This is a genomic window from Vineibacter terrae (assembly GCF_008039615.1).
Classification (GTDB): domain Bacteria; phylum Pseudomonadota; class Alphaproteobacteria; order Reyranellales; family Reyranellaceae; genus Vineibacter; species Vineibacter terrae.
Window position 1 is genome coordinate 1 of the sequence record NZ_VDUZ01000024.1, and the last position, 113616, is coordinate 113616.

98 protein-coding genes, 1 other RNA gene and 2 pseudogenes (1 of these 101 only partly in view) are annotated in these 113616 nt (G+C 69.8%); 31 read left to right on the forward strand and 70 right to left on the reverse strand.

Translation table 11 applies throughout. From position 1 onward, the window contains the following. The first annotated feature begins 226 nt into the window (after positions 1–226). Both FHP25_RS20350 and FHP25_RS20355 read left to right on the forward strand, forming a co-directional pair. Complete coding sequence (locus FHP25_RS20350) at positions 227–838, forward strand: M35 family metallo-endopeptidase (RefSeq protein ID WP_178133656.1); 612 nt, start codon at positions 227–229, stop codon at positions 836–838. A gap of 245 nt (positions 839–1083) precedes the next feature. After that, positions 1084–1866 (forward strand): glycoside hydrolase family 25 protein, encoded by a 783-nt coding sequence (locus tag FHP25_RS20355; protein ID WP_231712409.1) that lies wholly within the window; start codon positions 1084–1086, stop codon positions 1864–1866. A gap of 155 nt (positions 1867–2021) precedes the next feature. Here the strand turns inward: FHP25_RS20355 and FHP25_RS20360 are convergent, their stop codons facing one another. From FHP25_RS20360 to FHP25_RS20375, 4 genes are all read right to left on the reverse strand, one after another. Next, the gene (locus FHP25_RS20360) at positions 2022–2897 is read right to left on the reverse strand and encodes an HpcH/HpaI aldolase/citrate lyase family protein (RefSeq protein WP_147848801.1); all 876 of its coding nucleotides are present in this window, start codon (positions 2895–2897) and stop codon (positions 2022–2024) included. 183 nt (positions 2898–3080) lie between these two features. Next, positions 3081–4277: a CaiB/BaiF CoA transferase family protein gene (locus FHP25_RS20365; protein WP_147848802.1), complete on the reverse strand. Its 1197-nt coding sequence runs from the start codon at positions 4275–4277 to the stop codon at positions 3081–3083. Between the two features lie 376 nt (positions 4278–4653). Continuing rightward, complete coding sequence (locus FHP25_RS20370; protein ID WP_147848803.1) at positions 4654–5520, reverse strand: hypothetical protein; 867 nt, start codon at positions 5518–5520, stop codon at positions 4654–4656. Between the two features lie 28 nt (positions 5521–5548). Next, positions 5549–7267, reverse strand: a complete 1719-nt coding sequence (locus FHP25_RS20375; RefSeq protein ID WP_147848804.1) for a dihydroxy-acid dehydratase domain-containing protein — start codon at positions 7265–7267, stop codon at positions 5549–5551. 123 nt (positions 7268–7390) lie between these two features. Between FHP25_RS20375 and FHP25_RS20380 the strand changes: the two genes are divergently transcribed. The 7 genes from FHP25_RS20380 to FHP25_RS20410 all read left to right on the forward strand — a co-directional run bounded on the left by FHP25_RS20380 (position 7391) and on the right by FHP25_RS20410 (position 14921). Continuing rightward, the gene (locus FHP25_RS20380) at positions 7391–8533 is read left to right on the forward strand and encodes a zinc-binding dehydrogenase (protein ID WP_147848805.1); all 1143 of its coding nucleotides are present in this window, start codon (positions 7391–7393) and stop codon (positions 8531–8533) included. A gap of 149 nt (positions 8534–8682) precedes the next feature. Continuing rightward, positions 8683–10293, forward strand: coding sequence for an FMN-binding glutamate synthase family protein (locus FHP25_RS20385; protein ID WP_147848806.1), 1611 nt, complete (start codon positions 8683–8685; stop codon positions 10291–10293). A gap of 131 nt (positions 10294–10424) precedes the next feature. After that, positions 10425–11402, forward strand: coding sequence for a D-2-hydroxyacid dehydrogenase family protein (locus tag FHP25_RS20390; protein ID WP_147848807.1), 978 nt, complete (start codon positions 10425–10427; stop codon positions 11400–11402). A 66-nt stretch (positions 11403–11468) separates the two neighbouring features. After that, positions 11469–12575 carry a DUF3616 domain-containing protein gene (locus FHP25_RS20395; protein WP_147848808.1) on the forward strand — a complete coding sequence of 369 codons (1107 nt, stop codon included), beginning with the start codon at positions 11469–11471 and terminating at the stop codon, positions 12573–12575. Between the two features lie 113 nt (positions 12576–12688). Next, a complete protein-coding gene (locus tag FHP25_RS20400) occupies positions 12689–13252 on the forward strand; it encodes a histidine phosphatase family protein (RefSeq protein ID WP_147848809.1) in 564 nt (187 codons plus the stop codon). Positions 13253–13265: 13 nt separating this feature from the next. Continuing rightward, the gene (locus tag FHP25_RS20405; RefSeq protein WP_147848810.1) at positions 13266–14006 is read left to right on the forward strand and encodes an SDR family NAD(P)-dependent oxidoreductase; all 741 of its coding nucleotides are present in this window, start codon (positions 13266–13268) and stop codon (positions 14004–14006) included. A gap of 12 nt (positions 14007–14018) precedes the next feature. Further along, on the forward strand, positions 14019–14921 hold the full coding sequence (locus FHP25_RS20410) for a 50S ribosomal protein L11 methyltransferase (protein ID WP_147848811.1): 903 nt from the start codon (positions 14019–14021) through the stop codon (positions 14919–14921). 351 nt (positions 14922–15272) lie between these two features. On the opposite strand, the pseudogene FHP25_RS42645 reads toward FHP25_RS20410, so the two are convergent. After that, positions 15273–15662 (reverse strand): annotated as a pseudogene (locus FHP25_RS42645) (DUF1127 domain-containing protein); the annotation flags it as partial. 249 nt (positions 15663–15911) lie between these two features. Between FHP25_RS42645 and FHP25_RS20420 the strand changes: the two are divergent. From FHP25_RS20420 to FHP25_RS20435, 4 genes are all read left to right on the forward strand, one after another. Beyond that, positions 15912–17936 carry an aminopeptidase P family protein gene (locus FHP25_RS20420; RefSeq protein WP_231712410.1) on the forward strand — a complete coding sequence of 675 codons (2025 nt, stop codon included), beginning with the start codon at positions 15912–15914 and terminating at the stop codon, positions 17934–17936. Between the two features lie 23 nt (positions 17937–17959). Continuing rightward, entirely contained in the window at positions 17960–18538 is a 579-nt protein-coding gene (locus FHP25_RS20425) for a GNAT family N-acetyltransferase (protein ID WP_147848813.1), read from the forward strand. Positions 18539–18608: 70 nt separating this feature from the next. Continuing rightward, positions 18609–18905 carry a type II toxin-antitoxin system Phd/YefM family antitoxin gene (locus FHP25_RS20430; RefSeq protein ID WP_147848814.1) on the forward strand — a complete coding sequence of 99 codons (297 nt, stop codon included), beginning with the start codon at positions 18609–18611 and terminating at the stop codon, positions 18903–18905. Between the two features lie 7 nt (positions 18906–18912). Next, the gene (locus FHP25_RS20435; RefSeq protein WP_147848815.1) at positions 18913–19326 is read left to right on the forward strand and encodes a putative toxin-antitoxin system toxin component, PIN family; all 414 of its coding nucleotides are present in this window, start codon (positions 18913–18915) and stop codon (positions 19324–19326) included. Positions 19327–19460: 134 nt separating this feature from the next. On the opposite strand, the gene FHP25_RS20440 is transcribed toward FHP25_RS20435, so the two are convergent. From FHP25_RS20440 to FHP25_RS40880, 6 genes are all read right to left on the reverse strand, one after another. Next, positions 19461–24341: a DUF3320 domain-containing protein gene (locus FHP25_RS20440; protein WP_147848816.1), complete on the reverse strand. Its 4881-nt coding sequence runs from the start codon at positions 24339–24341 to the stop codon at positions 19461–19463. A gap of 130 nt (positions 24342–24471) precedes the next feature. Next, entirely contained in the window at positions 24472–26637 is a 2166-nt protein-coding gene (ligA, locus tag FHP25_RS20445) for an NAD-dependent DNA ligase LigA (RefSeq protein ID WP_147848817.1), read from the reverse strand. Between the two features lie 162 nt (positions 26638–26799). After that, the gene (gene ppa / locus FHP25_RS20450) at positions 26800–27339 is read right to left on the reverse strand and encodes an inorganic diphosphatase (RefSeq protein WP_147848818.1); all 540 of its coding nucleotides are present in this window, start codon (positions 27337–27339) and stop codon (positions 26800–26802) included. Between the two features lie 100 nt (positions 27340–27439). Beyond that, on the reverse strand, positions 27440–28033 hold the full coding sequence (locus tag FHP25_RS20455; RefSeq protein WP_218578476.1) for a GNAT family N-acetyltransferase: 594 nt from the start codon (positions 28031–28033) through the stop codon (positions 27440–27442). Then, a complete protein-coding gene (locus tag FHP25_RS20460) occupies positions 28030–29112 on the reverse strand; it encodes an alpha/beta fold hydrolase (RefSeq protein WP_147848820.1) in 1083 nt (360 codons plus the stop codon). Before FHP25_RS20460 ends, FHP25_RS20455 begins: the two co-directional genes overlap by 4 nt. Then, on the reverse strand, positions 29109–29498 hold the full coding sequence (locus FHP25_RS40880; protein ID WP_178133657.1) for a poly(R)-hydroxyalkanoic acid synthase subunit PhaE: 390 nt from the start codon (positions 29496–29498) through the stop codon (positions 29109–29111). The genes FHP25_RS20460 and FHP25_RS40880 overlap by 4 nt, the downstream gene beginning before the upstream one ends. A 270-nt stretch (positions 29499–29768) precedes the next feature. Between FHP25_RS40880 and FHP25_RS20470 the strand changes: the two genes are divergently transcribed. Both FHP25_RS20470 and FHP25_RS20475 read left to right on the forward strand, forming a co-directional pair. Further along, positions 29769–30059 (forward strand): hypothetical protein, encoded by a 291-nt coding sequence (locus FHP25_RS20470; protein WP_178133658.1) that lies wholly within the window; start codon positions 29769–29771, stop codon positions 30057–30059. Positions 30060–30131: 72 nt separating this feature from the next. After that, positions 30132–30374, forward strand: a pseudogene (locus tag FHP25_RS20475) (alpha/beta fold hydrolase); the annotation flags it as partial. Positions 30375–30452: 78 nt separating this feature from the next. Here FHP25_RS20475 and recN read toward each other — a convergent pair. From recN to FHP25_RS20565, 18 genes are all read right to left on the reverse strand, one after another. Beyond that, positions 30453–32147, reverse strand: a complete 1695-nt coding sequence (gene recN / locus FHP25_RS20480) for a DNA repair protein RecN (RefSeq protein WP_147848823.1) — start codon at positions 32145–32147, stop codon at positions 30453–30455. 50 nt (positions 32148–32197) lie between these two features. Beyond that, positions 32198–33046, reverse strand: coding sequence for an outer membrane protein assembly factor BamD (locus tag FHP25_RS20485; protein WP_231712411.1), 849 nt, complete (start codon positions 33044–33046; stop codon positions 32198–32200). Between the two features lie 162 nt (positions 33047–33208). After that, positions 33209–34942 carry a cell division protein FtsZ gene (ftsZ, locus tag FHP25_RS20490; protein ID WP_147848825.1) on the reverse strand — a complete coding sequence of 578 codons (1734 nt, stop codon included), beginning with the start codon at positions 34940–34942 and terminating at the stop codon, positions 33209–33211. A gap of 140 nt (positions 34943–35082) precedes the next feature. Beyond that, positions 35083–36321, reverse strand: coding sequence for a cell division protein FtsA (gene ftsA / locus FHP25_RS20495; RefSeq protein WP_147848826.1), 1239 nt, complete (start codon positions 36319–36321; stop codon positions 35083–35085). 17 nt (positions 36322–36338) lie between these two features. After that, positions 36339–37415: a cell division protein FtsQ/DivIB gene (locus FHP25_RS20500; RefSeq protein ID WP_147848827.1), complete on the reverse strand. Its 1077-nt coding sequence runs from the start codon at positions 37413–37415 to the stop codon at positions 36339–36341. After that, entirely contained in the window at positions 37403–38335 is a 933-nt protein-coding gene (locus FHP25_RS20505; RefSeq protein ID WP_147848828.1) for a D-alanine--D-alanine ligase, read from the reverse strand. The genes FHP25_RS20500 and FHP25_RS20505 overlap by 13 nt, the downstream gene beginning before the upstream one ends. After that, positions 38332–39276 carry a UDP-N-acetylmuramate dehydrogenase gene (gene murB, locus FHP25_RS20510; RefSeq protein ID WP_231712413.1) on the reverse strand — a complete coding sequence of 315 codons (945 nt, stop codon included), beginning with the start codon at positions 39274–39276 and terminating at the stop codon, positions 38332–38334. Before murB ends, FHP25_RS20505 begins: the two co-directional genes overlap by 4 nt. A gap of 5 nt (positions 39277–39281) precedes the next feature. Continuing rightward, positions 39282–40748 carry a UDP-N-acetylmuramate--L-alanine ligase gene (gene murC / locus FHP25_RS20515; protein WP_147848830.1) on the reverse strand — a complete coding sequence of 489 codons (1467 nt, stop codon included), beginning with the start codon at positions 40746–40748 and terminating at the stop codon, positions 39282–39284. Then, complete coding sequence (gene murG, locus FHP25_RS20520; protein ID WP_147848831.1) at positions 40745–42025, reverse strand: undecaprenyldiphospho-muramoylpentapeptide beta-N-acetylglucosaminyltransferase; 1281 nt, start codon at positions 42023–42025, stop codon at positions 40745–40747. Before murG ends, murC begins: the two co-directional genes overlap by 4 nt. Next, entirely contained in the window at positions 42022–43149 is a 1128-nt protein-coding gene (locus tag FHP25_RS20525) for an FtsW/RodA/SpoVE family cell cycle protein (RefSeq protein ID WP_147848832.1), read from the reverse strand. The genes murG and FHP25_RS20525 overlap by 4 nt, the downstream gene beginning before the upstream one ends. Continuing rightward, a complete protein-coding gene (murD, locus tag FHP25_RS20530) occupies positions 43146–44537 on the reverse strand; it encodes a UDP-N-acetylmuramoyl-L-alanine--D-glutamate ligase (protein ID WP_147848833.1) in 1392 nt (463 codons plus the stop codon). The genes FHP25_RS20525 and murD overlap by 4 nt, the downstream gene beginning before the upstream one ends. Positions 44538–44716: 179 nt before the next feature. Continuing rightward, entirely contained in the window at positions 44717–45805 is a 1089-nt protein-coding gene (mraY, locus tag FHP25_RS20535; RefSeq protein ID WP_218578483.1) for a phospho-N-acetylmuramoyl-pentapeptide-transferase, read from the reverse strand. A 5-nt stretch (positions 45806–45810) separates the two neighbouring features. Beyond that, positions 45811–47262, reverse strand: a complete 1452-nt coding sequence (locus FHP25_RS20540; RefSeq protein WP_231712414.1) for a UDP-N-acetylmuramoylalanyl-D-glutamyl-2,6-diaminopimelate--D-alanyl-D-alanine ligase — start codon at positions 47260–47262, stop codon at positions 45811–45813. Further along, the gene (locus tag FHP25_RS20545) at positions 47259–48764 is read right to left on the reverse strand and encodes a UDP-N-acetylmuramoyl-L-alanyl-D-glutamate--2,6-diaminopimelate ligase (RefSeq protein WP_147848835.1); all 1506 of its coding nucleotides are present in this window, start codon (positions 48762–48764) and stop codon (positions 47259–47261) included. Before FHP25_RS20545 ends, FHP25_RS20540 begins: the two co-directional genes overlap by 4 nt. A gap of 1 nt (position 48765) precedes the next feature. Then, entirely contained in the window at positions 48766–50637 is a 1872-nt protein-coding gene (locus FHP25_RS20550) for a peptidoglycan D,D-transpeptidase FtsI family protein (RefSeq protein WP_147848836.1), read from the reverse strand. Beyond that, positions 50634–51233, reverse strand: a complete 600-nt coding sequence (gene ftsL / locus FHP25_RS20555; RefSeq protein WP_147848837.1) for a cell division protein FtsL — start codon at positions 51231–51233, stop codon at positions 50634–50636. The genes FHP25_RS20550 and ftsL overlap by 4 nt, the downstream gene beginning before the upstream one ends. Beyond that, positions 51230–52237, reverse strand: a complete 1008-nt coding sequence (gene rsmH / locus FHP25_RS20560; RefSeq protein WP_331461696.1) for a 16S rRNA (cytosine(1402)-N(4))-methyltransferase RsmH — start codon at positions 52235–52237, stop codon at positions 51230–51232. The genes ftsL and rsmH overlap by 4 nt, the downstream gene beginning before the upstream one ends. Beyond that, entirely contained in the window at positions 52234–52707 is a 474-nt protein-coding gene (locus FHP25_RS20565) for a division/cell wall cluster transcriptional repressor MraZ (protein WP_147848838.1), read from the reverse strand. The genes rsmH and FHP25_RS20565 overlap by 4 nt, the downstream gene beginning before the upstream one ends. Positions 52708–53188: 481 nt before the next feature. Between FHP25_RS20565 and FHP25_RS20570 the strand changes: the two genes are divergently transcribed. Continuing rightward, positions 53189–53557: a hypothetical protein gene (locus FHP25_RS20570; RefSeq protein ID WP_147848839.1), complete on the forward strand. Its 369-nt coding sequence runs from the start codon at positions 53189–53191 to the stop codon at positions 53555–53557. A gap of 216 nt (positions 53558–53773) precedes the next feature. Here the strand turns inward: FHP25_RS20570 and FHP25_RS20575 are convergent, their stop codons facing one another. Then, positions 53774–54427, reverse strand: coding sequence for a glutathione S-transferase family protein (locus tag FHP25_RS20575; RefSeq protein WP_147848840.1), 654 nt, complete (start codon positions 54425–54427; stop codon positions 53774–53776). Between the two features lie 109 nt (positions 54428–54536). Here FHP25_RS20575 and FHP25_RS20580 point away from each other — a divergent pair, with 109 nt between their 5' ends. Then, positions 54537–55538, forward strand: coding sequence for a helix-turn-helix transcriptional regulator (locus FHP25_RS20580; RefSeq protein WP_147848841.1), 1002 nt, complete (start codon positions 54537–54539; stop codon positions 55536–55538). Between the two features lie 55 nt (positions 55539–55593). Here the strand turns inward: FHP25_RS20580 and rnpB are convergent. The 5 genes from rnpB to FHP25_RS20605 all read right to left on the reverse strand — a co-directional run bounded on the left by rnpB (position 55594) and on the right by FHP25_RS20605 (position 59507). Further along, positions 55594–55985: RNase P RNA component class A (gene rnpB, locus FHP25_RS20585), an RNA gene on the reverse strand. Between the two features lie 83 nt (positions 55986–56068). Then, positions 56069–56833 carry an N-acetylmuramoyl-L-alanine amidase gene (locus tag FHP25_RS20590; RefSeq protein ID WP_147848842.1) on the reverse strand — a complete coding sequence of 255 codons (765 nt, stop codon included), beginning with the start codon at positions 56831–56833 and terminating at the stop codon, positions 56069–56071. Between the two features lie 58 nt (positions 56834–56891). Further along, complete coding sequence (locus FHP25_RS20595; protein WP_147848843.1) at positions 56892–57770, reverse strand: DMT family transporter; 879 nt, start codon at positions 57768–57770, stop codon at positions 56892–56894. Further along, on the reverse strand, positions 57767–58606 hold the full coding sequence (locus FHP25_RS20600) for a TerB family tellurite resistance protein (protein ID WP_147848844.1): 840 nt from the start codon (positions 58604–58606) through the stop codon (positions 57767–57769). Before FHP25_RS20600 ends, FHP25_RS20595 begins: the two co-directional genes overlap by 4 nt. Positions 58607–58727: 121 nt before the next feature. Further along, entirely contained in the window at positions 58728–59507 is a 780-nt protein-coding gene (locus FHP25_RS20605; RefSeq protein ID WP_178133660.1) for a sulfite exporter TauE/SafE family protein, read from the reverse strand. 240 nt (positions 59508–59747) lie between these two features. On the opposite strand from FHP25_RS20605, the gene FHP25_RS20610 reads away from it, so the two are divergent. Beyond that, entirely contained in the window at positions 59748–60362 is a 615-nt protein-coding gene (locus FHP25_RS20610) for a YcbK family protein (protein WP_178133661.1), read from the forward strand. Between the two features lie 75 nt (positions 60363–60437). On the opposite strand, the gene FHP25_RS20615 is transcribed toward FHP25_RS20610, so the two are convergent. The 6 genes from FHP25_RS20615 to FHP25_RS20640 all read right to left on the reverse strand — a co-directional run bounded on the left by FHP25_RS20615 (position 60438) and on the right by FHP25_RS20640 (position 68282). Continuing rightward, positions 60438–62027, reverse strand: a complete 1590-nt coding sequence (locus FHP25_RS20615; protein WP_218578477.1) for an ABC transporter substrate-binding protein — start codon at positions 62025–62027, stop codon at positions 60438–60440. A 106-nt stretch (positions 62028–62133) separates the two neighbouring features. Continuing rightward, entirely contained in the window at positions 62134–63420 is a 1287-nt protein-coding gene (locus tag FHP25_RS20620) for a cystathionine gamma-synthase family protein (RefSeq protein WP_147848847.1), read from the reverse strand. 154 nt (positions 63421–63574) lie between these two features. After that, positions 63575–64453, reverse strand: coding sequence for a hypothetical protein (locus tag FHP25_RS20625; protein ID WP_147848848.1), 879 nt, complete (start codon positions 64451–64453; stop codon positions 63575–63577). A gap of 76 nt (positions 64454–64529) precedes the next feature. Next, complete coding sequence (locus tag FHP25_RS20630) at positions 64530–66296, reverse strand: flotillin family protein (protein ID WP_147848849.1); 1767 nt, start codon at positions 66294–66296, stop codon at positions 64530–64532. Positions 66297–66370: 74 nt separating this feature from the next. Next, the gene (locus FHP25_RS20635; RefSeq protein ID WP_147848850.1) at positions 66371–67105 is read right to left on the reverse strand and encodes an OB-fold-containig protein; all 735 of its coding nucleotides are present in this window, start codon (positions 67103–67105) and stop codon (positions 66371–66373) included. Between the two features lie 19 nt (positions 67106–67124). Further along, complete coding sequence (locus FHP25_RS20640; RefSeq protein WP_178133662.1) at positions 67125–68282, reverse strand: PspA/IM30 family protein; 1158 nt, start codon at positions 68280–68282, stop codon at positions 67125–67127. 76 nt (positions 68283–68358) lie between these two features. Between FHP25_RS20640 and uvrB the strand changes: the two genes are divergently transcribed. From uvrB to FHP25_RS20655, 3 genes are all read left to right on the forward strand, one after another. Further along, positions 68359–70644, forward strand: coding sequence for an excinuclease ABC subunit UvrB (gene uvrB / locus FHP25_RS20645; protein WP_408068537.1), 2286 nt, complete (start codon positions 68359–68361; stop codon positions 70642–70644). Positions 70645–70747: 103 nt separating this feature from the next. Next, positions 70748–71980: an MFS transporter gene (locus FHP25_RS20650; protein ID WP_147848853.1), complete on the forward strand. Its 1233-nt coding sequence runs from the start codon at positions 70748–70750 to the stop codon at positions 71978–71980. A gap of 5 nt (positions 71981–71985) precedes the next feature. Further along, positions 71986–73212 (forward strand): MFS transporter, encoded by a 1227-nt coding sequence (locus FHP25_RS20655; RefSeq protein WP_147848854.1) that lies wholly within the window; start codon positions 71986–71988, stop codon positions 73210–73212. A gap of 110 nt (positions 73213–73322) precedes the next feature. Here FHP25_RS20655 and FHP25_RS20660 read toward each other — a convergent pair whose 3' ends face one another. The 10 genes from FHP25_RS20660 to FHP25_RS20705 all read right to left on the reverse strand — a co-directional run bounded on the left by FHP25_RS20660 (position 73323) and on the right by FHP25_RS20705 (position 81977). Continuing rightward, positions 73323–73892: a GNAT family N-acetyltransferase gene (locus FHP25_RS20660; RefSeq protein ID WP_147848855.1), complete on the reverse strand. Its 570-nt coding sequence runs from the start codon at positions 73890–73892 to the stop codon at positions 73323–73325. A 153-nt stretch (positions 73893–74045) separates the two neighbouring features. Then, entirely contained in the window at positions 74046–75308 is a 1263-nt protein-coding gene (locus FHP25_RS20665) for a M16 family metallopeptidase (protein ID WP_147848856.1), read from the reverse strand. Further along, a complete protein-coding gene (gene thrC / locus FHP25_RS20670) occupies positions 75305–76726 on the reverse strand; it encodes a threonine synthase (protein ID WP_147848857.1) in 1422 nt (473 codons plus the stop codon). Before thrC ends, FHP25_RS20665 begins: the two co-directional genes overlap by 4 nt. Before the next feature lie 105 nt (positions 76727–76831). Beyond that, entirely contained in the window at positions 76832–77086 is a 255-nt protein-coding gene (locus FHP25_RS20675) for a DUF1272 domain-containing protein (RefSeq protein WP_147848858.1), read from the reverse strand. Positions 77087–77128: 42 nt separating this feature from the next. Next, positions 77129–77674 (reverse strand): Sec-independent protein translocase protein TatB, encoded by a 546-nt coding sequence (tatB, locus tag FHP25_RS20680; protein WP_147848859.1) that lies wholly within the window; start codon positions 77672–77674, stop codon positions 77129–77131. Between the two features lie 26 nt (positions 77675–77700). Further along, positions 77701–77943, reverse strand: a complete 243-nt coding sequence (locus FHP25_RS20685; RefSeq protein WP_147848860.1) for a twin-arginine translocase TatA/TatE family subunit — start codon at positions 77941–77943, stop codon at positions 77701–77703. A gap of 112 nt (positions 77944–78055) precedes the next feature. Next, the gene (locus FHP25_RS20690) at positions 78056–79177 is read right to left on the reverse strand and encodes an ABC transporter ATP-binding protein (RefSeq protein ID WP_147848861.1); all 1122 of its coding nucleotides are present in this window, start codon (positions 79175–79177) and stop codon (positions 78056–78058) included. 65 nt (positions 79178–79242) lie between these two features. Next, positions 79243–79506 carry a hypothetical protein gene (locus tag FHP25_RS20695; protein ID WP_147848862.1) on the reverse strand — a complete coding sequence of 88 codons (264 nt, stop codon included), beginning with the start codon at positions 79504–79506 and terminating at the stop codon, positions 79243–79245. A 193-nt stretch (positions 79507–79699) separates the two neighbouring features. Beyond that, positions 79700–80869: an alpha-hydroxy acid oxidase gene (locus FHP25_RS20700; protein ID WP_147848863.1), complete on the reverse strand. Its 1170-nt coding sequence runs from the start codon at positions 80867–80869 to the stop codon at positions 79700–79702. Between the two features lie 136 nt (positions 80870–81005). Beyond that, complete coding sequence (locus FHP25_RS20705) at positions 81006–81977, reverse strand: Bug family tripartite tricarboxylate transporter substrate binding protein (protein WP_178133664.1); 972 nt, start codon at positions 81975–81977, stop codon at positions 81006–81008. A 186-nt stretch (positions 81978–82163) separates the two neighbouring features. Here FHP25_RS20705 and FHP25_RS20710 point away from each other — a divergent pair, with 186 nt between their 5' ends. Both FHP25_RS20710 and FHP25_RS20715 read left to right on the forward strand, forming a co-directional pair. Next, entirely contained in the window at positions 82164–82943 is a 780-nt protein-coding gene (locus FHP25_RS20710) for an enoyl-CoA hydratase-related protein (protein WP_147848865.1), read from the forward strand. Between the two features lie 10 nt (positions 82944–82953). Continuing rightward, the gene (locus tag FHP25_RS20715; RefSeq protein WP_147848866.1) at positions 82954–83808 is read left to right on the forward strand and encodes an SDR family oxidoreductase; all 855 of its coding nucleotides are present in this window, start codon (positions 82954–82956) and stop codon (positions 83806–83808) included. A gap of 33 nt (positions 83809–83841) precedes the next feature. On the opposite strand, the gene FHP25_RS20720 is transcribed toward FHP25_RS20715, so the two are convergent. The 5 genes from FHP25_RS20720 to FHP25_RS20740 are packed head-to-tail and all read right to left on the reverse strand — an operon-like array spanning position 83842 to position 89021. Then, positions 83842–84690 carry an ABC transporter permease gene (locus FHP25_RS20720; RefSeq protein ID WP_147848867.1) on the reverse strand — a complete coding sequence of 283 codons (849 nt, stop codon included), beginning with the start codon at positions 84688–84690 and terminating at the stop codon, positions 83842–83844. Beyond that, positions 84687–85502 carry an ABC transporter ATP-binding protein gene (locus FHP25_RS20725; RefSeq protein WP_147848868.1) on the reverse strand — a complete coding sequence of 272 codons (816 nt, stop codon included), beginning with the start codon at positions 85500–85502 and terminating at the stop codon, positions 84687–84689. The genes FHP25_RS20720 and FHP25_RS20725 overlap by 4 nt, the downstream gene beginning before the upstream one ends. A gap of 5 nt (positions 85503–85507) precedes the next feature. Next, positions 85508–86710, reverse strand: a complete 1203-nt coding sequence (locus FHP25_RS20730; RefSeq protein ID WP_147848869.1) for an LLM class flavin-dependent oxidoreductase — start codon at positions 86708–86710, stop codon at positions 85508–85510. Positions 86711–86733: 23 nt separating this feature from the next. Beyond that, entirely contained in the window at positions 86734–87744 is a 1011-nt protein-coding gene (locus FHP25_RS20735; protein WP_178133665.1) for an ABC transporter substrate-binding protein, read from the reverse strand. Between the two features lie 38 nt (positions 87745–87782). Continuing rightward, positions 87783–89021, reverse strand: a complete 1239-nt coding sequence (locus FHP25_RS20740) for a CaiB/BaiF CoA transferase family protein (RefSeq protein ID WP_218578479.1) — start codon at positions 89019–89021, stop codon at positions 87783–87785. A gap of 75 nt (positions 89022–89096) precedes the next feature. On the opposite strand from FHP25_RS20740, the gene FHP25_RS20745 reads away from it, so the two are divergent. Further along, positions 89097–90008 carry a LysR family transcriptional regulator gene (locus FHP25_RS20745; RefSeq protein WP_147848871.1) on the forward strand — a complete coding sequence of 304 codons (912 nt, stop codon included), beginning with the start codon at positions 89097–89099 and terminating at the stop codon, positions 90006–90008. A gap of 4 nt (positions 90009–90012) precedes the next feature. Here FHP25_RS20745 and FHP25_RS20750 read toward each other — a convergent pair whose 3' ends face one another. Next, the gene (locus FHP25_RS20750) at positions 90013–91221 is read right to left on the reverse strand and encodes an acyl-CoA dehydrogenase family protein (protein WP_147848872.1); all 1209 of its coding nucleotides are present in this window, start codon (positions 91219–91221) and stop codon (positions 90013–90015) included. A gap of 88 nt (positions 91222–91309) precedes the next feature. On the opposite strand from FHP25_RS20750, the gene FHP25_RS20755 reads away from it, so the two are divergent. The 4 genes from FHP25_RS20755 (at position 91310) to FHP25_RS20770 (ending at position 95694) form a co-directional block, all read left to right on the forward strand. Continuing rightward, entirely contained in the window at positions 91310–91975 is a 666-nt protein-coding gene (locus FHP25_RS20755) for a TetR/AcrR family transcriptional regulator (protein WP_178133666.1), read from the forward strand. Beyond that, positions 91972–93450 carry an acetyl-CoA carboxylase biotin carboxylase subunit gene (locus FHP25_RS20760; RefSeq protein ID WP_147848874.1) on the forward strand — a complete coding sequence of 493 codons (1479 nt, stop codon included), beginning with the start codon at positions 91972–91974 and terminating at the stop codon, positions 93448–93450. Before FHP25_RS20755 ends, FHP25_RS20760 begins: the two co-directional genes overlap by 4 nt. A gap of 1 nt (position 93451) precedes the next feature. Then, a complete protein-coding gene (locus tag FHP25_RS20765) occupies positions 93452–93958 on the forward strand; it encodes an acetyl-CoA carboxylase biotin carboxyl carrier protein subunit (RefSeq protein WP_147848875.1) in 507 nt (168 codons plus the stop codon). 128 nt (positions 93959–94086) lie between these two features. Continuing rightward, positions 94087–95694 carry an acyl-CoA carboxylase subunit beta gene (locus FHP25_RS20770; RefSeq protein WP_147848876.1) on the forward strand — a complete coding sequence of 536 codons (1608 nt, stop codon included), beginning with the start codon at positions 94087–94089 and terminating at the stop codon, positions 95692–95694. Between the two features lie 348 nt (positions 95695–96042). Here the strand turns inward: FHP25_RS20770 and FHP25_RS20775 are convergent, their stop codons facing one another. After that, positions 96043–96456 carry a hypothetical protein gene (locus FHP25_RS20775; RefSeq protein ID WP_147848877.1) on the reverse strand — a complete coding sequence of 138 codons (414 nt, stop codon included), beginning with the start codon at positions 96454–96456 and terminating at the stop codon, positions 96043–96045. A gap of 262 nt (positions 96457–96718) precedes the next feature. Here FHP25_RS20775 and pobA point away from each other — a divergent pair, with 262 nt between their 5' ends. Beyond that, the gene (pobA, locus tag FHP25_RS20780; RefSeq protein WP_147848878.1) at positions 96719–97900 is read left to right on the forward strand and encodes a 4-hydroxybenzoate 3-monooxygenase; all 1182 of its coding nucleotides are present in this window, start codon (positions 96719–96721) and stop codon (positions 97898–97900) included. 5 nt (positions 97901–97905) lie between these two features. Here pobA and scpB read toward each other — a convergent pair whose 3' ends face one another. From scpB to FHP25_RS20830, 10 genes are all read right to left on the reverse strand, one after another. Then, positions 97906–99015: an SMC-Scp complex subunit ScpB gene (gene scpB / locus FHP25_RS41435; RefSeq protein ID WP_218578480.1), complete on the reverse strand. Its 1110-nt coding sequence runs from the start codon at positions 99013–99015 to the stop codon at positions 97906–97908. Between the two features lie 12 nt (positions 99016–99027). Next, positions 99028–99936: a segregation and condensation protein A gene (locus FHP25_RS20790; RefSeq protein WP_147848879.1), complete on the reverse strand. Its 909-nt coding sequence runs from the start codon at positions 99934–99936 to the stop codon at positions 99028–99030. Positions 99937–100077: 141 nt separating this feature from the next. Beyond that, complete coding sequence (nagZ, locus tag FHP25_RS20795; RefSeq protein ID WP_147848880.1) at positions 100078–101112, reverse strand: beta-N-acetylhexosaminidase; 1035 nt, start codon at positions 101110–101112, stop codon at positions 100078–100080. Between the two features lie 107 nt (positions 101113–101219). Beyond that, entirely contained in the window at positions 101220–102200 is a 981-nt protein-coding gene (locus FHP25_RS20800) for an SPOR domain-containing protein (RefSeq protein WP_147848881.1), read from the reverse strand. 6 nt (positions 102201–102206) lie between these two features. After that, a complete protein-coding gene (argS, locus tag FHP25_RS20805) occupies positions 102207–103958 on the reverse strand; it encodes an arginine--tRNA ligase (protein ID WP_147848882.1) in 1752 nt (583 codons plus the stop codon). 103 nt (positions 103959–104061) lie between these two features. Beyond that, on the reverse strand, positions 104062–105498 hold the full coding sequence (locus FHP25_RS20810; protein ID WP_147848883.1) for a glutamine synthetase family protein: 1437 nt from the start codon (positions 105496–105498) through the stop codon (positions 104062–104064). 188 nt (positions 105499–105686) lie between these two features. After that, positions 105687–107003, reverse strand: a complete 1317-nt coding sequence (locus tag FHP25_RS20815; protein ID WP_147848884.1) for an aromatic ring-hydroxylating dioxygenase subunit alpha — start codon at positions 107001–107003, stop codon at positions 105687–105689. A 57-nt stretch (positions 107004–107060) separates the two neighbouring features. After that, a complete protein-coding gene (locus tag FHP25_RS20820) occupies positions 107061–108260 on the reverse strand; it encodes a deoxyguanosinetriphosphate triphosphohydrolase (RefSeq protein WP_147848885.1) in 1200 nt (399 codons plus the stop codon). A gap of 46 nt (positions 108261–108306) precedes the next feature. Beyond that, entirely contained in the window at positions 108307–108738 is a 432-nt protein-coding gene (locus FHP25_RS20825; protein WP_147848886.1) for a universal stress protein, read from the reverse strand. A 2-nt stretch (positions 108739–108740) separates the two neighbouring features. Further along, positions 108741–109490: a YjbE family putative metal transport protein gene (locus FHP25_RS20830; protein WP_147848887.1), complete on the reverse strand. Its 750-nt coding sequence runs from the start codon at positions 109488–109490 to the stop codon at positions 108741–108743. A 169-nt stretch (positions 109491–109659) separates the two neighbouring features. Between FHP25_RS20830 and gpt the strand changes: the two genes are divergently transcribed. Further along, positions 109660–110169, forward strand: a complete 510-nt coding sequence (gene gpt / locus FHP25_RS20835) for a xanthine phosphoribosyltransferase (RefSeq protein WP_147848888.1) — start codon at positions 109660–109662, stop codon at positions 110167–110169. Positions 110170–110292: 123 nt separating this feature from the next. Here the strand turns inward: gpt and FHP25_RS20840 are convergent, their stop codons facing one another. Together FHP25_RS20840 and puuE are read right to left on the reverse strand one after the other, a co-directional pair. Further along, a complete protein-coding gene (locus tag FHP25_RS20840) occupies positions 110293–111855 on the reverse strand; it encodes an AMP-binding protein (RefSeq protein WP_147848889.1) in 1563 nt (520 codons plus the stop codon). Between the two features lie 155 nt (positions 111856–112010). Continuing rightward, complete coding sequence (gene puuE / locus FHP25_RS20845) at positions 112011–112919, reverse strand: allantoinase PuuE (RefSeq protein WP_218578481.1); 909 nt, start codon at positions 112917–112919, stop codon at positions 112011–112013. A 194-nt stretch (positions 112920–113113) separates the two neighbouring features. Here puuE and FHP25_RS20850 point away from each other — a divergent pair, with 194 nt between their 5' ends. Beyond that, positions 113114–113616, forward strand: the 5' portion of a protein-coding gene (locus tag FHP25_RS20850; RefSeq protein ID WP_147848890.1) for a Zn-dependent hydrolase. It continues 751 nt past the right edge of the window; only the first 503 of its 1254 coding nucleotides appear in the window; the start codon lies at positions 113114–113116; the stop codon falls past the right edge of the window.

Here is a 113616-nt window from a genome sequence, read left to right on the forward strand (position 1 = left end):
AGCACAATATATCCATAATTGCTACTCAAAAACACCATTTACATGCCTACATACTGGACGCAAAATCGCCGCTTTTTTCAACAAAGCCAAATACTTACCTGACTCTGTCAGGGGTAACTTCGGCCTAAGCATTGCCCGGAACATACCTCCGGACCATTGGCAGGCGCGGCCTGCGGGCATATAATAAGCAAGCGCTCACACATGAACATCGAACCGGAGGATGCGCATGTTCGATATCATGATGCTGCTGGGCAGCCTGCAGCCGCAGAAGACGATTCCGGCGCGCATCACCTGCGCCTGGGCGGCGTTCCCCGACGAGAGGGTGCGCGGCTACATGGCCACGGCGCTGCACATCGTGGAGCGCGTGAACCTGCGGCTGGGCAACCTGCTGGCTGCGGCCGACGCCGAGGCGCGCTGGAACGCGCCCGAAGCGCCCGAGCAGTTCTGGTTCGGCAGCTTCTCGCGGATCAAGGCCGCGAAGGTGCAGCGCACGTTCCGCGGCATCCCCCGCCACCTCGCCAGCCCGCAGCTGAAGGTGGTATGCGACGCCGGCTTCGGGTCCTACGGCGAGGCGCGGCCGGGCATCCTGCGCATCCGGCTCGGGCATCTCTGGCACGATCCCGACGTCCCCGAAAAGGATGCCGAGCGGGTGCAGACCTTCGTGCACGAGGCGGCGCATATCTGCGGCCGGTTCTCGATCGCCGAGGGCAGCTTCTACGGCCGCGACGACGCCCACAGCCTGACGCGCTGGCGCATGCGCGCCACCCGCAACGCCGACAACTACGGCTACTACGCGATCGACGCGATCGACGCGATCGACCATCCGACGGCCGGGTAGCGCGGGAAAACCCACAATCGCCGCGTTCCTGCCTCACGGCCGACGCCGCTTCAGGCACGCGCGCCGCGGCCCCGGCCGGCCGGCTGACACACCGCCGGCGGCGGGCGCCGCATAGACGCGACGGCGGCTGCCCTGGCGTGACGGCAGGGCAATGACGGGATTGCCTTTTGCGCCCGCATCATCGACATTAGCGGGCAATGATCACGCGTCGCGCAATGCTTGGGGGCATGGGGTGCGGCCTGGCAATGCCGGGCCTGGCCGGTTGCGGCGCACGACAGGCGGCGTATCGCCGCCCCGACAGCGCCCAGGCGCCGGCGCGGCCGGCCCCGTCCGGCCTGGACGCGGTGATCGACATCAGCCACATGGTCGACGTCTCCGATTTCGGGCTGGCCCGCCGCCATAGCGACATCGAGGCGGTGATCCACAAATCGAGCGAAGGCGGCGACTGGTTCGACCCCTCCTACGGCGCGCGCCGCGCCCAGGCCGAGGCGGCGGGCATGCTGTGGGGCGCCTACCATTACGGCACCCGCCAGTATTCCGGCGCCGACCAGGCGGCAGCGTTCCTGTCGGCGGCGCAGCCGGGGCCGTCGACCCTGCTGGCGCTGGACTTCGAGCTCAACGACCGCAACCCGCGCAACACCATGACCCTGGCCCAGGCCGAGACGTTCGTGCTGGCGGTGCAGCAGGCCACCGGCCGGCTGCCGATGGTCTATGTCCATCCCAACTGGGCCAACGGCGTGCCGCCGCCGGGCCACAGCGCGTCGCTGGCGCAGCCGATCATGCCGGGCTCGATCCTGGCGCGCTGCGAGCTGTGGCTGGCCGACTACCGCGACGAGCCCGAGGTGCCCATGGCCTGGGCCGACCGCGGCTGGCGCCTGTGGCAATACGTCGCCAACGAGAGCCCGGCCGACGCCGCCTACGGCACCGTGCCGCGCGCCGTGCAGGGCATCAGCCATTGCGACCGCAACCTGTTCGCCGGCAGCTCATCCGACCTGAACCGCTTCTGGCGCAGCGGCCGGATGGCGTGATCTCTTCACCTCTCCCGCGAGCGGGAGAGGTCGACGAACGCGCCAGCGTTCGGCGGGGGAGGGATTTCACGCGAGGCGCCTCGTCTCGACGCCCTCACCCTCCCATCGCGCTTTGCGCGATGGGCCCCTCCCTCTCCCGCGCAGCGGGAGAGGGGTCATGGCCGCGCTCTTGCCAGCAGGCGGCGGGCGCGCTCGACGACGGGCAGGTCGATCATCGCGCCCTCGAAGGCGGCGGCGCCCTGGCCGGCGGCCACGGCCTGCTCGAAGGCCGCGATCAGGCGGCGGGCGCGGTCGGCATCGGCGGCGCCGACGCCGTACGCCTCGTTGATGATCGGCACATGGGCGGGATGGATGCAGGCGGTGCAGGCAAAGCCCAGGCCGCGCGAGCGCCTGAGGCTGTCGCGGTAGCCCGCGAGGTCGGAGAAGTCGGCGAAGCGGCCGACCGAGCCCAGCGGCAGGATGCCGGCGCCGCGCGCCGCCGCCACCACCAGCATGGCGTAGACATAGAGCGCATCGCCGGTGGGCGAGCCGCCCAGCTCGGTCGACAGGTCCTCGGCGCCGATGCCCAGGGCCACGACGCGCGGGTCGGCGGCCGCGATCGCGCCCAGCGCCGGCAGCGCCTCGGGCGTCTCGATGATGGCGATGAAGCGCACGGCGCCGGGCGCCAGCCCCGACGCCGCCTCGCGCGCCGCCACCGCCTCCGACAGCAGCTTCACGTGCTCCGGCCCCATCACCTTGGGCAGCATCAGCGCCGCCACGCCCGGCATCACCGCGGCGGCGATGTCGGCCACCGCCAGCTCCAGCGGCCGGTTGATGCGCACCACCACGTCGGCGCCGCCCTGGCTGACCGTGGGCACGGCCGCCGGCAGGGCGCGGCGCGCCGCGTCCTTCTCAGCCGGCGCCACCGAGTCCTCGAGGTCCAGGATGATGGCATCGGCGCCGCGGGTATGCGCCTTGGCGATGAAGTTGTCCTTGGTCGCCGGCACGAACATCAGCGAGCGCCAGGTCGGCAGGTCGGGGCGGACGGGCATGGGTATGGCCTCGGGGGTGGGTGTGCCACACCTGTGGTGCATCTTCACCTCTCCCGCAAGCGGGAGAGGTCGGCGCGAAGCGCCGGGTAAGGGCTTCACGCACAGCACCTCGTGTGAAGCCCTCACCTTCCCATCACGCTACGCGCGATGGGCCCCTTCCTCTCCCGCTTGCGGGAGAGGAGATCAATCACGGGCGGCGCCTGAGGCGAGCAGGCGGTCGATGTCCGAGTCGGCGTAGCCGAGCTCGGCCAGCACGGCGCGGGTGTGCTCGCCCAGCAGGGGAGCGTGCGCCTCGTCGTCGCGGTTGCCGCCGGAGAAGATGTTGGCGACCCGGGTGCGGCGCAGGCGGCCCTGGCTGGGATGGTCCTCGGCGCGGAAGAAGCCCGTATCGGCCAGGTGCGGGTCCTCGAGCAGGTCGTCGATCGAGTTGTAGCGCGCCGCCGGCACGTCCAGCTTCGCGAAGATCGCCAGCCACTCGGCGGTGGTCTTCTGCGCCAGGCCCTGCTTGCGCACCTCGAAGTACGCGGCCGCGTGCGCGGTGCGCGCAGCGGCGCTGGCGAAGCGCGGATCGGCCTTCAGCTCGGGCCGGCCGACGGCGTCGAAGAAGGCGAAAGCCTGGACGTTGGTGTTGGGCCCGACGGTGATGTAGCCGTCGCGCGTCGGCAGCGGCCGGTAGTCGGGGCTCAGCAGGCGGTTGTCGCCGCTGGGGCCGACCGGCGGATCGAAGGTGGCGGCGCCCAGGTGCTCGCTCAGCACGAACGAGGCCATGTTCTCGAACATCGGCACGTCGATGGCCTCGCCGCGGCCGGTCTTCTCGCGGCGGTAGAGCGCGAAGCCGATGCATTGCGCCGCGATCAGGCCGGTGGTGTGGTCGGTCATCACCATGGGCACGAAGCGCGGCTCGCCCGTGGCGCGCGCGAAGGTGCCGGCGACGCCCGACAGGCTCTGCACGATGGGATCGTAGGCCGGGCGGTTGAAGTAGCGCCCGCCGCGGCCGAAGGCGAGGATCGAGCAGTGGATCAGGCGCGGGTGGCCGGGCGCCAGGCTCGGATAGTCGAGGCCGGCGCGCGCCAGGGCCTCGGGCCGGATGTTGCTCACGAAGACGTCGGCGCCCGATATCAGGCGGCGCATGGCGTCCATGCCGCCTTCCTGCTTCAGGTCGAGGCAGACCGAGCGCTTGTTGCGGTTGAAGTTGATGAACTTGCCGGACATGCCGGGATGGCGGCTGCCCTGCGCCATGGTGCGCAGGAGGTCGCCGCCGGGCGCCTCGACCTTGATCACGTCGGCGCCCTGGTCGGCCAGCGTGCGGGTGCAGATCGGGCCCACCACCACCGTGGTGAGGTCGACCACGCGCACGCCCTCGAGCGGACCGCCGCTCATGGGAGTCCTCCCGCGCGCAGAGTCGCGGGTTGAGGCATCGCAGGAAGATTTACCACAGAGGCACAGAGGGCACGGAGGAACACAGAGAAAGACCGGTCGCGCGCCGTCGGCGCGCAATCTTCTCTTGTCTCTGTGTTCCTCTGTACCCTCTGTACTACTGACCTCAAGAATCTCCGCGAGCCGCGGTGATTTGGATAGCCTTCATGGTGAGCACAGGTGAATGCGAAGCATTCACCGAGTCGAACCATGAAGGCCTCGCACGGCCAGTGGTGCGGCGCTTCATGGTTCGACAGGCTCACCATGAAGCGCTTCCCCCACCAAGTGGTTGCGGCCAAAGGGCTGCGCTGTGCCTCTGTGGTGAAGCCTTCCTCTTTCATCACGCGAGCTCCAGGTCCATCTCGCCGCAGAGATGGCCGGCCTTGTCGGCGGCCCAGACCTTCATGCGGCCGTCCTTGGCATCGGCGCCGCGGATGGTGAGCGGATCGCCGACCCACAGCGGATAGGTCAGGCGCGCCGTGAGCCCGCGCAGCGGCGTGGGCGCGCGCTTCAGCGCGGCGTCGATCATCAGCTGCATGGTGAGCCCGCCATTGTGCACGGTGTGCTCGTAGCCCTCGACGCCGCGGGCGTAGTCGGCGTCGTAGTGGATGCGGTGCGCATTCCAGGTGATCGCCGAGTAGCGGAACACCAGCGTCTCCGACAGCAGCACGGTGTCCTGCCAGGCGTGGCCGGCGGGCGCCGATGCCGGCACGGTGGCGGTGGTCTTCTGCCCCGGCGGCGTCGCCTCGCGGTAGATCGCGTCGAACTCGTCGACCGCCAGCACCTGGCCGCCCTGCTCGATGGTGTTGCGCAGGGTGAGCACGAAGATGTTCCCGGAGCGGCCGCTCTTGGGCACGATGTCGACGACCTCCGACTTGCGCAGCGCCGGCTGCCCGATGCGCAGGCCGCCCATCAGCTGCAGCCGCCTGCCGGCGCCCATGCGGCGCGGCATCGGGATCGGCGGCAGCACGACGCCGCCCTTGGCGTGGCCGTCCTCGCGCAGCTCCGACTGGCGCGCGATGTCGACGAAGAACATCGAGAACCAGTGCGCCGGCAGCGCCATGCCGGCCTTGAACGAGTCGGGATCGCGGTCGAGCATCGAGGCGACGCGGCGCACCATGGGCAGCGCGATGTCGTCCTCGATCACGCGCACGCGCCCGATCCACGGGCGCAGGATGGTCATGGCGTCGTCGAGAGAAGTTGTCATCCTGGATCCTTGTCGTGTTCGGGGAGGGTCATACCACGCAGCCGTAATGCGCGGACGAGACCAGGCGGATGTATTTGTGGTGCACCGAGCCGGGCCGCACGCGCGCCGACAGATCGGGCGCGCGCCAGCTGGCCATGCGGCGTGCGATCTCGTCGTCGGGAACGTCGAGCGTCAGGGTGCGCGCCTGCGGGTCGATGACGATGGTGTCGCCGTCGCGCACCGCCGCGAGCGGGCCGCCGCGCGCCGCCTCGGGCGAGATGTGGCCGATCAGGATGCCGTGCGAGACGCCGGAGAAGCGGCCGTCGGTGATCAGCGCCACGTCGACGCCCAGGCCGCGGCCCTGCAGCTGGATGGTCAGCATCACCATCTCGGGCATGCCCGGCCCGCCTACCGGGCCGACATTGCGCACCACCACGACGGTGCCGGGCACGATCGCGCCGGCGCGGATCGCGGCCATGGTGTCGGCTTCCGAGTCGAAGACCCGCGCCGTGCCGCGGAATTGGCCCTTCTCCAGCGTCTTGCCGGACAGCTTCAGCACGCAGCTTTCCGGCGCCAGGTTGCCCTTCAGCACGCTGATATGGTGGTTGGGCGGCGCGATCGGCCGCGCCACCGGCAGGACGATGTCCTGCGGCGCCATCTCGTCCAGCGTCGGCACCGCCGCGAGGTTCTCCGCCAGCGTCCGGCCGGTCACGGTGAGCGCATCGCCGTGCAGCAGGCCGTGGCGCAGCAGCTCCTTCATCACCACGGGCACGCCGCCGATCGCGTGCAGGCTGGTCATGGCATAGGGGCCGTGCGGCTGCAGGTTGGCCAGCAGCGGGATGCGCTCGCCCACCTGCTGGATGCGCTCGATGGTGATCGGCACCTGGGCCTCGCGCGCGATGGCCAGCAGGTGCAGGTACATGTTGGTCGAGCCGCCCATGGCGTAGACCGTGGTGATCGCGTTCTCGAAGGCGCGCTCGGTCATGATGTCGCGCGGCCGGATGCCCGATGCGATCAGCCGGTACAGCGCCTCGACCGAGGCGCGCGCCTGGGCCCGCACGTCGTCGTGGATGTCGCTCTGGGCGTCATAGTCGGCCGGGTGCGAAGCGCCGTGCGGCAGCATCATGCCGATCGCCTCGGCGATGGTGCTCATGGTGTTGGCCGTGAACATCGCGCCGCAGGTGCCGCTGCCGGGCATCACGTTGCGCTCGAGCTCCGACAGCTCGGCGGCCGAGATGCGGCCGGCCTCGCACGCCGCCCGGCCCTCGGCATAGTCCATGATCGTGAGGTTGGCGCCCTTGCGCACCCAGGGCTCGAACGCGACCTTCCCGGGCGAGCTGGTGCCGGGATACAGCACCAGCCCGAAGGCGTTGGTGCGCGCCAGCGGCATCAGCGCCGCGGCGCCGGTCTTGTCGCAGCCGGAGATCACGATCATGGCGTCGCCGTGATGCGCGTAGTGGCCGATCTCGACGCAATCGGCGACCACGTCGCGCGACACCAGGCTGTAGCCGGCCGTGGGCGTGCCCTGGGTCAGGGCGTCCGACACCGCCGGGGCGCCGACGATCAGCCCCTGCCCGCCCCGCTCGGCGATAGTGTCGACCAGCAGCTCGCTGATGCGGCGCACGCGGTTGTTGCAGCGATGCGCGTTGGTGTAGGCGGCGGCGATCGTCACCACGGCGCTGGCCTGGGCCGCGCGGTCGGGATCGAAGCCGGCCGCGCGCACTTCCACCCGCGACTTCTTCCAGTAGGTGCTGCTGTCTTGCGTCATGGACCATCCGCCCGTCTTGCCTTGCGGGCATTACGACAACGCCCGTTCCCGGAATGCAAGCCCTGCGCTTGTGAGCGTCGGCAATTCGCGGCAAAGATGGCGCACGTACATCGGGAGATCGACATGGACGGCGACGCCAAGGCTACAGGACTGGAACTGCGCTCCCTCATCCGCAAGAGCGGCGCGCTCGAGCTATCGCTGGCGAAGGTCGCCGTGCCCGAGCCGGGCCCCGACCAGGTCGTGGTGCAGGTGCAGGCCACGCCGATCAACCCGTCGGATCTCGGCCTGCTGCTGGGCCCGGCCGACATGAGCACGGCGACGTCCAGCGGCAGCGGCGCGGGCATCGTGGTGAGCGCCAAGGTGCCGGCGGCGTCCCTGCCCTTCCTGGCGGCACGGCTGGACCAGGCCATGCCCGTGGGCAACGAGGGCGCCGGCACCGTGATCGCGGCCGGCAGCGCGGAGGCGGCGCAGGCGCTGCGCGGCAAGACGGTGTCGATGATCGGCGGCGCGATGTACGCGCAGTACCGCCTGATCAAGGCCAGCGACTGCCAGGAGCTGCCGGCCGGCACGACACCGGCCGAAGGCGCGTCATGGTTCGTCAATCCGCTGACCGCGCTGGGCATGACCGAGACCATGCGGCGCGAGGGCCACAAGGCGCTGGTGCACACCGCCGCGGCCTCGAACCTGGGCCAGATGCTCAACCGGATCTGCCTGGAGGACGGCATCGGCCTGGTCAACATCGTGCGCAGCGCGGCGCAGGCCAAGACCCTGCGCGACATCGGCGCCAGGCATGTCTGCGATTCCACGTCGCCCAGCTTCGTCGAAGATCTCACGCAGGCCCTGGTCGACACCGGCGCGACCATCGCCTTCGACGCCATCGGCGGCGGCACGCTGGCGAGCCAGATCCTGACCTGCATGGAGATGGCGCTCAACAAGAGCGCCGCCGGCTACAGCCGCTACGGCTCGAGCACGCACAAGCAGGTCTACATCTACGGCAGCCTCAACACCGCGCCGACCGAGCTCGTGCGCGCCTATGGCATGGCCTGGTCGGTGGGCGGCTGGCTGCTGACGCCGTTCCTGCAGAAGATCGGCCGCGCCGAGCAGCAGCGGCTGCGCCAGCGCGTGGTGGCCGGGCTGAAGACCACGTTCGCCAGCCACTACACCCGGGTCGTGTCGCTGCAAGAGGCGCTGCAGCTCGACAACATCGCCGCCTATGCCAAGCGCGCCACCGGCGAGAAGTTCCTGATCGATCCCAGCAAGGCCTGACAATACGGGATTGCGCCGCAGCGAGGGGTCCGGGCATCCCCTGGATCCCTCGCTTGCATTCGGGGCGACAGGAGCCGTCACGACAACGTCATCCAGCGGAGCCGCTTTCGGAGTAGGCTCCCCTTCCGTCGTCAGGGGGAAGCAGAGACATGAATGCGATCAGCCTTGCCTTCACGCCGCGCTATGTTGTGCTCACGCTCTGCGTGCTGGTGGCCGTCGTCTGCCTGGTGCTGTCGTTCGTCTATTCCGGGTTCCTGATCCCGTTCGTGATCGCGGCGGCGCTGGTCGGCCTGGGCGCGCACGACCTGCTGCAGACCAGGCACAGCATCCTGCGCAACTACCCGATCGCGGCCCGTATCCGCTTCCTGCTCGAGGAGATCCGGCCCGAGATCCGCCAGTACTTCCTGGAGAGCGACACCGACGGCGCGCCCTTCAGCCGCGACCAGCGCTCGATCGTCTACCAGCGCGCCAAGGGCCAGCTCGACAAGAAGCCGTTCGGCACCCAGCTCGACGTCTACGGCACGCCGTTCGAATGGCTGAGCCACTCGATCGCCGCGCGCCGCCCCTCGAAAGGGCCGTTCCGGGTCACCATCGGCGGGCCGGACTGCAAGCAGCCCTACTCGGCCTCGGTGTTCAACATCTCGGCGATGAGCTTCGGCGCATTGTCGGCCAACGCCGTGCGGGCGCTGAACAAGGGCGCCAAGAAGGGCGGCTTCGCCCACGACACCGGCGAAGGCGGCTTCAGCCCCTATCACCGCGAATATGGCGGCGACATCATCTGGGAGATCGGCAGCGGCTATTTCGGCTGCCGCAACCCCGACGGCACGTTCAGCGCCGAGCGCTTCAGCGAGACCGTGGCCAATCCGCAGATCAAGATGGTCGAGATCAAGCTGTCGCAGGGCGCCAAGCCCGGCCATGGCGGCGTGCTGCCCGGCGCCAAGGTCTCGGCCGAGATCGCCGCCACGCGCGGCGTGCCGCAGGGCGTCGACTGCATCTCGCCGCCCAGCCATTCGGCGTTCTCGACGCCGCTGGAGCTGATGCAGTTCATCGCCCGCCTGCGCGAGCTCAGCGGCGGGCGGCCGGTCGGCTTCAAGCTCTGCGTCGGCCATCCCTGGGAATTCCTCGGCATCTGCAAGGCGATGCTGGAGAGCGGCATCTATCCCGACTTCATCGTCGTCGACGGCACCGAAGGCGGCACCGGCGCCGCCCCGCTGGAATTCATCGACCATGTCGGCATGCCGCTGCGCGATGGCCTGATGTTCGTGCACAACGCCCTGGTCGGGCTCGGCATCCGCGACCGCATCCGCGTCGGCGCCAGCGGCAAGATCACCACGGCGTTCGACCTGGCACGCGCCCTGGCGCTGGGCGCCGACTGGTGCAACGCCGCGCGCGGCTTCATGTTCGCGCTGGGCTGCATCCAGTCGCAGAGCTGCCACACCGACCGCTGCCCGGTCGGCGTCACCTCGCAGGATCCGCTGCGCATGCGCGCGCTGGTCGTGCCCGACAAGGCCGAGCGCGTCTACCGCTTCCACCGCTCGACCCTGAAGGCGCTGGCCGAGGTGGTGGCCGCCGCCGGGCTGGAGCATCCGAAGGATCTGCAGCCGCGCCATTTCTCCCAGCGCGTCGCGCCCAACCTGGTGCAGCGCTTCGACCAGATCTACCGCTTCGTCAAGCCCGGCGAGCTGCTGGCCGGCACCGACGATCCGCGCTTCGCCGATGCCTGGCGCACGGCGCGCGCCGACAGCTTCGCGCCGGGGTGACCTCTGTCATCCCGAGCGCAGCGAGGGATCTCCCGCGAATGGCCGCACGGTGCTTCTTTCGCGGGAGATCCCTCGCTGCGCTCGGGATGACGGCGGTGGTGATATAAACATCGAACGTTCCGGAGGACGCCATGAAGGTCACGATCCTCGACGACTATCACGACACGCTGCGCACGCTCGATTGCTTCAGCAAGCTGGCCGGCCATGATGTCACGATCTGGAACGACCATCTGCAGGACGTCGAGCCGCTGGCGGCGCGCCTGCGCGACACCGAGGCGCTGGTGCTGATCCGCGAGCGCACGCAGATCCGCAGCACCCTGCTGGAGCGCCTGCCCAGGCTGCGGCTGATCAGCCAGCGCAGCGTCTATCCGCATATCGACATCGATGCCTGCACGCGGCTGGGCGTGATCGTGTCGTCGAACCTGCATGCCGGCACGCCCTCCTACGCCACCGCCGAGCTGACCTGGGGGCTGGTGCTGGCGGCGATGCGCCAGATCCCGCAGCAGATGGCGTCGCTGAAGGCCGGCACCTGGCAGACCGGCGTCGGCAGCACCGTGCGCGGCAAGACGCTGGGCATCTACGGCTACGGCCGCATCGGCAAGGTGGTGGCCGAATACGGCAAGGCGTTCGGCATGAACGTGCTGGTGTGGGCGCGGCCTGATTCGCTCGCCAAAGCCCGGGCCGATGGCTGGCCGGTGGCGGCCAGCAAGGCGGAATTCTTCGAACGCTGCGACGTGATCTCGCTGCACATGCGCCTGGTCGAGGCGACGCGCGGCATCGTCACCGCCGAGGACCTGGCGCGCATGAAGCCGACGGCGCTGCTGGTCAACACCAGCCGCGCGCCGCTGGTCGCGCCCGGCGCGCTGGCCGCGGCGCTGCGCGCCGGCCGCCCGGGCATGGCCGCGGTCGACGTCTTCGAGGAAGAGCCGGTGCGCGATCCGGCGCATCCGCTGCTGGCGCTCGACAATGTCGTGGCCACGCCGCATATCGGCTACGTCTCGCGCGAGGAGTACGAGCTGCAGTTCGCCGACATCTTCGACCAGATCGTCGCCTACGCCGCGGGCACGCCCACCAACGTGGTGAACCCCGACGTGCTCGCGAAGACGTAACCGGTCGCGGAAGTAGCCGCGGTTCGCATATCGGTTCAGGAGGCTGTTCGTCAGGGGAGGCTGGCCATGACACGTTCACGTCCTGTCGTGCTTGCGGTCGCAGCTTGCTTCAGCGTCTCAGTGGCCACCGCCGTCGCGGCGCCGGATGACATTCCACCCGTCGCCCCTGAGAGCGGACCTTGGGATGCAGGCGACGGTTTCAAGTTCGACAAGAAGGAAAAGAAGAAGCGCAAGGCGTTAAGCGGAATCGCCTGCCCGGCGAACGCGTCGGGACAGCGTTTGTGCCTGGCCGTGTTCGACGAAGGCGGCGAAGCACGCTACCTGGTGATCAGGGATGGGGCGTACACCGTGGACAATGAACCGGTCGTCCTCGTTCCCGGCGATGTCGAACTGGACGCGGAAGCAGCCGCTACCGGAAGCGGCTTCTACTACGTCACCGGATCGCACAGCGCCAAGCGCAATGATTGCGACAACAATCCTGAAAGCAGGCGTGTCATCCGGTTCAGGGTGGATCCTGGCACAGGCCGGGCGCTACGAGCAGCAGGCCCCGGCGCAGAACTGGCGGGCTACGCCAGCACCGACAGGCTTTGGACCGTGATGGCAGCCGTCCCAGGGCTGAAGGATCATGTGGGCAATCATATGTGCCTCGGCACGCAGCCCCCAAAGGACGCGCCGCATCTGCCGGGCAAGCGCGGTGTCAACATCGAGGGCCTTGCGTTCATGGGCGGACGACTGTTCTTTGGCTTTCGCGGTCCGGCGATCGACGGCACCGCCCGGATCCTGGACGTCGACGCCGATGCACTGTTTGGCACGGCCGACCCTGGTCCGAAGCTGTCGACGATCTGGGTCGGCCCGGGCCGGGCTATCCGCGACCTGCATGCGGTACGCGACGGCATCCTCGTGCTCGCGGGCCCCGACGACGACGCGCAGAACAAGGACGTCCCCTGGATCGTGATGCGCTGGGACGGTCAGCACACGGGCAGTGCGACAGGCAAGCCGAAACCTCTGGCACGGCTTGTTCTGGATAGTGTCGTGAAGCGGCCCTGCGACGACGAGCTCAAGCCGGAAGCGATGGCGGTGGTCGACGACAAGCCCGGAGAGCCGTACCGCGTGATAATCTTCTCCGACGGCATGTGTGATGGCGGGCCGCTCGGCTTCTCGATTCGGCGGTGAGGGAGCGCCGGCGGCATTATGGTGAGGAAGGCGCCGGCGACGCCCCTTGGTGGCGCCAGCAGCACCTACGCCGAGCGCAGCCCGCTGCCGATCCTGTGAGGCACGACTCCATCATGCGCACGTTCGCCATCCTGCTGCTGCTCATGCTCAGCGCCAGACATGCCGCCGCCAGCGACGCGGCGGCATGGGCGGCGCTGCGGGCCGATGGCCATATCGCCCTGATGCGGCACGCCGATGCGCCCGGTGTCGCCGATCCGCCGGGCTTCCGGCTCGACGACTGCGCCACGCAGCGCAACCTCAGCGCCAAGGGCCGCGCCGATGCCGTAGCCGTGGGTGTCCGCCTCAAGGCCCAGGGAGCACGCCTGGGCCGCATCGTGAGCTCGCCCTGGTGCCGCTGCGTCGACACCGCGGCCCTGATGGATATCGGCCGAATCGAGATCGAGCCGACGTTCAGCAACGCCGTCGTGCTGAGCGACCGCCGGGCCGAGCTCGCTCAAGGCGCCCGCGACATCATGCGCGCCTGGAAGGGGCCGGGCGCGTTGCTCGCCGTCACCCACGGCGCCAACATCCAGGCCCTGATCGGCTACAATCCCGGTGCGGGCGAGATCGTCGTCGTGACGCCGCAAGCGGACGGCACGCTACGCGAGATCGGACGCCTGCCGGTGCCCCAACGCTGACACTGGAGACGTCATGTCCTTGCATCCCGATCTGAACGGCCGCGTGGCGCTGGTCACCGGCGCCTCGCGCGGCATCGGCAAGGCGATCGCGCTGACGCTGGCCGAGGCCGGCGCCGCCGTGGCGGTGAACTACCACAGCCGCGCCGCCGAGGCGCGGCGCGTGGTCGAGGCCATCGGCACCGGCGGCCGGCGCGCCATCGCCTGCGCGGCGGACGTCTCCGACAGCGGCGCCGTCGCCGCGATGGTGCGCCAGATCGAGGTCGAGCTCGGCGCCGTCGACGTGCTGGTCAACAACGCCGGCATCGGCATCGCGCGCGGGCTGGACGATCTCAGCGAAGCCGACTTCGACCGCACCATCGCGGTGAACCTGAAGTCGGCGTTCCTGTGCACCCAGGCGGTGCTGCCGGGCATGCGCGCCCGGCGCTGGGGCCGCATCGTCAACATCACCTCGGGCGCGGCGCGCGGCAGCGGCATCGTGGGCGTGCATTACAACGCCTCGAAGGCCGGCATGGAGGGATTGACGCGCGGCTACAGCACACGTGTCGTGAAGGACGGCATCACCGTCAACGCCGTGGCGCCGTCGCTGATCGAGACCGACATGATCGGCGGCCATCGCGAGGAGCGCGCCGCGCGCGTGCCGCTGGGCCGCCTGGGCACGCCCGAGGAAGTGGCGCAGGCCACGCTAATGGTGATCGGCAACGCCTACATGACAGGCCAGACAATACAGGTGAACGGTGGCATGCACTTCATTTGACAGGTCCGGCGCATGACCGCCTGGAAAGTTTCGGCTGTCGTGCCGGCGTCGGCCGTGGCGCGCTTCGATGCGGCATTGTCAGACATCCTGGTCGACGACACGCTGGTGGTCTCGACCGTCGAGACCTCGCGCGACGGTCCCTGGCGCAGCGAGGTGTTCGGCGCCGGCGACCTCGACGCCGCCTTGCGCGAGCGCCTCGCCGACGCGATCGCGGCCGCAGCGCAGGCGGCCGGCATCGCGCCGCCGCAGCACGCCGTCGAGATGCTGCCCGACACCGACTGGGTGGCGGAGAACCAGCGCTCGTTCCAGCCCTTCGCTGTCGGGCCGTTCTGGGTCCATCCCTCACATGAGCCGGGCCAGCCGCCGACCGGCGCCATCCCGCTGCGCATCGATGCCGGCCTGGCGTTCGGCACCGGCACGCATGCCACGACCCGCGGCTGCCTGGAGGCGATCGCCGCGCTCGACCCGGCCCGCGGCCGGCGCGCCATCGATGTCGGCTGCGGCAGCGGCATCCTGGCGATCGCGATGGCCAAGCTGTGGCGCCGGCCGATCCTGGGCAGCGACAACGATCCCGAGGCCGTGGCCGTGGCGCGCGAGAACGCCGGGCTCAATTCAGCCGCCGACCTGTGCACATTCCACGTCGCCGACGGCCTCGAATCGCCGGCGCTGGCCGAGGCGTCGCCTTTCGACCTGATCGTGGCCAACATCCTGGCGCAGCCCCTGATCGACCTGGCGCCCGCCTTCGCCCGCGCCACGGCGCCGGGCGCGACGCTGATTCTGGCCGGACTGCTGGCCGAGCAGGAGGACGAGGTCTGCGCCGCCTACGCGCCGCTCGGCTTCCCGCGCATCGCCCGTGTCGAGCACGAGACCGGCGGCGCGGCCTGGCCGACCCTGACCCTGCGCCGCGGCGGCTGAAACAAGGGAACTGCTCGCGGCGCTGGAAGTAGGTATGGCTTGTCATCCCGAGCGCTGCGAGGGATCTCCTGCGGCGAGGCGCACGGTGCGCCATTCGCGGGAGATCCCTCGCTGCGCTCGGGATGACGGAAAGGACGGCAGGAGGGCCAACTCCACTGACCGGGACACCCCAAAGACAACGATCGGGGACGGCCCCCAAAGAAAACGGCCGGCGGGGGTGCCGCCGGCCGTGGAGGTTGAGGGAGACAGACTGAAAGACGTTCAGGCGACCCGGTTCACCACGTCGTCGTTGAAGGACGACGCCGCGGACGAGCGGTTCAGCGCGCGCGGCATAAAACCGCTGGCGCTCGACACCGCGGCGCGGATCTCGCTGCGGCTGATGCCGATATCGGCCAGCATCCGGTTATCCAGCGCGGCCAGTTCGGCCATGGCCTGGCGGCGGCGGTTGGCCGCCCGGATCGAGGCGATGAGCTTGGCCAGACCACTGCCGATCCAGGTGCCAACGGTCGCGGCGCGGTCGTGTCGCGCCAGATGTTCGACCGTAGCCCGGTCCGCATGGGCCTGGGTGGACCCGAAGCCCGCACCGGCCGGCGCGACTCCGCTTGCCGTTGCCTGAGTGACGGTAAGCTTCTGGGACTGCATGAGAAGGGTACTCCTGTTCGATGATTGCCGCCGACGATACGCTGCCGTCGACGCACGACCCATGTCGCACTGCACAATATGGTTGCTACAGCGCAGCATTTAAGCGCAAGTTTCCCGAGTCAGCTATGCATTTAGCTCATGGATTGATCATTTTTGGGACGCAATTGGGCTCGTACGCAATAAAGGGCATGTATAATTTCTGCATCGACACGAATATGATGCAAACCCATGTTGGACCGGCACATATCGAGCTGGTGCAGTCTTGAATCCAAGGTCGTTGACGACGCACTGCAGCAAAGTCACGAATAGACCCATGACCCGTTCCATTCGGCCCGCAGGAGTCCGTGCATGACGACCCCCGACGACGGCGCACGCGCGCTGCTGCAGCGGTTGGCGGCCCAGGCATCGACCAAGGCCTCGCCGGAGGAGCTGGAGCAGCTGATGGAGGGCATCGCCGCGGCGCCCGAGAGCCTGGCCGGGCCCGAATGGCTGGAGCTGGTGGCGCCCGACACCGGTCAGCACGGCGCGCTTGCCGACGACCTGGTGGCGCTGCGCACGCGGCTGGCGGCGCGGCCCGACGGCATCGAGGATGCGGTGCCGCCGCGAGCGCGCCTGGATGACCTGCGGGCCGAACTGCGCCGCCGCGGGCTGGACGGGTTCATCGTGCCGCGCGCCGACGAGCACCAGGGCGAGTACGTCCCGCGCGCCGCCCAGCGCCTGGCTTGGCTCACCGGCTTCACCGGCTCGGCCGGCTGGGCGATCGTGCTGGCAGACAAGGCGGCGGTCTTCGTCGACGGCCGCTACACGTTGCAGGTGCGGGCGCAGGTCGACACCGGGCTGTTCGAGCCGCTGGGATACCCCGAGACGACACCCGACACCTGGCTGGCGGCGAACCTGGCCAAGGGCGCCCGCTTCGGCTTCGATCCGTGGCTGCACGCCCTGGCCGACGCCGACCGGCTGGCCCAGGCCTGCACCAAGGCCGGCGCCGACCTGGTGCCTGTCGACTCCAATCCCATCGACGCGGTGTGGCCCGACCGGCCGCCGCCGCCGCTGGCGCCGGTGATCCCCCATCCGCTCGAGCTGGCCGGCGAGGCGGCGGAGGTCAAGCGCGCACGCATCGCCAAGCTGGCCGCCGACAAGGGCACCGACGCCGTGCTGCTGACGCAACCCGACTCGATCGCGTGGCTGCTCAACATCCGCGGCGGCGACGTGCCGCGGACGCCCTTCCCGCTCAGCTTCGCCCTGCTGCGCAAGGACGGCGCCGTCGACCTCTTCATCGACCAGCGCAAGCTGACCGCCGTCGCCCGCGCGCATCTGGGCAACGGCGTCGCCGTGCAGGCGCCCGCAGCGCTGGCCGGCGCCCTTGCCGAGCTGGGCGCGTCGGGCGCCACCGTGTGGCTCGACCCCAACAGCGCGCCACGCTGGGCGCTCGACCGGCTGGGCAGCGGCGCCAAGATCGTGCGCGATACCGATCCCGTGGCGCTGCCCAAGGCGTGCAAGAACGATGTCGAGATGCAGGGCGTGCGGGCCGCCCATAAACGGGACGGCGCGGCGGTCACGCGCTACCTCGCCTGGCTGGCACAGACGGCGCCGTCGGGGGCGCTGGACGAGATCGCGGCCGCCGACCGCCTGCAGCAGCTGCGCGAGGAAACCGGGGCGATCCGCGACCTCAGCTTCGACACGATCAGCGGCACCGGCGCCAACGGCGCCATCGTGCACTATCATGCCACGCCACGCACCGTGCGGCGCCTGGCGCCCGGCGAGCTCTACCTGGTCGACTCGGGGGCCCAGTACCGCGACGGCACCACCGACATCACGCGCACGGTCGCCATCGGCACGCCGACACCGCAGATGCGCGAGCACTTCACGCGCGTGCTGAAGGGCCACATCGCGCTCGCCATGGCGCGCTTTCCCGTCGGCACCACCGGCAGCCAGCTCGACGCGCTGGCGCGCTACCATCTGTGGCAGGTGGGGCTCGACTACGACCACGGCACTGGACACGGCGTCGGCGCCTACCTGTCGGTGCACGAAGGGCCGCACCGCATCTCGAAGGTCGCCAACAGCGTGGCGCTGCGGCCGGGCATGATCGTCAGCAACGAGCCCGGCTACTACAAGGCCGGCGCCTACGGCATCCGCATCGAGAACCTGGTCGCCGTGCGGCCGGCGGAAATCGCCGGCGCCGACCGCGCCTATCTCGAGTTCGAGACCCTGACACTGGCGCCGTTCGACGTGGCCTGCATCGAGCCGGCGCTGCTGACCGACGCCGAGCGCGCCTGGGTCAACGCCTACCATGCGCGGGTGCGCGACGAGATCGGCCAGCAGGTCGACGCCACGACCCGCGCCTGGCTGGACACCGCCACCCGAACCATCTGAACCGCCCATCACGGACGCCGACCATGAGCCGCCAACCCCGGAACCGGTCGGCCGCCGCCGCAGGCACAGCGCCGCGCAAGCTGAAGGACGCCCGCATCACCCGCGAGGCATTTCCCGACGTCCGCCTGCGCGCGCTGGCGCTGGGCGACCTGCCGCAGATCGCGCGCTGGCTGGCGCAGCCGCATGTCGCGGCCCGCTGGGACCCGCCGCACGTGGCCCTGCCGGCGATCGTGCAGGACATCGATTCGCCCGACACCTCGCCGTTCGTGATCATCGCGCACGGCCGGCCGGTGGGCTACCTGCAGATCTACGCCGCGACCGGGACGGCGTTCTGGGCCGGCCACGACCTGCCGCGCGAGACCTTCGGGCTGGACCTGTTCATCGGCGACCCGGCGGCGCTGGGCCGCGGGCATGGCAGCGCCTGCCTGTCGCTGGCCGCTTCCCACCTGCTCGGCCTGCCGGGCGTGGCCCGTGTGCAGGGCGACCCGGCGCCCGACAACAAGGCCTCGCTGCGGGCCTTCGAGAAGGCCGGGTTCGAGCGCCGCGGCGAGATCACCACGCCGGACGGCCCGGCGATCTACATGGCGATCGATCGGCGATAGCCCTGGTTCTGACCCGGGTTTCATGAACCCATATCAATTGATATAGTGGGGTTCGAGCTGGAGATAACCAATGATTCGCCGTGCGACTGCGATGAAGCTGCGCCAGAACCTGGGCGAGCTGCTCAACGAAGTGCAGCACGCTCGGCGTCCTGTCGTCATCACCCGGGGCGGCAAGCAGGTTGCGGCACTTGTCGATATCGAGCTTTTCGACCGGATTCGCGCCATGCGCGACGAATTCCGGCGAATGACTGAGGAGCTTGGCCGCGCCTATGAAGGCGTCGACCCTGCCGTTGCGCAAGCCGAGATCGATGAGGCAGTGGCCGCAGCCCGCCGCCGTACACGGGCACGACTGAAGCGGCGCAAGTAACGGCAGCGTGCGCGTCGTTCTCGACACCAATGTCGTTGTATCCGGGTTGATGCTTCCGGCGAGCCGCCCCGGCCGGATTCTCGCCGCCTGGGAAGCCGGATTGTTTCTGTTGGTGACATCCGACGACCTTCTCGCTGAGCTGGCTGATGTCTTGGACCAACCCAAAATCCGGCGCCGGGTCCGCTGGTCAAAAGACTCAATCGATGACTACGTCTCCACGATGCGTGCGTTCAGTCATGTCGTGAATGCGCGCCAGTATCGTCGCCCGATCGTTCGCGACATCAATGACGATATCGTTTTGGCAACCATGGTCGCAGGGCGTGCAGACTGGCTTGTGACGGGCGACAAGGACTTCCTGGTCCTGGCGGAGGGCTATCCGATCCTGTCTCCGGCCGCTTTCTGGTTGCGGCATGGATGGTAGCGGCGCTTTGCTGGGACACCTGTCATCCCGAGCGCAGCGAGAGATCTCCCGCGAGTGACGCACCGTGCGCCATTCGCAGGAGATCTCTCGCTGCGCTCGGGATGACAGTGAGGTCCGTTCGATCGACTTTCACATCAATCGGCAACTGCCGGCCGTCGCCGCCAGAAATCGCCGTGCCGTTCGATATGGCCATCCGCCGACAGCCGCGCGACGGCGGCGGCGATGGCGTCCTTGAAGGCGGCGGAGGCCGCGGCGGCGCCCAGAAGCGCCGCCACGGCGCGGGGCAGCTCGGCATCGGCGGCGCCGAGGCTGCGGTCGATGATCGCGAGGACAGCTTCGCGCAGCTCCGGCGGCGGCAGGCTCTCGGCACGCCGCAGCGACTCCTGCCGTACGTTGCGGCGGTCGCGGATGCGGATCGGCTGATCGGCCCGCCATACGAAGTCGCCCTCGGTCGCGCAGCCGCCCGCGCGCTGCACGGCGGCGATCGCCGCCTCGACCGCGGCGCGGATGGCTGCGCCGGCGCGCTGGTAGCCCCAGAGCGTCCGCAGCCGGGTCACGATCTCTTCGCGCGCGATCGGCCCCTCGGTCGTGATGATCTGCGCCACGCAGTCGGCCAAGCGCGACGGCGGCGCGTCGACCAGGTCGATTGCCGGCACCGCGAAGGCGCTCTCGACATAGGCCGAGGCCGCTGCGTCGGCTTGCGCCTCCATGACCCGGCGCAGGCGCGGCGGCGATGCGGCATCGCGATCCAGCACCACGATCTGCCGCCCCGCGTCGACAGCGGCAGCGTCGACAGCGGCGGCGCCGGCCGCGCCGGCGGCGGCCGCTGCCTGCGCCTCGCGCTGCTCGGCCAGCTCCGCCGCCGACGCGGCTTTGAGCTCCTCCAGCCGCGCGACGAGGCGGCGCAGCTGCGCCTCGGGACGCTGCCACCAGTCCTGGCTCCATATGCGATGCAGGATCCAGCCGTGCCGCTCCAGCACGAGCTGCCGCAGCCGGTCGCGATCACGCGCCGAGCGCGACGAATGATAGGCTGCGCCATCGCATTCGATGCCCAGCAGGTAGCGGCCCGGCACATGCGGATCGACGACGGCGAGATCGATGAAGAAGCCGGCGATGCCGACCTGCGGATGGACCTCGTAGCCCTCGCGCCGCAGGGCGTGCAGCACCGCTTCCTCGAACGGCGATTCGACGTCGCGCCGGCTGGGCTGCGCCACGTCGAGCACGCCGCGCTCGGCGTACTGCAGGAACAGCTTGAAGGCGACGACGCCGGCGCTGCGCGCCCGTTCCAGGTCGATGTCGTCGGCGCGGATGGCGCTGAACAGCTCCAGCCGTTCCTTGGCGCGAGTGATCAGGACGTTCAGCCGCCGCTCCCCGCCCTCGGCGTTGAGCGGGCCGAACGCCATCGCGAGGTAGCCGTCCTTGTCGCGGCCGTAGCCCACCGAGATCAGGATCACGTCGCGCTCGTCACCCTGGATGTTCTCGAGGTTCTTCACGAAGAACGGCTCCGGCCCGCCGGTCGCGAAGAAGGGCTCGACGTCGGGGTCCTGCCGCCGCAGCAGCTCCAGCTCGTCCAGCACGGCCCGCCGCTGCGCGATCGAGAAGGTGCCCACGCCCAGCGACTTGCCGGGCATGGCGCGTGCATGGGCGATCACGGCAGCGGCCACCGCCTTGGCCTCGATCCTGTTGTCGCGCGCGCCGCCGCGATCGTAGACGCCGTGCGGCAGATGGCGGAACACCAGGCCGCGGCCGCCGGCCTGGGCATAGGGGCTGGGCACGATGAACAGGCGGCTGTCGTAGAACTGCTTGTTCGACACCGCGATCAGCGACTGATGCCGGCTGCGGTAGTGCCAGCGCAGCATGGTCGACGGCACGCCCTGGGCGACGCACAGGCCCAGCACGCTCTCCAGGTCGGCGGTGCTGCTGCCGCTGTCATCATCGGCCGAGCCGCTTTCCAGCGCCCGCGCGAAGAAGCGCGTCGGCGGCAGCTGCCGCTGATCGCCGACCACGACGATCTGCCGGCAGCGCGCGATCGCGCCCAGCGCATCGACCGGCTCGACCTGGGAGGCCTCGTCGACCACCAGCAGGTCGAACGACAGCGCCCCCGGCGGCAGGAACTGCGCCACCGACAGCGGGCTCATCATGAACACCGGCTTGATCGCCTGCACCGCGGGCCCCGCCTCCTGCATCAGCCGCCGGATCGGCAGGTGGCGCGACTTCTTCTCGATCTCGCGGCGCACGATGCCCAGCGGCCCGATGCCGCCGGCCTCGCGCGGCACGGCGCGATAATGCGCCGTTGCCGCCTCGAGCTGCGCCAGGTCGATGCGCCTGAGGTCGGCGGCGCGGAAGGCGGCAATGCGCGCGTCATGCACATCGCCGTCAAACGCGGCCAGCACCGGCAGGCGCTGCCGGAAATCACGGATCAGCGTGTCGTAGTAGAGGTGATCGAAGACGTCGGCCGCGTCCGCCGGCGCCAGCACGCCGGACGCCAGGCGCGCCACGACGTCCCCCAGCCCGAAGGCGATGGCGCGGTGCTCCTGCGCCCGGTAGCCGCGCCAGACCTCGAGGCCTTCCGGATCCTGCTGCCAGGCCGCCAGCCGCGCCGCCAGCTCGGCCAGCGGCACGGACGGCAGCGACGCCGTCGCGAAGGCACGCTGCAGGTCGAGCCGCAGGCGCGCGACCAGGCCGTCGATCGCGCCCATGGCCGCTTCGCGCGCCGCCTCGACCTTCCCACCCAGCGCCACGGCCGCGCCCCGGTCGGGCAGCGCGGCGTAGACGGCGCGGAAATCCGGCGGCAGGCCCTGCACGGCATGCCCCCGTACCCAGGCGTGGATCGCGGCCAGCCGGGCCCAATCGCTGCGCGCGCCAGCCCACAGCGCACCGAATGCCGCCGCGCCGGTGCGGTCGTCGCGCGCGAGCGCGGCCAGCGCCGCACGCCCGGCGGAGAGCGCATCGATCAGCGCCAGCCGATCCGCCTTGGCGGCGGGCGGCTTGTCCTTCAGCACCGATGCCAGCTCGCGCAAGCCGCGGCGATAGGCGCCGTCGAACAGGAAGGCCAGCAGCGGATGGCCGGCGCGGGCGATGGCCTGGCGCGCGGCTCCAAGATCGGTCGACCACGCCGCGTCATGGGCCCGGCCATCCACCGTGCGCACAGCCTGCGCATGGCCCTGGCCGGCGTCGATCAGCGCGCCGATCGCGGGCATCGCGTCGTGCCAGGCGGGCGACGCGACCGCCGCCGGATCGGGATCGGGCGCGGCGCCGACCGCCGCCGCGATCGCGGCCAGCCGCGCGACATCCGACAGCGCGACCGGCGACGGCTGGCCGAGCATGGCCGCCAGCGCATCGGCCGCGGCGCGCAGCTGCGCCAGCGCCGCTTGCGCCGCGCCGATATCGGCCACGAGATGGGTGCGGTCGCTGGCAATCAGGTCGGCACGCTCGACGCCGCGCCAGGCATGCTGCCCGGGCGCGCCCATGCCGGCGATGCGGGCCGCGAGATCGCCGACAATGCCGTCGGCGTCGGCCTTCTGCTGCTTCGTCCAGCCTTCGGCACCGGGCAGCGTTGTGTCGCGGCAGGCGGCAGCGTGATCGCGCAACCGCAGCAGATGCCCCATCACCACGTGCGGCGACAGCCCCGATGGCGCCTGCGGCTCGTTCAGCGCCGCCGGCAGGGCGTTGAGCTCGACGCGGACCGCCTGCAGGCGTTCGAAGAAGCCCTGATCGGCCGCGCCGTCGGGACGGCCAAGCTCCAGCGTGCGCTTCAGCTCCGCCAGCACGGCGCGCTTGTTGGCCTTGTGGCTGTGCAGCTCCAGGCAGGCGTCGCCGACATGCACTGAATCGAGCCGGCGCTTCACCACATCCAGGGCCGCCATCTTCTCGGCGACGAACAGCACGCTGCGGCCATCGCGCAGGGCTGATGCGATGACGTTGGCGATGGTCTGCGACTTGCCGGTGCCGGGCGGGCCTTGCACCACCAGGCTTTCGCCGCGGCGCGCGCGCTCGATGGCGATGGTCTGCGAGCTGTCGGCATCGACGACATGCGCCAGCCGTTCCGGCGTCAGCTCGATGTCGATGCGGTCCTCGCCGGCGAAGCTCGGCTCGGCGGCGGGAAAGCCCGCGCCCAGCAGGGCGGCGACGAACGGATGCCGGTCGAGCGGCGCCGCCTCGGGCCAGTTGTCGGCATCGAGGTCGCGATACATCAGGTACTTGGCGAACGAGAACAGGCCCAGCACCATCTCGTCCGCAGCCACGGACCAGCCCTCCTGGCCGGCGACGGCAGCGGCGACGGCAGCGACATGGGCGGCAAGATCGAGCTCCTCGACGGGCGGCAGCTCGGGCAGCGCGATGCCGTGGTCGTTCCGCAGCCGGGCGCGCAGCGAGATGTTCTCGACGATCTCGTCCTCGGTCCAGGCCATGGCGAAACGGCTGCCGGCGCCCTTGCGCTCCAGCCGCACCGGCACCAGCAGCAAGGGCGCGCGGCGCTCGATATCCGATGCCTCGACCTCGCGCCAGCGCAGCACCCCGATCGCGAAATAGAGGATGTTGACGCCCTGCTCCTCGATCAGCAGGCGGGCGTCGTAGGCAAGATCGAACAGCCGCTTCTGCAGCCGCTCCGACGACAGCGCCGTGTGCAGGCGCATGTCGCGATGCCGGGCGGCGATGCCATCGGCATCCGCCTCGTCGTCGTCATCGGGCTGCGCCAGCGCGCTGCCATCGGGGTCGACGTCCGGCTCGACCGCGGCAGCCGCCTCGGGCGCGGGAAGCGCCAGCGTGCCGCCGTCATCCGCCCGGCGCTTGCGGCGCGACGCCTCGGCCTGGGTCTGGGCCGGATCGGGCAGGAAGCTCAGCGCCCGCTTCTCGGCGACCAGCAGGCGGAAGACCTCGGCCGCCTTCTCGTCGTGCACCGCCACGACCCGCGCCGTGCCACCCGGCTTGGGCAGGCTGAGCAGGCGATTGGCCGTGCTGAGGTCGAGCAGCGACTGGCGCGCGCGGCGCAGCTCGGCGGCGATGTCGGCGGTCATGCTTTGCCGGGAGCGCGCCACTCCAGTGGCGCACCGGCGCGCAGCGCCGGATCATGAGCAGCGCCGCAAAAGAGCCGGCCCTTCGGGCCGGTGCGCCACTGGAGTGGTGCGCTCCCTGCAATACTCACCGTCACGTCCCCTCACCGCTCATCTGCAGCCATTCGTCCTCGGTGAGTGTCTTGACGCCGAGCTCGGCGGCCTTCTTGGCCTTGGAGCCGGCGTCGGCGCCGACCACGACGAAGTCGGTCTTCTTCGAGACCGAGCCGGTGGTCTTGGCGCCCAGCGCCTCGGCCTTGGCCTCGGCCTCCTCGCGGCTCATGGCGGCAAGCGTGCCGGTGAACACCATGGTCTTGCCGCTGAAGGGCGAATCCGTGACCACGCGCGCGCTGCGGAAGGCCTGCACCTCGACCTCGTCCAGCAGCTTGCGGATGATGTCGACGTTGTGGCCTTCGCGGAAGAACACCGCGATCTTGTCGGCCGTGGTGACGCCGATATCGGTGACGTTGCACAGGCGACCATAGGCCTGGCCGATCTCGGCGGCGGCCTTCTCCTTCTTGGTCGGCGCCTCGTTGGCGGCGCGCTCCTCGCCGGCCTTCAGCATCTCGTCCAGCCACGTCCTCACGTCGCCGTACTCGCGCGCCAGGGCCTTGGCCGTGGACTCGCCGATCGTCGGGATGCCCAGCGCGTTGATGAAACGATCCAGGCTGATGGCGCGGCGCGCCTCGATAGCGTCCAGCAGGTTGCGCACCGACTGCTCGCCCCAGCCCTCGCGCTTGCGAATCTCGTCCGCCTTGTCCTTGAGCCTGAAGAGGTCGGCCGGCGTCTTCAGCAGGCCGTCACGCCAGAAGTTCTCGATATGGGTGCCGCCCAGCCCCTCGATGTCGAAGGTGTGGCGCGACACGAAGTAGCGCAGCCGCTCGACCTGCTGGAACGGGCACTCGAGCCCGCCCGAGCAGCGCCGCACGACGCCGTCCTCCTCGCGCACGACCTCGGTCTTCAACGGACAGGGACAATGCGTCGGGAACTTGAACGGCTTGGCGCCCTTGGGCCGCGCCGCCTCCACCACGCCGAGCACCTGCGGGATCACGTCGCCGGCGCGCTGGATCTCGATGGTGTCGCCCAGACGCACGTCGAGGCGCTCGATCTCGTCGGCATTGTGCAGGGTTGCGCGCGACACGACCACGCCGCCGACGGTGATCGGCTCCAGGTCGGCGACCGGCGTCAGCGCGCCCGAACGCCCGACCTGGATCAGGATGTCGCGCAGCACCGTCTGCGCCCGCTCGGCCGGGAACTTGTGCGCGATGGCCCAGCGCGGCGAGCGGCTGACGAAGCCCAGGGTCTCCTGCCAGTCGATGCGGTCGACCTTGTAGACGATGCCGTCGATGTCATAGGGCAGCCTGGCGCGGCGCAGGCCGATGTCGCGGTAGACCTCCAGCGCCTTCTCCGGCGTGTCGACCAGCTTCGCCTCCGGATTGACCTTGAAGCCCCAGGCCTGCAGGCGCTCCAGGAACTCGTGCTGGGTCTTCCACAGGCGCGGCTCGGCCTCGCCCCAGGCATAGGCGAAGAAGGCCAGCGGCCGGCTTGAAGTGATCGTCGGGTCGAGCTGGCGCAGCGAGCCGGCGGCGCTGTTGCGCGGATTGGCGAAGACCTTCTCGCCGGCCGCGGCCTGGCGCTCGTTAAGCTTCAGGAATGCGTCGCGCGACATGTAGACCTCGCCGCGCACGTCGAGCTTGTCCGGCGCCTTGCCCTTCAGCTTCTTGGGCACGTCGGCAAGCGTGCGCACGTTGGCCGTGACGTCCTCGCCTTCGGTGCCGTCGCCGCGGGTGGCGGCGCGCACCAGCTCGCCGTTCTCGTAGCGGATCGACAGCGACAGGCCATCGATCTTGGGCTCGCACACCAGGGCGATCGGCGTGTCCTCGGCGATATCGGTCTCGCGCGCGAGATAGCGGCGCACGCGGTCGAGGAAATCGGTGATGTCCTGGTCGGCGAAGGCGTTGTCCAGCGACAGCATGGGCACGGCATGCCGCACCTTGGCGAAGCCGCGCGCCGGCGCCGCGCCGACCTTGCGCGACGAGCTCTCGCCCGTGAGCAGGTCGGGGAAGCGCGCCTCGATGTCGCCCAGCCGCCGGCGCAGGGCGTCGTAGGCCGCATCGGAGATCTCGGGCGCATCCTTCTGGTGATAGAGCGTATCATGATGCGCGATCTCGGCGCCCAGCCGCGCCAGCTCCGCCTTGGCCTGACGCTGCGTCAGGTCGGCCACCGCGATCTTCTCAACGACTTTCGCCTGCCGCGCCATGCTGCGCTCCGAACGTGGTCCCGGCCGCCGCCGTCATGCCGGCAGGCGAGAGAGAACATAAGTAGGACATTGCGATGCGGGAAGACAGCGTGCTTCTCGCACAGCGCGTCGCTCGCAGGAGATCCCTCGCTACGCTCGGGATGACAGGGAAGCATAAGGCGATCAGGCCTTCCCCTGACGCTGGGCACGGTCATGCGCCTCGAGGATGATGCGGTGGGCCTCCTCGACATCGCCCCAGCCGTCGTGCCGCACCCACTTGCCGGGCTCGAGGTCCTTGTAGTGGGAGAAGAAGTGCTCGATCTGGCGCAGGGTGATGGCCGGCAGATCGGTGCAGGTGCGGATATGGTCGTAGCGCTGGGTCAGCCGCGGCGCCGGCACGGCCACGATCTTCTCGTCGCTGCCCGCCTCGTCGGTCATCCTCAGGACGCCGACGGGGCGCACCGACATCACGGCCCCGGCCACGATCGGCCGTGTGTTGGCGATCAGCACGTCGCAGGGATCGCCGTCGCCGCACAAGGTGTGCGGGATGAAGCCGTAGTTCCCGGGATAGCGCATGGGCGTATAGAGGAAGCGGTCCACGACCAGCGTGCCGGACTTCTTGTCCAGCTCGTACTTGATCGGCTCGCCGCCAATCGGCACCTCGACCACGACATTGACCTCGACCGGCGGATTGGCGCCGAAGGGGATCTCTTCCAGGCGCATGGGGACTCCATCGTTGTTGCGGGCAACATAGCCTTACAACGGGCGTGGGCAAAGCGTCCGCGCGGTCCCGCACGGCCGCTGCATGTGGGTTTTTCCCGCGTCAGACCGCGTCGGGCAGGCCGTAGGCCTCCAGCCGGGCGCGCACCTGCGCCACGTTGTGGCCCAGCACGACGATGTCGTGCGTGCGGCCGGTGCTGTCACGGACATGGTCGTGCAGCAGGGCCTCGCCGCGGAAGCCGAGGCTCTCGAACAGCGCGATGGCGCCGGTCTGGTCGACGGTCATCTGCGCCGTGAGCTTCTCGAGCCCCGAGCCCAGCGCCAGCGCGAAGGTCTCCTGCGACAGCGCCCGCCCGACGCCGCGCCCGCGCAGGTCAGCCGCCACCACCATGCGGATCTCGCCGACATGCGGCGACCACGAATGCGGATCGCGCACGATGGTGCCGCATCCCACCACCCGGCCGTCCATGACGGCCAGCAGGCTGACGATCGAGCCGCGGCCGATCTCCTTGATCCAGGCGCCGAGCACCTTCGGCTCGCTGATGTTGCGCGGCAGGAACAGCAGATCGTGAACCGGAAGCGCGCGTGCGAACGCGAGCACCGCCGCTTCGTCCGCCGCCGTCATGTGGCGGAACGTGATGTCGCCGGCCTCGGTCGCCACGACACGCGGATAGCTTCGGGTTTCGTTCGCGCTCATAGGGACCGCCCGCTCAGCCAGGAATCGACTTTCGGCCATAGGCGCTTCACGGCGTTGGCGCCCGCGACCAGGCTGACATGCCCGCCCTTGAGGATGACCTCCTCCTTGTCGGCCGAGCCGACGCGGGCGATCAGATGCCTCGCCGCCTCGTAGGGCACGATGTGGTCATGCTCGGCGACCGCATGCAGGATCGGCGCCTTGATCCCGGCCAGATCCGCCGGGTGGCCGCCGACCGACATGGTGCCGTTGAAGAGGCGGTTGTCCCACATCAGATCCTTGATGATCTGCCGGAAGTACTCGCCGGCGAGCGGCAGCGTGTCGGTCCCCCAGCGATCGAGCATGCGGTACGACTTCACGTACTCGTCGTTCCAGATGTTCTCCCAGAGCTGCACCTGACCGGCGGTGCGCGTCGCCGGCCGCAGCATCTCGAAGGAACTGAAGATCATCTCCGGCGGCAAGTTGCCGACGCCGTCGACCAGCCGGTCGACGTCGAAGTAGCGACGGTCGGAAAAGCTCTGGAACAGTGTCATCTCGCGGAAGTCGATCGGCGTCGTGAAGCACACCAGGTTCTTCAGCGGCCCCTCGGGGAAGATCGAGGCATAGAGCAGCGACAGCACGCCGCCGAAGCAGTATCCGACCAGGCTGACATCGGGCTCGCCGCTGTCCTGCTGGATGTGGCGGATGCAGTCGGGGATGAATCCGAGGACGTAGTCCTCCATCCGCAGGCCCTTCTCCTCGGGCGTGGGCGCGGTCCAATCCAGCATGTAGACGTCGAAGCCGCGCTTCAGCAGGAACTCGACGAAGCTCTGCCCCGGCGTCAGGTCGAGGATGTAGCCCCGGTTCGTGGTGGCCATCACGATCAGGACCGGCACGCGGTAGAGCTCGTCGGCCAGCGGACGGTAATGGTAGAGCTTCATCGTGCCGCGGGCGTGGATCACGTCCTTGGGCGTGGAGCCCAGGACCGGCGCCCGCGAGGCAAAGTACTCGACGCCCTTGATGCTGCGCTGGATCGCGCGCTGCACCTCGGTCTGGATGCGATCGGCGACCGAGGCCGCCGTCGGCTGCGCCGCGCCGGTCATGACGGCGCTCCCCCCGAGGTGCCGGGCGGCCGCCGGGTGCGCGGCGGCCGCGGCATCGCCGTGGCGCGGCCTGCGGCCGCCGTGCCCTGGTGGACCTGGTAGAGCAGCGCCTTGATCTCGCTCAGCTGGGCCTCGATCGCCTGCAGGCGCTCGCCCATGTTGGCGAGCTGCGACCGGCTCGGCAGGTTCATGGCGTTGAGCTGGCGCTCCATCGCCTGCGTCAGCGCCGCCTGGGCGTTGACCGACGCGCCGGTGGCCTGGTTCATCGTGCGGCGGAAATCCTCCGACTCCATCATGCGCTTGGCCAGGTCGTTGGTGTTCGACTCCCAGCTGCTGAGCAGCTGGCGCCAGGTGCCAAAGGGGTCTGTTTCCTTGGTGGATGTCACGGCGCCCCTCCCTTCCGCTTGCAACAAACGCGTCATTTTCGACGACAGTAGCAGAATCTCCCCGGGCGACCACCGACCTGCGGCGCAAAAAATGCCAACCGGATGTCGGCAGAACGGCGCGCCGGGCGTCCTCGTGTCAAAGGCCAGACAGCGTCCAGCGTGGTGCGTATTGCTAGGAGAACAAAAAGGGTCTTCCCACAAGGGCTTGATCGCGCGCTTGTACCCCCGGCTTGGCGCAACGAGTCCCTCGACAGGAGGCGTTGCCATTCCATGCCCCAAGACCTTTCTCCCGCCGAGCTTGCCGAGCTTGTGCGCGACAGATACGCCGACCGCCATGGCGGCGCCGAGCACCTGGAGCGCAGCGCCGCCTGGGATATCGCGTCGCTGACACTGGCGCTCAAGCAGGTGCAGCTCGCGAGGTCAGCCGTGCACGACCTGGCGCGGACGTCGGACCTTCCGATCACCATGGCGCTGGGCGCCGACGACAGCGAGGAGATGATCTCGCTGGAGATCGCCGAGGACGGCCTGCAGCGCACGCTCGAGGCCTTGAAGCGCCTGTGATACCCAGCACCGGCCGGCGCCATCGGTCCTGCCTTCGCAGGCCAGGCACGGCCTTCATCCTGAGAAGCGGACATGGATTCGCACGACGACGATCTCATGAATTTCGCAATGCACGGGGCGCCACCGCTGCCTGGCGCCGGCGATCAAGGCCATGTCGAGGATGACGGCGCGCGCATCTGGCACGCCACCTACGGCACAGGCCCTGCCGTCGTCCTGCTGCATGGCGGCCTGGGGCATAGCGGCAACTGGGGCCATCAGGTCCCGGCGCTGGTCGACGCCGGCTACCGCGTGGTGCTGCTGCCCGGAGTCAGCCATTTCGCGCCGCTGCAGCGCCCAGCGCTGTTCAATGGCGCGGTACGCGCGTTCCTCGACAAGGTTGTCTGAGAGGCGGCGCTACTTGCCCGCGGTCATCAGCTGCCTGGCGGCGGCGCGGGCGGCATCGGTGATGGCGGCGCCGGACAGCATGCGAGCCACCTCCTCCAGGCGAGCGGCGCGGTCGAGCGCCAGGACCTCGCTGGCGGCCTTGGCCCGGCCGGTGGTCTTGCGGATCAGCCAGTGATGGTCGGCCAGCGCCGCGACCTGCGGCGAATGGGTCACCACCAGCACCTGCAGCGACCTCGCCAACCGGCGCAGGCGATCGCCGACCGCGGCCGCGGTCGCGCCGCCGATGCCGCTGTCGACCTCGTCGAAGACCAGGGTGCGCGCATCGCCGACCTTGGCCAGCGCCAGCTTCAGCGCCAGCATGAAACGCGACAGCTCGCCGCCCGAGGCGATCTTGCCGATCGGGCCCGGCGCCATGCCGGGATTGGTGGCGACCAGGAACTCGACGCGGTCGGTGCCGTGGCTGCCCCAATCCTTGTCGGCCTGCGCCTCCAGCCGCGTGACGAACCTGGCGCGCTCCAGCTTCAGCGGCGGCAGCTCGGCGCTCACCGTCCTGTCGAGCCTGGTGGCGGCCTTGGCCCGCCCCGCCGACAGCGCCCGCGCCGCCGCGACGAACGCCTCGCGCGCCTGCGTCGCTTGCGCCGCCAGCGCGCGCTGGCGCGCATCGCCGTCGTCGAGCGCGGCAAGCTGCTCGGCCATGCGCTCGCGCAGGCCGGCCAGGCCGCCCACCGTCGTGCCGTGCTTGCGCGCGGCGGCGCGCAAGGCGAACAGGCGCTCCTCGATCTTCTCCAGCCGTGCCGGATCGGCATCCAGCGCATCGCGCGCCTGCTCGAGCTGGGCCGCGGCCTCGGTCGCCTCCGACAGCGCGCGCTCCAGCGCCGACAGCGCCGCGTCGAGCCGGCCACCGGCCGGCGCCGCCTGCCGCTCGACCAGGCGGTGGGCGTGGCGCAGCGCCGCTGCGCCGCCCTTGTCGTTCTCCAGCTCGGCCAGGGCCGCGACCACGGCCTCGCCCACCGCCGCGCCGTGGCGCAGCAGCTGGCGCTCGGCAGCCAGCCGGTCCTCGTCGTCGGCCTTGGGCGCGAGCTTCTCCAGCTCGGCCACGGCATGACGCAGATACTCTTCCTCGCGGCGCGCCTGCTCGAAGGCAGCTTCTGCCGCCCGGCGCGCCGCCTCGGCCGTGCGCCAGGCGTTCCACGCCGCCTCGACCTTGGCCGCATCGGCACCGAGGCCGCCGAAGGCATCGAGCGTGGCGCGGTGGTTCACCGGCACCAGCAGGCCGTGCTGCTCGAACTGACCCTGGATCTCGACCAGGGTCTCGCCCAGCCGCTTCAGCAGGCCGATCGAGGCGGGCTGGTCGTTGACGAAAGCGCGGCCGCGGCCGTCGGCCCCCACCAGGCGGCGCAGGAGCAAGGTGGCGCCTTCGTCGACGATGCCCTGCTCGGCCAGGATCGCGTGCGCGGGGTGGTCGTCGGCCAGCGAGAACTCGGCGCCGACCACGGCCTGGGCCGCGCCCGGCCGCACGATGCCGCTGCCGGCGCGGCCGCCCAGCGACAGGCTGAAGGCGTCGAGCAGGATCGACTTGCCGGCGCCGGTCTCGCCCGTCAGCACGCCCAGGCCGGACGCCGTGCCCGGCTTGCCCGGCACGGGGAAGGCCAGATCGAGCTTCTCGATCAGGACGAAGTCGCGGATGGAAAGGCCGAGCAGCATCGCAGCACGCTACTCCCCTTCTCCCCGCCTGCGCGGGAAGAAGGCTGCTCTCAGAAAACCGATTTCCACATCCGATTCAGCCATGAGCCCTCGTGCCGCTCGGGCCGCAGGTCGACGCCTTCCAGCAGGTAGTAGGAGTCGGCGTACCAGTCGCTGCCCGGGTAGTTGTGGCCCAGCACGGCGGCGGCCGTCTGGGCTTCGTCGTGCACACCCAGCGCCAGGTAGCACTCGACCAGCCGATGCAGCGCCTCGGGCGTGTGCGTGGTGGTCTGGTAGCGCTCGATCACCTGCCGGTAACGGTTGATCGCGCCGACATACTGGCGCTGCGACTGGTAGAAGCGGCCGACATCCATCTCCTTGCCGCCGAGATGGTCGATGGCGAGGTCGACCTTGAGGCGGGCGTCGCGGGCATAGGCGGTCTCGGGGAAGCGCTTCGTCACCTCGGCCAGCGCGTTCAGCGCCTGCTCGGTGATGCGCTGGTCGCGGCCGACATCGGCGATCTGCTCGTAGTAGCACAGCGCCTTCAGGTAATAGGCGTAGGCGACATCACGATGGCCGGGATGGAGCTGGATGAAGCGGTCCAGCGCCAGGATGGCGTCGTCGTACTTGTTGGCCTGGTAGTACGAGAAGGCGGCCATGAGCTGCGCCTTGGTCGCCCACACCGAGTACGGGTGCTGGCGGTCGACCTCCTCGAACCCCTTGGCCGCGGTCTTGTACTCACCCGCCCCCAGCGAATCGAGGGCGTTGTTGTACAGCTTCTCGACCGGCTGCTCGACATAGGCCTTGTCGTCGTCGTCCTTGCTGCTGCACGCCACCAATGCCAGCGCGCACGCTGCCCCGAGCACGGCCGCCCGACAGGCTCGCATGGCGGTTCGGATCGGGGCGTACGACATCATCATGGACCGGCTCTCCAGGGATCGGCAGCGCGACGGGTGTAGCGGTTTATACCATGAGGGGGAAGCAGGCTATGCCTCCGCTGCCCGCGCGTCGTCGGGCGGAAGGCGCAAAAAATCGGGGACCTTGCGGCCCCCGAGTCTCGTCTTGTGGAGAAACACCAACGGTCAGTTGGCCTGGCGCCGCAAGAAAGCCGGAATCTGCAGATCGTCCTCGTCGCGGGCCGCCTTGGCGCGGTCGGCCGAATCGAGGCCGGCGATCTTGGGCTGCGCCGAGGCCACCGGACGCAGCGGCGTGGGCGCCGGGGCCGGTGGGTCGGCCGGGCGCGTGCCGATCACCGGCTCGACCTGCAGCGCCGCCGCCGGTCCCGGCGGACGGCCGCCGCCCACCAGCCCGGTGATGCGCTGGAAGATATTGGGGCTGCGGGCTGCCTCGCTCCGCGACGCCGCCGTTGCTGCCGCCGCCGCCGCCGGGCGCGATACCGGCGTCGGCCGTGTCGACAGGCGCCAATCGTGCTGGGACGGCGCCCGCGCCGCGGGCGGGACCGCGGCAACGGCCGGCGCAGCTGCGACCGCCGCCGCCGGCTGGACCAGCGGCAGCTCGCCTTCGTGATGCGGTGCCGGCGCTGGCGCGGCGGCCATGGGCTCTTCATACACGGCAAGCGCCGGCGCTTCGGCCACAGCCGCGACCGGCTCGACCGCTGCCACCGGCGGCGGTGGCGCGGCTGCCACCACGGGCGCAGCTTCGACCGGAGCGGGAGCCGGGGCCGCGGCCACCGGCATCGGCGCCGGCGCCGGCGCATAGGCCGCCATGGGCGCCATCACCGGCGTGCCCCCCACCGGGCGTGCCACGCGCTGCTGCAGGTGCGGCTGGCCGGTCGGCAGGTTGGGCCGGTCGATGGTGAGATACTTCGGCTCGGGCTGGTGCATGACCGCCGCCGAGATGCCGGTGGCAACCACCGACACGCGCATGCGGCCCTGCATGCCGGCGTCGAAGGTCGAGCCGAAGATGATGTCGGCGTCGGGGTCGACTTCCTCGCGGATGCGGTTGGCGGCCTCGTCGACCTCCAGCAGGGTCATGTCGAGCCCGCCGGTGATGTTGATCAGCACACCCTTGGCGCCCTTCATCGAGGAGTCCTCGAGCAGCGGGTTGGAGATCGCCGCCTCGGCCGCCGCCTTGGCGCGGTCGGAGCCTTCGGCCTCGCCAGTCCCCATCATCGCCTTGCCCATCTCGCCCATCACGGTGCGGATGTCGGCAAAGTCGAGGTTGATCAGGCCGGGCATCACCATCAGGTCGGTGACGCCGCGCACGCCCGAGTAGAGCACATCATCCGCCATCTTGAAGGCGTCGGCGAACGTCGTCTTCTCGTTGGCGATCTTGAACAGGTTCTGGTTGGGAATGATGATCAGCGTGTCGACGAACTTCTCGAGCTCGATGATGCCGTCGTCGGCCATCGCCATGCGCCGGCGACCCTCGAAGTGGAACGGCTTGGTCACCACGCCGACCGTGAGGATGCCCTGGTCGCGCGCCGCCTGGGCGATCACCGGCGCCGCACCGGTGCCCGTGCCGCCGCCCATGCCGGCGGTGACGAACACCATGTTGGAGCCTTCGAGCGCCTTCATCAGCTCGGGCAGCGCCTCCTCGGCGGCCTGCTTGCCCACTCCCGGCCGCGCGCCGGCGCCCAGGCCCTGGGTGATGCTGATGCCGAGCTGGATGCGGCGGTCGGCCAGCGACTGGCCGAGCGCCTGCGCGTCGGTGTTGGCGACGACGAACTCGACGCCCTCCAGCGACGACGAGATCATGTTGTTGACGGCGTTGCCGCCGGCCCCACCGACGCCGATGACGGTGATGCGTGGCTTGAGGTCGGACTCCGACTGTGGGAGCGACAGGCTGATTGTCATTGGCATATCTCCAGGCGAAGACGAGGGGGTTATCTGCGTCGGAGCCGCCGCGATCCCTCGATTGGTTGGAGATCTTCGACGACACCGGCCCTTGTTTTACGAGGCCGTTAGGGATTGCCAGTCCCGATACAGATTCTAGACTAAAAATTATCCCGTATCCAACTGCCAATTCGGCCGAAGCGGCTGGCCGGCACTTCCGCCGGTGGATTTTGCGCCTGGCTCACCGCCTGGACCTGCTGCGCCGCATGGATCAGCAGGCCGGCGCAGCCGGCGAAGGGCGGCCCGGCCAGCGACTCGGCCAGACCCGCCATGCGCAGCGGCCCGCCGAGGCGGACCTTCTTGTTGAGGATCTCGCTGGCGATCTCCGGCAGCCCGTCGAGCTGGCTGGCACCGCCCACCAGCACGGCGCGGCCGCCGGCGAGCCGCCCGATGCCGCTCGCTTCCAGCCGGCTGCGCACCAGCTCGAAGGTCTCCTCGATGCGCGGCCGGATGATGCCGACAAGGATCGAGCGCGGCACGTGGTTGGGCGTCGTGCGCTCGTGCTCGCCGATCAGCGGCACGTCGATGATGTCGTATTCGTCGTTGGGCCGGGCGCGGGCGCGGCCGATCAGCGTCTTCATCCGCTCGGCGTCGGCGATCGGCGTCGACAGGCCGCGCGCGATGTCGCTGGTGACGTGGCTGCCGCCGATCGGGATCGAATCGACATGCACGAGGTAGTCTTCGTAGAAGACCGCGATCGAGGTGGTGCCGCCGCCCATGTCGACCAGCGTCGCGCCCAGCTTGCGCTCGTCGGGCACCAGCGTGGCGAGGCCGGCGGCATAGGGCGTCGCGACCCGGTCGGCGATGTCGAGATGGGCGCGCTTGATGCACACCGCGAGGTTGCGCATGGCGCCGGTGGCCGCGGTCACCAAATGGACATCGACCCCCAGCCGCTCGCCATACATGCCGCGCGGCTCGATCACCTGGCTGCCGTCGATCTGGTAGCCGATGGGCAGGGTGTGGATAAGGTCGCGGTCCGACGTCTCGGCCGGCAGATGAATCTGCGACAGCAGCCGGCGCACGTCGCGCTCGCCGATCTCGTGATGGCCGACCTGCACCTCCAGCGTCTGGTTGTGCGATGCCGGCTGCCCCCCGCCGACGCCGACGATCACCTCGCGGATGGTCTCGCCGCACATCTCCTCGGCGGCGCTGACGGCCGACGAGATCGCCCGCGTCGCCTGCTCCATGTCGACGATGTTGCCGGAGCGCAGTCCTGCCGCGGCGTGATGCCCGATGCCGATCACGCGCAACCCAGCCCCGTCGACGCGCGCGACAAAACAGACGACCTTGCTCGTTCCGATATCGAGCGCCGCAACAATCCCGTTTCTTGCTTTTGCCACGGTACGCACTCCACTCTCTATCTTTGGCCACCGCCCCCCGGTGCGGCCTTTCGGGCACTTTCGTTGGGCTTGGCCGTCGCCGGCTTCGCCGAAGCTGCCGCCGGTTTCGCGCCGGCGGCTGCCGGCGGCGGATCGACCCGCGCCGGCGGACGGTCGGCGACGGCCTGCAGGGGATCCGGCAGACCGCGACGACGCAGGATGAGCATACCAGGAAGACGCAGGTCGACGATAGAAAGGTCGCGCGCCAGCAGACGATCGCTCTTGTCCAGCGCCAGCAGGCGCTGCAGCGCGGCGCCGGCATCGTCGGCCGGCAGCTTGATCGTGATCCCCTCTTCCAGTGTCAGGTTCCAGCGCCGCTGCCCGACATAGACGGCAGCGCGCATGCGATCGCGGATCGGCTTGGCGTCCTGCAGCAGCAGCAGCAGCTCGGCCAGATGCTCGGGCGCGCCTTCGCCGGCCACCACCAGCCGGATCTGCGACTCGGCCGGATCGATGGAGCGCACCTTGCGGCCCAGCCGGTCGATCAGCACGTACTCGGTCGTGCGCTTGCCGTTGGCCTGCACGACCTCGGTCTGCCACAGGGCGACGGCGCTGCGCTCACGCAAGGTGACGTGGATGGTGTCGGGCCAGCGGCGCTCGACGGCAGCGTGCTCGACCCACTCGATCTGCTCAAGACGCAGGCGCGCGGCGTGCAGGTCGACGGACAGCAGCGACTGGCCGCGGCGCACATCGAGCGACTTCAGGATGGCGTCCTGGGTGACGTGCCGGCGGCCCTCGACGGTGATGTCCTGCAGCGGGAATGGCGCGAAGGCACTGACGCGATCGCCCCACGACGACACCCAGTTCTGCAGGTTCTCGACATGACCGCTGCGCCACAGCGCGTAGCCGCCGATGGCGCCGCCGCCCAGCACGCCCACCAGCAACCCCAGGATGACGGCGCCGCGCCACGGCACATCCAGGCGGCGCTTGTTACGTGCCGCCTTGCGCGTGGCCGGGCGCGCCGAGCCAGGCCGCGGCGATCCCGGCCGCCGGCCGCTGCCGCGCCGCGGGCGGACATCGATGTCGCGGCCGTGGACGGGGCTCACGCCGGACATCGCGCGTGCTCCACCATCCAGCGCATGAGCTGGGGAAACGGCAGGCCCGACCACTTGGCCTGCTCGGGGGCCAGCGACAGCGGCGTCATGCCGGGCTGGGTGTTGATCTCCAGGATGTTGAGGCCGTCGGTGCCCGGCAGGCTGTCGTCCCAGCGGAAATCGGCGCGCGTGAGGCCCTCGCAGCCCAGCGCCTGGTGCGCGGCCAGGGCCCAGCGCATGGCCTCGTCGTAGACCGGCCGGGCGATCGGCGCCGGCACGAGATGCTCGGTGATACCGTCGGTGTACTTGGCCTCGTAGTCGTAGAACTTCACGCGCGGACGCAGCTCGGTCACCGCGATCGGCCGATCGCCCAGCACCGCCACCGTCAGCTCGCGGCCGGGCACGAAGCGCTCGACCAGGACCCGATCGCCGAACCTGGCCTCGGCCGCCTCGACGGCGGCGAGGTTGTCGCCGGGACCGACGATGTGCACGCCGATGCTGGAGCCCTGGTCGATGGGCTTCACGACATAGGGCCGCGGCATCGGATCGCCGCCCAGCAGCGCGCGCCGCTCCACCACCACGCCTTCGGGGCAGCGCAGGCCGATCTCGGTGAACATCTGGCGCGCGCGCGGCTTGTCCATCGCCAGGGCCGAGGCCAGCACGCCGGAATGCGTGTAGGGAATCGCCAGGATCTCCAGCACACCCTGCACGCAGCCGTCCTCGCCCCACTTGCCGTGCAGGGCGTTGAACACGACGTCGGGACCGCCGCCGCCAGCCGGCCGCAGCAGGTCGACCAGCGACCGCAGGTCGCGCGTCACGTCGAGCTCGACGACGTCATAGCCGGCCTCGCGCAGGGCATCGGCGCAGGCGCGGCCTGTGGTCAGCGATACGTCGCGCTCGGGCGACCAGCCACCTTTCAGGACCGCGACTGACTTGCTCATGACGGCACTCCCGGCGTCACCGGCGCCTCGCCGGCGCATGGCGTGCCGATGCGCATGATCTCCCAGCGCAGCGTGACGCCGGAGGCCTCATGCACGCGGCGGCGCACCTCCTCGCCCAGCGCCTCGATATCGCGCGCGGTGGCATCGCCCGTGTTGATCAGGAAATTGCAGTGCTTCTCAGACACCTGCGCGCCGCCGATGCGCAAGCCGCGGCAGCCGGCGGCGTCGATCAGCCGCCAGGCCTTGTCGCCCGGCGGGTTGGTGAAGGTCGAGCCGCCGGTGCGGCTGCGCGGCTGGGTCTCGCCGCGGGCCCGGTCGATCTCGACGATCCGCGCGCCGATCTCCTCCGCCCGTCCCGGCCGGCCGCGCAAGACGGCGCCGGTGAAGATCACCGACTCGGGCACGGCGCAGTGGCGATAGGTGAAGCCCAGCTCGTCCGGCGTCAGGCGCAAGGCCCGGCCGCTCCGGTCGAGCGCCTCGGCATGCGCCACCGCGTCCTTCATCTCGCCGCCATAGGCGCCGGCGTTCATGCGCAACGCGCCGCCGATCGTGCCCGGCACGCCGCTCAGGAACTCCAGCCCGGCCAGGCCGTGGTCGCGCGCCGTCAGCGCCACATTGAGGTCGAGCGCGCCGGCGCCGGCGAACACCTGCTCGCCCTCGACACGGATGTCGGTGAAGCCGCGCAGCAGGCGGATGACCACGCCCGGGATGCCGCCGTCGCGCACCAGCAGGTTGGAGGCGACGCCCAGCACCGTGACCGGGATGTCGTCCGGCGTGCCGGCAAGGAAAGCCGCGAGGTCGTCGCGGTCGGCAGGACGGAAAAGAATCTCGGCCGGGCCGCCGGCGCGGAACCAGGTCACCGACGCCAACGGCGCGTTGGCCGTCAGCCGGCCGCGCACCGGCGGCAGGCGGTCGATCAGGTGCTGGGTTGTCCGCGCCACGGCGCTCATGCCGGCCGGCCCGGGGGCGTGATGGCGACCACGCGCGGCGCAGCCCGCTCCTGCGCCAGCTGCCGGATCTGGTCGGGCAGCGCATAGGCCCAGCCCGAGATGCTGCCGGCGCCCAGGCAGATCACGACGTCGCCAGGCCGCGCCACCGTCCACAGCAGCTCCGGCAATTCGCCCGGCGCCGCCAGCGGCATGACATGGGCATGGCCCGCCTGCTGGATGGCGCCGATCAGCATCTCCTTGTCGACGCCCGCGATCGGCGCCTCGCCGGCCGGATAGACATCGGCCACGATGACCAGGTCGGCATCGCCGAAGCAGCGCGCGAACTCGTCCCGCAGGTCGCGCAGTCGGGTGAAGCGGTGCGGCTGGACGACGGTGATGACCTGGCCGGAGCCGCCATAGGCCTGGCGCGCGGCCCGCAGCACGGCGGCGATCTCGACCGGGTGGTGGCCGTAGTCGTCGATCACGGTGATGCCGTGCGCCTCGCCGGTCTTGGTGAAGCGCCGCTTCACGCCGGAGAAGTTCGCCAGGCCGGTGCGGATGGTGTCGTCGTCGATGCCCATCTCGACCGCGACCGCGATGGCGGCCAGCGCGTTCTGCACGTTGTGCTGGCCGAACATCGGCAGCCGCATGCGCGGGATCAGGCGTGTCTCGTTGGCGGCGCGGTTGGTGACCACGACGTCGAAATCGGCGCCGTCGCGATCCAGCCGCAGGTCGACGGCGCGCACATCGGCATTGGCGCCCAGGCCGTAGGTGACGATGCGGCGGTCCGACACGCGCGGGATGATCGCCTGCACCTCGGGATGGTCGAAGCACAGCACCGCGAAGCCGTAGAACGGGATGTTCTCGACGAAGGTCACGAAGGCGTCGCGCACCTTGTCGAAATCGCCGTAGTGGTCGAGGTGCTCGGGGTCGATGTTGGTGACGACGGCAATGGTTGCGGGCAAGCGCAGGAAGGAGCCGTCCGATTCATCGGACTCGACCACCATCCAGTCGCCGGCGCCCAGGCGCGCATTGGTGCCGTAGGCGTTGATGATGCCGCCGTTGATCACCGTCGGATCGATATGGGCGGCATCGAGCAGGGTCGCCACCATCGAGGTCGTGGTGGTCTTGCCATGGGTGCCGCCGACCGCGACCGACCATTTCAGGCGCATCAGCTCGCCCAGCATCTCGGCGCGCCGCACCACCGGCACGAAGCGGGCGCGGGCCGCCAGCACCTCGGGGTTGTCCTTCTTCACCGCCGACGACACGACCACGACCTCGGCGTTGCCCAGATTGTCGGCGCGGTGGCCGATCGCGACGCGGATGCCCAGCGCCGCCAGCCGTTTGCAGTTGGCGTTGTCGGCGACGTCGCTGCCCTGGACCTTGTAGCCGAGGTTGTGCAGCACCTCGGCGATGCCGGACATGCCGATGCCGCCGATGCCGACGAAGTGGATAAGACCGATGCTGAGCGGCAAGGCCCTCATGCGGCGGCTCCTGTCTCTTTCCTTCCCCCGGAGGGGGAAGGTGGCGCGGAGCGCCGGAAGGGGGATGTCGGTATGGATTCTACGTCTCCAGAAGAAATCGATTCGGATCGAGCATCCCCCTTCCGCCCCTTCGGGGCACCTTCCCCCTCCGGGGGAAGGTAGGGGTGTGCTGCCGACGACTGCCGCGCAATCAGGTCGACGACCAGGTCGGCCAGATCGCGGGCGGCATCGGGGCGGCCGGCGGCGCGCGCCGCGGCCGCCATCGCCGCCAGCCGGTCGGGCGCACCGAACAGCGTCTCGAGATGCGCCCGCAGCGCCTCGGCCGTGAAGCGCTCGTGCGGCAGCAGGATGGAAGCGCCCACCTCGTCGATCGCCTTGGCGTTCGCGCGTTGATGGTCCTCTGTTGCGTGGGGGAAGGGGACGAGGACCGATGGCCGACCGGAAGTTGTCAATTCGGCCACCGTCGACGCTCCCGCCCTCGCGACAACGAGGTGGGCCCCGGCCAGTCGCGCCGGGAAGTCGGAGAAGAAGGTCGCGCACTCGGCATCGATGCCGCGCTCGGTGTAGAAGGCGCGCACGCGCGCCAGGTCCTCGGCGCGGCACTGCTGCACCAGCTGCAGACGCCGGCGCAGGGCTTCCGGCAGCGCCGCGATGGCCTCGGGGATGACGATGCCGAACGAGGCTGCGCCCTGGCTGCCGCCGATCACCACCATGCGGATCTCGCCGTCCGGCGTCGGCGCCTGGTAGGGCGCATCGCGCAGCGCGCGCACGGCATCGCGCACGGGATTGCCCACCAGCCGCACGCGCGGATCGCCGGCGGCCAGGTGACGCACCGTGCCGAAGGCCGTCGCGATCATGGTGCGGCGTCCCACCACCAGCCGGTTGGCGCGGCCCAGCACGGCGTTCTGCTCGTGCACCAGGGTGGGCAGGCGCCGCAGGCGCGCCGCCAGCATCGCCGGCACGCTGGCGTAGCCGCCGAAGCCGACCACGGCTGCCGGCGCCAGGCCACCCAGCAGCGCGAAGGACTGCAGCACGCCGACGCCCAGCGCCGCGACATTGCCGATGCGGTTGGCGATGCCGCCGGCACCGGGGCTGCCGGCGCGGACGCGATGCGCCGGCAAGGCAGCGAGCGCGCCCTGCCATTTGTGGCCGCGATCATCCGTGATCAGCGCCAGCGGCACGCCACGGCGCGCCAGCTCGCCGGCCAGGGACTCGGCGGGAAACACGTGGCCGCCGGTGCCGCCGGCGGCCAGGATCACGGGGCGGGAGGCGCTCACGACGCTTCCCCCAGACCGGCGCGCTCGCGGGTCAGCGCCAGCATCATGCCCACCGCCAGCGCCATCGCCACCGCCGACGAGCCGCCATAGGAGATGAACGGCAAGGTCATGCCCTTGGCCGGCATGAGCTGCACCGTCGAGGCCATGTTGATGAAAGCCTGCAGCCCGAACTGGATCACCAGCCCGGCCGCGGCCAGCATGATGAACAGGCTGGTCTCGTTGGCGATGCGCGACATCGACCGCAACGTGATGAAGGCGAACAACAGCAGCACGATCAGGCAGACGATCAGCCCGAACTCCTCGCCGGCCACGGCCATCACGAAGTCCGTGTGCGCGTCCGGCAGCTGTGCCTTCACCGTGCCCTCGCCCGGCCCGCGCCCGAACAGGCCGCCGTTCATGAACGCCTCAAGCGCGGTGTTGACCTGGTAATTCTCGCCGGCGTCGGGATTGATGAAGCGCTCGATGCGGGCCTGCACGTGCGAGAAGGTCAGAAAGGCGCCGACGAGGCCGGCCGCGGCCAGGCCCGTGCCCATCACCGCCAGCCAGATCGGCAGGCCGGCGAGGAAGAACTGCGCCGCCCACACCACCGTCACCACCACCGACATGCCGAGATCGGGCTGCATCAGCAGCATGCCCAGCACGGCGGCGAACAGCACCGTGGACAGCAGGAAGCCGGGGAAGCGCGGATTGAGCTTCTTCTGCGCGAACAGCCAGGCCGAGATCACCGCCAGGCTGGGCTTGACGAACTCCGAGGGCTGCACCGTGCCGAAGCCGGGCAGCGATATCCATCGCCGCGCGCCCTTGATCTCGGTGCCGACCACCAGCGTGGCGGCAAGCGCCGCCAGGCCGACCGCGAACACGACCAGCGACAGCCGCCGCACCATGCGCGGCGGCGCCAGCGAGATGGCCAGCATGACGGCGAGCGCAACGGGCAGGAACAGCAGCTGGCGGCGCACGAAATGGAACGAGTCGGCACCGATGCGCTCGGCCGCCGGCGGCGACGCCGCCATGGTCAGCATCACGCCCACGCCCATGATCAGCAGCACGGCGCCCAGCGACCAGCGGTCGACCGTCCACCACCAGCGACCGACGACCGAGTTGTCGTTGCGCGGCACTGTGATCATGCGGCACCTCCGGTCTCGACCGTTGCACCGGGCAGGGCCCGCGCCAGGGTGCGGAAGGCATCGCCGCGCACCTCGAAGTTCGGCCACTGGTCGTAGGAAGCGCAGGCCGGCGACAGCAGCACGACGGCGTCCCGCCGCCGCTCGCGCTGCGCCATTTCGTGCGCCTGCTGCAACGCCGTCTTCAGATCGCCGCTGCGGGTATAAGGTATCTTGCCTTCCAGTGTGACGGCGAAGGCGTCGCTGGAGATGCCGATCAGGAAGGCATGCGCGACGCGGCCGAACAGCGGCTCCAGTGGCACGATGCCTTCCGCCTTCGGCGTGCCGCCGACCAGCCAATAGATGGTGTCGTAGGCCGCCAGCGCCTTCTCCGTGGCGTCGGCGTTGGTTGCCTTGCTGTCGTTGATATAGACGATGCCGTCGACCACCGCGACCCGCTCCTGGCGATGGGCCAGCCCGGGATAGGTGGCCAGCCCCTGCGCGATCGCCGCGATCGGAAGGCCCAGCGCGTGGCAGGCGGCATAGGCGCAGGCAGCGTTCTGCCAGTTGTGGGCGCCGGGAAGGTTCTTGATCGGCCTCAGGTCGATCTCGGCGCCGGTGCAGGCATCGCGCAGGCGGCCGCCCTGCACCGACACGCCGGCGCCGTCGGCGCCGCCGACCGTCACGGTCAGCAGGGTGCCCGGTCCGCCGGCCAGGCCGGCGGCAGTCTGGCGCGAGGGCCCGTCGTCGATGCCGACCACGGCCACGTCGCCTTCCTGCTGGTTGTCGAAGACATGGCGCTTGGCGGCGACATAGCCGGCAAGATCGCCGTGACGATCGATATGGTCGGGCGTGATGTTGAGCCACACCGCGACGCTGCAGCGCAGGCTCTGCACCAGCTCGAGCTGGAAGGAGGACAGCTCCAGCACGTAGACGCCGTCGCGGCCCAGCGGCCGGAAGTCGAGCGCGGCGGGCCCGAAATTGCCACCGATATCGCGCTGGATGCCAGCGCTCTTCAGGATATGGCCGATCAGCGCCGTCGTCGTCGACTTGCCATTGGTGCCAGTGATGCCGACGACGCGCGCCAGCGGCCGGCTGCGGGCCAGCAGCTCGATGTCGCCGATCACCGGCTTGCCGGCGGTACGCGCCGCCAGCGCTGCCGGATGCGGCCTGGGAAAGGTGTGCGGGATGCCGGGGCTGAGCACCAGCGCGTCCCAGCGGTGCCAGTCCAGCGACTCGGGGTCTGCCAGCGCGAAGCCGTGGCTCTGCGCCTGGGCACGGCGCGTGGCGTCGTCGTCCCAGACCACGACATCGACCTGCGCCGCCTGCAGGGCGCGCGCCGCCGCCAGCCCGCTGCGCGCGAGCCCCAGCACGGCAAACCGCGTTCCCTGCAAGGACGACAGGTCGATCATTTCTAGTTACCTCAACGCGTTTCCCTCCCCCACGCCGTGGGGGAGGTGGCCGAAGGCCGGAGGGGGAGCCCACGTGGTCTTCGTCACTGAGACCACGTCAGCTCCCCTCCGCCCCTTCGGGGCACCTCCCCACGCTGGAGCGTGGGGAGGAATTTTGGTGCTTGGCCTCATGCCCCGCCTCACCGCAGCTTGAGGGTGGCCAGGCCGACGATGCCCAGCACGATGGCGATGATCCAGAATCGAATCACGATCGTCGGTTCGGCCCAACCCTTTTTCTCGAAGTGATGGTGCAGCGGCGCCATGCGGAAGACACGCCTGCCGGTGAGCTTGAAGGACATCACCTGCACCACGACCGACGCGGTCTCCAGCACGAACAGGCCGCCGACGATGGCCAGCACGATCTCGTGCTTGATGACGACGGCGATGGCGCCCAGCGCGCCGCCCATGGCCAGCGAGCCGGTGTCACCCATGAACACCATGGCCGGCGGGGCGTTGAACCACAGAAAGCCCAGCCCACCGCCGATCAGGGCGGCGCAGATGATGATCAGCTCGCCGGCGCCGGGCACGGCGTGGATCTGCAGGTAGTTCGTCAGCACGGCGTTGCCGACGATGTAGCTGATCACACCGAACACACCGGTGGCGATGATCACCGGGCCGATCGCCAGGCCGTCCAGGCCGTCGGTGAGGTTCACCGCGTTGGACGCGCCGACCATCACCAGGGTGGCGAAGAGAAGGAAGCCGACCACGCCAATCGGTATCAGCACCGACTTCAGGAACGGCACCGCGAGCTGGAAGCGCAGCCCCGGCGGCGAGCCCTCGGCGATGAAGGCAGCGGCGATGACGGAAAAGACGACGGCGACCGTGAGCTTGAGCCGGCCGGGCAGGCCTCGCGTGTTGCGCTTGCTGACCTTGAGGTAGTCGTCGACGAAGCCGATGCCGCCGAAGCCCAGGGTCAGAAGCAGCACGATCCAGACATAGCGGTTGCGCAGATCGGCCCACAGCAGGGTCGCCACCACCAGCGCGATCAGGATCAGGAACCCGCCCATGGTGGGCGTGCCCTTCTTGGTCAGCAGGTGGCTTTCCGGCCCGTCGTCGCGGATCGGCTGGCCCTTGCCCTGCTTGCTGCGCAGCCACGCGATCAGCCGGCCGCCGAACATGAACGACAGGAGCAGCGCCGTCAGGAAGGCCCCGCCGGAGCGGAACGTGATGTAGCGAAACAGATTGAGCGGGGTGAACTGATCGGCCAGCGGTGCCAGCAGGTGAAACAGCACGGTCAGCTCCTCCCCGGACCGCGTGCCTGAGTCACCTCGCCCAGCGCGATGACCGCCTCGACAATCACCTTCATCTTGGAGCCCAGCGATCCCTTCACGGCCACCACATCCCCTGCCTTCAGAGCCTCGACCACACGCTGCGCCAGGCGCGAGGAATCCGGCGCATGCGCCCCACGCAGCCGCGGCGGCAACGCCCGGTGCAACGCCGCCATGGCAGTGCCGGCCGTGAACACCACATCGGCGCCGCTCGCCTCGACGTCGGGCGCGAGCGCGGCATGCAACGCCGCGCTGTCGGCCCCGAGCTCCAGCATGTCGCCCAGCACCAGCACGCGCCGGCCGCCCGGACCGGGCCGGGCCGCCGTCAGCAGCGCCAGCATGGCGCGCACCGAGGGCGGGCTGGCGTTGTAGCTCTCGTCGATCAGCTCGACGGTGCCGGCAGCCAGCGCCACGCGCCGACGCGCGCCACGGCCGGCCGGCGCCGTGACGCCGGCCAGGGAAGCCGCCGCCGCGTCGAGGCCGGCGCCCAGCGCAACCGCCGCCGCCAGCGTCGCCAGGCTGTTCAGCACCCAGTGCCGGCCCGGCGCGCCGAGGCGATAGCGGAGTTCCTGTCCCTGCGCCAGCGCCACGACGGTGCTGCCGGTGTCGTCAAGGTCGCAGTCCAGCAGACGGAACGCGGCGGCAGGGTGCTCCCCGAACGTCACGTGCTGCGTCACCCCTGCCGCTGCCGCCAGATCCGCCAAGCGAAAGAAGCGTGGGTTGTCGCGCGGCAAGATGGCGGTGCCGCCGGTCATCCCCGCGAAGATCTTCGCCTTCTCCTCGGCAATCGCATCGACGGTGCCGAAATATTCGATATGGACGGCCTCGACCGTGGTGATGATGCCGACATGCGGCCGGACCTGCCGCGCCAGCGGCTCGATCTCGCCGGGATGGTTGGTGCCGATCTCGCACACGGCGTATCGCGCATCCTCGGGCAGGCGGGACAGGGTCAGCGGCACGCCGATATGGTTGTTGTGGCTGGCGTCGGCGGCGTGGGTCTTGCCTTGCGCCGTGAGCACGTGGCGCAGCGCCTCCTTGGTGCTCGTCTTGCCGACACTGCCGGTGACGGCCACGATGCGCGCGCTGGCGCGTGCGCGTGCCGCCTGCCCCAGGCTCTGCAGGCCGCGCAGCGTGTCCTCGACCAGCAGCAGCGGACCTTCCGACGCGTTGCTGCTGCCCAGGTCGGGATCGCTGACCATCGCCGCGGCCGCGCCCTTGGCGAAGGCCGCGTCGATGAAGCCATGCCCGTCCATCGTCTCGCCCTTGAGGGCGATAAAAAGGTCTCCCGGCCGCAGCGTGCGGGTGTCGATCGAGACGCCTGTCGCGCTCCAGTCCGAGCCACCCAGGATGCGCGCGCCGCTGGCGGCGGCGGCATCGGTGCCGGTCCACAGAGGATCGCGGAACGCCATGATGGTCATGCGGCGGCACCTCGCGCGCTGGGCGCCGCGGTCAGCTCGCGTGCCACGACCGCGTCGTCGAAGGGATGCGTCACGCCTGAGATGGTCTGGCCCTGCTCGTGCCCCTTGCCGGCAATGACCACAAGATCATCGGGCCCACGCACGGCGTCGAGACCGGCACGAATCGCGGCGCGGCGGCCGTCCTTGACCTCGACCACGCTCGCCGTCCCACCGGTCACGCCGGCCATGATCGCGGCCCGGATCGCAGCCGGATCCTCGCTGCGCGGGTTGTCGTCGGTGACGATCGCGACGTCGGCCAGTCGCGCGGCGATATCGCCCATGATCGGCCGCTTGCCCGGGTCACGGTCGCCGCCGCAGCCGAACACGACGATCAGCCGTCCATGGGTGTGCGGCCGCAGCGCCCGCAGAACCTGCTCCAGCGCATCCGGCTTGTGGGCGTAGTCGACCAGCACCGGCGCGCCGGCACGATGTGTCGCCACGCGCTCGAGCCGGCCGGGCGCGCCCTTCAGCTTCGCCATGGTCACCAGCGCCGAGTCGACCGGCACGCCGACGGCGACGGTCAACCCCAGCGCGGCCAGCGCGTTGCCCGCCATGAAGGCGCCGATCAAAGGGAGATCGACCTCATAGCGGCGGCCGAACAGCGTCAGCACCAGATGCTGCCCGTCACCATGTGGCCGGGCGGCGTCGAGCCGCAGCTCATCGCCCGCCAGCCCGTAGCACCACAGCCGCAGCTGACGCTGCCGGCTGAGCTCGATGAGCGGCTGCGCATGCGGGCTGTCGGCGTTGATCACGGCCGTGGCGCCGGCCGACATCAGGTCGCTGAACAGACGCCGCTTGGCCGCAAGATAGGCATCCATCGACGGGTGATAGTCGAGATGGTCGCGCGACAGGTTGGTGAAGGCGGCGGCGGCGAAGCGGACGCCGTCGAGGCGGTGCTGGTCCAGCCCATGGCTGGAAGCCTCCATTGCCACATAGTGCACGCCGCCGTGCGCCAGGGTGGCGAGGTCGCGATGCAGGAGCACCGGATCCGGCGTGGTCAGGCCCGGTGGGGTGGTCAGCACGGGCGAGACGATGCCCAGCGTTCCCAGGCTGGCGGCGGGGAAGCCGGCGCCGGCGAACATCTGGCGCGCGAACTCGGCGACGGAGGTCTTGCCGCTGGTGCCGGTGACAGCCACGATCACGCGCGGCTGCTGGCCGGCGAAGGCCGCCGCCAGGCGCGCCAGGCGCCGACGCGGCTCGGAATCGCGGACCACGACCACCGTTTCCGGCAGTGCCGGCAGGTCGGCCGCCTCGCCGGCCAGCACCGCGACGGCACCGGCGGCGACGGCCTGGCGCGCGAACGCAGCGCCGTCGGCCTTGCTGCCCGGCAGCGCCACGAACAGCCAGCCGGCGCGCGCGGCGCGGGAATCGGCGGTGATGCCGACGATCTCGGGATCGCGCGGCATCGGCGGCATGGCACCGGTATCGGCATCGGACTGGCGTAGCAGCTCGCTCAGGCGCATGTCAGCGGCCTCCCCTGCCGGTCGGCCTGGCGGGCGGGGCTGCCGGCGGCGGCGCGGCTGCTTCCGCCGGCGGCCCCGTCGTGGCCTCGACGAGCTGCGTCAGGGTGGGCGCGGCGGCTGCCGGCGCGCTGACAGGAGGCGCGCCGATGGGGGGCGCCGTCGCCGGCGAGCCGGCCAGCAGCTTCGCCGCCGCCGCCGGATCCACCGGCGGGATGCCGTAGAGGGTGGCGATGAACTCGATGATGGCCCGGGTCGAAGGCGCCGCGACCGCGCCGCCGGTGGCATAGCCGCCGGTCTCCTTCGTGCCCTTGGGCTCGTCGATCGAGACCATGACTACGTATTTCGGGTCGCGCATCGGGAACGCGGCCACGAAGGAGCTGATCAGCGCCTTCTCGCGGTAGCCGTGCCGGCCGGGCTTCTCGGCCGAGCCGGTCTTGCCGCCGACGTCGAAGCCGGGCACGTCGGAGTTCCTGCCCGATCCTTCCACGACGTTCAGCCGGAACAGGTCGCGCATCTGGCGCGAGGTCTTCTCGCTGATGACGCGCGTGCCGGTCCCAGCATGGCCGGCGGCAGTGCGCTTCAACAGCGTCGGCCGGTAGTAGATGCCGCCGTTGATCATCGCCGACGTGGCGGTCACGACATGCAGCGGCGTCACCGAGATGCCATGACCGTAAGCGATGGTCAGCATGTTGATCTTGCGCCATTGCCGGGGATAGAGCGGCTGCCCCACTTCCGGCAGCTCGATCGGCACGGGGCGCAGCATGCCGATCTTGTCCATGAAGGCACGCTGGCCCTCGACGCCGATCTCCGACGCCATCTTGGCCGAGCCGATGTTGGACGAATACTTGAAGATCTCGGCGATCGTCAGCGCGCGGTTCTGCGCGTGGTAGTCGGTGATGGTGAAGCGGTCGATCTTGATCGGCGAGCTGGCGTCGAACACCGACGTCGTCGTGAAGCGGCCGCTGTCGAGCACCATCGCGGTGTTGAAGATCTTGAACGTCGAGCCCTGCTCATAGACGCCCAGCGTCGAGCGGTTGAACAGCGCTTCGTTGCTGATGGTCTGGTGGCGGTTGGGATCGTAAGCCGGCAGCGACGCCAGGGCGAGGATCTCGCCCGTGGTCACGTCCATGACCGCCGCCGTGGCGCCGATCGCCGAGAAGCGCTGGGCGGCGCGCGCGATCTCCTGCTCCAGGAAGCGCTGCAGGCGAATGTCGATCGCCAGCCGCAGCGGCTCGCCCTGGCGCAGCGTCTCGTCGAAGCGCTTCTCGATGCCGGCCAGGCCGATATTGTCGATGCCGGTGTAGCCCAGGATGTGTGGCCCGATCGCGCCCTGCGGGTAGATGCGCCGCTCTTCGGCCTGGAACTCGAAGCCGGGCAGACCCAGCCGCATCACGGCGGCATGCTCGCGCGGGCTGAGCCCGCGCTTGATCCACACGAAGCTGCGCCCCGACAGCAGCCGCTCGCGGATGTCCTCGGCTTTGACGTCGGGCAGCACCTTGGACAGCTTCTGCACCGCCTCTTCGACATCCATCACCAGGCGCGGCGTCGCGAACAGCGACACCACCGGCAGCGACGTGGCCAGAACGACGCCGTTGCGGTCCAGGATGTCGGCCCGATCGGCCTGCACCTGCGCCGGATGCGCCGCCCGCGCCACGCCCGGCTCGTTGCCGTCGCGCAGCAGCGAGACATACGACATGCGCAGGCCCACGGCGACGAACAGCACCGCGAACAACGCCGCGCCTACCGACAGGCGCGCGCGCGCCACTTCCAGGGCATCGCGGCCCGGCAGGTTCTGCGGCGCCAGCCGCTGGCGCACATCGCGCGCTGGGGTGGTTTCCTCAGGGTCGCGGCGGCGGAACAGGCCGCCGATCACCGCGGGCCTCCCTTCGCGCCGCGGTCGACCCGCGGCGGCGATGGCGGCTTCGGCGGCGGCGCGCCCGGCGCACCATCGGCGTCCTCCGTCGGCGCGGTGGTGACCTCCTCGTCGAGGACGGGGGCGCGCGCCTGGGCGATGGCCGGGGCAGCGCCGGCCGCGCGATTTGGCCCGGAGGCCGGCGCGCGGGCGCCAGCCTCCGGTTTGGCAGCGGTGCGGAGCGTCGCCGACGCTGAGGGGGCGTCGGTAGACGAGGGGGCGCCGGTTCCCGGCCCTCTTGCTGGCGTCGTCTTGTTGTCGCTGACGAACGCTCCGTCGGTCCGCCGCAGGGGGACCTGATCAATCCGGCCGATCTGCCGCAGCGCGATCGGCTGGAGGTGAATGAACTTGTCGTTGAGCCTTTCGATGCGCTGCAGCTCGCCGAGATGGGCGTACTCGACCTTCAGCACATGCGTGGCGCGCTGGTTCTCGACGATCTGGCGGTTGAGGCCCTCGATCTTCTCTTCCAGCGTCTGCACCTGGTACTTGACCATGAACAGGCCGATGCCGGTGCAGATCGCCGCCACCACCCAGAACAGGATGCCGCGGTTGATCATGCGGCACCTCCCGCCGCGGCGACGGCCAGCTTCTCGCCCACCCGCAGCCGCGCCGAGCGGGCGCGCGGGTTGGCAGCGCATTCGGCGTCGCCTGGCGTGACCGGCCGACGCGTCACGACACGCCAGGTCGCACCCGGCATGTCATCGTCGCGGCGCGCAGCAGGAGCATGGCGCGATGGCCGCGGCCCCTCGCCTGCCCGCGCACGCAGGAAATCCTTGACCGTGCGGTCCTCGAGCGAATGGAACGACACCACCGCCAGCCGTCCGCCCGGCGCCAGCAGGGTGTCGGCTGCCGCCAGGCCGCGGCGCAGCTCACCCAGCTCGTCGTTGACGTGGATGCGCAGCGCCTGGAACGTGCGAGTCGCCGGATCGATCTTGTCGCGCGCCGCTGCCGGACCGAGCGCCCGGCGCACGATGTCGGCCAGCTCGCCGGTGCGCTCGATGCGCTTGCCGGCGCGGGCGCGCACAATGGCACGCGCGATGCGGCGCGATTGCCGCTCCTCGCCGTAATCGTACAGGATGTCGGCCAGCTCGCCTTCGTCGGCTGAATTGACCACGTCGGCAGCGCTGGCGCCGTCGGCCGACATGCGCATGTCGAGCGGGCCATCGTGACGGAAGGAGAAGCCGCGCTCGGCCGTGTCGATCTGCATCGACGACACGCCGAGGTCGAGCGCCACGCCGTCGACCGCGGCGACACCCTGCGCCTCGAGCAGACCGACCATGTCGCCGAAGCGACCCTCTATCACTGTCAGCCGTCCGGCCAACCCGGCCTGCAGGGCCTGCGCCGCCCGCACCGCCCGCGGATCGCGGTCGATGCCGACAACGCGGCAGTCGGCAGCGTCAAGCAGCGCCCGGCTGTAGCCGCCGGCGCCGAACGTGCCGTCGACATAGGTGCCGCCCGGCTGCGGATCGATCAGGCGCACGACCTCCTCGCATAGCACGGGCACATGCGGCATGCCCGCGTGCGGGTTGGGCGCGGCCGCGGGCGCGCGAACGGCGGTCATGCGGAGCCTCCCCGATGCGCCATCACGCGGCTGCGGAACGCATTGCGTTCGGCCTGCGACTGGCGCGCCCAGGCTTGGTCGCTCCAGATTTGGAAGAAACCATGGCGACCAACGAAGGCCACCTGCTCGCATTCGCCCAGCACGCTCTTCAGCGGCGGCGGCAGCGACAGCCGGCCTTCGCCGTCGTAGGCGACCTCGACCGCAATGCTGGACAGGTACGCCGCGGGATTGTCGCCGTCCGCGAACAGCTCGGCCTCGAACGTACCGGCCTTGGCCTGCGTGTCGGCTTGCAGCTTGTCCATCAAGGCGTTGAAAGCCTTGGCGCCGCGGGCGTCGATGGCGTCATGCGAAATGGACGGAAAGGCAATGAAACCGTCGAACCCCTCTTCGGACAGATGGGCACGCCAGGGGGCCGGCACGGAAATCCGCCCCTTCTTGTCCATCTTCATCATGAAAGTGGACAGGAACATCACCGTTCCCCCACGACCGGCTATTCGCCCCTCCGCCCCACGCGGACCGGTGGCACCCCCGCCGCTATTGCCGCGGCCTACGGGTCTGAATGGGATATCATGGGAAATGACGGGACGTCAAACGAATCGGGGTGAAAACAGAAGGTTATCCGTGGGTTAGCTGTTCCGGGTCTGTTTCGAGGACCCAATGGCTGGATGGTTCCGCGAGAGGGCGCCCCATATGCAGCATGAGTATTGTCCTCATGCGTAAGCCGGATTCTGGAGCTTGCGGCCATCACACGTTTTCCACAACCAATTGTGGAAAACGCCTCGACGCTGCTGCAGGCCGTCGGCCCTGCAACTTCCAGGAGATTCACATCAAGATCATCAATCAACGATCAATAACAATAGGTTCATGGAATCTTCACTTGAGTCCGGGGACCCGCGCTTGCAGCATGGGCTGGGGGACGGAATTCCAGTGCTTCGGCGTGAAGGACGGCCCATGCGCTACATCGACAACCAATTCGAGTGGCCGATCTTGTGGCGGATCGGCAGTGGGCCGCGCGCCGTGCGTTCGCTGGACGAAGCGCTTGAGGCGATCGACTTCCGCCTGGAGGAGATCGAGGGGCGGCTGGTCTATAGCGACGAGATCAGCGCGCTGCTGCGGCTGCGCGGCGTGGTCGAGGCCGCAAGCGCGGCACTCGACACGGCATCGATCACCGCGTCGGCCAACGCATTGCGGTCGTTCGCCGCGAGCTACCGGCCGATGGTGGCCGTGCCCGAGGGCGTGAGCCTGGATGTCCTCTTCTCGTACAAGGACCCCCTCTCGCCCTATCGCCGCCGGTGGGATTCCGGCAGCGCCGATGCCTGAAGCGCCGGCAACCTGCCGACGACGCCAGGTCTGGTTCCGAAGGCGATGTCCGTCCCGGTCCGGCGCGGCCGGTCGCGTCTCGATATCGCGGGTCATGCCTTCGGCGACGAGCATGGCGGCCTCCGGGCAATCCCCCCTCGCCAGGTCAACGCAGCGCGGGCGACAACGCTCCATCGCATCGCAGCCCGATCGCATACGGCGGTTGCGGCGAAGCGTTCAGACGTATGTCGGCACCGGCCGGTTCTCGCGGCGCAGGAAGCCGATCATGGCATCGATCACCCGCCGTACCGCCTGGCGCTGCGCGATCCGCAGACGCCAGGCAGCCAAGTGCGGCCATGACGCCGAGCTCATCGGCACCGCCATGCGGGCGGCGAAGAACTGGGCCATGAAGAAGGCAATGTCAGCGTAGGAATAGTCGCCGGCCAGGTGATCGCGGGCGGCCAACAGGCGGTCCATGTCGCCGTAGTAGCTTTCGATGGCAGCCCGCGCCGGGCCGGCTTCCGGATGCGTGCCCGCACCCGGCAGACCCATCAGCCTGATGACATGCGGGAAGAAGACCTCGTCGGATTTCAGCTCCAGCAGCCGGGCACGCGCCCGCTCGGCCGGCGGTGCCGGCCACAATGGCGGCGATGGCCAGCGGTCCTCGAGATACTCGAAGATCTGTGTCGAATCGAAGATCTCCAGCTCGCCGTCGACCAGCACCGGGACCTGTCGCTTGGGGTTGATGCGCAGCACGTCCGGATGCTTGGGTTCGTAAAGGGTGCGCATGTCGAACGGCACCATCTGCAGGTCGAAGGCGATGCCCTTCTCATGGGCGGCGATCTCGACCTTCGCCCCGAACATGCTGAGCGGCCCGGAATAAAGTCTCATGGTTCGATCCTTTCGCTCGACCCGAAGCCGTCGCTTCCTTCGTCGGTGTGCCGATCTTGCGGATGGAAACCTGCCATCGGATGTCAGGATTTGCTGATAAGCTTCAAAAATGCGCGCCAGCCGCCTGCTGTCGATCCTGATGCTGCTGCAGACCCGCGGCCGCATGAGCGCCGAGGCGCTGGCGGCCGAGGTCGAGGTCTCGGTGCGCACCATCTATCGCGACATCGATCAGCTGAGCGCCGCGGGCGTGCCGGTCTATGCCGAGCGCGGCTGCATGGGCGGTTTCGCGCTCCTGGATGGCTGGCGCACGCGCCTGACCGGCCTGACGGCGCCCGAAGCCCAGGCCCTCTTCCTGTCGGGCCTGCCGGGACCGGCGTCCGAGCTGGGGCTCGGCGAGGCCATGCAGGCGGCGCAGCTGAAGCTGCTGGCGGCGCTGCCAGCAGACTGGCAGACCGAAGCACGCCGCGTGAGCGCGCGTTTCCACCTCGATCCGGCCGGCTGGTTCAGCACCGCGCAGCCGACCGACCACCTGCCCGCGATCGCCGAAGCGGTATGGACGGAGCGGCGCATCAATGTGCGCTATGAAAGCTGGAAGGCCGTGGTGAGCCGCGAGCTGGAACCGCTTGGCCTCGTGCTCAAGGCCGGCGTCTGGTATCTGGTGGCGCAACGCGACGGCAAGCTGCGCACCTATCGGTTATCGAGCATCCAGGTGCTCACGGTCACGGCGACGCCCTTCCACCGGCCGGCGGATTTCGACCTGGCGCGCTTCTGGGCGGACTCCACGCAGCGCTTCGAGACCGGCCTCTACCGCGACGCGGCATGGCTGCGTGTCTCGCCACAGGGTCTGAAGCTGCTCGCCGGCCTCAGCCCTGCGGTCGCCGCTGCCGTCGCCGGCGCTGCGCCCGAAGCGGAAGCGGACGGCTGGACCCGGCTCAGCATCCCGATCGAGTCGATCGACCATGCCGCCCACGAGCTGCTGAAGCTGCGCGCCGAAGCCGAGGTGCTGGCGCCGCCCGCTTTGCGCGCGCGGCTCGCCGAGACGGCGCAGCGGTTGGCCACTCTCTACCGGAAAGCACCGCAGGCACGCCGGAAAGCGGCCGAGCGCGATTAGCGTGCCAATGTGGCGCCAAGCCCTGGGTTGCCGCCGCTTGCCGCAACGTGATGAACGCGTCAGATGGCCTGTAAGCCGGGTTCTGTACCCGCGGATGCGGGTGGCGGCCATTCCTCTGGGACGCCCGTCACCGGGCGCCTCGCGCGACCGACCCGGACAGCGACGCGGAAACGCGCCCGGGCCGGTTGCCCGGCCCTTGCCATCCCTATTTGGTCTTGCTCCCGGTGGGGTTTGCCGTGCCGGTCCCGTTACCGGTCCCGCGGTGCGCTCTTGCCGCACCCTTTCACCCTTGCCACGGGCCGAGGCCCGTTCGGCGGTCTGCTTTCTGTGGCACTTTCCCTGGGGTCGCCCCCGCCGGCCGTTAGCCGGCACCGTGTTTCCGTGGAGCCCGGACTTTCCTCGACGCCGCGGCTTGCACCGCAACGCCGCGGCCGCCCGGCCATCTGACGCCGGGCTCTGCTACGCCCAATGCGCGGCCGGTTCAAGGGGCTCGCAGATGCGCGCGGTCCGGCCCAACGCGCCCGGTTCCTCTATGGCTGCACGCAGGCCCGGGTCCGCGCCAGCAGGTCGTGCAAGCGCGCCACGGTCTCGCCGTCGGCGACGCCGTCGACCCGCGCCGGGCGATAGTGCCGCTGGAAGGCCGACACGATATCCGCCAGGCTGACATCGACGACGTCGCTGATGCCGTCATCGACGCCATCATCGACATAGGCGAAGCGGCCGTCCTTGCGTCCATAGCGATGCGGCGGCGGATATCCGAACCGGCGCAGCAAGGCCTGCACGGCCTGCGGCGATGCCGTGTCGACGGCGGTCGCATCGGACCACAGCCCGATGCCGGCCTCGGCCAGGGCCGGCCAGAAGAACAGCGTGCCGGGATCGTCCTTGCGCTGCGGGGCGATGTCGGAATGGGCCACGACACCGTGCGGCCGGATGGCCGGATGGCGGTGCAGCACCGCGCCGCACAGCGCGATGACGGCGGCCTGCTGGGCGGCGGGATAGGCATGCCGGTTGCCGTCGAGGTTGACGATCTCGATGCCGATCGAGGTGCTGTTCAGGCTGCGCGCATCGCGCCACCACGAGAGCCCGGCATGCCAGGCGACCCGTGCCTCGTCGACCAGGCGATAGATGTCGCCGTTGGTATCGACGAGGTAGTGGGCGCTGACGGCGCCGAAGCGCAGCAGCTGCAGCGACACGTCCAGCGGCTGGGCCGTGTGGTGCAGCACCAGCGTGTCGACGACGGCGCCGCGCGCGCGGTCGGCATGGTTGTTTGAAGGCAGGTCGATGAACCGGGCCATGGGCCAAGCCTAGAGCACGCCTGGCGCGAATGGAATCGCCACCGAAGATGCCTCGCCGCTACGCCCGGGACGGCTGGCCGGGTGCGCGGTCGCGCGCGGGCCGCAGCACGACCAGGGCGACGCCGACGATGGTGACGGCGCCACCGGCGATCTTCTGCAGCGTGAGCGGCTCGCCCAGCATCAGCGCGCCGGCCAGCACGCCGAACAGCGGCACCAGCATCTGGAACGGTGCCACGCGCGTGAGCGGGTAGCGGTACAGCAGGCGGTACCAGGCCCAGTACGAGACGATCACCATCGGCACGACCTGGTAGAGCAGCGCCGCGACGCCGCTCCAGGTCACGGCGCGCAGCGCCGCCATTTGGCCGCTCTCCAGGACGAGCGAGAGCACGAGCGTCTGCGGCACGATCAGCAGCGACACCCAGCAATTGAGCACGTTGGCCGACAGGGTGCCGATGCGCTTCACGTGCGCATGGTAGAGCGCGAAGAAGGCGCAGCCGAGCACCGGCAGGACGAGGGCCCAGAGATGGTCGCCCACGGCCGGCTCGCCGGCGATCAGCAGCACGCCGCCGAAGGCGATCGCCATACCGGCCCAGCCGACAGCGCCAAGCCGCTCGCCGAACCACAGGCGGGCCAGCAGGGCCGAGAACACGGCCTGCAGCTGCGACACGACCGCCATGGTGCCGGCCTCGAGATAGCGCGCGCCGGTGAACATCGTGGTGAAATGCAGCGAGCCCAGCATGAACGACAGCACCAGCAGGTCGCGCAGCCGGCCCTTGGGCCAGGGCACGAAGGGCACCATCAGCAGGAAGGCGCAGGCGAAGCGCAGGGTGACGAACAGGATCGGCGGGATCTCCTGCACGCCGACGCGCACCGCGACGAAGTTCAGCCCCCAGATCGCCATCACCACGAGAGCCAGCGCGACGTCGGATGGCCTCATGTCACCGGTTGGGCTTCCGGCCGCTGCGCCCGGCGCTCGCGGCGGATGCGGTCATAGGCGCCGTTGATGGCCGCCAGCTTGCGGTTGGCCAGCGCGATCGCCTCGGGCGGCAGGCCGCGCGCGATCAGCCGGTCAGGATGATGCACGCGCGCCAGCCGCCGATAGGCCTGCTGCACCGCCTCGTCGCCGACATCGGGCATGATGTCGAGGATGGCATAGGGATCGTCGTTCAGCTCGACGCCGGCAGCCGCGGCGACACGACGGAACTGCGTCTCGGAGAGGCCGAAGATCGTCGACACGGACCGCAAGTAGGCAAGCTTGGCGACATCGTCGACATGCACGTCGTCGGCCTTGGCGATCAGGAACAGGCCGGCCAGCACCTCTTCCAGCACCTCGGGATGCGCGGGGAACAGGCTCGCGACCTGGCGCGCATAAGCCTCGAAGCCGCTGCTGTCGCGCTTGGCCAGATCGAAGAAGCGGCCGACGTTGTCGACCTCCTCGGGCGGCACGTGGAAGAAGGAGCGGAAGGCGTCGATCTCGCGGCGTGTCACCACGCCATCGACCTTCGCCATCTTGGCCGCCAGCGCGATCACGCCGATGGTGAACGCGATATGCTGGGTCGCCGCCGGCCGGTCGCCATAAGGCGCATCCACCGCGGACGCGGCATCGGCTGCAGCCCCGCCAGCGCGAGCTGTGATCGGGGTGCCGTCACCTGCGGGCAGATCATCGGCCAGCGCGTCGTAGGCATGACCGGCCGCGGCGCCCAGCAGGGCGCCGATCGGGCCGCCAATCATCAGGCCGGCGGCGCCTCCGACGATCTTTCCCCAAACGCTCATGATGCCCGACCTCTAACCGGACCCACCCGATGATGCAACGTGCACACTGCCGCGCGACATCACATGCCCGGGACGGACGGCGGTCTTACGGAAAAATGACAGTGCCTCCGCTGTATGACGTTCACAGCAGCGGCGCGCCGACAGCGACACATGCCAAAATCACCAGGGCGAGCCGGCGGAAGAAAGCTTCGCTGGCGAGCGGAAAGAGACGCTGGCCCACCAGCCCGCCCGCGACATAGGGACCGGCCAGGATCGCGCCCAGGATCAGTGTGTCGCGCGTGACCAGCCCCTGCAGGCCCAGGCCGATCAAGGCCACCAGATCGACGGCGCCGAAATAGACGATGAAGCTGGCGCGCACCGCGGCGGCGCCGTCGGCCCCCGCCAAGTAGTAGAAAGCGATCGGCGGGCCGGCCATGCCACACAACCCGTTGAGGAAGCCGCTGGCGGCACCGGCGGCCAGGGTGGCCGGCCGCGTCGGCCGGCCGGCGAAGCGCCAGCCCATGGCCAGGATCAGCACGGCGCTGAGCACGACTCCGGAAATGGCCCAGCGCAGCGGCTCGGGATCGGCCTTCAACAGCACCAGCACGCCCAGCGGCACCGCCACGGTGGCCGCCAGCAGCAGCAGCCCGATCCGCCGCCAGTCGACCAGGCCGACGGCACCGCGCAGCATGGGCAGCGCGATGCAGAACTCGACCAGCAGGCATACCGGCACGCCGATGACCGGGCCGTAGAGGGCCGAGAACACCGGCGTCAGGATCATCGCCGCGCCGAAGCCGGCGAAGCCCCGGACCACGCCCGCCAGGAGCGCAACACCGGCGGCAACCGCCAGCGACGGCGCAATCAAATGGTCCATGGCGGTGCGCCGGATGCCGGATGAGGCGAGGCCGGGACGATCGCACATGCAGCTCCTGTCATCCCGAGCGCAGCGAGGGATCTCCTGCGGAATGGCGCACGGTGCGCTGCTCGCGGGAGATCCCTTGCTGCGCTCGGGATGACAGGAACTGCGCCCGTGGGGCATCCGGCGCCGACTCCCCAAAGAATTTGCACTTCCATGTCCCCATGTTGATTTCGAGGTCAATCTATGAGAAACTTTTATGAGTGAGCGGGTCGTCAGTCGATGGGCCGCCGAGCAGGGATGCCCATGGGCCGACCGATTCCGCGCCGCGCCGCGCTCACGACTTTGACTGGTGCCATGCTGACCGCCGCGGCCGCTACACCGGTGCTGGCGCAGCAGGCGGTGCTGCTCTACCCTCGCGCGCCCAGCCTCAGGCCCGGCTATCGGCCTCTCGAGACGCGTCCCTTCGGCGGAGTCGGCCTGCGGCGCGTGACCCTGGTCTCGGCCCAGACCGGCGAGACTTTTTCCGACATCTTCGCCCTGGGCAACCGGCCCAGCACCATCGCCATGGCCCGCTTGAGCCGGCTGATGCGCGACCCGCACAACGGCGCCACCAAGGCGATCGACCCGGCGCTGATCGAGGTGCTGGCGCGCATGCAGACCAAGCTGCAGCGGCCGATCCAGGTCCTGAGCGGCTACCGCTCGCCCGAGACCAACTTCCGCATGCACATGATGGACCCGGGTGGCGTCGCCGAGCACAGCTTCCACACGATCGGCAGGGCGGTCGACTTCACGGTGGCAGGCGCTTCGGCCGAAGCGTTGGGCCGGCTGGCGCGCCAGTGCGGCGCCGGCGGCATCGGCGTGTATGGGTCGGGCTTCGTGCATGTCGACACGGGGCCGGTGCGCAACTGGGTGGGCTAGGACTGGCCGGACCGGCAGTAAAGACAACGAGCGCGCCGGGAGGCGCGCGGTCCGGCTCAAGCGTCGTGCCCTCTGTCACGGCCCGCTCTTCTCCACGTTCCAGAAGATCGTGGCGCTCATCGGCGGCAGCCAGCCTTTGGTCTTGCTGCTGTAGGCCAGCACGCCGTACCACTCGCCGAGCGGATAGTGCGTGCCCAACATCACGGCGCGGGCCTGGATCTCGGCGGCGATCTTCTTGCGCTGCTCCATATCGGTCTGGCGCGCGAACGCCGCCCGCAGGTCCTCGATCTGCTTGTCGCAGGGCCAGCCGGGCGTGGCCTTCTCGCATGACGCGTTGAGGTTCTGCGAGATCACCGGGTCGCTGGAATCGAGGGCGCCCCAGCTCGTCGCGAACGCGTTCCAGCCCCCCTGCGCCGGCGGCTCGCGGCGGTTGGTGCGGCTGACCAGGGTCTGCCAGTCCATCGACTGCATGTCGACCTTGAAGCCGGCGCGCTCGAGCTGCGCCTTGGCGACCGGCGCCAGGTTGACCAGGAACGGCAGGTCGGTGGGCCGCATCAGCACCACGGGCGTGCCGTCGTAGCCGGCCTCCTGCAGCAACGCCTTGGCCTTGGCGACATTGCCCTCCAGACGCCCTTCGGTGCCCGCCGTGGTGGCCAGCGGCGTGCCGCAGATGAAGTAGGCCTTGCAGAGCTGGTAGAAGCGCGGATCGCCCACCTGGGCCTCGAGGAAGGGCTTCTGGTCGATGGCGTAGCCCACCGCCTCGCGGATCTTGGGATTGTCGAACGGCGGATGCAGCCAGTTGAGCCGGAACGTGTACTGGCCGGGATAGGTGCCGCGCATCAGGACGATCGACTTGTCCCCTTCCACCAGTGGCAGCAGATCCGGCGTCAACGCTTCGTTGCCGTCGATCTCGCCGGCCAGCATGGCGTTGGCCGCCACCTGCGGATCCGGCATCACGATCCATTCGATGCGGTCGACCTTGGCCACCTTGCCACCGGCCAGGCCCGACGGCGGCTCGGCACGCGGCTTGTAGTTGGCGTTGCGCACATAGACGACCTTGTCGCCGGGCTTCCATTCGTCGGCCTTGAAGATGAACGGCCCCGAGCCGGTGGCGTCGCGGATCTGCTGCGTGCCTGGCGTGTCGGCGATGCGCTTGGGCATCATGAAGGGCGCCGTGCTGCCGGGCTTGGCCAGCGACTCGATGACCAGCCCATAAGGTCCCTTCAGCGTCAGGCGGAACGTCCTGGCGTCGACGGGCACCAGCTCCTGGGTGTTCTGCATCAGGCGCTGCCCGATGCCGTCGCGCTCCGCCCAGCGCTTGATCGACTGCACGCAATCCTCGGCCGTCACCGGCTTGCCGTCGTGCCACTGCAGGCCATCGCGCAGGGTGAAGGTGTAGACCAGGCCGTCGGGGCTGACAGTGTGGCCCGCGACCATCTGCGGCTGCGGCTTGAGGTTGGCATCGAGGGCATAGAGCGTGTCGTACACGAGATAGCCGTGCGTGCGCGCGATCTGCGCCGACACCCAGATCGGGTCGATCACCTTGAGGTCGGAATGCATGACCATGCGCAAGGTCGACGGCGCCTGCGCCGACAGCGACAGCGGCCAAGCCACCGCCGCCGTCGCCAAGCCGCCAATCACGGCGCGGTACAAACGCTTCAGCATCATCAGACTCCCGTCGGGTGGCGTTTCTCCCACGCCACACCTCACCCCACCGGAGCGCCGTAGCAAGTTCCATGCCCGCTTGGCCTGCCATGCACCCGGACCGGTGCTAGGCAGCCTGCGCCAGGGCCTGGGTGAGGTCGGCGATCAGGTCGTCGGGGTCCTCGATGCCGATGCTGAGGCGGATGGTGCTGTCCTTCACGCCGCTGCGGCTGCGCACGTCGGCGGGCACGCCGGAATGGGTCGTGGTCGCGGGATGGCTGGCCAGCGATTCGGTGCCGCCCAGGCTGACGGCCAGCTTGAAGATGCGCAGCGCGTTGAGGAAGCGGAACGCTTCCGGCTGGCCGCCCACGATATCGATGCTGAAGGTCGAGCCGGCGCCGGTGCATTGCGCCTCGTAGACGCGGCGCACCACGCTGTCGCGCTCCAGCTCGCTCAGCACGTGGACTGCCTGCACGCCGGGATGGTTGCGCAGGAAGGCGGCGATGGCCTCGGCGCTCTGGGTCGCGCGCGTCATGCGCAGCGACAGCGTCTCCAGCGAGCGGCCCAGCATCCAGCACGAATGCGGATCGAGCTGGGTGCCGATGGCGCCGCGCAGCAGCCGCACCGGGCGCAGGCGCTCGGTGCTGCCGATGGCGGCGCCAGCAATGAGATCGCTGTGCCCGCCGACATACTTGGTCAGCGAATAGAGCGAGATGTCGACGCCGTGCGCCAGCGGCTTCTGGAAGAGCGGACCCAGCAGCGTGTTGTCGCACACGATCACCGGCCGCCGGCCCTGCGCCGCCTCGATCCGCGCCGCCGCGTCGCGGATCAGCGCGAAGTCGACCAGGGTGTTGAGCGGGTTGGACGGCGTCTCGACCATGATCACGCTGACCCGGCCACGGGCCATGGCGCGATCGGTGGCGAGCGCGATCTCGGTTGCGTTGATGCCGTCGGCGAAGCCTTCGGCGGCGATGCCGAACGGCGCGAAGGTGCGCGCAAGCAGCGTCTCGGTGCCGCCATAGAGCGGCTGACTGTGCAGGATGGCGTCGCCCGGGCGGGCATAGGCCAGGATGGTGGTGGCGATGGCCGACATGCCGGAGGAGAACACCAGCGCGCTCTCGCCGCCTTCGTAGATCGCCAGCCGGTCCTCGACGATCTCGCTGTTGGGGTGGTTGAAGCGCGAGTACACCAGCCCGGCCGAGCCGCGCGTCGGCGGCTCCTTGCGGCCGGCGACATAGTCGAAGAAGTCGCGGCCCTCCTCGGCCGACCGGAAGACGAAGGTCGAGGTCAGGAAGACGGGCGGCTTGACCGAGCCCTCCGACAGAGCCGGATCGTAGCCATAGCTGAGCATCAAGGTCTCCGGCCGGAGCCGATGATTGCCGATCTGGTCGGTGTGGCTGCGATCCTTGGTCATGTGCGCATCCATCCGGTGGTGAGGCGTGCGACGGAGGGACATCCGACAGCGGGACTGAGGCAAATAGTAGGCGGTGCCGATGACATGATCGAGGCCGTTTGCCCGGAGCGGACGGTGGGCACCATGCCGGCGCTCCCAATGACAACGCTTCAGCCTAGGTGTCGTTGCCCGACGGCCTGTCCCACGCCCTGCCCAGGGCTTGCGCCTCCCGCCGCCATTGCGCGCGCTGCGCTTCGCCGGCCTGGCGCCACTGCTCGCGCTGTGCCGCGGCTTCCGCCTGCCAGATCTCGTGCAGCGCCCTGGTTTCGGCAATCGTCGCCGCCGCCTGCGACGCCAGCGCCACGGCCGCTGGCTCGGCAGCGGGCAGGATTTCCGGCGCCCGCGGCGGCGCCATTGCCGCCAGGGCCGCGGATCTCGCCTTGAGATGGCTGACGATCTCGCGCCGCCGCCGTGCGAGCGTCGGTTCATTGCGGCGCGGCGCCGGGATCGTCACCATAATCGGCGGCAGGCCCGGCTGTCGCGCCGAAGCCGGCGGAAGCGTCCGGATGACGCGGGTCACCGGGGCATCGATCACACTCGATACCGGCTCCTTGAACCGCCGCCCGACGGGATCGGGCGGCGGCGTGTGCTGCTGGGCCTTGGCCCGCTCGACCAGGAGCTCGCGCACGGCCACGCCGGCGGCGTGCAGGACCGGCGGCAGGCGATCGCGGCGCAGCAGCAGGGCGCCTGAAGCGCCGACCACGAAGGGCACGAAGGTCGGCACGTCGGCCGGCGCCCCCATGATCGCCGACACGATGTCGAGCACCACGGTGGCGACCAGCAGCGAGCCCGCAATGGTGCCGCCCGCCGCCATGAGAAAGGCGCCAGGCGATACGCGCCGGTCCTGAGGCGGCGCCCCCTTCTTCCTCTTCTTGTTCTCTTTCCTGTTGCGCTTGCTCGCCGGCCACCGCCATGCCACGAGCCGCTCGGCCACCGCCAGCAGGCCGATGCCCCACAGGAACCCGATGAACACGCTTGCCAGCATCAGGGCCATGGCGACTGCTCGCTAACCAGAATGGCCGAAAGCGCGCCGCTCCCGCGGCGCGCTCCCGGCAGCAGCAACCGGCGCGTCAGTCCTTGTCCGGCGCGGCCGTGGGCGGCACCGTCCACTGCGTCGTCGCAGGCGGCGTGGCAGCGCCTGCACCCTTGGTCGCCGTCGTCGCCGCCATCAGCGACTGCACCGGGTTGGCGCCGCCGGCGAAGCCGGCTTCGGCCAGCAGCTTGTCGATCACCGGCGCGTTGGCGCGATAGGCGAGCAGCGTGTTCAGCAGCGAGTCGGCATTGCCGCCGCCGGTGCCGTTGACACCGTTGCCCGCGGCGTGGCCCGGCAGGCCGCCGCCCATGTCGATGATGCGCACGTCGCCGATCTTCTCCAGCGGCTTGACCGCCTCGGCCAGCGCCAGCGGCAGGATCCGCAGCCGCTCCTTGGTGACCTCCAGCTCGATGACGGCCGTCGACATGGCGTTGCGCGCCTCGTTGATCTTGCGCTGGCCTTCGGCTTCGACGTCATAGGTCTTGGCCTGGGCCTCGGCCCTGATCTTGGCGGCGTCGGCGTCGGCCTGCGCCTCGGTGCGGATCGCGGTCGCCTTGTCGTCGGCCGCCTGCTTCTCGGCCTGGGCGGCGATCGTCACCTTGGCAGCGTCCTGCTCGGCCTGCTGACGCGCGGTGATGACGGCCGTCTGGCGCTGACGCTCGGCGATCGCGACCTGCTTGGCGGTCTCGACACTTTCGGTCGCCGACGTCGCCAGCGCCCGGGCCTCCTCGGCCTTGGCGCGCGCCTCGCTTTCGGCCCGGCTCTTGTCGGCCACCGCGATGGCGCGGTCCTGGTCGGCGATCTCGACGTCACGCTTCTTGGCGATGGCCAAGGTCTCGGCGGTGCGCTCGCTCTCGATCTGGCGCTGGCGAATGGCGAGGTCGGCTTCGATGCCGGCCGTTTCCTGCGCCTGCTTGGCGGTCGCGGTGCGCTGGGCGATCGCCTGCTCGGCAGCGATGCGCGCCTGCTCCTCGGCCTGGCGCGCCTCGGCCTCCTTCTGGGCGGCGGCAGCACGCGTCTCGGCCGTCTTGTTGACGATGTCGCGCTGCTGCGAGAGCTCGGCTTCCTTCTTCTGCCGGTCGATATCGAGCGTGCGCTGGCGCGCCTCGAGATCCTGCTGCGCGATCGTGACCTCGGTGTTGCGCACCGTCAGATTGCGCTCCTGGCGGCGCGACTCGGTGATCTTGGTCAGCGCCGTCAAGCCCTCGGCGTCGAAGGCGTTGTTGGGGTTGAAATACTTGGTGTCGGTCTGGTCGAGCTTGGTGAGCGAGGCGCTCTCCAGCTCCAGGCCGTTCAGCTCGAGGTCGCGCGCCACAGCGGTCTGCACCGATTGCACGAACGTGGCGCGCTGCTCCTGCAGCTCGGCCAGCGCCATGGTGGCGGCGACGCTGCGCAGGGCATCGACGAACTTCGCCTCGACCAGCGCCCGCAGCTGCTCGGCGTCATTGGTGCGGTCGCCCAGGGTCTGCGCCGCGAGCGCGATGGAGGAGCCGTCGGGCTTGACGCGGACATAGAATTCGACGCCGATATCGGCGCGCATGCGGTCGCGTGTAATCATGGCGTCGGCGTTGTCGCGGCGCACCTCCAGGCGCAAGGTCTGGAGATTGACCCAGGCGATGCTCTGGAAAACCGGCAGCACGATCGAGCCGCCGTCGAGCACGACCTTCTGCCCGCCCAGGCCGGTGCGGACATAGGCGCGATCCTTCTCGGCGCGGATGTACAGGCGCGCGATCACCAGGCCGATCGCCAGCAGCGCGACCAGGCCGATGATGGCCGGCACAGCCAGTTGCAACAGCTTCTCCATGACGAACCCCTCCTATGCCGGCGACATTGCGCGCGCCGGTGCGACGTCAAGACGACCGCGACGAAGCCACAACGCTACGATGCCCGATGCTCGGTCAGACGCGAGTCGGCGGCGGTGACGGCCAGAACGCCGCCGGCACGCACCTCGATCACCAGGACCGAGGCCCCGGCGGCGAAGACCTGCTCCGGGTCGGCGGGCTCGACCCGCGGCCAGTGCGTGTTGCCGTAGCGGTCACGGATGCGGGCCCGCGCCACCACGCCGCTTTTCACCGGACCGACCGTCACCTCGCCGACCAGGCCGACGAAGTCGGCGCCGCTCTGCACATAGCTTTCGTCGCGCGGCACGACGCGCGCGACGAGCCGGGTGAGATGGCGCGTGCAGAAGAAGGCCGGCACCACCACCAGCAACATCGCCAGCCATCCGGGCACGTAGAAGCCTGCTGTGCTGACCAACGTCTGCAGCACCATGCCCAGGCCGGCGAACGCCGCCAGCAGGGCGATGATCAGCACCAGCAGCGGCACACGGCCGGCGTTCAGCCAGTCCAGCGCCGTGCCGAACACCCCCTGGCTCTGGCCCTCTGGCTTGGCGACGGCGCCGTGGTCGACGGCGTGGTCCAGCGCCGTGCCGCCGGCGGCCTCGACGTGCCCGGCATCGAGATGCAGGCCGTCGTGCCCGACGGCGTGGTCGATCAGGGCCGACAGCGGCTTGCCGGCCAGCAGCGTCACGAGCTCGATCAGCAGCAGGCCGAGCAGCACCAGCGCCGCGATCGAGAACGGTGCGACGTCCGGGTGGGTGAAGAAATCCAGCATCGGCGCACCCAGGATGACATCAGCCCTGACCCGCTTTCAAGCGGGCCAGGCGCTCGGCGACGGCATGCTTGCGCGCCAGCTCGTTGAGATCGTCCAGCGCCTTCTGGTCGGCGGCCGGCGTGCCGGACGGAACGCCGGTCAGGCGCTCGATGGCGGCCTGGGCGCGCTCGACCTTGCCGGTCGCCTTCGAGACCCGCGTCTCGCCCTCGGGCCCGCCGCTGCCGCCGGTCGCCGCCTGGCGCGTGCGCTTGAGGTCGGCCAGCCGCGCCTCAGCCTCGCGCCGGCTGGCGCGCACCGCGTCGAGCGTCTGGTTGAGCTGGGCGATCTTCTCGTCGGCATCGACGGCCAACCGAGCCAGCACGCCCAGCTGCGCCTCGATGTCGAGCTGGCGGTCGATCCCGGCCTCGGCGAGATCGTCACGCCCCTTGCCGACCGCGACCTTGACGTTGTCGTCGAGGTCGGCGCGCTCGCGCTCCAGCTCCTTGCGGCGCAGGTCCAGCCGCGCCTTCTCGGCCATCGCCTTGCCGAGCTCGCCGCGCACCTCGTCGGCGGCGGTGTCGATCTCGCGGATGGCCTGCTCCATGACCGCTTCGGGATTGACGTCCTCGGCCACGCCGATGGCGGCGTGGGTCATGCCGGCGATCACACGGCCGATACGGGTCACAACGGTCTCGGTAGCCATGGTCTGCTCCTCCTGCCCTCGGCGGGCGATGTCGCGATCCGACTCGATCCTCAACTCCCACCCCCCGGGCTGGCGCACCAGCCGCGCCGGCGCGCCGCCAGGCCATGCCGGCCCGTAGCCGGCGACGGCGAACGGCACGCCGATGCGGCCTTCCAGCGTCGCGATCGACACGCTGGCGATGCCGCGCACGGAGTAGAGCCGCTCGTCGAGCGGCACGCCGTCCACCGCGAGGCCGCGGCGGCGCGCTGCCCAGTCGCGCAGGGCAAGCGTCGTGAGCTGGGCGGGCAAGCCGCCCTGCTGGCGCGCCCGCTCGTAGAAGTTCCGGTGCAGCGCGACGTGGTCGGCGGAGTGGCCGGGCGGGATGGTGGCATCCAGCCACTGCGCCAGCGCCGCGTAGGCATCTGCCAGCCGCTCCAGGGCCAGGACCGCGGCGACATCGGGCTCCAAACGCAGGCGGATGAAACCGCCGGGGGATGTTCTGGATCGTCGGGCCACATGCAAATCATAAAGTAAGACTTTTATACTTTTCAACAGGCATGTCAATTATTTTTGTGGCGAACACTCACTTTATATCACCGATACACCATCCCGTCGAAACTGCCTTCCCCCAGTTGGGGGAGGAATCGGGTTGGCGCGGGCGCCGGGGTGGCGCCATATATCGCCCATGCCCGATACCCACGTTGCACGCCTTCCCATGCCCTGGCTGCAGCGGCGGCCGCCGATCGAGGGCGGCCGGCCGTTCAAGGTCGTGTCCGAGTACGAGCCGGCCGGCGACCAGCCCGAGGCGATCCGCCAGCTCATCGCCGGCGTCCACCAGGGCGAGACCGACCAGGTGCTGCTGGGCGTCACCGGCTCGGGCAAGACCTTCACCATGGCCAACGTGATCGCGGCGGTGAACCGCCCGACGCTGATCATGGCGCCCAACAAGACGCTGGCGGCGCAGCTCTACGGCGAGATGAAGGGGTTCTTCCCGGAGAACGCGGTCGAGTACTTCGTCTCGTACTACGACTACTACCAGCCCGAGGCCTACGTGCCGCGCAGCGACACGTATATCGAGAAGGATTCGTCGATCAACGAGCAGATCGACCGATTGCGACACGCCGCCACGCGCGCCCTGATGGAGCGCAACGACGTGGTGATCGTGGCCTCGGTGTCGTGCATCTACGGCATCGGTCCGCTCGAGAACTACCAGGCGATGACCTTCCGCCTCGGCGTCGGCGACAAGGTCGACCGCGCCGAGCTGCTGCGCCGGCTGGTGGAGATCCAGTACAAGCGCAACGACCAGGCCTTCACGCGCGGCACGTTCCGTGCCCGCGGCGACACGGTCGAGATCTTCCCGGCGCACTACGAGGACCGCGCCTGGCGCATCTCGCTGTTCGACGACGAGATCGACGCCATCGCCGAGTTCGACCCGCTGACCGGCGAGAAGACGACCGGCCTGCAGGACATCGTGGTCTACGCCAACAGCCACTATGTCACGCCCAAGCCGACCATGACCGGCGCCATCCAGAAGATCCGCGACGATCTCAAGAAGCGGCTGGACGAGTTCACGCGCGCCGGCCGGCTGCTGGAAGCCGAGCGCCTGGCGCAGCGCACGCAGTTCGACCTCGAGATGCTGGAGACCACCGGCTCCTGCGCCGGCATCGAGAACTACTCGCGCTACCTGACCGGCCGCAACCCTGGCGAGCCGCCGCCGTCGCTGTTCGAGTATTTCCCCGAGGGATCGCTGCTGATCGCCGACGAGAGCCACGTCACCGTGCCGCAGATCGGCGGCATGTTCCGCGGCGACTTCAACCGCAAGAGCGTGCTCGCCGAATACGGCTTCCGCCTGCCCTCCTGCATCGACAACCGGCCGCTGAAGTTCGAGGAATGGGACGCGATGCGGCCGTTGTCGATGTTCGTGTCGGCGACGCCGGGGCCGTGGGAGATGGAGCGCACCGGCGGTGTGTTCGTCGAGCAGGTGATCCGGCCCACCGGCCTGATCGACCCGGTGTGCATCATCCGGCCGGTCGAGAAGCAGGTCGACGACCTGCTGGCCGAGTGCCGCGACTGCGCCAGGCGCGGCGAGCGCGTGCTGGTGACGACGCTCACCAAGCGCATGGCCGAGGACCTCACCGAGTACATGCACGAGGCCGGCATCCGCTGCCGCTACCTGCATTCCGACATCGACACGCTGGAGCGCATCGAGATCATCCGCGACCTGCGGCTGGGCGCCTTCGACGTGCTGATTGGCATCAACCTGCTGCGCGAGGGGCTCGACATCCCCGAATGCGCCCTGGTCGCGATCCTCGACGCCGACAAGGAGGGCTTCCTGCGCTCGCCGACGTCGCTGGTGCAGACCATCGGCCGCGCCGCGCGCAACGTCGACGGCCGCGTGATCCTCTACGCCGATCGCATGACAGACGCGCTGAACTACGCCATCGGCGAGACCGAGCGTCGGCGCGCCAAGCAGCAGGCCTACAACGAGGCCCACGGCATCACGCCGGCCTCGATCCGCAAGAACATCAACGAGGTGCTGCAGTCGATCGCCGAGCGCGACCACTACACGGTCGACACCGGCGTCTCGGGCGACGTGCAGCTGATCGGCCACAACCTGCAGACCCACATCGCCGAGCTCGAGAAGCGCATGCGCGATGCCGCCGCCAACCTCGAGTTCGAGGAGGCGGCGCGGCTGCGCGACGAGATCCGCCGGCTGGAGGAGAACGACCTCGGCCTGCCCGCCGCGCGGCCGGCAGCCGGCGGCGGCAGCAGCGCGCCCACGCCTTATGGCAAGGTCCAGAACTCGCGCACCTTCCGCGGCGTGAAGACCGGCTCCGGCTCGCGCGGCAAGCCGGCCCGCCGCAGCGGCCGGCGGTAAGGCCTGGGAGTGCCGGCTGGAAGCCGGCGCTCCCGGAAAAAGTCACGCACGGCAGCGTTGCAAGCTTCAGGGCTGCGTCGCAATCACAGCGTCGGTAGGGTTCGTGGCCTTGACCACCGCCGCCACTTCCGCTCCCGTCGACACCCGTCTCTACATCATCGCCGTGCTGTCGCTGACGGCGGTGCAGATGCTGTCGACCATCGCCTTCAACATCGGCGCGGTGCTGGCGCCGGTGGCCGCGCCTGACCTGGGCGTTGCCGCCGATGACGTCGCCTACTACGTCTCGGCTGTCTACCTGGTCTCGATCTATGCGGCGATGGCCGGCGGCCCGATGGCAGTGCGCCTGGGCCCGGTCCGCCTGACGCAGTGCGGCCTGACCATCTCGGCGATCGCCTGCCTCTCGCTGGCTTCCGGCCACGTGGTGCTGGCAGCATTATCCGCCATCATCCTCGGCCTTGGTGGCGGTCCGCTGACGGCCGCCAGCTCGCAGATTCTGGCGCGGGTGACGCCGCAGCGCCTGTCGAACCTGACCTTCTCCATCAAGCAGAGCGGCGTGCCGCTGGGCTATGCCCTGGCCGGCGCGCTGATCCCGATCAGCGTCGAGCTGCATGGCTGGCAGGCCGTCGCAGCGGCGATCGCCGTCATATGCCTGATGACGGCGCTGGCGCTGCAGCCGCTGCGCGCGCTCTACGACCGGGACGGCGTCACGACGGGCCGCCTGCTGCCCACGTTCCAGCAGATCGTCGATCCCTTGAAGCGCGCCTGGGCCGATCCGGTGCTGCGCCGCCTCTGCCTGGCGGCGATGTTCTTCTCCGCCATGCAGGCCACGATCGTGAACTTCACGATTCTCTACGGCGTCAATGGCCTGCTTCTGGACTATGTCGCCGCCGGGCTCCTGCTGTCGGTCGCCACCGCCGCCGGCATGGTGGGCCGCGTCTTCTGGGGCGCGCTGGCCGACGCCACGCGCCGGCCGCTGGCGATGCTGGCGCTGCTGGGCGCGATCATGACCCTGGGCGGCTTCGCGATGGCGGCAGCCCAGCTCGGCTGGCCGTCCTGGGTGCTGCATGGCGTGGCCATCGTGCTGGGCGGCTCGGCGATCGGCTGGAACGGCGTGTTCATCTCCGAGTGCGCGCGGCGCGCGCCGCCGGGGCGCGCCGGCGAATTCGTCGGCGCCACATCGTTCTTCGTCTTCCTCGGACCGGTGCTGTGGCCGGTGATGTTCCGCGCCATCCTCTATGCCACGCAGTCGTACCCGGCCGGCTTTGCGATCATGGCGACGGCCACCGGCGTGAGCGCCGTGGCGATCACCGGCCTCCTGCGGCGCGGCGAGCGCTAGCGCCGATGCCGCCGACGGCTGCCGGCGCGAAACCGCGCGTCTTCCTCGTCGCCGTGGCCGCGATGCTGACGATCCAGATCGTGTCTTCCTTCGCCATCCAGTCGATCCCGGTGCTGGCGCCGGTCGCGGCGCCCGACCTCGGCGTGTCGCGCCACGATGTCGGCTACTTCATGGCCTTCGTCTACGTGGCGGCCATCCTGTCGTCATCCGCCGGCGGGCTGCTGGCGGCACGCTACGGCGCCGTGCGCGTGAGCCAGGCATCGCTGCTGTGCAGCGGCGCGGCCATCACCGTCTTCGGGCTGGGCTCGGTGTGGCTGCTGGTGCCGGCAGCGCTGCTGCTGGGCACGGGCATGGGCCCGCCGACCCCGGCCAGCTCGCAAGTACTGGCGCGCGTGACGCCGCCGCGGCTGGCCAGCCTCACCTTCTCGGTCAAGCAGACCGGCGTGCCGCTGGGCAACATGGTGGCCGGGCTCGCGATCCCGGCGCTGGTGGCGCTGGGCACCTGGCAGGGCGCGGCCTGGGTTGTCGGCCTGTGCTGCCTGGCGCTGGCGATCGCGATCGAACCTCTGCGTCCGCTGCTCGACGTCGAGCCGGCCGCGCGCGCCGGGGGCGGCGTGCTGGCGGCCATGCGCGACCTGTTCCTGCCGGTGCGCCGGGTCTGGAACGCAGCCGACCTGCGGCGCCTGGCGCTGGTGTCGTTCGTCTTCACCGCCATGCAGGTGACGTTCGGCGCCTTCCTGGTGGTCTATCTCGTGCAGCATATCGGGCTCGACCTGGCCACGGCCGGGCTGGTGCTGGCGATCGGCCAGCTCACGGGCGCCGGCGCGCGCGTGGTGTGGGGCGCGATCGCCGACAGCAGCGGGCGTCCGGCCCTGACGCTGGCCTGCTTGTGCCTGGGCATGGCCGCCGGCGCCGCGACCTTGGCGATGCTCGACACCAGCTGGTCGATGGCCGGCCTGGCGGCTGCCGCCATCCTCTACGGCGCGACCGCGATCGGCTGGGGCGGCGTCTTCTTCGCCGAGCTGGCACGCCGCGCGCCGGCCGGCACGGTGGCCACCATCACGGGCGGGGCGCAGTTCTTCACCTTCTCCGGCGCGCTGGTCGTGCCGCCGCTGTTCAGCCTGCTGCTGACGCTGTTCGGATCCTACGCCCTGAACTTCGCGCTGCTGGCCGGCGTGAGCGCGGCGTGCATCGCGCTGCTGCTGCCCCTGGTGCGTAGCGAACGTGGGTGAACAGGGCGTCCGGCGACGCACCGCGCAGCTCCTGCCGCGCATCTTCTTCATGATCAATGCATTTTCATGAGCGCGCCGGGAAGCGCGCGGTCCGGGTCGACGACGGGACCTCAACGCCCGTACAGGGTGCGATAGTCGCCCACCAGCAGGCCGAACAGCAGGTGGTCGTGCCACTTGCCGTTGATCTTCAGGTAGTGACGCGCGATGCCTTCCTCGCGGAAGCCGACCTTGCGCAGCACGGCGCGGCTGGCGCCGTTGGTGGGCAGGCACGCCGCCTCCAGCCGGTTCAGGCGCACCTCGTCGAAGATGAACGGCAGCATGGCGCGCAGCGCCTCGGTCATCAGCCCCTGGCCGGCATGGGCCTCGCCCATCCAGTAGCCGACATTGGCGCTCTGGGCGACGCCGCGGCGCACGTTGGAGACGGAGATGCCGCCCACCAGCTGCCGGGGATTGCTGCGGAAGATGAAGAACGTGTAGCCCTCGCCGGCCCGCCATTCCTGCATGTAGTGGCGCAGCCGGCGGCGGTAGGCGTCGCGGGTCAGGGCATCCTCGCCCCAGGTCGGCTCCCAGGGCGTCAGGTAGGCGCGGCTGGCGGCGCGCAGCTCGGCCCATTCGCGCCAATCGTCGGCAGCCGGCGCCCGCAGGAAGACACGCTCTCCTTGCAGGCGCGGAGTCGACATCAACGCCAGTGGCACGTCGGAAAATCGAAACATCGTTTGGCGGACCCGCCTGGATTTTCACCCAGCATACACCAAGCCGGCGGTTTTCTCACCTCCAGGGAGCGTATGTCCGCCTTGTCCCCCGCGCCGCCCCGGACGGCGGCATGGCTGTTTTCAGGCCTTCAGCCGCGCGGCGATGGCGTCGTAGCCCTCCAGCCGGCCGATCGGGCCCAGGGCGCACACGGTCGGCGCCGAGGCCAGCAGACGCCGGGCGACGCGGCGCACGGCCTCGCCGTCGACCGCCTCGATGCGTGCCACCGTCTCCGTGTAGGGGATGACGCGGTCGTAGATCAGCAGCTGCCGTGCCGCCTGCTCGCAGCGCGAATGGCTGGATTCCAGCGCCATCAGCGTCCCGGCCTTGAGCTGGGCGCGCGCCCGGGCGATCTCGGGCTCCTCGACGTCGTCGGCCACCTTGCAGAACTCGTCGCACACCATCGGCACCAGCTCGGGCAGGCTGTCGCCGGCCGTGCCGGCATAGATGCCGAACAGGCCGCCATCGCGATAGGCGGCGTTGAAGGAGTAGATCGAATACACGAGGCCCTTGTCCTCGCGGATGCGCTGGAACAGGCGCGAGGACATGCCGCCGCCGAACAAGGTCGAGAACACGGCCAGCGCATGGTGGTCGGGGTCGAGGTAGCCGAAGGCCTCGCCGCCGATCACGAGATGGGCCTGCTCGAGATCGTCGGTATCGCGGCGATCGCCGCCGGCATAGACCGGCGCCGACGGCGGCGTCACGCCGCCGTCGCGCTGCAGCCGCCCGAAGGCCTTGTCGGCCAAGGCCACGAAGCGGTCGTGCTCGATGGCGCCGGCGGCCGACAGCACCATGCGCTCCGCCACATAGCGATGCCGCAGCCATTCGAAGAGGTCGTCGCGCGCGATCGCGTTGACGGTCGCCTCGGTGCCCAGCACCGGACGGCCCAGCGGCTGCTCCGGGAAGGCGATCGCCTGGAAGCGGTCGAAGATCACGTCGTCGGGCGTGTCCAGCGACTGGCCGATCTCCTGCAGGATCACGCCGCGCTCGCGCTGCAGCTCCTCCTCCACGAAGGTCGAGTCGAGCAGGATGTCGGCGATCAGGTCGACGGCCAGCGGCACGTCGTCCTTCAGGACGGTGGCGTGATAGGCCGTCAGCTCGCGGCCGGTGAAGGCGTTGATGCTGCCGCCGACATTCTCGATCTCCTCGGCAATGCCGCGCGCGGAACGCCGCTTGGTGCCCTTGAAGGCCATGTGCTCGAGCAGATGCGCCAGGCCGTTGCGCGGCGCCGGCTCGTGGCGGGCGCCGGCCGCCACCCACATGCCCAGCGCCACGGTCTCGACATGCGCCATGGTGTCGGTGACGACCCGCAGGCCGTTGTCGAGCGTGGTGATGCGAATGGTCATGCGAACACCGCGGCGCCGTCCATCAGGCGCTTCAGCGCGCCGATGTCGTTGGGCAAGGTTTCGTAGTGTTCCGGCCGTGACGCCAGGCCGGCCAGGCGCGCCGGCACCGGCGGCGGCGCGCCCGTCGCCTGCCGCACCGCGTCGGGGAACTTGGCGGGATGGGCGGTGGCCAGCACGACCATCGGCACGGCGCGGTCGCCGCGCTTGTGGCGCGCCACGGCGTAGCCGACCGCCGTGTGCGGATCGAGTGTCTCGCCGGTCTCGCGCTTGGCGGCAGCGATGGCATCGACCGTGCCGGCATCATCGAGCCGTCCGGCATCGAAGGCAGCGCGGGCGCGCGCGAGCTGGGCCGGGCTGACGGCCATGGCGCCGGTGGCCCGGAAGCTCTCCATGGCAGCCGCCAGCGCCTTGCCGTCACGGTCGAACAGGTCGAACAGGTAGCGCTCGAAGTTGCTCGACACCTGGATGTCCATGCTGGGCGACAAGGTCGGCGTCACGCCCGTCATCTGCTGCGCACCGCTCTCGATGAAGCGCGTGAGGATGTCGTTGCTGTTGGATGCGATCAGCAGCCGCTCGATGGGCAGCCCCATGGCGCGGGCGGCATAGCCGGCATAGATGTTGCCGAAATTGCCGGTGGGCACGCAGAACGACACCGGCCTCTCTGGAGCGCCCAGCCGCAGGGCGGCGTGGAAGTAGTAGACGATCTGCGCCATGACGCGCGCGAAGTTGATCGAGTTGACCGCCGTCAGCCGGTGCCGGTCGCGGAAGGCGAGATCGTTGAAGCAGGCCTTGGCGAGGTCCTGGCAATCGTCGAACGTGCCCTCGATCGCGATGTTGTGCACGTTGGGCGCCAGCACCGTCGTCATCTGCCGGCGCTGCACCTCGCTCACGCGCCCGCGCGGATGCAACATGAAGATGTCGAGCGCGGCCCGGTCGCGCACGGCCTCGATGGCAGCCGAGCCGGTGTCGCCCGACGTCGCCCCGATGATGCGTGCGCGGCGCCCCGACCGGGTGAGCAGCGCATCGAGCATGCGCCCCAGCAATTGCAGCGCCACGTCCTTGAAGGCCAGCGTCGGGCCGTGGAACAGCTCGAGCAGGTGCAGGTCGTCGACCGGCAGCGCCTTGAGCGGCACGACGTCGGGAGCATCGAAGCCGGCATAGGCCTCGCGCACCAGGCGGCCCAGCGTGGCGGCGTCGAACGTCTCGCCCACGAACGGCGCCATCACCCGCGCCGCAAGATCGGTGTAGGACAGACCGCGCAGCGCGGCGATCTCGGTCCGCGACCAGGCCGGCCAGCTCTCGGGCACGTACAGCCCGCCGTCGCGGGCAAGGCCGGCGAGCATCACCTCCTCGAAGGTGAGTCGTTCCGAGGACGGGCGCGAGCCCTGGCGGGTGCTGATGTAGCGGAGACTGGTCATGGAGGGCGCGGACCATAGCCGCGGGGGTCCGCCGGCGCAACGGCGACAGGCCACGCCGCCGCTACCGCGCCGAATACCCCGGTTGCATCCCGGGAAGGGGTAGGCTCACTCCGCGGCTTGTATGCAGGCTGCGTGCGCCTTGTTCACGCGCTTGGTCGAGGACGGGAACTTGGCCAGCAGGGCAGCCGGCCGGGCCGGGCGGCGAACCAGATCACCACCACAATTCGGACACCTTCCGCCAAGGCGGCTGTCGGCACAATCTGCACAGAATGTGCATTCAAATGTGCAGATCCGCGCATCAGCAGCGCCGTTGGGCAGATCCTTGTCGCAACATTCGCAGTTGGGGCGCAGCTCAAGCACGGCAGGCTCCTCCTTGCCCCGCTCCCCTCCGGGCGCAGGGAATCAGCCGACAGCGATTTTCTGTGGCGGTGGCGGCGGCGCCTCGTCTGTGGACGCCGGGGTGGCAGGCACCGTCTCGGGTTCGGGCACGGCCTCGTTGGCCGGCGTGGCTTCATTTGCCGCCACCACATCCGTATGCGTCGGCACCGTCCCGGCATCGGCGGGCGCCGTCAGCTCGGCCGTCGCGACCGGCGGCGGCGGCACCGTCTCCGCTGTCGCGGCGTCGATGGACGCCTTGGCAGCGGCCATCTCCTTCTCGGCGTCGCTGGCGCCCTCCTGGATGGCAGCCTTGATCTCGCGCGTCGGGTCCAGCCCCTGCAGGTCGAGCACCGCGTCCTTGGCGCCCGCTTCCACCTGCTTCTTCAGGTCATCCAGCTCGGCCTGCCGCATCATGTCGTCGACATGGCCGCGGAACTCGCCGGCCATGTTGCGCGCCGTCGCCAGCCAGCGGCCGATCGAGCGCAGCACACCCGGCAGCTCCTTGGGGCCGATCACGATCAGCGCCACGACGGCGATGACCATCAGCTCGGGCGTGTCGATGCCGAACATGGGACTGGCGCCGAATCAGGCTGGATTCAGGTCTTGACCTGTTCCTTGGCCGGATCGTGCGTCGATCCCTGGCCGATGGGCTTGGCGTCATCGCCCGCCGCCGTGGTCCTGGCGGCCTGCTCCTGGTTGTCGCCCGACACGCCTTTCTTGAAGGCGCTCAGGCCTTTGCCGAAATCGCCCATGAGCTGGGAGATCTTGCCGCGACCGCCGAACAGCAGCAGCACGACCGCCAGCACGATCAGCCAATGCCAAATACTGAAGCTACCCATTGCCCGCCTCCTGCCTGTGATGGCCGGACCTATGCCCGGAAACTTGACTGGTTTATGGCCTACCGCCCGCCATGCCGCAACACGGCCTCGCGCAGAGTTGCGTCCGCATGATTCATGTAGGTGCCGCGACCGGGAAAACGAAGGCCTGACGTGGATCGAGCGAAACCCGCAATTCGGTGCCCTCGGCCGGCAAGAACTGTCCCGGCACGCGCACATGCCAATGACTGTGCTCTTCGGCGCCACCCAAGCTGTCGTGACGATGCGTCGGGTCGGTCTGGAGGCAGACATGCACCCAGCTGGTGCGCCCCAGCAGGCGCGACGCCAGGACCCGGGCCGGCAGGGCGCCGATCGGGGCCGCAGCGACGATCCCCTGCTCGGCGCCGGCCACCTTCAGGGCCTCCGGCCGAATCAGCACATGCACTGCAGTTCCGGGAGCATGGCCGTTCAGCGGCAGCGGGCCGAAAGGCGTCGGCACGCCCACGTCCCGCACGACGCTGTCGATGCGGTTCACCTCGCCCATGAACTCGGCCACGAACTCGCTGGCGGGCTGCGTATAGATGTCGGCGGGCGCGCCCACCTGCTCGATCCGCCCGGCGCGCATGACGGCAATGCGATCGGCCATGAACATCGCCTCTTCCGGGTCGTGCGTGACGACCAACGCGGTCACCTTGTCGGATTTCAACAGGTGCAATGCCTCATCCCGCACGGCCGAGCGCAGGCGCGTGTCCAGCCCCGAGAACGGCTCGTCGAGCAGAATCGCCCGCGGCGACGGCGCCAGCGCACGGGCGAGCGCGACGCGTTGCTGCTGGCCGCCTGACAGCTGATGCGGCCAGGCGTGCACGTAGCCGTCCAGATGCACGCGGCTGAGCATCGCGTCGATACGCGCACGCTTGTCGCCGGCGGCTGTCTTGCGCAGGCCGAAGCCGACATTGCCGGCGATGTCGAGGTGAGGAAACAGCGCCATGTCCTGGAACACGAAGCCGACGCCGCGCGCCTCCGGCGGCAGGTCGCGGCCTGGCGTCCCCACCACCCGGCCGGCGATGACGATCCGGCCGCGCTGCAGCGGCTCCAGCCCGGCGACCAGGCGCAAAATCGTGGTCTTGCCGCAGCCCGACGGCCCCAGCAGGCACACCACCTCCCCCGGCGCAACCGCGAGCGCGAAGTCACGCACCACGGGCGTGCCGTCATAGGCGTGATGGATGTCGGTAAGCTCCAGGCCGGCGGGTCCGGTCATCCCCGGTTCATAGCCGGTAGCGTGCCGCTACTCCAGAGCAGCGTTGCCGCAATGCGCAATCAGCGTCAGGCGCTGGCAGACTCCGTATCGAGCTCGAACAAGCTCTCAGGCAGGTCGTTGCGTTGATCGCGGATCAATCCGGGCGGCGGCGTCATGGCATCGAGCTGCCCGTAGAGATAGGTCCCGACACAGGTGAGCGAGGGACCGCCATCGCTGGTGTAGATCGCGACAGTCTCGCCCTCTTCTACCGCCAGCAGGAGCCCGGCCCCATGCCATACGCCCCGGTTCACGGCCTCGTAGCCCGGCGCAACAAAGAATGTCTTACACATGATGCGCGGCCTCTCATCGTTGCTGGGCACGTTCTATAATCCGAACCCTAGCGGCCACCGCGCAGCCCAGCGGCAAAACAACGACGGCAAGGACGTGAAATCGTCGCGTTTTTCCGTGAGAACCCACAACCAACGGCATTGCGCTTTCACGCCCGCCAGACGGCGGCGGAGAGCCTGAGGTCGGGATTGACGATCAGGGCCGGTTGCGGCGCCAGTCGTCCTCGCGCTCACGCAGCAAGAAGTCCGGCCCGAGCTGATCAAGCCGCGGACAGCCGATCTGGCCCATCGTCAGATCTATTTCGCGACGCAGAATATTGATGGCGGCTGTCGCGCCGGCTCGGCCGCCGACAGCGACGCCGTAGAGCGTCGCGCGGCCCACGAACACGAACTTCACCCCCATGCACAGAGCGATCAGCGCGTCGGCGCCGCGGCGCACGCCGCTGTCCAGCATCAGGGTCATCCGGTCGCCGACAGCATCGCGGATGGCCGGGAAGACCTCCAGCGGCGACGGCGCCCGGTCGAGCTGGCGCGCGCCGTGATTGGAGACCATGATTCCGTCGACGCCCAGCGACGCGGCGCGGACCGCGTCGTCAGTGTGCATGACGCCCTTGATCACGAAGGTGCGCGGCCACAGCCGGCGAAACCGCTCGACGTCCTGCCAGGTCAGCGGCGCTGCGGTCTGGGTGGCCACGAACGCGGCCACCGCATCGGCGTCGGCCCCTTTGGGCGCGTAGGGTGCCCAGTTGGAGAACATCGGCGTGCCGTGCTTGAGATAGCCGGCCAGCCAGCCGGGATGGCGCAGCGCTTCCAGCCGGGTCGCCAGCGAGAGCTTCAGCGGCCGGGAGAAGCCGTTGCGCTGATTGCGCTCGCGGTTGGAATGCACCGGCACGTCGACGGTCAGCACGAGGGTCGACAGGCCGGCGGCATCGGCACGCCTGATCATGTCCTCGGAGATCTTCTTGTCGCGCGCGGCGTAGAGCTGATACCAGCCGTGCTCGGGCGCGAGCTTGCCCAGATCCTCGATCGAGGCTGTGCTGCTGCCCGACATGATGAACGGGATGTTGGCGTCGCGTGCCGCCTCGGCCAGCATCAGGTCGGCGCCGGGACGGAACAGGCCGGCCAGGCCCGTGGGCGCGATGCCGAACGGACTGGCATAGGTGCGGCCAAACAGGGTAGCCGACTGGTCGCGCGTAGAAATGTCGACGAGATAGCGCGGCACGAGCCGCTGCTGGCGGAAGGCCTGCTCGTTGGTGATCAGGCCGTCCTCGTCCTCGACGCCGCCCTCGATGAAATCGAACGCGATCTTGGGCAGTCGCCGCTTGGCCGCGCGCCGCATGTCGTCGACATTGTATACGCCGTCCATCGTTTCCCCCTGACCGCTGGCGATCGGTCCAGCCGTTCTTCCGCGAACGTAGCGGGGAATCCTCCACGAATGGAGCCTCCATCTTCGAAGGGATTCCTCGCCGCGTCCGCGATGACGGGCCGGCCGATGCGCCAGCTCACGCCGGCGGCTGGATGCCGGCCTCCTTGATCACCTTGCGCCAACGCACCGTCTCGCTGGCCAGCCGCTCGGCATAGGCCTGCGCCGGGCCTCCGGTCGGGATGTAGCCCAGCGACTGCAGGCGCTCGCGCACCGCATCGACCTTGAGCGCACTATTGATGGCGGCATTGTAGGTCGCGATGATCTCGGCCGGCGTGCCGGCCGGCGCCGTCACGCCGAAATAGACCGCGGCCTCGAGGTCGGGCATGCCCAGCTCGGCCGCCGTCGGCACGTCGGGAACGGCCGCGACGCGCTTGGGTGCACCCACGATCAGCCCGCGCATCGTGCCGGCGCGGACCTGCTGGTCGACCGGCGTCGTGACATCCACAAAGGCCGGCACATGGCCTGCCACCACGTCGCGCAGCGCCTCGGCGGCTGCCTTGTAGGGGATATGCTCCAGCTTGCGGCCCAGCTTCAGGTTCAGCAGCTCACCCCAAAGATGCGGCAGACCGCCGCTGCTCGACGTTCCATAGGGCACCGTGGCCGGCTGCTCCTTCAGCCACGCTGTGAATTCCGCCAGCGTCTTGGCGGGATGGCTGGTGCGCACGCCGAGGAAAACCGGAATGTCGGCGAACTGCGCCACGGCCGTGAGCGCCTTCTGCGGATCGACCGGCAACGGCACGTCGAACGCCGGCAGCAAGGCCGCCGTGGTGGTCGTGAGCAGCAGCGTCGTGCCGTCCGGCCGGGCATTGGCGACGGCCTGCATGCCGACCATGGTGCCGCCACCCGGCTTGTTCTCGACGATCACCGACTTGCCGAGATCCGCGGACATGCGTTCGGCCAGCAGCCGCCCCGCGGTATCGGTCGAGCCGCCCGGGCCATACGGCACGACCAGCCGAATGGGCTGGCCACTCTGCTGTCCGAACGCCGGGCCCGACACCGCTGCCGCGACCGCAACCCCCGCCTGCATCACCCGTCTACGCCTGATCATTGTTGGTCTCCTTTGCGTTGATCTGGTCTGCGCCCGGCTCCCGTGGCGGTCAAGCCATGACGGCGCGCGCCGTCCATGCCGCCGCCGCATGTCCCGCCGGAAAGTGAATGCCATTCATTTTGGTTGCCGCTGGCGGCCGGCCGTTCCTACTATGGCGCAGGACGACCCTTTCGCGGAGCTGGCGCCATGTCGGACGTCAAGTGCGAGCGGCGCGGCGCCGCTTTGTGGATCATCATCGACCGCGAGGAGCGCCGCAACGCGCTCAACGAGGATGTGGCGCACGGCATCGCCGACAGCATCAGGCTGGCGCAGGCCGACCGCTCGATCCGCGCCGTGGTGCTGACCGGCGCCGGCGACCGCGTCTTCTGCGCCGGCGGCGACGTGAAGCCGGACGCCGACGGCAATCCGTTCGATGTCGATCCGGCGCAGCCGCGCAATCCCATCGTCGAGCTGTTCAAGGAGATGGAGCGCTGCGACGTGCCGATCGTGGCGCGCGTCAACGGCCACGCCTTCGGCGGCGGCTTCGGCCTGGTCTGCGCCTGCGACATGGCCGTGGCCGCCGAGGAGGCGCGGCTGGGCACGCCCGAGGCCCGGATCGGCCTCTTCCCGATGATGATCCTGCCCTACATGCTGCGCGTCGTGCCGCGCCGGGCGCTGCTGGAGATGTGCGTCACCGGCGAGCCATGGACCGCCGACGAAGCGAAGGCCCTGGGCATCGTCAACCACGTCGCGCCGGTGGCGGAGCTGGACGAGAAGCTCGACTGGTTCCTCGAACGCTTCGTCCACAACTCGCCGACGGCGGTGCGGCTGGGCAAGCATGCGCTGCATGCCGTCCAGGACATGACCCTGCCGCAGAGCCTCGATTTCGCGCAGAGCTTCCTGGCGCAGATGGCGCGCACCCAGGACGCGCGCGAAGGCTTCCGCGCCTTCAACGAGCGGCGCCGGCCCGACTGGCCGGCACGGTAGGGAGACGCGCATGACGCAGGACGTGACGTTCGGGCTCAGCGACGAGGCGCTGCTGAACCTGCCGCTGCATTTCAACCCGGACCTGTTCAAGGACCAGGTGGTCCTGGTCTCGGGCGCCGGCAGCGGCCTCGGCAAGGCCATCGCGATTCAATTCGCGCGGCTGGGCGCGCGGCTGGCGATCTGCGGCCGGCGCATCGAGCGGCTGGAGGCGACGGCCGCCACCATCCGCAAGACCGGCGCGCGCTGCTCGGTGCATGCGATGACGATCCGCGACGCCGCGCAGGTCGAGCAGCTGATCGACACCGTGTGGCAGGATCACGGCCGGCTCGACGTGCTGATCAACAATGCCGGCGGCCAGTTCCCGCAGCCCGCCATCGACTACTCGGTCAAGGGCTGGAACGCCGTCATCGACACCAATCTCAACGGCCCCTGGTACATGATGCAGCAGGCGGCGCGGCGTTGGCGCGACGCCGGCACCGCCGGCAGCATCGTCAACATCGTCGCCGTGATATGGCGTGGCATGCCGGGCGTGGCCCATACCTGCGCGGCCCGTGCCGGCGTGATCTACCTCAGCAAGACGCTGGCCGTGGAATGGGCGCCGTTCGGCGTGCGCGTGAACTGCGTCGCGCCCGGCGTGATCGCGACCGAGGGCATGAACGTCTATCCCGACGAGGCGCGCGCCGAGTTCGACCGCTCCAACCCGATGAAGCGCTTCGGCGACGTGCAGGACGTGAGCGACGCCTGCTGCTACCTCGCCGGCCCCGCGGGCAAGTTCGTCACCGGCGAGGTCATCACCGTCGACGGCGGCCACCAGCTCTGGGGCGAGCAGTGGACGGCCGGACGGCCGGACTACTTCAAGGTATGAGTGGGGGCGCCGGCTTCCAGCCGGCGCTCCCGCCTACGGCGCGTCGCCGCGCCACCGCAGCAGCACCTGCTCGGCCCGCACGACGGCGAGGTTGAGCCCCAGCCCGATCACCGCCAGCACCAGGATCGTGCCCAGCACCCCTTCGGCGCGAAAGCTCGCGGCATGGAAGGCGATGCGCTGGCCCAGCCCCATATGGGCCGAGATCATCTCGCCCACCACCACCGCCAGCAGGGCATAGACCACGCCCAGGCGCAGCCCGCCGAAGATCGCCGGCACGGCGCCGGGCAGCATCACCTTCCAGAAGAGCTGCCGGTCGGTCGCGCCCAGCGCACGCATGGTCAGCACCAGCTCGCGGTCGAGGGAACGGATGCCGGCCTCGGTGTTCAACATGAGGATGAAGAATACCAGGCTGACGGCCAGCGCCACCTTCGAGCCTTCGCCGACGCCGAACCAGATGATGAACATCGGCGCCAGCGCGACGCGCGGCAGGACGTTCAGAATGGTCAGGAAGGGATTGCTGACATCGGCCACGAACGGGAATTGCATGCGCACGATCCCGGCCGCGACCCCGCCCCCGGCGCCGACGGCGAATCCCACCAGGGTCTCGCGCAAGGTGACCAGGACGTGCGGCCAGATGCTGCCGTCACGGACTTCCTCGACGAGGAAGCCGGCGATGGCGCTGGGCTGCGAGAAGAAGAAGGGATCGATGGCGCCGATGTCGACGGTCCATTGCCATAGCCCGACGAACAGCCCCAGCACGATGGCGCGGGCGGCCCATACCCAGGCAGTGCGCCTGCGGCGGCGAGCACGGCGGTCGGCTTCGCTGCGCGCCAGCGTATCGAGCACGCGGCCATCGTCTGCCGTCCGGGCGGTGATCGTCACGACGCGGCCTCCCCCGCCTTCAGCGCCTGCCACACCCGCTCGCTGAGCCTGAGATAATGGTGGTCGAAGCGAATGCGCTCGGGATCGCGCGGCCGCGGCAGGTCGATGGCGATGTCGGCCTGGATGCGGCCAGGGCGGCACGTCAGCACGATCACGCGGTCGGCGAGCGCCACCGCTTCCGCCAGATCGTGGGTGACGAACAGCACCGTCTTGCGGTCGCGCTCCCAGATGCGCAGGAACTCGGTCTGCAGCATCAGCTTGGTCTGCGCGTCGAGGGCCGCGAACGGCTCATCCATCAGCAGCGTGTCGGGGTCGATGGCCAGGGTTCGCGCCAGGGCCACGCGCTGGCGCATGCCCTGCGAGAGCTGCCAGGGGTAGGAGCTGCCGAATGCCTTCAAGCCGACGAGGTCGAGCAGACGGCTGCCGGTCGCACGCCGTTCCGATACCGGCACGCCGCGCAGCTCCAGCCCCACCTCGATGTTGCGACGCGCCGACCGCCACGGCAGCAGGCCATCGCGCGCGAACATGTAGCCGGTGCGCCGCGAGGGCCGCGTCACGCGCGCGCCGTTCACGACAACGGTGCCGGCCACCGGCTGCACCAGCCCGGCAGCCATGTTGAGGATCGTGGTCTTGCCGCAGCCGCTGGCGCCGACCAGCGCCAGGAACTGGCCGCGCGGCACATCGAACGACACATCGTCGAGCGCCAGGACCGGCGTTCCAGCCGGCGTCTGGAAGGCGTGCGAAACACGCTCGACGCGGATCGCGAGATCCAGATCGGTGCGGGGCGCCGCCTCGGAGAGGATGACGTCCATCGTGATCAGGATTGCACGTCCCTGCCGCCAAGCGCCCGGTCGGCAAGGTCCGCCGGCACCTCGCGGCCGACATCGGTGAACGCGCGCTTCACGGCCTCGACGCTCGGCGTGAAGATGGCCTTGCGGTTCTCGCGCGCCCAGGCATTGGAAGCGCACAAGGATGTCAGCGAGTCCTGGAACTGCGGCATCACGTAGCGCGCGAAGAGCTCGTAGCTGCGCATCGTGTCCTCGCGGCTGGCCCATTCGTGGGCGCGGAACAGCACGCCGCCGAAGCCACCCCCGCTCACGTCGTAGAGCCGACGAATGCCGCGCGCAACGAGCTCCGGCGAGCCCACGAGGGTCGTGCCCATCTTCACGCCGTCGCGCAGCGGGTCATCGGACCGCCCGGCCGGCCGGCCGAGCGTGAGGTCGAAATACTCGACCGTCTCGGCGCGCTCGCCGCGCCGCACCTGCGCCAGGGCCTCTTCGTCGTCCTGGGCGACGTGGACGTTGACCACGATGCGCCACTTGGCGCGGCTCATGGTCTTGCCGTGCCGGGCGGCCGTGTCCTCCGCGATCTGCCATTGCCTGGCCAGGGCCTCGGGGCCACCCGGCAATCCGGCGCCGATCGACAGCACGCCCAGGCCATGCTTGCCGGCCGCCATCATGCCGAACGGCGTGATGGTGCTGGCCACGGCGATGGGGAAGTGCGGCCGCGTGTAGGGCGCCAGATGCAGACGGGCGTCGCGCAGCTCGAACCAGTCGGTCGCAGCCGTCACCGGCTCGCCGCCGATCAGCAGGCGCATGATGACATCAAGCGCCTCCTCCATGCGCGATCGCTGTGCCGCCGGCGGGATGTTCAGCATGTAGGCGTCGGAGGTCAGCGCGCCGGGACCGCAGCCCAGCATCGCGCGGCCGCGCGTCATATGGTCGAGCTGCACGAAGCGGTTCGCGACCATCAGGGGGTTGTGATACGGCAGGCTGGTGACGCCCGAGCCCAGCATGATGCGCCGCGTGCGTCCGGCGGCCGCGGCGATCATCAGCTCGGGCGAGGAGACCAGCTCCCAGCCGGCGGAATGGTGCTCGCCGATCCAGACCTCGTCGTAGCCCAGCCGGTCGAGCCACTCGATCAGCTCGAGGTCGCGCTCCAGCGCCAGCGTCGGGTTCTCGCCGAGACGATGGAAGGGCCCCAGGAAAATCCCGAACTTCATGGCGCTGTCGAGCGTCATCTGGTCCATCCTTTCCGGCGCTGTCACGGCAGGTACTTGCCGGCGCCCGACCAGGCGAGCTGCCGGCAGTCCTGCACCTGGTTGGCCTTGATCAGCCCGTTGTCGACCTGGAACTTGCCGACATTTTCGGTGCCGGTGCAATTGAACCGCACGTCGAAAGCCTTGCCGAGGCGCACCAGCACGCCCTTCATCTGCTCGGCCGTCAGCGCCTTGTTGTACTTGGACCACACGGCCGCAACCTGCGCCGCGTTGGCCGGATCGCGCACCATGGCGATGGCCGCCTCCTGCGCCGCCTGGAAGCGCCGCATCATCTCGGCATTCTTGTCGGCATGCGCCTTGGTCGAGTGATAGACGCTCGACGTCCACGACGCGAACTCTGGGATGGTCTTGTCGGCCTGCAGGTCCAGCAGCACCTTGCCCCCGATGCTTTCGAGCACGGTCTGCACCGGCTCGATGGCCATGACCGCGTCGAGCTGGCCGGCCTTGAACGCCGCTACCGCGTCCGGCCCAAGCCCGACGGCCAGGAAGGTGGCGTCCTTCTCGGGGTCGAGACCGGCGTCGCGGAAGAAGCGGCGTGCGAAATTGTGGCCGTCCGAGCCGATGGCCGGCACGCCGATCTTCTTGCCGCGCAGATCGCGGATCAGGGCGGGATAGCCCGTGGCCTTGCCCGGCGTGGCCATGCCGGCGGAGACCACGATGCTCCAGACCGGCGCCGGGAAATTGTCGACGATCGCCACCAGATCGCGACCGCGGCTGTTCACCAGCATCATGTTGCCGGGGCTGTTGCTCATCAGGTCGACAGCGCCGCTGAACAGCGCCGCGGTGGCGTCCGGCGCGGCGCGGAAGTCCATCAGGGTCACGTCCAGCCCATGCTTCGCGTAGAGGCCCAGGTCCTTGGCGACATAGGCCGGCACCGCCACCAGCGCACCCGTATAGACCGCAACGTTCGCCTTGATCGCCTGCGCCGCCGCCATGCCGGGCGCCAGGCCCAGCGCCGCCGCGATCGCGGCCCCCATCACCCATCTTCTTTTCATCGTCTCTCCTCCCCCCATCACCGGGTCATCGTGCAACATCATCCCGACACGCGAATGGCGCCGTCCTGCGCCAAGGCGCCGATCTCCTCGGGACTGAGCCCGGCCCGGCGCAGAATGTCCGCCGTGCCCGCGCCCAGCATCGGGGCCGGCGTCGCGCCGGCCACGCCCAAGCCGGCCACGCCGGGGCCCAGCTGCAGGAACGCGCCTGCATCCCCCTGCAGGCGCTGCAGGCCCGGATCGACATGCAGGCCATGGCGGGCCTCGTGCAGGAACTCGCCCATGCGCCGGACCCGCGCCGCCGGCACGCCCGCCGCATTGAGGCGGAGTTCAAGAGCTGCCGCGTCATGGCGCGCGAACGCGCCTTCGAGGCGCCGCCGCAGCTCGGCGGCGTCAACTGGCAGAACGTTGGTGGCGCCGCCATCGCCCACCTGCCGGACCAATGCCGGATCGTCAGCCACGCCCGGCAGGCCGAGCAGATCGCACAGCACGCCGAACTGGCGCCTTGTATTGGCGGCGACGGCAAGCCAACCACCGGCGCAGCGGAAAGTGGCGGCGCCCGGCGAGCCGCTGAAGCCGCGATTGCCGGGCCGCGGGCCGTCCTGCTCGGTCGCCAGCACGCGGACCGCCATCGGCCGCATGAGCTGCAGCGCGCCTTGCGCCAGCGAGGTGTCGATGCGGCTGCCGGCGTCGGTGGCCGCGCGGCGATGCAGCGCCGCCAGCACCGACATCGCACCCAGCATGCCGGTGGCGATGTCGACGACGGGAAAGCCGACCTTGGTCGGCGGGCCGTCCTCCTCGCCATTGGCCATCATCATGCCGGTCAAAGCCTGCACCACCTGGTCATAGGCGCCGAAGCGGCTCCAGGCGCCGGCCTGGCCGTAGCCGGAAATGGACAGGTAGATGATCCGTGGATTGATCGCGCGCACCGCCTCGTATCCGATGCCCAACCGCTCGGCGACGCCGGGCCGGAAATTCTCGATCAGCACGTCCGCATCACGCAGCAGGCCGAACAGCACGTCGCGCAGCCGCGGGTTCTTGAGGTCGATCGCCAGCGACTTCTTGCCAGCGTTCAGCGTCGCGAACGTGCTCGACATGGCGCCCTCGGGTCCGCCCTCGACGAACCGCATGACGTCGGGCGCCCGCGGGTTCTCGACCTTGAGCACCTCGGCGCCCAGGGCGGCCAGGTACATCGACGCCGCCGGCCCGGCAATGACGTGCGACAAGTCGATGACCCGCACGTCGGACAGGCATGGCGGCGGCATTTGCTCCGTTTCCATGGATCCTACGCTATCCGCGTCGATGATAAGCTGGTAATAGCGGATTTGGATATCTCGATAGAGAAGCCTTATCAGGTGGATCACCTTCGCCTGCGCGCCCTGACCTTGGTGGAGATGCTTGCCGACACCGGCTCGCTGCATCAGGCGGCCCGGCGCATGAACACGTCCCAGCCGGCGCTGTCGGTGATGCTGCAGGAGGTCGAGCGCACCCTGGGCGGCAGGCTCTTCGAGCGCACGCGCCGCGGCCTGGTGCCGACCGAGATGGGCGTGTACCTGGTCCGCCAGGCCCGCCTGATCCTGGCTGACCTCCGGCGGGTGCAGAGCGAGTTCGACTCGACGCGCGAAGGCCGGTCGCTGCTGCGGGTCGGCGTCCTGCCGCTGGTGATGCTGGAAGTGGTGCCCCAGGCCCTGGCGCTGCTGCGCCACGCCGTGCCCGGCGTGCAGGTCGAGTTCCGGGAAGGCGCCGCGTCGGAGCTGCTGGCCGCGCTCTCGGACGGCGCGCTCGACATGGTGGTCGGCCGCATGCTGCCGGATTTCGCCGACAGCCATGACCTCGACTCCGCATTCCTGTTCGCCGAGTCGTTCCGCATCATCGCCGGCAGGCACCATCGCCTGGCCGCGCGGCGGCGAATCCCGTGGCCGGAGCTGCAGGCGTCGCAATGGATCGAGGCGCCGCACAACACCGCGCTGCACGACTTCTTCGTCGAGGCTTTCCTGCGCCGGGGCCTGCGGCCGCCGCAGCCGATCTACCGCTCGGCCTCGTTCTACTCGTGCATCGCCATTCTGCGGACGTCGGACTGCCTGATGATGGTGCCGCACGAGGTCGCCCGCCACTTCGCCGGCCAGGACGCGATCCGGATCCTGTCCGTGAGCGTGGGCGAAGCCTCGGCGCCGTTCTCGATCGTGAAGCGGCGGTCGCGCGCCACCACGCGCAGCGCCGCCGCCTTCGAGGAGGCCCTGCTGCAGACCGTCCGCGGGCGGCGGTAGGGCCTCAGCCCTTCATCAGCTCGCCGGCGATGATCAGGCGGCGGATCTCGCTGGTGCCGGCCCCGATCTCCAGCAGCTTGGTGGCGCGATACAGACGGTTGATCTCGGTCTCGCGCATGTAGCCGGCGCCGCCGAAGACCTGCACCGCCTCGGTGATGACCTTGGTGCAGCCCTCGGCAGCGTACAGGATGCAGGCCGCGGTCAGCTTGTGGATGTCGCCGCGCCCGCCGGCGCCGATCTCCAGGTCATTGGCTGCCGCCATGGTGCGATAGCAGAACGTGCGGATGGTCTCGACCAGCACGTACATGTCGGCGAGCTTGGACTGCACCATCTGGAACTCGCCGATCGGCCGGCCGAACTGGCGCCGCGTGCGGGCATAGTCCAGCGCCAGCTCGAAGGCGCGCTCGGCCATGCCGAGATTGATCATGGCCACGATGGCGCGCTCGAGATCCAGCCCGCTCATCACCACGGCGACGCCCTGGTTCTCGACGCCCACCAGGTTGGCGGCAGGCACCCGGCATTCGTCGAACACCAGCTCGGCCGTGACGCTGCCGCGGAACCCCATCTTGTCGAGCTTCTGCGCCACCCGGAAGCCAGGGAAGCCCTTCTCGACGATGAAGGCCGAGATCCCCTTGGCGCCCTTGTCGCGGTCGGTCTTGGCGTAGACCAGGGCCACGTCGGCCACCGGACCGTTGGTGATGTAGAGCTTGGTGCCGTTCAGCACGTAGTGGTCGCCCTCGCGCCGCGCCGTGGTCGACATCGAGCCCAGCGCGTCGGAGCCGGCGCCGGGCTCGGTCAGCGCCAGGCAGCCGATCGCCGAGCCGTCGCACAGCCGCGGCAGGTAGCGGCGGCGGATGTCGGCATTGGCATTGCGCTGGATGTTGTTGAGGCAGAGGTTCTCGTGCGCCACGTAGCTCAAGGACACCGAAGGGTTGGCGCGCCCCAGCGCCTGGGCGATCAGGCCGGAGGTGAAGAAATCGCCTTCGGCGCCGCCCAGCTCGGCCGGCGCCGTGACGCCGAGATAGCCCATGCGGGCGAGCGCCGGCATGACCTCGGGCGGCCACCACTCCTCGTCGTCCATGCGCTTCTGCAGCGGCGCCATCTCGGCCCGCGCGAAGCGGTCGGCCTGGTCCAGCACCGCCTGCTGCTCGGCCGTCAGCTCGAAGGACGAAGGCGACGGACGGTTCACGAGATCGACAGGCGTCTGCGGCATCGATTCCTCCCGGCGCGGGGTGGCGCGCGTGTTGACTCTTAAAAGTGAATGGTATTCACTTTTTGCCGTGAGACAAGCCCGAAACCTCTTGCCGGCGTCCACGCCCGCAGCCGCCCCGCAACGCCGCACGCGCGAGCAGCGAAAGCTCGACCGGCACGCAGCGATCCTGGCTGCGGCCCGTGCCGCTTTCGCGCAGAAGGGCTTCGCCGGCGCCTCGATCATCGAGATCGCGCGAGCCTGCGGCATCGCCGACGGCACGGTCTACAAATATTTCACCAGCAAGCAGGACCTGCTGTTCCACGTCATGCGGCAGTTCTACGAAGGCCTGATCGCCGACGTGGAAGCCGGCATGGCGCGGCAGTCGACATTGTCGGCGCGGCTGCGCTACCTGGTGCGGCGGCAGATCGAGGCCTTCATCGAGGACGAGGATCTGTGCCGGCTGTTCATCCGCGAGGTGCGCACAGCCGACGACTATCCCGACTCGCCGCTGCACGACCTGAACCGGCGCTACACATCGATCGTCGTGCGCATCCTGGAGAGCGGCATCACCGCCGGCGAGGTGCGCCCCGACATCAAGCCGCGGCTGGTGCGCGACATCCTTTACGGATCGATCGAGCACATCGCGTGGAAAGCGGTCAGCCGCGGCGGCCGCCTGCGCATCGACCAGACCACCGACCAGCTGCTGGGCATCGTGCTGCATGGCATCGCGCCGCGGCCCGAGACCGTGCGCCGCGTCGTCGCGAGGATGAAATGACCCGTCGGATAGGCACCGTCCTGATCGCCAACCGCGGCGAGATCGCGCTGCGCATCCTGCGAACCGTGCAGGCGACCGGGCGGCGCGCCGTCGTGGTCTTCCATGCGCTGGACGCCCAGTCGCAGGCGGTGCGCGACGCCGACCTCGCCGTGCGCATCGGCGGCGCCTCGCCGGTCGCCGCCTACCTCGACGGGGCGCAGATCATCGCCGTGGCGCGCGACGCCGGCGTCGATGCCATCCATCCCGGCTACGGCTTCCTCTCCGAGAACGCCGGTTTCGCCCGTCAGGTTGCGGCCGCCGGCATCGTGTTCATCGGCCCGACTCCGGATGCCATCGCGCTGATGGGCGACAAGGTCCGGGCCCGCGCCTTCGTCGCCGAGCGCGGCTTTCCGGTGGCGCCGTCGGCGATCGAGGACGACGACCCGGCCAGCTTCGCGGCCCGCGCCCGCGCGCTGGGGCCGCCCCTGCTGATCAAGCCGGCGGCCGGCGGCGGCGGCAAGGGCATGCGCATCGTGCGCGACACGGCCGCGCTGGACACCGAGATCGAGCGCGCCCGCAGCGAGGGACAGCGCTATTTCGGCGACGGCCGGCTCTACGTCGAGCGCTATGTCGAGCGGCCGCGGCACATCGAGGTGCAGGTGCTGGGCGACGCCCATGGTCACGTGGTGCATCTGTGGGAGCGCGAATGCTCGGTGCAGCGCCGCTTTCAGAAGGTGATCGAGGAGACGCCGTCGCCCGCCCTGCGCCCGGCCGAGCGCCACGACATCTGCGATGCCGCCGCCGGCATCGCGCGCGCCGTCGGCTACCAGAATGCCGGCACGGTCGAGTTCATCTACGGCGACGGCGCCTTCTACTTCCTGGAGATGAACACGCGCCTGCAGGTCGAGCACCCGGTGACGGAGCTGGTGACGGGCCGCGACCTGGTGGCCGAGCAGCTGCGCATCGCCGAGGGCGAGGCGCTGGGCTACGGCCAGGCCGACGTGCGGCAAGACGGCCATGCCATCGAGCTGCGGCTCTACGCCGAGGACCCGGCCCGCAACTACGCGCCCATCACGGGGCGCATCGCCCGCCTGCGCTGGCCGACCGTGGAAGGCCTGCGGGTCGACAGCGGCATCAGCGAGGGCCAGCGCGTGTCGGCCGCCTTCGACCCCATGCTGGCCAAGCTGATCGTGCACGGCGCCGACCGGGCCCAGGCCATCGCCCGCGCCCGCCAGGCGCTGCAGCAGACCGTGCTGCTGGGCCTGACGACCAACCGCGAGTTCCTCGACCGCGTGCTGGCCGATGCGCCGTTCGCGGCCGGCGCGCTCCATACCGGACTGCTCGACGAGCGGGCCGCCCAACTGGCGCTGCCGCCGCCCGATCCCGACACCCTGATGGCGCTGATCGCGGCGACGGCATTGAGCGATCCCGGCCTGCGCGCCGAGGCCGACGCCGTGCCGGCGCTGCACGCCGCGATGGGCAGCTGGAGGAACTGACATGCGGCGGCGCTTCGACATCGACGGCACGGCGATCGACGCCGCGCTCCTGCGGCGCCCGGCGAGCTATGCGCTCGCCGTCGGCGGCGACATCCAGCCGATCGATCTGTCGCCGCCTGCGGCCGACGGCACGCAGGTCTTGCGGGTCGGCGAGCGCGCCTTCGCCGTGCATGTCGCCCGCGACGGCGACACCGCCTTCGTGCAGATCGCCGGACGCGCCTTCAGCATCCGCACGATCGAGCCGCTGACCGTGTTCGCCCATGCCGGCGCCGCCAATGCCGACCTGACGGCACGCGCGCCGATGCCGGGCACCGTCGCGGCCGTGCGGGTCCAGGTCGGCGCGCAGGTCAGCAAGGGCGAGACCATGATGGTGATCGAAAGCATGAAGCTGGAGACCGCGATCACGGCCTGGCGCGACGGCACGGTCGAGGCCATCCACCTCGCGGCCGGCCAGACCTTCGACCGCGACGCCCCCCTGGTCTCGCTCGCGGCCGAGGCGGCGGAGTGACAACCAGCAAATGAAGCCACAGGGGTACAGAGACACAGAGGGTAACGGTCAGGTGCGCCGAAGGCGTGCCGCGCTGTTGCTCTGCGCCTCTGTCCCTGCGTGATTGACCACCTGATCGGACCAGCCCCATGCGCCGCATCGAAACCCGCATCGATGTCCACTCAGAAGCGTTTCGCGCCAATCGCGAGCGCAACCTGGCGCTGGTCGCGGAGCTGCGCGAGGCGCAGCGCCGGGCCCGCTACGAGCGCCCGCAGCGCGACATGGAGCGCCTGCGGCGGCAGAACAAGCTCTTCATCCGCGAGCGGCTGGACCTGCTGCTGGATCCGGGCACGCCGTTCCTGGAGCTGTCGACGCTGGCCGCCAACCGCGCCTATGACGGCGAGGTGCCGGGCGCCGGCATCGTGAGCGGCATCGGCGTCGTTTCCGGCCGCGAGGTGATCATCCATGCCGACGACGCCAGCGTGAAAGGCGGCGCCTGGTATCCCCTGTCGGTCAAGAAGATCGTGCGCACGCTCGACATCGCGATCGAGAACCGGCTGCCCGTGATACACCTGTGCGACAGCGCCGGCGGCTTCCTGCCGCTGCAATCGCAGTTCTTCGCCGACCGCTACTATGCCGGCCGCATCTTCCGCAACCAGGCGATCCTCAGCAAGCTGGGCGTGCCGCAGGTCGCCGTGGTGCTGGGCCACTGCACGGCCGGCGGCGCCTACGTGCCGGCGCTCAGCGACTATTCGGTGATCGTGCGCGGCACCGGCGCGATCTTCCTGGGCGGGCCGCCGCTGGTGAAGGCGGCCACGGGCGAGGACGTGTCGGTCGACGAGCTGGGCGGCGCCGACATGCACACCCAGGTGAGCGGCACCGCCGACTATGCCGCCGGCAGCGAGGCCGAGGCGCTGGCGATGGCGCGCGACATCGTAGCCAACCTGCGCCGGCCGCAGAAGATGGCGATCGAGCAGCAGGCGCCCGAGCCGCCCTACTACGATCCGGCCGAGCTCTACGGCATCGTGCCGCCCGACACCAAGGTGCAGTTCGACATGCGCGAGGTCATCGCGCGCCTGGTCGACGGCAGCCGCTTCCACGAATACCAGCCGACCTACGGCACCACCCTGGTGTGCGGCTACGCCCATCTGTGGGGCTATCGCATCGGCATCCTGGCCAACAACGGCGTGCTGTTCAACGACAGCTCGCTGAAGGCGGCGCATTTCATCCAGCTCTGCGACAAGAATCGCACGCCGCTTCTGTTCCTGCAGAACATCACGGGCTTCATGGTCGGCCGCGACTACGAGCGCCGCGGCATCACCAAGGACGGCGCCAAGATGATCATGGCGCAGGCCGGTGCCGAGGTGCCGAAATTCACGGTCATCGTCAGCGGCTCCTTCGGGGCCGGCAACTACGGCATGGCCGGCCGCGCCTACGACCCGCGCTTCCTGTTCTTCTGGCCGCACGGCCAGATCTCGGTGATGGGCGCCGAGCAGGCCGCCAACGTGCTGACCGACGTCAAGGTCCGCCAGCTCGCGCGCCATGGCGGCACGCTGTCGGCGGAGCAGATCGCCGCCATCCGCGATCCCGTGCTGGACGACTATCGTCGCGAGTCGAGCGCCTTGTACTCCACGTCGGAGCTGTGGGACGACGGTGTGCTGGACCCGATCGACACGCGCAACGCGCTGGGCATCGCCATCTCAAGCGCGCTGAACGCGCCCTGGCACGAGCCGCGCTACGGCGTGTTCCGGATGTAGCATGGCGCGCGGCGTACGCCCTGGCCGGGTGACGACTCTCGCGAGAAGGACAGCCGCACGGGATGGCCGATGACCATTCAGCCCTCGGGTCGCATGCGACGGGGAGGGGCGCGAGAACCTCACCACGACCAGGACGCCGGTGCTGAAGATTGCTCCAACGCATGGAGATAGCGCGGCGCGAATCGGGCGATGCGATGATCTCTTGCGGCAATCCCGCGACCCTCTGCAACCGGGCTGCACGCTCATCGACGCGGCGCGGTCGAGGCGGTTGCGCATAGTTGTCATCCCGAGCGCAACGCTCGGGATGACAATAGGCACGCAAGCAAGCGCCGCGAGAGAATGACAGCGCTAGAGGCCGGGCGTGTCGCGCGGCGGCAGGTGCGCAATCGAGTCGTCGACCTGCAGGCGCGGCTGTTCGCCGCGAACGATGTTGAGCGTGCCGATCGGCACCAGCGTGCCGCCGGCCTTGCCCGAGATCCGGGAGGCGGCCCCGGCCTTGCGATCGGTAACGCTCGGCTGGATCGGCTGCGTCGCCAGGCGGTCGGGCGTGACGCCACGCATATCCTGACCGGCAGGAGCGGGCTGTGCCCGCATCTCGCGGGCCAAGGATACGCCACCCGCCAGATCATGTGTCTGGGCCGGATTGGCGTCGCGCAACAGCGGTGCCGGGTCGGCCGCCTGCGCCGCGCCCATGGCGAGCCCGCCGGCAATGAGGACGGACACCGCGGCAACGGTGAAACCCCGCAGATGACGCTGCGGCATGATGAGACCTCCTTTGACGGAACACTGGCCTGTACGTCGTGACCGACCATGGCGGCGGAGCGGCCGGTTTGCGGCAAGTCCAAGATCAAATGAGGCGATAAACATGGCACATGCTTACGCAAACTCAGCCCGCCGGCTGGCATGCGCACCGCCATCGCGCGCCGCTTCCGGCGCGCCGATGGTCGGCAGCGGCATGAACTCGTAGGATGCGGAGCACCGCCGGCCTCGGGCTGGCCAGACAACGCAAACGGGGGAAACAACGATGGCTTCACAGGCGCAGACGCAGGTCGGGATCATCGGTGCCGGCCCCGCCGGCTTGCTGCTGGCCCGGTTGCTCAGGATGCACGGCATCGACAGCGTGATCCTCGAGCAGCGCGACCGCGCCTATGTCGAAGGCCGCGTCCGCGCCGGCGTGCTCGAGCAGGGCACGGCATCGCTGCTCGAGGAGGCCGGCGTCGCGGCGCGCCTCAAGCGCGAAGGCCTGGTGCACGAGGGCATCGAGATCGTCGCTCGCGACCGGCACTTGCGGATCGACTTCCGCGACCTGACGGGCAAGGCGGTCGTCGTCTACGGCCAGACCGAGGTGACCAAGGACCTGATCGCGGCGCGGCTGGCGGGCGATGGTCCGATCATCTGGAACGCCGCCGATGTCGCGGTCCATGACATCGATGGCGAGCAGCCGACGCTGACCTACCGCAGCGACGGTCAGGACCACCGGCTGACCTGCGATTTCGTGGCCGGCTGCGACGGCTTCCACGGCGTCGGCCGGCAGTCGATCCCCGCGCAGGCGCTGCAGAGCTTCGAGCGGGTCTACCCGTTCGGCTGGCTCGGCATCCTGGCCGAGGTGCCGCCATGCTCGCACGAGCTGATCTACGCCCGGCACGAGCGGGGTTTCTCGCTGGCATCCATGCGCTCGCCGACGCGCAGCCGCTACTACATCCAATGCGCCGTCGACGAGGACCTGAGCGCCTGGCCGGATGCCCGCATCTGGGACGAGCTCAAGCTGCGGCTGGGCCCCGCTGCGGCGGCCGGGATGACCACCGGACCCTCGATCGAAAAGAGCGTGGCGCCGCTGCGCAGCTTCGTGGTGACGCCGATGCGCTTCGGCCGCCTGTTCCTGGCCGGCGACGCAGCGCATATCGTGCCGCCCACCGGCGCCAAGGGCCTCAATCTCGCGGCCTCCGACGTGCACTACCTCAGCCGCGCGCTCATCGCCTTCTACAAGAAGGGGCAGGCCGATGCGCTGGAGCGCTACTCCGAATCCGCTCTGGCCCGCGTGTGGAAGGCGGAACGTTTTTCGTGGTGGATGACCACGATGCTGCACAAGCTTCACGACGAGAGCAGCTTCGAGGCGCAGATGCAGCTGGCCGAACTCGACTACCTCGCCTCGTCCCGCGCCGCCCAGACGGCGCTGGCGGAGAACTATGTCGGCCTGCCGTACTGAAGCGGCTATTCCACCGGCTCCGGCGTCTTGGGCGCGGCGGGCTCCTCGGCACCGGTATCCAGCGGCTCCGCCGTCTCCTCGTCGTCGCCGTCGAGCGGCAGGTCGGGCTCCTCGGGCCGATAGATCGACACCTCGGCGCGCGCATCCAGCAGGCCTGCTGCCTTCAGCTCCTCGTGGCCCGGCAGATCGTCCAGCCCGCCCAGCCCGAAATGCTCGAGGAAGAACTCGGTCGTGCCCCAGGTCACCGGCTTGCCTGGCGCACGGCGGCGGCCCATGGGCTGGATCCAATTCTGCTCGAACAGGAAATCCAGGGTGCCCTTGCTCAGGCCCACGCCGCGGATCTGCTCGATCTCCGCCCGCGTCACCGGCTGGTGGTAGGCGATGATCGCCAGCGTATCCACCGCCGCGCGCGACAGCTTGCGGTTCACCGGCTGCTCGATCTTCAGCTTCTGCGCCAGATCGGGCGCCGTGCGAAAACCATAGCCACCGGCGACCTTCACCAGGTTCACCCCCCGTGCCGCATAGAGCTCGGCAAGCTCGGCCAGCAGCGCCTCGACATCGGTGTCGGGCGGCAGGCGCTCGGACAGGGCGCCGATGCCCAGCGTCGTCGCCGACGCGAAGATCAGCGCCTCGACCAGGCGCAGATTGTACGCATGCTGGTCCTCCGGCGACGGCTCGGGCTCGACGGCGGCCGCGACCGCGTCGCCGGCCTCGTCCAGGGCCTGATCGTCCTCCGTCGTCTCGTCGTCGGCCGCATCGGCCTCGGCCACGGTGTCGGCGCTCTCGCCAGGTTCGTCGGCATCGGCGTCGGCCCCGTCATCGGCGCCGGCCTCCAGTGCCTCGGCCTCGGCAGCCTCCGCCGGCGTGTCGGCAGCATCCTCGGCCGTGGCGTCGACCGCGCCGGGCGCGTCGGGCGCGTCGGTGTCGCTCACGACTGCGTCGGCGGCCTCGACGTCGGCGCTGGCGGCGCCCGCCTCCGTGGCTTCAGCCTCGACCGCCTCAATCTCGGTCGCTTCGACTTCAGTCGTCTCAACTTCAGTTGCTTCGACCTCGTTCGCCTCGGCCTCGGTGGCGCCGGCGCGGGTCTTCTTGCTCTCGTCGACGGTGTCGGTCATGCGATCCATCCCTTACGGTGCCGGTGCCGGTGCCGGTTGCGGCAGGTCGTCGCCGTCGGTGCGCGCCTCTGTGCGCTTGCGCAGGAAAATCGGGCCAAAGGTCTCGGTCTGGCGCAATTGCACCAGGCCATCCTTGGTGAGCTGCAGCGAGGCCACGAAGGTCGCGGCGATGGCCGAGCGCAGCCGCAACGGATCGGTGAGGCCCGGTGGCAGGAAGGCCGCGATCGACGCCCAGTCGATGGCGATCCCCAGCATGCGCGACAGCCGCTCCGTGGCCTCGTCGGGCGAGAAGAACTGCATCGCCGCGATGTGATACGCATCAGGCTTCTTCGGCTTGTGCATCTCGCCATAGGCCTTGAGCAGCTCGTAGAGCTGCACCTGCCATTGCGACTTGCGCACCACCAGCACGCCCTCGGGCTGGCCACGGCCGAACGTATCGACGCCCAGCCGCGGTCGCGCCATCAGCCGCGTGCCGGCCTCCTGCATCGCTTCGAGCAGCCGCAGCTGGTGCTGCAGCGCCTCGGCCATCTGCTCGCCCGACGGCTCCTCGTCCTTGGGCGGATCGGGCAGCAGCAGACGCGACTTCAGGTAGGCGAGCCAGGCGGCCATCACAAGGTAGTCGGCGGCGATCTCCAGGCGCAGGCGGCGGGCCCTGGCGATGAAGGCCAGGTACTGGTCGACCAGCGCCAGCATCGAGATGCGCCGCAGGTCGACCTTCTGCTCGCGGGCCAGCACCAGCAGGATGTCGAGCGGGCCTTCGTAGCCTTCCAGGTCGAGGATCAGCTCGCCCTCGCCCGGCGCGATCACCTCGGGCTGCCCGGAATCGAACGCGGCATCGCCGGCCGGCGCCGGCGACTCGGCCGCTTCAGGCGCGGCGTCGGTCGGCTGGTCGGTCGGCAGCGGGTCGTCAGCGTCGGTCATGCGGGCAATCGAGCCTCATGACCACTAGATGTAGTCTATCGTCCCCTACGCCGCCACGAGATTCGCGACGGCGTTATCCCCAGTCGCTCGCCATAAAACGTAATGATTACAACAAGTTACCTTGGCGCAAACCGGCACGCCTCACGCCACCGGACGGTCGAGCAGCATCGCCAGGCGCCGGCGGGTACGCTCCAGGGCCTCGGCGTCGGCACCATCCCTCGCCGCCGCGCGCTGGCTGGTCCCGCGCTCGACCCGCTCCCAGGCAAGCGGCGTCAGCGCCGGAACCACGCCCGCGATCTCGCGCATCTGGTCCATGTCGCCGTTGCAGTGCAGCGCGACATCGCAGCCGGCGGCCAGCCCGGCGCGGACGCGCTCGGCATGGGTGCCGTCCAGCGCCTGCATCGAGAGATCGTCGGTGATCAGCAGGCCATCGAAGCCGATATGGCCGCGGATGATATCGCGCACGACGGCTGACGACGTCGTCGCCGGCTGGTTGCCGCTGAGCGCGCGATAAAGCACGTGCGCGGTCATCGCCCAGGGCAGATCGGCCAGCGCCCGGAACGGCGCGAAGTCGCAGGCCTCGAGCTCGGCACGCCCGGCCTCGACGATCGGCAGCTCGAAATGGCTGTCGGCACGGGCACGGCCATGGCCGGGGATATGCTTCATCACCGGGATCACGCCGCCGGCCATCAGGCCTTCCGCCTGGGCACGGCCCAGGGCAGCCACCACCGCCGGCGCCTCGCCGAAGGCGCGATCACCGATGACGCCATGCGCGCCGGCGACCGTCACGTCGAGCACCGGGGCGCAGTCGACATCGATGCCCAGCGGCGCGAGGTCGGCGGCGATGAGGCGGGCGTTGAGGCGCGTGGCCTCGACCGCCGCCTCGGGCTCGCGCCCGTGCAGCGCGCCGAACAGCGCCGCCGGCGGCGCGACCCGCCAATAGGGCGGCTTGAGGCGCGCGACGCGGCCGCCTTCCTGGTCAATCAGCACTGGCGCCTCGGCGCGGCCGACGCAGTCGCGCAGATCGCCGGTCAGGGCGCGCACCTGCTGGGGCGTCGCGACATTGCGCGCGAACAGGATGAACCCCAGCGGATCGGCATCGCGGAAGAAGGCGCGTTCGTCGGCCGACAGGCGCGGCCCGGCGCAACCGAGGATCACAGCAGCAGGCATGGTCATGTGCCCATCTTCACCGTCATCGCGAGCGTAGCGCGAGATCTCCTGCGAAAGGAGACACAATCCTCAGAATTTCCCCGCGTCGCTCGGGATGACAGCCCCGTCTTCTTTCATCGCGGCGGCAGCAGCACGCAGCCGACATTGCGCGTCTTGAGCCTGGCGCAGGTGTCCTTGGCCTGCTTCTCCTCGAGCGGGCCGGCCTGCACGCGATACCACGTGCCCTTGTCGCCGAGATCGGCGCGAGCCGGCTGCATGCGCAAATTGCCCAGCACATCGCTGTTGGCCTTCTGCAGCCGCGCCCACGTGGCCTTGGCGACATCCTCGGACCGTTCCGACGCGACCTGGATGCGGTAGCCGCCACCGGCTGCCGGGCCGTTCAGGCCATCGACGATCGATGCGATCGACGGACCGCCGCCGGTGTCGCTGATCTTGGGCTGCGCCGCCGCCGGCTCGGGCGTGGTGCTGGCCTCCGTCGGTGGCGGCGCCGGCGGAGTCGCGGCCGGTGCCGGCTGTGCCGGTGGCAGTGTCGGCGCCGTCGCGGTGACCGTGGGCGGTGGCGTCGTCGCGGCCGGCGGGGTCGATGGTGGCGTCGCGGCGGGCGGCGCCGCTTCCGGGGCTGCGGGCGCCGGCGCGGCCGTGGCCGGCATGCGCGGCGTGGCCGGCGGCGGCATCAGGCGCTCGGGCTGCAGCGGCACGGCGTTGGGGTCGACGCGGCGATAGGCGTCGATGTCCTGGTTGGGGATCTGCTGCCCCTTGGGATCGTCCGGCTTGATCTTGGCGGGCCCGTCCGCGGGCCGCACGGTCGGGATCGGCAACCCCGGGCCGCCGCGCTCGATATCCTGCTTGTGCGCCCAGTAGACCGTGCCGCCGAAGCTGGACAAGGCGGCGATGGTCACCATCACGGTCACGATCGTGCCGCGGCGCTGGTTGACCCGATAGAGCAGCGAGGGCGACTCCTCGCCGGCCTGCTGGGCAGCAAGCTCGTCGAGCGAGAGGGTACGGACTGCCGGCTCAGGCTGGCGTGCTGGCTCCGCCTGACCGGGATGGTAAACAACAGGCCCGCTGGCCGGCAGCGGGGTACGCTGGAACATGGCTTGTTATCTCATTTCCTCGGCCGGGGGGACGCCGAATATTCCAAGGCCGGATTGTATCACAAATCCAACGGCTTGCACCAACGCGATGCGTGATAAAGTGAGGTCCCGGTCAGTCTCGATCACGAACCGCAGGCCGCTTTCCTCCTTGCCGCGGTTCCAGTGGGCATGGAACTGCGAGGCGAGCTCGTAGAGATAGAACGCGATGCGGTGCGGCTCGTGCGCCTGGGCCGCCGCCTCGACCTGGCGCGGCCATTGCGCCAGCAGCTTGATCAGCGCCAGCTCGCCCGGATCGGTCAGCCGCGCGTGCGGCGCCGCCGCCAGGGTCGCGGCGTCGAGGCCGCCGAAGCCGGCGGCGGCCGCCTGGCGCAGCACCGAGCGCGTGCGGGCATGTGCGTACTGCACGTACCAGACCGGGTTGTCGCGCGACTGCTCCGTCGCCTTCGCCAGGTCGAAGTCGAAGGGCGCGTCGTTCTTGCGCGTCAGCATCGTGAAGCGCACGACATCGGGCCCGACCTCGTCGAGCAGGTCGCGCAGCGTGATGAATGTGCCGGCGCGCTTGGACATGCGCACCAGCTCGCCGCCCTTCAGCACGCGCACCAGCTGGCAGAGCTTGACGTCGAGCGCGCCCTTGCCCGACGTGATCGCCTTGACCGCCGCCTGCATGCGCTTGACGTAGCCGCCATGGTCGGCGCCCCAGACGTCGATCATCTCGGCGAAGCCGCGGCAGAACTTGTCGTGGTGGTTGGCGATGTCGTTGGCGAAGTAGGTCCATGACCCGTCCGACTTCTTCAGCGGCCGGTCGACATCGTCGCCGAACTGCGTCGAGCGGAACAGGGTCTGCTCGCGATCCTCCCAGTCGTCGGGCTTCTGGCCCTTGGGCGGCTCCAGACGCCCCTGGTAGATCAGGCCGGCGTCGGACAGCGCCTGGAAAGCGGCCTCGACGGCGCCGCTCTGCACCAGGGCGCGTTCGGAGGTGAAGACATCCATGCGCACGCCCAGGGCATCGAGATCATCGCGGATCGAGGCCATCAGCGTGTCGATGGCGAAGGCACGCAGCTCGGGCAGCCACACGTCCTCCGGCTGGTTCAGCCATTTCGACCCGTCGAGCTGCGCCAGCTGGCGGCCGACATCCTTCAGGTATTCGCCCGGGTACAGGCCCTCGGGGATCTCGCCGATCGCCTGGCCCAGCGCCTCCTGGTAGCGCAGGTAGGTCGAGCGGCCGAGGATGTCGACCTGCGCCCCGGCATCGTTGATGTAGTACTCCTTGGTGACGGCAAATCCCGCCTTGGCCAGCAGGTTGGCCAGCGCATCGCCCACCACGGCGCCGCGGGCATGCGCGACATGCAGCGGGCCGGTCGGGTTCGCCGACACATACTCGACATTCACCGGCGTGCCCTGGCCCAGCGTGCTGTCGCCATAGGCGCGGCCGGCGGTCAGCACGTCCGCCAGGCGCGCGCGCCAGAAATCGTCCGACAGGCGCAGGTTGATGAAGCCCGGGCCGGCCACCGCGGCCCCGGTCACGCCCGCGACCTGGCGCAGGCGCGCCACCAGCGCGTCGGCGATCTCGCGCGGCTTCTTGCGCGCGCCCTTGGCCAGCACCATCGCCGCGTTCGTCGCGATGTCGCCGTGGGCGGGATCGCGCGGCGGCTCGGCCGTGACGGCGGACAGGTCCAGCCCGGCCGGCAGCTCGCCGGCCGCTTCCATGGCCCGCAGCGCAGCGGTGATTTCATCGGCGATGTGACGGAACAGGTTCATGACGGCCCAAAACGATGCGGCGCAAGCGCCTCTGCGTGGGCTTTAGCGCGGCGCATGGTTTTCTTGCAACCGCCGCACCGCCGCATGCCCATGCGCGGCGCTTTCAGAACAGGTCAAAGTACTCGCGCTGCTCCCATTCCGTGACCTCGGCCTGGAAACGCGCGATCTCGGCATCCTTGATGCGGGCGAAGTAGTCGACGAACCCCGCCCCCAGCCCGTCGCGGAAGCAGGCATCGGCGCGCAGCGCCGCCAGGGCCTCGCCCAGCGATCTCGGCAACGGCTCTGCCTGCGCCTCGTAGGGCGTGTCGGCCGACGGGCCGGGATCGAGCTTGCGCTTCAGGCCGTCGAGGCCGGCCAGCACCTGCGAGGCCATGTAGAGATACGGGTTCGCCGCCGGCTCGCCGACGCGGTTCTCCAGCCGTGTCGCCGGATCGCCCGCCGCGCCCAGCGCCCGCAGCATCACGCCGCGGTTGTCGCGGCCCCAGATCGCGCGATCCGGCGCCAGCGAATAGGGCCGGTAGCGCTTGTAGCCGTTGAGCGTCGGCGTGGTGAACGCCGTCGCCGCGCGCGCATGCGCCAGCAGCCCGCCCAGCCACTGCATCGCGACCGGCGACAGGTCGCGGCTCTCGTCTTGCGACATGAAGGCGTTGGCGCCGGTGCGGTGATCGCGCAGCGACTGGTGCAGGTGCCAGCCGCTCGACATCACGTTGGGGATGCGCGGCCGGCACATGAAGCTGGCGTGATAGCCGTGGCGGCGGGCGACCTGCTTCACGGCGCTGCGCAGCAGCACCATGGCGTCGGCAGGCTCCAGCCCGAGGCCGGGATGGAAGGTGAGCTCGCACTGGCTGGGGCCATACTCCAGCTCGATGCTGCGCAGCTTGAGGCCCAGTGCCATGACGTCACGGCGCAGGATGTCGAACACCGGGTCGAGCTGGTCGTAGCGCTGCTCGGTCAGGTACTGGTAGCCCTGGGTCAGCAGCGCGACCTCGGGCGGCTCGCCCGGCTGGCCCGAATCGGATGGCCGCAGACGCGGGTCGAGCAGCTTGAAGACGTGGAACTCGACCTCCAGGCCGGCCATGAAGTCGTAGCCGGCGGTGGCGAGCTGGCCCAGCACCTTGCGGTAGAGGTGCCGGGTCGAGAACGGCACCGGCCGGCCATCGGCGAAATGGAGATCGCACAGCACCCAGCCGGTCTTGGGCGCCCAGGGCAGGATGCGGAACGTGGTGGGATCGGCCACCATCAGCGCATCGGCCGCGCCCTCCATCTCGCGCATGCCGAAGCCGCCGCCCGCCGTGAACACCGGGAACACGGTGCGGTGCGCCGTATCCTTGGCGAGCAACGTGGTGGTGATGGCGCAGCCGCCGCGCATCACCGACAGCGCGTCGGCGCCCACCACCGACTTGCCGCGCAGCACCCCGTGCTGGTCGGCGAACGACAGCCGCACGACCTCCAGCTCCTCGGCCCGGATGCGGTGCTCGGCCTCGGTCGCCGCCTCGACCTGCGCGGCGCTCCACAGCCCGTGACGATCGACGAAGCTCACGCCCCTCTCCGCCCACGAAGTGGGGGGAGAGAGAGGGGCCCGCGCGCAGCGCGGGAGGGTGAGGTGGGTCGCAGAACCGCACGGAACCTCATGGGACAGCCTCGTCTTGCACCAGCACCACCTCACCCTCCCATCGCTGACGCGATGGGCCCCACCCTCTCCCCCCGCTGCGCGGGCGGAGAGGGGTTCTATGCCGCCGACTTCGCCCAGCTGGCGTTGCTGCGGCGCTTGCGGTCGACCTCGGGCCAGTACGCCTCCCAGCCCTCGGTCGGGCCGATCGCGTCCATCGCCGCCGGGCCGGTGATGCCGGAAGCGGCCGCAGCGTCGAGCACCATCAGCGGCGTCTCGCCGGCCTCGGCCTGCGCGATCGAGCGCAGCAGCAGGCGGCGATAGGCGATGATGGCCTTGTCCGACGTGCCCAGATGCTCGCGCGTGCGGTCGGCGATCGCGCCCTGTGACTCGCAGGCCCACTGGTCGTGCACGTTGATGTCGAAGCCCATGCCGGTGAAGGTCCTGGTGCGCTGCTCCTCGGAATCATAGCCCCAGTGGTTGGCGCGGTTCAGCCGCGGCTTGTAGTCGGGCAGCTCATAGAGCTCCAGGCGCTGGCGGCGCATCTCGTCCTTGTCGACGGGCTGGCCGAAGCTGGTGAACATCGCGTACCAGTAGTTGCTGCCGTCATCGACCGGCACATGCCACTGGGTGATCGTCATCTCGGCGCTCATCGGGATGACGAAGGCGTTGGGGAACAGCAGGTTGGTGACGCGCAGATGCGTCTGGCGCTCGTTGAGCAGGCGCCGGGTCAGCAGGCGCAGGCCGAACGGCGCCGGCTCGACGTCGATCTTCGGCCGCGGGTACTCGCGCAGCAGCGTGGTCATCGGGATGTTGGAATCGATCGAGGCGGCGCGGAACTGGCGGCCGTAGCCGGTCTCCGTGCTTTCGTCCTCCTCGAAGCGGTGCAGGAACGAGGCATGCGCCGGATCGATGCCCACCTCCAGCGCCTGCAGCCAGTTGCATTCCATATGGCCCTTGAACGCGAAGCAGTGGCTGGCCGGCGCGATGAAGCAGTCGAAGTCCGGAAACGCCGGCGGCGCGCCGGCACCGAGATAGGCGAAGATCACGCCGTTCCTCTCGCGCACCGGATAGGCACCCTGCCGGATGCGCTCGCAGTAGCGGCTGTCCGGCGGCTCGGCCGGCATCTGCAGGCACTTGCCCTCGACGTCGAACAGCCAGCCATGGAACGGGCAGCGCAGGCCGCCGTGCTCGCGCCGGCCATAGGCCAGATCGGCGCCGCGATGCGGGCAGTCGCGGTCGAGCAGGCCCAGCCGCCCGGCCTCGTCGCGGAACAGCACCAGGTCCTGGTCCATCAGCCGTACCGCCTTCACCGGCCGCGGCCCGGCCAGCTCGTCGGCAAGCGCCACCGGCTGCCAGTAGAGCCGCATCAGCTTGCCGGCCGGCATCGCGGCGCCGGTCAGCGTCATGCGCGCATTCTCTTCACGGCTGATCATGGCGGCCCTCCCGTCACCAAGGAGAAGATGGCTGGCCGATTATTGAATGAAGGTGCCCTACGCGTACAGGTCGAACAGGCGGCGATGCTCATCGAGGGCATAGTTGTCGGTCATGCCGGCGATGTAGTCGGCGACGACCCGGGCGCGGCCGCGCTCGTCCTGCGTGCGCGCGCGGCTGCCCCATTCGTCGGGCAGGCACTCGGGCTCGCGGAACAGCAGGCTGAACAGATCGGCCACCACGCGCCGCGCCCGCGACGTCATGCGATTGACGCGCCAGTGGCGGTACATGCGCTGGAACAGGAAATCCTTCAGCGCGTCGTTGTCGCGGGCCAGCGTCGCCGAGAACGCCACCACCGGCCCGCCCAGGCGGCGCACGGCGTCGACGCTGGCCGGCGCCGCCGCCTGCAGCCGCCGCCGCGTCTCGGCCACGACGTCCTCGACCATCACGTTGATCAGCCGGCGCACGGTCTCGTGGATCAGCCGTCCCTGCTCGAGCCCCGGATAGCGCTGGCGCACGCCGCGGATGATGTCGCCCACCAGCGGCAGTGGCAGCAGGTCCTCGACATGGAACAGGCCGGCGCGCAGCCCGTCGTCGATGTCGTGGTTGTTGTAGGCGATGTCGTCGCTGATGGCGGCGACCTGCGCCTCCGGCCCGGCCCAGGTGTCGAGCTCCAGGTCCCACTCGCCGCTGAACTCGACGATCGCCGCCGGCAGGTCGGCCGCCGTCACGCCCGGCTTGAGCAGCGGACCGTTGTGCTTCACCGCGCCTTCCAGCGTCTCCCAGGTCAGGTTCAGCCCGTCGAAGTCGGCGTAGCGGTGCTCCAGCTTGGTGAGGATGCGCAGGGTCTGCGCATTGTGGTCGAAGCCGCCGAACGGCTTCATCGCCGCATCCAGCGCGTCCTCGCCGGCATGGCCGAACGGCGTGTGGCCGAGGTCGTGCGCCAGCGCCAGCGCCTCGGCGAGATCCTCGTCCAGCGCCAGCGTGCGGCAGATCGAGCGCGCGATCTGCGCCACCTCCAGGGTGTGCGTCAGCCGCGTCCGGTGGTGATCGCCCTCGTGGTAGACGAACACCTGGGTCTTGTGCTTCAGCCGCCGGAACGCGGTCGAGTGGATCACCCGGTCGCGGTCGCGCTGGTAGGGCGAGCGCGTCGTGCTCACCGCCTCGGCATGCAGCCGGCCGCGCGAGGCATGCGGGTTGGTCGCATAGGCCGCCAGCGCGCGGCCGTCGAACCCGATCACCTTGCCCTGCTCCGGCATGCCTGCCTCCGCTGCCGCGGGTTGCGCCGCCGCCCTGGCTCCTGCGCTATTTCACCAGGCAGATCGGCACCTCGACATGGGCGATGGCATCCTGCGCCACCGAGCCCAGCAGCACGCCCGCCACGCCGCTATGTCCGCGCGTGCCCATCACCACCGAGCCGCAGCCCAGGCGGCGGGTGAACTCGCCGATGATCGGCCCGGGCCGGCCGACGCTGATATGCGTGGCGGCCTTCACCCCGGCGTCGGCGCACAACTTCACGGCCGAGGCCATGGCCTTCTCGCCTTCCTCGCGGTGATAGGCATCGACGTTCGCCTTGGGCACGAACATCGTCACCAGGCTGCCCACGGACGGCTGCACGTTCAGCAGGTGCAGCTCGCTGCCGGGCACGGCCTTGGCCAGGCCGATGGCATGCTTGACGGCGCGATCGGAGTTGGCCGAGCCGTCGACCGGCACCAGGATGAAGTTCGTATCGGCCATGGTCAGTCGTCCTTCCTTTCCGCCAGATCGATCGCATCGTGCGGCTTGCGCCGACGCGACAGGTACATTCCTAGCACGACGACGAACACCGCGCCGGCAGCGGCGCAGACATGCTCGGCGTGCGGGATATGGTGCTCGAGCCAGGCCGCGATCGTGCCCGGCGGCGCCACGTCGGCGTTGGGCGGCTTGCCGTCAGTGGCCATCACCTCGCCGCCGATCCAGCCCAGCAGCGCCCCGCCGATCACCACCAGCACGGGGTAGCGCTGCAGGATGGCGGTGAGCAGCGTGCTGCCGAAGATGATGATCGGGATGCTGATGATCAGGCCGAGCATGATCAGCACGCCGTCGTTGTTGGCCGCGGCCGCGATCGCGATGGCGTTGTCGAGGCTCATGATCGCGTCGGCCACGATGATGGTCCAGACAGCGCCCCACAGGCTGGCGCTCGCCTTGACGCCGCCTTCGCCCTCGCCTTCATCCTCGTTCAGCAGCTTCACGCCGATCCACAGCAGCAGGGCGCCGCCGAGCAGCTTCAAGTAGGGGATGCTCAGCAGCCAGGTGATCATGAAGACGAAGATCACCCGCAGCACGATGGCGCCCAGGCTGCCGCCGATGATCGCCGGCTTGCGATGCTGGTCGGAGAGGTTGCGGCAGGCCATCGCGATCACGACGGCGTTGTCGCCGGACAGGATGATATTGGCCACGATGATCTTGCCCAGCGCCAACCAGAAGACGGCGCTGGCCAGATCCGGCATCACGAAATGCATACACCCCCCACAACGGCGGTTTATCGGTTGAAAGACGGCCGGCAACATAGCGTCCGGCCGCGACCTGTAAATACCCCCACCATTCGCAGCCCGGGCCGCTTCCGCCCGGGCCGGCGCCAATGCTATCCCCGGCCCCGGACGAGGGGAGAAAGCCTGGATGGCAGCCAAGTCGACCTACACCAAGATGTTTCCCGTGTCCTGGACGGAACTGCACCGCGATGCCAAGGCGTTGGCGTGGCGGCTGGCCGATCTCGGGCCGTTCAAGGGCCTCGTCGCCATCACCCGCGGCGGCCTGGTCCCGGCGGCGATCGTGGCCCGCGAGCTGAATGTGCGGCTGATCGACACGGTCTGCTGCTCGACCTATGAGAAGACCAGGCGCGGCGGCAAGGTCGAGGTGCTCAAGGGCACCCAGGCGGAGCAGGACTCGGGCGAGGACTGGCTGATCGTCGACGACCTCGTCGACACCGGCGTCACGGCCGAGCGCGTGCGCGAGATGATGCCCAAGGCGCATTTCGCCACCGTCTACGCCAAGCCGGCGGGCAAGCCGATGGTCGACACCTTCATCACCGAGGTGAGCCAGGACACCTGGATCCTGTTCCCCTGGGACCAGGAGGCGGTGATGTCGACACCCATCGTCGAGCTGAAGGCCACCGACCGGCGGCGGTGAGCCCGTTTGCGGGCCGGACTCACTGTCATCCCGAGCGCAGCGAGGGATCTCCCGCGGATGGCGTACCGTGCGTCATTCGTGGGAGATCCCTCGCTGCGCTCGGGATGACGGAGCGGCGCTCGCTCACCCCACCATGCGATCCCGGCCGGCCCAGAAGCGGGCGCGCAGGACCTTCTTGTCGACCTTGCCGACGGCGGTGAGCGGCAGGCTCTCGACGAACTCGACCCGCTTGGGCGCCTGGGCCGGTCCCTTGCGGTCCTTCACGAGCTGGGCCAATGCGCCGGCATCGGGCACGGCGCCCGGCTTGCACACAACCAGCGCCGTCACGGCCTCGCCCCATTTGGGATCGGGCACCCCGATCACCGCTGCCATCGCCACGTCGGGATGGGAGGTCAGCACGTCCTCGACCTCGCGCGGGAAGACGTTGAAGCCGCCCGTCACGATCATGTCCTTCTTGCGATCGACGATGTAGAGGAAGCCGCGCTCGTCGGCGCGGGCGATGTCGCCGGTGTGCAGCCAGCCGCCCTTCAGCGCCTCGGCGGTCTGCTCCGGCCGCTTCCAGTACTGCTCCATCACCTGCGGCCCGCGGGCGCAGATCTCGCCGGCCTCGCCCACCGGCACCTCGCGCTGCTCATCGTCGAGCAGCCGGACATCGGCATCGGCCACCGGCCGGCCGCAGGATGCGAACAGCCCCGGCTGCGCCGGATCGTGATCGGCCTTGCAGAGCACCGACAGCGGGTAGCCCTCGGTCTGGCCGTAGAGCTGCGAGAACACCGGCCCGATGCGCTCGAGCCCTTCCACCAGCCGGCTGGGCGACATCGGCGAGGCGCCGTACATCAGCAGCTCGAGCGACGAGAGATCGGTCCTGCCCAGCGCCGGATGATCGAGCAGCACATAGATCATCGTCGGCACCAGCAGCGTCATGTCGATGCGCTCGCGCTCGATGGTGGCCAGCACCTGCCCGGGATCGAAGCCCTTGAGCAGGTGCACCGTGCCGCCCAGCAGGAGCGTGGGCAGCACCTTGGTGCCGGCGACATGCGTGATCGGCGCTACGGCCAGGTAGCGCGGCGCGCGCGGCAGCTCGAAATTGGCCAGGATGGAGCTGGTGACCGCGGTCCACGACACGTGGCGCCGGATCGCGCCTTTGGACTTGCCCGTGGTGCCGCCGGTATAGGCGAGGATCGCGTAGTCGTCGGGCCCGGCCAGGCTGCGCGGGCTGACCTCGCCGGCGCGCTCCGACGCCGCCAGAAGGTCGCTGCCATAGCTCGCCGGCCCGATCGTGAAGACGCATTTCAGGCCCGCGCGGCGCGCCGCCAGCTCGCCGCCGCGATCACTGAAATGCGCCGCGTCGACCACCAACGCCTCGATCTCGGCATCGTCCAGCACATCCAGATGGTCCTCGAGCGAGCCGATCGGATGCAGCCAGGTGATGATCAGGCCCTGCGCCTGCGCCGCGACACCGGCGCACCAGGCATCGGCGCGGTTCACGCTCAAGAGCGCCATGCGCATGCCGGGCCTGAGTCCGGCCGCCGCCATCGCCGCCTGCATGCGTCCGATCAGAGAACCCACGCCGGCATAGGTGAGGCTGCCGCCATCCCAGGCGAAGGCCGTGCGCCGCGGATGCTGCCGCACGGCGCGCAACGTGAGGTCGACACCGGTGGGGCTGCCGTACAATGGATCCGTCATGGCGCTTTCTCCCTGCTTGTTCTGGGTTTTCCTCCCCAACAAAGTTGGGGAGGTGCCCCGAAGGGGCGGAGGGGAGCCGACGTGGTCTCAGTGACAGACATCACGTCGGCTCCCCATCCGGCCTTCGGCCACCTTCCCCGCAAGCGGGGAAGGGACTACGCCGGGTGCACCTTCATCCAGTGGCGGGCGATGTCCTCGCGGCGCGCGACCCAGACGCGGTCATGCGCCAGCACGTGGTCCATGAACTTCGCCAGCGCCGCGGCGCGGCCGGGCCGGCCGGCGAGCCGGCAGTGCAGGCCGATCGACATCATCTTGGGCGCCGTGGCGCCCTCGGCATAGAGCACGTCGAAGGCGTCGCGCATGTAGGCGAACCAGCCCTCGCCTGAGGTGAAGCCCGGCGCCACCGCGAACTTCATATCGTTGGCTTCCAGCGTGTAGGGAATGATCAGGTGCGGCTGCTCGCCCACGCGCACCCAGTAGGGCAGGTCATCGGCATAGGAGTCGCTGGAGTAAAGGAAGCCGCCGTGCTCGACCACCAGCCGCAGCGTGTTGGCGCTGAGCCGGCCGGTGTACCAGCCGACCGGCGGCACGCCGCAGCTCTGCTCGATGGCGCGCACGGCGCGCTGCAGGTGGTCGCGCTCCTCGGCTTCCGCCATGTCCTTGTAGTTGATCCAGCGCCAGCCGTGGCTGGCCACCTCGTGGCCGGCCTCGACCATGGCCTTGCCGGCCGCCGGGTTCAGCTCCAGCGCCCGGCCCACCGCCCAGGAGGTGAAGTGGATGTTGCGCTGCGCGAACAGGCGCAGGATGCGCCAGAAGCCGGCGCGGCTGCCGTACTCGTAGACCGTCTCGGTGCTGAGGTCGCGCATGCCGAGGAAGGGCTGGCCGCCGGGCGTCTCGCTGAGAAAGACCTCGGAGCCGGCATCGCCGTTGAGCACGGTGTTCTCGCCGCCCTCCTCGTAGTTCAGCACGAAGCTGACGGCGATGCGCGCGTTGCCGGGCCACTGCGGATCGGGTGGATGGGCGCCGTACCCCACCAGATCACGGCTCATGTGGTCGCGCAGCATGCTTTCCTCCCTCCGCCCGGCATTGCCGATGCATGACCACTTTTGTATAGCAGGGACGATGCCGTGCCGGGAGCGCGGTCAGTGACAAGCGCGACGGAGACGTGAGGGGCTACAGACGCGATACCGCGCGTGAAGCCCTCACCCGGCGCGCTGCGCGCACCGACCTCTCCCGCATGCGGGAGAGGTGAAGAGCCATGAACGATATCGACCGCGCAGCCCGCGCCGTGCGCGAAGACCGGCTCTGGCAGCGGCACCTGGACATGGCGAAGCTGGGCGGCACCGCCAAGGGCGGCGTCAACCGCCAGGCCCTGTCGCCCGAGGATGCCGCCGCCCGCAACCAGCTGATGGGCTGGGCCAAGGCCCGCGGCTTCAGCGTCTTCACGGACGCCATCGGCAACCTCTTCGTGCGCCGCGCCGGCAGCGATGATGAGGCCCGCCCCATCCTCAGCGGCTCGCACATGGACAGCCAGCCCACCGGCGGCCGCTTCGACGGCATGTACGGCGTTCTGGCCGCGTTCGAGGCGCTGGAGGCGCTGGAGGATGCCGGCGTGCGCACCAGGCGGCCGATCGAGGCCGTGGCCTGGACCAATGAGGAAGGCAGCCGCTTCCAGCCCGGCGCCATGGGCTCGGCGGTATTCGCCGGCCACTACCTGCTGGCCTCGGCGCTGACGGTGACGGACTGGAAGGGCGTCGTGCT

What these genes read in the sequence shown, in the direction of transcription:
- FHP25_RS20350 (WP_178133656.1), top strand. Translation starts at nt 227, where the DNA reads ATGTTCGATATCATGATGCTGCTGGGCAGCCTGCAGCCGCAGAAGACG.
- FHP25_RS20355 (WP_231712409.1), top strand. Translation starts at nt 1,084, where the DNA reads ATGCCGGGCCTGGCCGGTTGCGGCGCACGACAGGCGGCGTATCGCCGC.
- FHP25_RS20360 (WP_147848801.1), bottom strand. Translation starts at nt 2,897, where the DNA reads ATGCCCGTCCGCCCCGACCTGCCGACCTGGCGCTCGCTGATGTTCGTG.
- FHP25_RS20365 (WP_147848802.1), bottom strand. Translation starts at nt 4,277, where the DNA reads ATGAGCGGCGGTCCGCTCGAGGGCGTGCGCGTGGTCGACCTCACCACG.
- FHP25_RS20370 (WP_147848803.1), bottom strand. Translation starts at nt 5,520, where the DNA reads ATGACAACTTCTCTCGACGACGCCATGACCATCCTGCGCCCGTGGATC.
- FHP25_RS20375 (WP_147848804.1), bottom strand. Translation starts at nt 7,267, where the DNA reads ATGACGCAAGACAGCAGCACCTACTGGAAGAAGTCGCGGGTGGAAGTG.
- FHP25_RS20380 (WP_147848805.1), top strand. Translation starts at nt 7,391, where the DNA reads ATGGACGGCGACGCCAAGGCTACAGGACTGGAACTGCGCTCCCTCATC.
- FHP25_RS20385 (WP_147848806.1), top strand. Translation starts at nt 8,683, where the DNA reads ATGAATGCGATCAGCCTTGCCTTCACGCCGCGCTATGTTGTGCTCACG.
- FHP25_RS20390 (WP_147848807.1), top strand. Translation starts at nt 10,425, where the DNA reads ATGAAGGTCACGATCCTCGACGACTATCACGACACGCTGCGCACGCTC.
- FHP25_RS20395 (WP_147848808.1), top strand. Translation starts at nt 11,469, where the DNA reads ATGACACGTTCACGTCCTGTCGTGCTTGCGGTCGCAGCTTGCTTCAGC.
- FHP25_RS20400 (WP_147848809.1), top strand. Translation starts at nt 12,689, where the DNA reads ATGCGCACGTTCGCCATCCTGCTGCTGCTCATGCTCAGCGCCAGACAT.
- FHP25_RS20405 (WP_147848810.1), top strand. Translation starts at nt 13,266, where the DNA reads ATGTCCTTGCATCCCGATCTGAACGGCCGCGTGGCGCTGGTCACCGGC.
- FHP25_RS20410 (WP_147848811.1), top strand. Translation starts at nt 14,019, where the DNA reads ATGACCGCCTGGAAAGTTTCGGCTGTCGTGCCGGCGTCGGCCGTGGCG.
- FHP25_RS20420 (WP_231712410.1), top strand. Translation starts at nt 15,912, where the DNA reads ATGACGACCCCCGACGACGGCGCACGCGCGCTGCTGCAGCGGTTGGCG.
- FHP25_RS20425 (WP_147848813.1), top strand. Translation starts at nt 17,960, where the DNA reads ATGAGCCGCCAACCCCGGAACCGGTCGGCCGCCGCCGCAGGCACAGCG.
- FHP25_RS20430 (WP_147848814.1), top strand. Translation starts at nt 18,609, where the DNA reads ATGATTCGCCGTGCGACTGCGATGAAGCTGCGCCAGAACCTGGGCGAG.
- FHP25_RS20440 (WP_147848816.1), bottom strand. Translation starts at nt 24,341, where the DNA reads ATGACCGCCGACATCGCCGCCGAGCTGCGCCGCGCGCGCCAGTCGCTG.
- ligA (WP_147848817.1), bottom strand. Translation starts at nt 26,637, where the DNA reads ATGGCGCGGCAGGCGAAAGTCGTTGAGAAGATCGCGGTGGCCGACCTG.
- ppa (WP_147848818.1), bottom strand. Translation starts at nt 27,339, where the DNA reads ATGCGCCTGGAAGAGATCCCCTTCGGCGCCAATCCGCCGGTCGAGGTC.
- FHP25_RS20455 (WP_218578476.1), bottom strand. Translation starts at nt 28,033, where the DNA reads ATGAGCGCGAACGAAACCCGAAGCTATCCGCGTGTCGTGGCGACCGAG.
- FHP25_RS20460 (WP_147848820.1), bottom strand. Translation starts at nt 29,112, where the DNA reads ATGACCGGCGCGGCGCAGCCGACGGCGGCCTCGGTCGCCGATCGCATC.
- FHP25_RS20470 (WP_178133658.1), top strand. Translation starts at nt 29,769, where the DNA reads ATGCCCCAAGACCTTTCTCCCGCCGAGCTTGCCGAGCTTGTGCGCGAC.
- recN (WP_147848823.1), bottom strand. Translation starts at nt 32,147, where the DNA reads ATGCTGCTCGGCCTTTCCATCCGCGACTTCGTCCTGATCGAGAAGCTC.
- FHP25_RS20485 (WP_231712411.1), bottom strand. Translation starts at nt 33,046, where the DNA reads ATGATGATGTCGTACGCCCCGATCCGAACCGCCATGCGAGCCTGTCGG.
- ftsZ (WP_147848825.1), bottom strand. Translation starts at nt 34,942, where the DNA reads ATGACAATCAGCCTGTCGCTCCCACAGTCGGAGTCCGACCTCAAGCCA.
- FHP25_RS20500 (WP_147848827.1), bottom strand. Translation starts at nt 37,415, where the DNA reads ATGTCCGGCGTGAGCCCCGTCCACGGCCGCGACATCGATGTCCGCCCG.
- FHP25_RS20505 (WP_147848828.1), bottom strand. Translation starts at nt 38,335, where the DNA reads ATGAGCAAGTCAGTCGCGGTCCTGAAAGGTGGCTGGTCGCCCGAGCGC.
- murC (WP_147848830.1), bottom strand. Translation starts at nt 40,748, where the DNA reads ATGAGGGCCTTGCCGCTCAGCATCGGTCTTATCCACTTCGTCGGCATC.
- FHP25_RS20525 (WP_147848832.1), bottom strand. Translation starts at nt 43,149, where the DNA reads ATGATCACAGTGCCGCGCAACGACAACTCGGTCGTCGGTCGCTGGTGG.
- murD (WP_147848833.1), bottom strand. Translation starts at nt 44,537, where the DNA reads ATGATCGACCTGTCGTCCTTGCAGGGAACGCGGTTTGCCGTGCTGGGG.
- FHP25_RS20540 (WP_231712414.1), bottom strand. Translation starts at nt 47,262, where the DNA reads ATGACCATCATGGCGTTCCGCGATCCTCTGTGGACCGGCACCGATGCC.
- FHP25_RS20545 (WP_147848835.1), bottom strand. Translation starts at nt 48,764, where the DNA reads ATGCGCCTGAGCGAGCTGCTACGCCAGTCCGATGCCGATACCGGTGCC.
- ftsL (WP_147848837.1), bottom strand. Translation starts at nt 51,233, where the DNA reads ATGATCAACCGCGGCATCCTGTTCTGGGTGGTGGCGGCGATCTGCACC.
- rsmH (WP_331461696.1), bottom strand. Translation starts at nt 52,237, where the DNA reads ATGACCGCCGTTCGCGCGCCCGCGGCCGCGCCCAACCCGCACGCGGGC.
- FHP25_RS20565 (WP_147848838.1), bottom strand. Translation starts at nt 52,707, where the DNA reads ATGTTCCTGTCCACTTTCATGATGAAGATGGACAAGAAGGGGCGGATT.
- FHP25_RS20570 (WP_147848839.1), top strand. Translation starts at nt 53,189, where the DNA reads ATGCGCTACATCGACAACCAATTCGAGTGGCCGATCTTGTGGCGGATC.
- FHP25_RS20575 (WP_147848840.1), bottom strand. Translation starts at nt 54,427, where the DNA reads ATGAGACTTTATTCCGGGCCGCTCAGCATGTTCGGGGCGAAGGTCGAG.
- FHP25_RS20580 (WP_147848841.1), top strand. Translation starts at nt 54,537, where the DNA reads ATGCGCGCCAGCCGCCTGCTGTCGATCCTGATGCTGCTGCAGACCCGC.
- FHP25_RS20590 (WP_147848842.1), bottom strand. Translation starts at nt 56,833, where the DNA reads ATGGCCCGGTTCATCGACCTGCCTTCAAACAACCATGCCGACCGCGCG.
- FHP25_RS20595 (WP_147848843.1), bottom strand. Translation starts at nt 57,770, where the DNA reads ATGAGGCCATCCGACGTCGCGCTGGCTCTCGTGGTGATGGCGATCTGG.
- FHP25_RS20600 (WP_147848844.1), bottom strand. Translation starts at nt 58,606, where the DNA reads ATGAGCGTTTGGGGAAAGATCGTCGGAGGCGCCGCCGGCCTGATGATT.
- FHP25_RS20605 (WP_178133660.1), bottom strand. Translation starts at nt 59,507, where the DNA reads ATGTGCGATCGTCCCGGCCTCGCCTCATCCGGCATCCGGCGCACCGCC.
- FHP25_RS20610 (WP_178133661.1), top strand. Translation starts at nt 59,748, where the DNA reads ATGGGCCGACCGATTCCGCGCCGCGCCGCGCTCACGACTTTGACTGGT.
- FHP25_RS20615 (WP_218578477.1), bottom strand. Translation starts at nt 62,027, where the DNA reads ATGCTGAAGCGTTTGTACCGCGCCGTGATTGGCGGCTTGGCGACGGCG.
- FHP25_RS20620 (WP_147848847.1), bottom strand. Translation starts at nt 63,420, where the DNA reads ATGACCAAGGATCGCAGCCACACCGACCAGATCGGCAATCATCGGCTC.
- FHP25_RS20625 (WP_147848848.1), bottom strand. Translation starts at nt 64,453, where the DNA reads ATGGCCCTGATGCTGGCAAGCGTGTTCATCGGGTTCCTGTGGGGCATC.
- FHP25_RS20630 (WP_147848849.1), bottom strand. Translation starts at nt 66,296, where the DNA reads ATGGAGAAGCTGTTGCAACTGGCTGTGCCGGCCATCATCGGCCTGGTC.
- FHP25_RS20635 (WP_147848850.1), bottom strand. Translation starts at nt 67,105, where the DNA reads ATGCTGGATTTCTTCACCCACCCGGACGTCGCACCGTTCTCGATCGCG.
- FHP25_RS20655 (WP_147848854.1), top strand. Translation starts at nt 71,986, where the DNA reads ATGCCGCCGACGGCTGCCGGCGCGAAACCGCGCGTCTTCCTCGTCGCC.
- FHP25_RS20660 (WP_147848855.1), bottom strand. Translation starts at nt 73,892, where the DNA reads ATGTCGACTCCGCGCCTGCAAGGAGAGCGTGTCTTCCTGCGGGCGCCG.
- FHP25_RS20665 (WP_147848856.1), bottom strand. Translation starts at nt 75,308, where the DNA reads ATGACCATTCGCATCACCACGCTCGACAACGGCCTGCGGGTCGTCACC.
- thrC (WP_147848857.1), bottom strand. Translation starts at nt 76,726, where the DNA reads ATGACCAGTCTCCGCTACATCAGCACCCGCCAGGGCTCGCGCCCGTCC.
- tatB (WP_147848859.1), bottom strand. Translation starts at nt 77,674, where the DNA reads ATGTTCGGCATCGACACGCCCGAGCTGATGGTCATCGCCGTCGTGGCG.
- FHP25_RS20685 (WP_147848860.1), bottom strand. Translation starts at nt 77,943, where the DNA reads ATGGGTAGCTTCAGTATTTGGCATTGGCTGATCGTGCTGGCGGTCGTG.
- FHP25_RS20690 (WP_147848861.1), bottom strand. Translation starts at nt 79,177, where the DNA reads ATGACCGGACCCGCCGGCCTGGAGCTTACCGACATCCATCACGCCTAT.
- FHP25_RS20695 (WP_147848862.1), bottom strand. Translation starts at nt 79,506, where the DNA reads ATGTGTAAGACATTCTTTGTTGCGCCGGGCTACGAGGCCGTGAACCGG.
- FHP25_RS20700 (WP_147848863.1), bottom strand. Translation starts at nt 80,869, where the DNA reads ATGGACGGCGTATACAATGTCGACGACATGCGGCGCGCGGCCAAGCGG.
- FHP25_RS20705 (WP_178133664.1), bottom strand. Translation starts at nt 81,977, where the DNA reads ATGATCAGGCGTAGACGGGTGATGCAGGCGGGGGTTGCGGTCGCGGCA.
- FHP25_RS20710 (WP_147848865.1), top strand. Translation starts at nt 82,164, where the DNA reads ATGTCGGACGTCAAGTGCGAGCGGCGCGGCGCCGCTTTGTGGATCATC.
- FHP25_RS20715 (WP_147848866.1), top strand. Translation starts at nt 82,954, where the DNA reads ATGACGCAGGACGTGACGTTCGGGCTCAGCGACGAGGCGCTGCTGAAC.
- FHP25_RS20725 (WP_147848868.1), bottom strand. Translation starts at nt 85,502, where the DNA reads ATGGACGTCATCCTCTCCGAGGCGGCGCCCCGCACCGATCTGGATCTC.
- FHP25_RS20730 (WP_147848869.1), bottom strand. Translation starts at nt 86,710, where the DNA reads ATGACGCTCGACAGCGCCATGAAGTTCGGGATTTTCCTGGGGCCCTTC.
- FHP25_RS20735 (WP_178133665.1), bottom strand. Translation starts at nt 87,744, where the DNA reads ATGAAAAGAAGATGGGTGATGGGGGCCGCGATCGCGGCGGCGCTGGGC.
- FHP25_RS20740 (WP_218578479.1), bottom strand. Translation starts at nt 89,021, where the DNA reads ATGGAAACGGAGCAAATGCCGCCGCCATGCCTGTCCGACGTGCGGGTC.
- FHP25_RS20750 (WP_147848872.1), bottom strand. Translation starts at nt 91,221, where the DNA reads ATGCCGCAGACGCCTGTCGATCTCGTGAACCGTCCGTCGCCTTCGTCC.
- FHP25_RS20760 (WP_147848874.1), top strand. Translation starts at nt 91,972, where the DNA reads ATGACCCGTCGGATAGGCACCGTCCTGATCGCCAACCGCGGCGAGATC.
- FHP25_RS20765 (WP_147848875.1), top strand. Translation starts at nt 93,452, where the DNA reads ATGCGGCGGCGCTTCGACATCGACGGCACGGCGATCGACGCCGCGCTC.
- FHP25_RS20770 (WP_147848876.1), top strand. Translation starts at nt 94,087, where the DNA reads ATGCGCCGCATCGAAACCCGCATCGATGTCCACTCAGAAGCGTTTCGC.
- FHP25_RS20775 (WP_147848877.1), bottom strand. Translation starts at nt 96,456, where the DNA reads ATGCCGCAGCGTCATCTGCGGGGTTTCACCGTTGCCGCGGTGTCCGTC.
- pobA (WP_147848878.1), top strand. Translation starts at nt 96,719, where the DNA reads ATGGCTTCACAGGCGCAGACGCAGGTCGGGATCATCGGTGCCGGCCCC.
- scpB (WP_218578480.1), bottom strand. Translation starts at nt 99,015, where the DNA reads ATGACCGACACCGTCGACGAGAGCAAGAAGACCCGCGCCGGCGCCACC.
- FHP25_RS20790 (WP_147848879.1), bottom strand. Translation starts at nt 99,936, where the DNA reads ATGACCGACGCTGACGACCCGCTGCCGACCGACCAGCCGACCGACGCC.
- nagZ (WP_147848880.1), bottom strand. Translation starts at nt 101,112, where the DNA reads ATGACCATGCCTGCTGCTGTGATCCTCGGTTGCGCCGGGCCGCGCCTG.
- FHP25_RS20800 (WP_147848881.1), bottom strand. Translation starts at nt 102,200, where the DNA reads ATGTTCCAGCGTACCCCGCTGCCGGCCAGCGGGCCTGTTGTTTACCAT.
- argS (WP_147848882.1), bottom strand. Translation starts at nt 103,958, where the DNA reads ATGAACCTGTTCCGTCACATCGCCGATGAAATCACCGCTGCGCTGCGG.
- FHP25_RS20815 (WP_147848884.1), bottom strand. Translation starts at nt 107,003, where the DNA reads ATGATCAGCCGTGAAGAGAATGCGCGCATGACGCTGACCGGCGCCGCG.
- FHP25_RS20820 (WP_147848885.1), bottom strand. Translation starts at nt 108,260, where the DNA reads ATGCCGGAGCAGGGCAAGGTGATCGGGTTCGACGGCCGCGCGCTGGCG.
- FHP25_RS20825 (WP_147848886.1), bottom strand. Translation starts at nt 108,738, where the DNA reads ATGGCCGATACGAACTTCATCCTGGTGCCGGTCGACGGCTCGGCCAAC.
- FHP25_RS20830 (WP_147848887.1), bottom strand. Translation starts at nt 109,490, where the DNA reads ATGCCGGATCTGGCCAGCGCCGTCTTCTGGTTGGCGCTGGGCAAGATC.
- gpt (WP_147848888.1), top strand. Translation starts at nt 109,660, where the DNA reads ATGGCAGCCAAGTCGACCTACACCAAGATGTTTCCCGTGTCCTGGACG.
- FHP25_RS20840 (WP_147848889.1), bottom strand. Translation starts at nt 111,855, where the DNA reads ATGACGGATCCATTGTACGGCAGCCCCACCGGTGTCGACCTCACGTTG.
- puuE (WP_218578481.1), bottom strand. Translation starts at nt 112,919, where the DNA reads ATGCTGCGCGACCACATGAGCCGTGATCTGGTGGGGTACGGCGCCCAT.